This window comes from Neoroseomonas terrae, assembly GCF_018129025.1.
Lineage (GTDB): Bacteria > Pseudomonadota > Alphaproteobacteria > Acetobacterales > Acetobacteraceae > Neoroseomonas > Neoroseomonas terrae.
This window is the reverse complement of record NZ_JAAEDI010000002.1, coordinates 1-112,528: the sequence shown is the minus strand read 5'-3', so window position 1 is coordinate 112,528 and position 112,528 is coordinate 1. Positions and strand designations below refer to the sequence as shown.

General features: G+C 68.4%; 107 protein-coding genes (1 of these 107 cut by a window edge). 53 read left to right on the top strand and 54 right to left on the bottom strand.

Annotation, left to right across the window (positions count from 1 at the left end; all coding sequences use genetic code 11):
* Positions 1-151 carry the 5' portion of a sulfurtransferase TusA family protein gene (locus GXW78_RS01910; protein ID WP_211865574.1) on the bottom strand. The gene continues 98 nt to the left of window position 1, outside the view, so 151 of the gene's 249 nt are visible here — the first part of the coding sequence; its start codon is at positions 149-151; its stop codon lies beyond the left edge, outside the window.
* Positions 152-253: 102 nt separating this feature from the next.
* Between GXW78_RS01910 and GXW78_RS01905 the strand changes: the two genes are divergently transcribed.
* From GXW78_RS01905 to GXW78_RS01895, 3 genes are all read left to right on the top strand, one after another.
* Positions 254-679: a MucR family transcriptional regulator gene (locus tag GXW78_RS01905; RefSeq protein ID WP_211865572.1), complete on the top strand. Its 426-nt coding sequence runs from the start codon at positions 254-256 to the stop codon at positions 677-679.
* A 188-nt stretch (positions 680-867) separates the two neighbouring features.
* Positions 868-1,368 carry a Fur family transcriptional regulator gene (locus GXW78_RS01900; protein WP_211865570.1) on the top strand — a complete coding sequence of 167 codons (501 nt, stop codon included), beginning with the start codon at positions 868-870 and terminating at the stop codon, positions 1,366-1,368.
* Positions 1,365-2,171, top strand: coding sequence for a GNAT family N-acetyltransferase (locus GXW78_RS01895; protein ID WP_211865568.1), 807 nt, complete (start codon positions 1,365-1,367; stop codon positions 2,169-2,171). Before GXW78_RS01900 ends, GXW78_RS01895 begins: the two co-directional genes overlap by 4 nt.
* Positions 2,172-2,178: 7 nt before the next feature.
* Here the strand turns inward: GXW78_RS01895 and GXW78_RS01890 are convergent, their stop codons facing one another.
* From GXW78_RS01890 to GXW78_RS01880, 3 genes are all read right to left on the bottom strand, one after another.
* Complete coding sequence (locus tag GXW78_RS01890; protein WP_211865566.1) at positions 2,179-2,481, bottom strand: AzlD family protein; 303 nt, start codon at positions 2,479-2,481, stop codon at positions 2,179-2,181.
* Positions 2,482-2,650: 169 nt separating this feature from the next.
* Positions 2,651-3,358 (bottom strand): AzlC family ABC transporter permease, encoded by a 708-nt coding sequence (locus GXW78_RS01885; protein WP_211865564.1) that lies wholly within the window; start codon positions 3,356-3,358, stop codon positions 2,651-2,653.
* Entirely contained in the window at positions 3,355-3,993 is a 639-nt protein-coding gene (locus tag GXW78_RS01880; protein ID WP_246521770.1) for a RecX family transcriptional regulator, read from the bottom strand. Before GXW78_RS01880 ends, GXW78_RS01885 begins: the two co-directional genes overlap by 4 nt.
* 99 nt (positions 3,994-4,092) lie before the next feature.
* Here GXW78_RS01880 and GXW78_RS01875 point away from each other — a divergent pair, with 99 nt between their 5' ends.
* The 10 genes from GXW78_RS01875 to GXW78_RS01830 all read left to right on the top strand — a co-directional run bounded on the left by GXW78_RS01875 (position 4,093) and on the right by GXW78_RS01830 (position 13,033).
* Positions 4,093-4,560: a GlcG/HbpS family heme-binding protein gene (locus GXW78_RS01875; RefSeq protein WP_211865563.1), complete on the top strand. Its 468-nt coding sequence runs from the start codon at positions 4,093-4,095 to the stop codon at positions 4,558-4,560.
* Between the two features lie 62 nt (positions 4,561-4,622).
* On the top strand, positions 4,623-4,970 hold the full coding sequence (locus GXW78_RS01870) for a hypothetical protein (RefSeq protein WP_211865560.1): 348 nt from the start codon (positions 4,623-4,625) through the stop codon (positions 4,968-4,970).
* Between the two features lie 238 nt (positions 4,971-5,208).
* Complete coding sequence (locus tag GXW78_RS01865; protein WP_211865558.1) at positions 5,209-6,411, top strand: aspartate aminotransferase family protein; 1,203 nt, start codon at positions 5,209-5,211, stop codon at positions 6,409-6,411.
* 5 nt (positions 6,412-6,416) lie between these two features.
* Complete coding sequence (gene argF / locus GXW78_RS01860; protein ID WP_211865834.1) at positions 6,417-7,361, top strand: ornithine carbamoyltransferase; 945 nt, start codon at positions 6,417-6,419, stop codon at positions 7,359-7,361.
* A 293-nt stretch (positions 7,362-7,654) separates the two neighbouring features.
* Positions 7,655-8,770, top strand: coding sequence for a THUMP domain-containing class I SAM-dependent RNA methyltransferase (locus tag GXW78_RS01855; RefSeq protein ID WP_211865556.1), 1,116 nt, complete (start codon positions 7,655-7,657; stop codon positions 8,768-8,770).
* A 65-nt stretch (positions 8,771-8,835) separates the two neighbouring features.
* On the top strand, positions 8,836-9,810 hold the full coding sequence (gene hslO, locus GXW78_RS01850; protein WP_211865554.1) for an Hsp33 family molecular chaperone HslO: 975 nt from the start codon (positions 8,836-8,838) through the stop codon (positions 9,808-9,810).
* Positions 9,810-10,469, top strand: coding sequence for a hypothetical protein (locus tag GXW78_RS01845; protein WP_211865552.1), 660 nt, complete (start codon positions 9,810-9,812; stop codon positions 10,467-10,469). The genes hslO and GXW78_RS01845 overlap by 1 nt, the downstream gene beginning before the upstream one ends.
* A 14-nt stretch (positions 10,470-10,483) precedes the next feature.
* Positions 10,484-10,873 (top strand): RidA family protein, encoded by a 390-nt coding sequence (locus GXW78_RS01840; RefSeq protein ID WP_211865550.1) that lies wholly within the window; start codon positions 10,484-10,486, stop codon positions 10,871-10,873.
* Positions 10,874-10,937: 64 nt separating this feature from the next.
* Positions 10,938-11,903, top strand: a complete 966-nt coding sequence (locus tag GXW78_RS01835; RefSeq protein WP_211865548.1) for a tripartite tricarboxylate transporter substrate binding protein — start codon at positions 10,938-10,940, stop codon at positions 11,901-11,903.
* Positions 11,900-13,033, top strand: coding sequence for a hypothetical protein (locus tag GXW78_RS01830; RefSeq protein WP_211865545.1), 1,134 nt, complete (start codon positions 11,900-11,902; stop codon positions 13,031-13,033). Before GXW78_RS01835 ends, GXW78_RS01830 begins: the two co-directional genes overlap by 4 nt.
* Positions 13,034-13,036: 3 nt before the next feature.
* Here GXW78_RS01830 and folE read toward each other — a convergent pair whose 3' ends face one another.
* The 10 genes from folE to cyoA form a co-directional block, all read right to left on the bottom strand.
* On the bottom strand, positions 13,037-13,678 hold the full coding sequence (gene folE / locus GXW78_RS01825; protein ID WP_338147661.1) for a GTP cyclohydrolase I FolE: 642 nt from the start codon (positions 13,676-13,678) through the stop codon (positions 13,037-13,039).
* A gap of 100 nt (positions 13,679-13,778) precedes the next feature.
* Positions 13,779-14,192, bottom strand: coding sequence for a Co2+/Mg2+ efflux protein ApaG (gene apaG / locus GXW78_RS01820; RefSeq protein ID WP_211865541.1), 414 nt, complete (start codon positions 14,190-14,192; stop codon positions 13,779-13,781).
* Positions 14,193-14,260: 68 nt separating this feature from the next.
* Entirely contained in the window at positions 14,261-14,869 is a 609-nt protein-coding gene (locus GXW78_RS01815) for a LysE family translocator (RefSeq protein ID WP_211865539.1), read from the bottom strand.
* 5 nt (positions 14,870-14,874) lie between these two features.
* Entirely contained in the window at positions 14,875-16,095 is a 1,221-nt protein-coding gene (gene metZ / locus GXW78_RS01810) for an O-succinylhomoserine sulfhydrylase (protein ID WP_211865537.1), read from the bottom strand.
* Between the two features lie 253 nt (positions 16,096-16,348).
* A complete protein-coding gene (locus GXW78_RS01805) occupies positions 16,349-17,779 on the bottom strand; it encodes an aldehyde dehydrogenase family protein (RefSeq protein ID WP_211865535.1) in 1,431 nt (476 codons plus the stop codon).
* A gap of 228 nt (positions 17,780-18,007) precedes the next feature.
* Positions 18,008-18,712, bottom strand: coding sequence for an SURF1 family protein (locus tag GXW78_RS01800; RefSeq protein ID WP_211865533.1), 705 nt, complete (start codon positions 18,710-18,712; stop codon positions 18,008-18,010).
* A complete protein-coding gene (cyoD, locus tag GXW78_RS01795) occupies positions 18,709-19,065 on the bottom strand; it encodes a cytochrome o ubiquinol oxidase subunit IV (protein WP_211865531.1) in 357 nt (118 codons plus the stop codon). The genes GXW78_RS01800 and cyoD overlap by 4 nt, the downstream gene beginning before the upstream one ends.
* Positions 19,062-19,691, bottom strand: coding sequence for a cytochrome o ubiquinol oxidase subunit III (gene cyoC / locus GXW78_RS01790; protein WP_211865529.1), 630 nt, complete (start codon positions 19,689-19,691; stop codon positions 19,062-19,064). The genes cyoD and cyoC overlap by 4 nt, the downstream gene beginning before the upstream one ends.
* Positions 19,688-21,661, bottom strand: a complete 1,974-nt coding sequence (gene cyoB, locus GXW78_RS01785; RefSeq protein ID WP_456307069.1) for a cytochrome o ubiquinol oxidase subunit I — start codon at positions 21,659-21,661, stop codon at positions 19,688-19,690. Before cyoB ends, cyoC begins: the two co-directional genes overlap by 4 nt.
* A gap of 32 nt (positions 21,662-21,693) precedes the next feature.
* The gene (gene cyoA / locus GXW78_RS01780) at positions 21,694-22,824 is read right to left on the bottom strand and encodes a ubiquinol oxidase subunit II (RefSeq protein WP_211865525.1); all 1,131 of its coding nucleotides are present in this window, start codon (positions 22,822-22,824) and stop codon (positions 21,694-21,696) included.
* 190 nt (positions 22,825-23,014) lie between these two features.
* Here cyoA and GXW78_RS01775 point away from each other — a divergent pair, with 190 nt between their 5' ends.
* Complete coding sequence (locus tag GXW78_RS01775) at positions 23,015-24,340, top strand: MFS transporter (RefSeq protein ID WP_211865524.1); 1,326 nt, start codon at positions 23,015-23,017, stop codon at positions 24,338-24,340.
* A 148-nt stretch (positions 24,341-24,488) separates the two neighbouring features.
* Positions 24,489-25,085: an HD domain-containing protein gene (locus tag GXW78_RS01770; RefSeq protein ID WP_211865523.1), complete on the top strand. Its 597-nt coding sequence runs from the start codon at positions 24,489-24,491 to the stop codon at positions 25,083-25,085.
* A gap of 304 nt (positions 25,086-25,389) precedes the next feature.
* Here the strand turns inward: GXW78_RS01770 and GXW78_RS01765 are convergent, their stop codons facing one another.
* Positions 25,390-26,172, bottom strand: coding sequence for a GntR family transcriptional regulator (locus GXW78_RS01765; RefSeq protein ID WP_211865522.1), 783 nt, complete (start codon positions 26,170-26,172; stop codon positions 25,390-25,392).
* Between the two features lie 259 nt (positions 26,173-26,431).
* Here GXW78_RS01765 and GXW78_RS01760 point away from each other — a divergent pair, with 259 nt between their 5' ends.
* The 4 genes from GXW78_RS01760 (at position 26,432) to GXW78_RS01745 (ending at position 31,549) form a co-directional block, all read left to right on the top strand.
* Positions 26,432-28,021, top strand: coding sequence for an ABC transporter substrate-binding protein (locus GXW78_RS01760; RefSeq protein ID WP_211865521.1), 1,590 nt, complete (start codon positions 26,432-26,434; stop codon positions 28,019-28,021).
* 25 nt (positions 28,022-28,046) lie between these two features.
* Positions 28,047-29,084, top strand: a complete 1,038-nt coding sequence (locus GXW78_RS01755; RefSeq protein WP_211865520.1) for a phosphotriesterase family protein — start codon at positions 28,047-28,049, stop codon at positions 29,082-29,084.
* A gap of 117 nt (positions 29,085-29,201) precedes the next feature.
* Positions 29,202-30,533 carry an aspartate aminotransferase family protein gene (locus GXW78_RS01750; RefSeq protein ID WP_211865518.1) on the top strand — a complete coding sequence of 444 codons (1,332 nt, stop codon included), beginning with the start codon at positions 29,202-29,204 and terminating at the stop codon, positions 30,531-30,533.
* Entirely contained in the window at positions 30,533-31,549 is a 1,017-nt protein-coding gene (locus tag GXW78_RS01745) for an amino acid ABC transporter substrate-binding protein (protein WP_211865516.1), read from the top strand. Before GXW78_RS01750 ends, GXW78_RS01745 begins: the two co-directional genes overlap by 1 nt.
* Positions 31,550-31,725: 176 nt before the next feature.
* Here GXW78_RS01745 and GXW78_RS01740 read toward each other — a convergent pair whose 3' ends face one another.
* Positions 31,726-33,141, bottom strand: a complete 1,416-nt coding sequence (locus tag GXW78_RS01740) for a DUF5935 domain-containing protein (protein WP_211865514.1) — start codon at positions 33,139-33,141, stop codon at positions 31,726-31,728.
* Between the two features lie 317 nt (positions 33,142-33,458).
* The gene (locus tag GXW78_RS01735) at positions 33,459-34,478 is read right to left on the bottom strand and encodes a class I SAM-dependent methyltransferase (protein WP_211865512.1); all 1,020 of its coding nucleotides are present in this window, start codon (positions 34,476-34,478) and stop codon (positions 33,459-33,461) included.
* A 480-nt stretch (positions 34,479-34,958) separates the two neighbouring features.
* On the opposite strand from GXW78_RS01735, the gene mntR reads away from it, so the two are divergent.
* From mntR to GXW78_RS01710, 5 genes are all read left to right on the top strand, one after another.
* Positions 34,959-35,438, top strand: coding sequence for a manganese-binding transcriptional regulator MntR (gene mntR / locus GXW78_RS01730; RefSeq protein ID WP_211865833.1), 480 nt, complete (start codon positions 34,959-34,961; stop codon positions 35,436-35,438).
* Positions 35,439-35,722: 284 nt separating this feature from the next.
* Positions 35,723-36,655, top strand: coding sequence for a metal ABC transporter substrate-binding protein (locus GXW78_RS01725; RefSeq protein WP_211865510.1), 933 nt, complete (start codon positions 35,723-35,725; stop codon positions 36,653-36,655).
* A gap of 3 nt (positions 36,656-36,658) precedes the next feature.
* The gene (locus GXW78_RS01720; RefSeq protein ID WP_246521769.1) at positions 36,659-37,636 is read left to right on the top strand and encodes a metal ABC transporter ATP-binding protein; all 978 of its coding nucleotides are present in this window, start codon (positions 36,659-36,661) and stop codon (positions 37,634-37,636) included.
* On the top strand, positions 37,633-38,502 hold the full coding sequence (locus GXW78_RS01715; protein WP_211865508.1) for a metal ABC transporter permease: 870 nt from the start codon (positions 37,633-37,635) through the stop codon (positions 38,500-38,502). The genes GXW78_RS01720 and GXW78_RS01715 overlap by 4 nt, the downstream gene beginning before the upstream one ends.
* On the top strand, positions 38,499-39,368 hold the full coding sequence (locus tag GXW78_RS01710; RefSeq protein ID WP_211865506.1) for a metal ABC transporter permease: 870 nt from the start codon (positions 38,499-38,501) through the stop codon (positions 39,366-39,368). The genes GXW78_RS01715 and GXW78_RS01710 overlap by 4 nt, the downstream gene beginning before the upstream one ends.
* Positions 39,369-39,538: 170 nt before the next feature.
* Here the strand turns inward: GXW78_RS01710 and GXW78_RS01705 are convergent, their stop codons facing one another.
* The 5 genes from GXW78_RS01705 to GXW78_RS01685 all read right to left on the bottom strand — a co-directional run bounded on the left by GXW78_RS01705 (position 39,539) and on the right by GXW78_RS01685 (position 44,002).
* A complete protein-coding gene (locus GXW78_RS01705) occupies positions 39,539-40,819 on the bottom strand; it encodes a TRAP transporter large permease (protein WP_211865504.1) in 1,281 nt (426 codons plus the stop codon).
* Positions 40,816-41,313 carry a TRAP transporter small permease gene (locus GXW78_RS01700; RefSeq protein WP_211865502.1) on the bottom strand — a complete coding sequence of 166 codons (498 nt, stop codon included), beginning with the start codon at positions 41,311-41,313 and terminating at the stop codon, positions 40,816-40,818. Before GXW78_RS01700 ends, GXW78_RS01705 begins: the two co-directional genes overlap by 4 nt.
* Positions 41,310-42,305 carry a TRAP transporter substrate-binding protein gene (locus GXW78_RS01695; RefSeq protein WP_211865500.1) on the bottom strand — a complete coding sequence of 332 codons (996 nt, stop codon included), beginning with the start codon at positions 42,303-42,305 and terminating at the stop codon, positions 41,310-41,312. Before GXW78_RS01695 ends, GXW78_RS01700 begins: the two co-directional genes overlap by 4 nt.
* A 78-nt stretch (positions 42,306-42,383) precedes the next feature.
* Positions 42,384-43,112, bottom strand: coding sequence for a maleate cis-trans isomerase family protein (locus GXW78_RS01690; RefSeq protein WP_211865498.1), 729 nt, complete (start codon positions 43,110-43,112; stop codon positions 42,384-42,386).
* Positions 43,109-44,002 carry an ABC transporter substrate-binding protein gene (locus GXW78_RS01685; RefSeq protein ID WP_211865496.1) on the bottom strand — a complete coding sequence of 298 codons (894 nt, stop codon included), beginning with the start codon at positions 44,000-44,002 and terminating at the stop codon, positions 43,109-43,111. The genes GXW78_RS01690 and GXW78_RS01685 overlap by 4 nt, the downstream gene beginning before the upstream one ends.
* 194 nt (positions 44,003-44,196) lie before the next feature.
* On the opposite strand from GXW78_RS01685, the gene GXW78_RS01680 reads away from it, so the two are divergent.
* From GXW78_RS01680 to GXW78_RS01655, 6 genes are all read left to right on the top strand, one after another.
* The gene (locus GXW78_RS01680) at positions 44,197-45,558 is read left to right on the top strand and encodes an MFS transporter (RefSeq protein ID WP_211865494.1); all 1,362 of its coding nucleotides are present in this window, start codon (positions 44,197-44,199) and stop codon (positions 45,556-45,558) included.
* A gap of 174 nt (positions 45,559-45,732) precedes the next feature.
* Positions 45,733-46,071: a Lin0512 family protein gene (locus tag GXW78_RS01675; RefSeq protein ID WP_211865492.1), complete on the top strand. Its 339-nt coding sequence runs from the start codon at positions 45,733-45,735 to the stop codon at positions 46,069-46,071.
* Between the two features lie 12 nt (positions 46,072-46,083).
* Positions 46,084-46,425: a Lin0512 family protein gene (locus GXW78_RS01670; protein ID WP_211865490.1), complete on the top strand. Its 342-nt coding sequence runs from the start codon at positions 46,084-46,086 to the stop codon at positions 46,423-46,425.
* A 300-nt stretch (positions 46,426-46,725) separates the two neighbouring features.
* Complete coding sequence (locus GXW78_RS01665) at positions 46,726-48,201, top strand: aldehyde dehydrogenase (protein ID WP_211865488.1); 1,476 nt, start codon at positions 46,726-46,728, stop codon at positions 48,199-48,201.
* 16 nt (positions 48,202-48,217) lie between these two features.
* Positions 48,218-49,270: an SDR family oxidoreductase gene (locus GXW78_RS01660; RefSeq protein ID WP_211865487.1), complete on the top strand. Its 1,053-nt coding sequence runs from the start codon at positions 48,218-48,220 to the stop codon at positions 49,268-49,270.
* Between the two features lie 93 nt (positions 49,271-49,363).
* On the top strand, positions 49,364-50,983 hold the full coding sequence (locus tag GXW78_RS01655) for a thiamine pyrophosphate-dependent enzyme (protein WP_211865486.1): 1,620 nt from the start codon (positions 49,364-49,366) through the stop codon (positions 50,981-50,983).
* Positions 50,984-51,026: 43 nt separating this feature from the next.
* Here the strand turns inward: GXW78_RS01655 and GXW78_RS01650 are convergent, their stop codons facing one another.
* The 5 genes from GXW78_RS01650 to GXW78_RS01630 all read right to left on the bottom strand — a co-directional run bounded on the left by GXW78_RS01650 (position 51,027) and on the right by GXW78_RS01630 (position 56,355).
* On the bottom strand, positions 51,027-52,691 hold the full coding sequence (locus GXW78_RS01650) for a thiamine pyrophosphate-binding protein (RefSeq protein WP_211865485.1): 1,665 nt from the start codon (positions 52,689-52,691) through the stop codon (positions 51,027-51,029).
* Between the two features lies 1 nt (position 52,692).
* Positions 52,693-53,313 (bottom strand): SRPBCC family protein, encoded by a 621-nt coding sequence (locus GXW78_RS01645; RefSeq protein ID WP_211865484.1) that lies wholly within the window; start codon positions 53,311-53,313, stop codon positions 52,693-52,695.
* A 10-nt stretch (positions 53,314-53,323) separates the two neighbouring features.
* The gene (locus GXW78_RS01640; protein WP_211865483.1) at positions 53,324-54,280 is read right to left on the bottom strand and encodes a Bug family tripartite tricarboxylate transporter substrate binding protein; all 957 of its coding nucleotides are present in this window, start codon (positions 54,278-54,280) and stop codon (positions 53,324-53,326) included.
* A gap of 65 nt (positions 54,281-54,345) precedes the next feature.
* Entirely contained in the window at positions 54,346-55,338 is a 993-nt protein-coding gene (locus GXW78_RS01635; RefSeq protein WP_211865482.1) for a Bug family tripartite tricarboxylate transporter substrate binding protein, read from the bottom strand.
* 24 nt (positions 55,339-55,362) lie between these two features.
* On the bottom strand, positions 55,363-56,355 hold the full coding sequence (locus GXW78_RS01630; protein WP_211865480.1) for a LysR family transcriptional regulator: 993 nt from the start codon (positions 56,353-56,355) through the stop codon (positions 55,363-55,365).
* Positions 56,356-56,497: 142 nt separating this feature from the next.
* Between GXW78_RS01630 and GXW78_RS01625 the strand changes: the two genes are divergently transcribed.
* Positions 56,498-57,412, top strand: coding sequence for a LysR family transcriptional regulator (locus GXW78_RS01625; protein WP_211865478.1), 915 nt, complete (start codon positions 56,498-56,500; stop codon positions 57,410-57,412).
* Here GXW78_RS01625 and GXW78_RS01620 read toward each other — a convergent pair.
* From GXW78_RS01620 to GXW78_RS01595, 6 genes are all read right to left on the bottom strand, one after another.
* A complete protein-coding gene (locus tag GXW78_RS01620) occupies positions 57,404-58,180 on the bottom strand; it encodes an SDR family NAD(P)-dependent oxidoreductase (protein WP_211865477.1) in 777 nt (258 codons plus the stop codon). The two genes, GXW78_RS01625 and GXW78_RS01620, sit on opposite strands and share 9 nt — an antisense overlap.
* A gap of 3 nt (positions 58,181-58,183) precedes the next feature.
* A complete protein-coding gene (locus GXW78_RS01615) occupies positions 58,184-58,783 on the bottom strand; it encodes a thiamine pyrophosphate-dependent enzyme (protein WP_211865475.1) in 600 nt (199 codons plus the stop codon).
* 11 nt (positions 58,784-58,794) lie between these two features.
* Positions 58,795-59,334, bottom strand: a complete 540-nt coding sequence (locus GXW78_RS01610) for a thiamine pyrophosphate-binding protein (protein WP_211865472.1) — start codon at positions 59,332-59,334, stop codon at positions 58,795-58,797.
* 16 nt (positions 59,335-59,350) lie between these two features.
* Positions 59,351-60,499, bottom strand: coding sequence for an iron-containing alcohol dehydrogenase (locus tag GXW78_RS01605; RefSeq protein WP_211865470.1), 1,149 nt, complete (start codon positions 60,497-60,499; stop codon positions 59,351-59,353).
* Positions 60,500-60,618: 119 nt separating this feature from the next.
* A complete protein-coding gene (locus GXW78_RS01600) occupies positions 60,619-61,818 on the bottom strand; it encodes an MFS transporter (RefSeq protein ID WP_211865468.1) in 1,200 nt (399 codons plus the stop codon).
* 221 nt (positions 61,819-62,039) lie between these two features.
* Positions 62,040-63,089, bottom strand: coding sequence for a YeiH family protein (locus GXW78_RS01595; RefSeq protein WP_211865466.1), 1,050 nt, complete (start codon positions 63,087-63,089; stop codon positions 62,040-62,042).
* A gap of 181 nt (positions 63,090-63,270) precedes the next feature.
* Here GXW78_RS01595 and GXW78_RS01590 point away from each other — a divergent pair, with 181 nt between their 5' ends.
* Positions 63,271-64,119, top strand: a complete 849-nt coding sequence (locus GXW78_RS01590; RefSeq protein WP_211865464.1) for a LysR substrate-binding domain-containing protein — start codon at positions 63,271-63,273, stop codon at positions 64,117-64,119.
* Between the two features lie 65 nt (positions 64,120-64,184).
* On the opposite strand, the gene GXW78_RS01585 is transcribed toward GXW78_RS01590, so the two are convergent.
* On the bottom strand, positions 64,185-65,759 hold the full coding sequence (locus GXW78_RS01585) for a rhodanese-like domain-containing protein (RefSeq protein ID WP_211865462.1): 1,575 nt from the start codon (positions 65,757-65,759) through the stop codon (positions 64,185-64,187).
* Positions 65,760-66,160: 401 nt separating this feature from the next.
* Here GXW78_RS01585 and GXW78_RS01580 point away from each other — a divergent pair, with 401 nt between their 5' ends.
* The 4 genes from GXW78_RS01580 to GXW78_RS01565 are packed head-to-tail and all read left to right on the top strand — an operon-like array spanning position 66,161 to position 71,711.
* Complete coding sequence (locus tag GXW78_RS01580; protein WP_211865461.1) at positions 66,161-67,147, top strand: Bug family tripartite tricarboxylate transporter substrate binding protein; 987 nt, start codon at positions 66,161-66,163, stop codon at positions 67,145-67,147.
* Positions 67,147-67,959 carry a helix-turn-helix domain-containing protein gene (locus GXW78_RS01575; protein ID WP_211865458.1) on the top strand — a complete coding sequence of 271 codons (813 nt, stop codon included), beginning with the start codon at positions 67,147-67,149 and terminating at the stop codon, positions 67,957-67,959. Before GXW78_RS01580 ends, GXW78_RS01575 begins: the two co-directional genes overlap by 1 nt.
* Positions 67,960-67,995: 36 nt before the next feature.
* Positions 67,996-70,065 carry a hydantoinase/oxoprolinase family protein gene (locus GXW78_RS01570; protein WP_211865457.1) on the top strand — a complete coding sequence of 690 codons (2,070 nt, stop codon included), beginning with the start codon at positions 67,996-67,998 and terminating at the stop codon, positions 70,063-70,065.
* Positions 70,062-71,711 (top strand): hydantoinase B/oxoprolinase family protein, encoded by a 1,650-nt coding sequence (locus tag GXW78_RS01565; RefSeq protein WP_246521768.1) that lies wholly within the window; start codon positions 70,062-70,064, stop codon positions 71,709-71,711. Before GXW78_RS01570 ends, GXW78_RS01565 begins: the two co-directional genes overlap by 4 nt.
* Positions 71,712-71,751: 40 nt before the next feature.
* Here the strand turns inward: GXW78_RS01565 and GXW78_RS01560 are convergent, their stop codons facing one another.
* The gene (locus GXW78_RS01560) at positions 71,752-72,954 is read right to left on the bottom strand and encodes a pyridoxal phosphate-dependent aminotransferase (protein ID WP_211865456.1); all 1,203 of its coding nucleotides are present in this window, start codon (positions 72,952-72,954) and stop codon (positions 71,752-71,754) included.
* A 131-nt stretch (positions 72,955-73,085) separates the two neighbouring features.
* On the opposite strand from GXW78_RS01560, the gene GXW78_RS01555 reads away from it, so the two are divergent.
* Positions 73,086-73,877, top strand: coding sequence for an IclR family transcriptional regulator (locus tag GXW78_RS01555; protein ID WP_211865455.1), 792 nt, complete (start codon positions 73,086-73,088; stop codon positions 73,875-73,877).
* Between the two features lie 10 nt (positions 73,878-73,887).
* Here GXW78_RS01555 and GXW78_RS01550 read toward each other — a convergent pair whose 3' ends face one another.
* The 7 genes from GXW78_RS01550 to accB form a co-directional block, all read right to left on the bottom strand.
* A complete protein-coding gene (locus GXW78_RS01550; RefSeq protein WP_211865454.1) occupies positions 73,888-74,871 on the bottom strand; it encodes a tripartite tricarboxylate transporter substrate binding protein in 984 nt (327 codons plus the stop codon).
* 130 nt (positions 74,872-75,001) lie between these two features.
* The gene (locus GXW78_RS01545) at positions 75,002-75,769 is read right to left on the bottom strand and encodes a LamB/YcsF family protein (RefSeq protein ID WP_211865453.1); all 768 of its coding nucleotides are present in this window, start codon (positions 75,767-75,769) and stop codon (positions 75,002-75,004) included.
* A complete protein-coding gene (locus GXW78_RS01540) occupies positions 75,766-76,176 on the bottom strand; it encodes an acetyl-CoA carboxylase biotin carboxyl carrier protein (protein ID WP_211865452.1) in 411 nt (136 codons plus the stop codon). The genes GXW78_RS01545 and GXW78_RS01540 overlap by 4 nt, the downstream gene beginning before the upstream one ends.
* A complete protein-coding gene (locus GXW78_RS01535; protein WP_211865451.1) occupies positions 76,173-77,177 on the bottom strand; it encodes a 5-oxoprolinase subunit C family protein in 1,005 nt (334 codons plus the stop codon). Before GXW78_RS01535 ends, GXW78_RS01540 begins: the two co-directional genes overlap by 4 nt.
* Positions 77,174-77,845 carry a 5-oxoprolinase subunit PxpB gene (gene pxpB / locus GXW78_RS01530; RefSeq protein ID WP_211865449.1) on the bottom strand — a complete coding sequence of 224 codons (672 nt, stop codon included), beginning with the start codon at positions 77,843-77,845 and terminating at the stop codon, positions 77,174-77,176. Before pxpB ends, GXW78_RS01535 begins: the two co-directional genes overlap by 4 nt.
* Entirely contained in the window at positions 77,832-79,208 is a 1,377-nt protein-coding gene (accC, locus tag GXW78_RS01525) for an acetyl-CoA carboxylase biotin carboxylase subunit (protein ID WP_211865447.1), read from the bottom strand. The genes pxpB and accC overlap by 14 nt, the downstream gene beginning before the upstream one ends.
* Positions 79,205-79,801, bottom strand: coding sequence for an acetyl-CoA carboxylase biotin carboxyl carrier protein (accB, locus tag GXW78_RS01520; protein ID WP_246521767.1), 597 nt, complete (start codon positions 79,799-79,801; stop codon positions 79,205-79,207). The genes accC and accB overlap by 4 nt, the downstream gene beginning before the upstream one ends.
* Positions 79,802-79,882: 81 nt before the next feature.
* Here accB and GXW78_RS01515 point away from each other — a divergent pair, with 81 nt between their 5' ends.
* Together GXW78_RS01515 and GXW78_RS01510 are read left to right on the top strand one after the other, a co-directional pair.
* Entirely contained in the window at positions 79,883-80,911 is a 1,029-nt protein-coding gene (locus GXW78_RS01515) for a ketopantoate reductase family protein (RefSeq protein WP_338147660.1), read from the top strand.
* Between the two features lie 67 nt (positions 80,912-80,978).
* Positions 80,979-81,977 carry a Bug family tripartite tricarboxylate transporter substrate binding protein gene (locus GXW78_RS01510; RefSeq protein WP_211865445.1) on the top strand — a complete coding sequence of 333 codons (999 nt, stop codon included), beginning with the start codon at positions 80,979-80,981 and terminating at the stop codon, positions 81,975-81,977.
* A 43-nt stretch (positions 81,978-82,020) separates the two neighbouring features.
* Here the strand turns inward: GXW78_RS01510 and GXW78_RS01505 are convergent, their stop codons facing one another.
* Positions 82,021-82,974 carry a tripartite tricarboxylate transporter substrate binding protein gene (locus GXW78_RS01505; RefSeq protein ID WP_211865443.1) on the bottom strand — a complete coding sequence of 318 codons (954 nt, stop codon included), beginning with the start codon at positions 82,972-82,974 and terminating at the stop codon, positions 82,021-82,023.
* A gap of 305 nt (positions 82,975-83,279) precedes the next feature.
* On the opposite strand from GXW78_RS01505, the gene GXW78_RS01500 reads away from it, so the two are divergent.
* Positions 83,280-84,143 (top strand): isocitrate lyase/PEP mutase family protein, encoded by an 864-nt coding sequence (locus GXW78_RS01500; protein WP_211865441.1) that lies wholly within the window; start codon positions 83,280-83,282, stop codon positions 84,141-84,143.
* Positions 84,144-84,205: 62 nt separating this feature from the next.
* The gene (locus GXW78_RS01495; protein WP_211865439.1) at positions 84,206-84,898 is read left to right on the top strand and encodes a 2-phosphosulfolactate phosphatase; all 693 of its coding nucleotides are present in this window, start codon (positions 84,206-84,208) and stop codon (positions 84,896-84,898) included.
* On the opposite strand, the gene GXW78_RS01490 is transcribed toward GXW78_RS01495, so the two are convergent.
* From GXW78_RS01490 to GXW78_RS01475, 4 genes are read right to left on the bottom strand one after another with little or no spacing between them, the layout of a single operon-like run.
* Positions 84,899-85,681 (bottom strand): 2-keto-4-pentenoate hydratase, encoded by a 783-nt coding sequence (locus GXW78_RS01490; protein ID WP_211865437.1) that lies wholly within the window; start codon positions 85,679-85,681, stop codon positions 84,899-84,901.
* Between the two features lie 9 nt (positions 85,682-85,690).
* Complete coding sequence (ald, locus tag GXW78_RS01485; RefSeq protein ID WP_211865435.1) at positions 85,691-86,797, bottom strand: alanine dehydrogenase; 1,107 nt, start codon at positions 86,795-86,797, stop codon at positions 85,691-85,693.
* An 18-nt stretch (positions 86,798-86,815) separates the two neighbouring features.
* Positions 86,816-87,160, bottom strand: coding sequence for a DMT family protein (locus GXW78_RS01480; protein WP_338147659.1), 345 nt, complete (start codon positions 87,158-87,160; stop codon positions 86,816-86,818).
* Positions 87,157-88,572 (bottom strand): AmpG family muropeptide MFS transporter, encoded by a 1,416-nt coding sequence (locus GXW78_RS01475; protein ID WP_211865433.1) that lies wholly within the window; start codon positions 88,570-88,572, stop codon positions 87,157-87,159. Before GXW78_RS01475 ends, GXW78_RS01480 begins: the two co-directional genes overlap by 4 nt.
* A 108-nt stretch (positions 88,573-88,680) precedes the next feature.
* On the opposite strand from GXW78_RS01475, the gene GXW78_RS01470 reads away from it, so the two are divergent.
* Positions 88,681-89,220: a Yip1 family protein gene (locus GXW78_RS01470; protein WP_211865431.1), complete on the top strand. Its 540-nt coding sequence runs from the start codon at positions 88,681-88,683 to the stop codon at positions 89,218-89,220.
* A 363-nt stretch (positions 89,221-89,583) separates the two neighbouring features.
* On the opposite strand, the gene GXW78_RS01465 is transcribed toward GXW78_RS01470, so the two are convergent.
* Together GXW78_RS01465 and GXW78_RS01460 are read right to left on the bottom strand one after the other, a co-directional pair.
* Positions 89,584-90,540: a lysophospholipid acyltransferase family protein gene (locus GXW78_RS01465; RefSeq protein ID WP_246521766.1), complete on the bottom strand. Its 957-nt coding sequence runs from the start codon at positions 90,538-90,540 to the stop codon at positions 89,584-89,586.
* Between the two features lie 52 nt (positions 90,541-90,592).
* Positions 90,593-91,378 carry a helix-turn-helix domain-containing protein gene (locus GXW78_RS01460; protein ID WP_211865430.1) on the bottom strand — a complete coding sequence of 262 codons (786 nt, stop codon included), beginning with the start codon at positions 91,376-91,378 and terminating at the stop codon, positions 90,593-90,595.
* Between the two features lie 108 nt (positions 91,379-91,486).
* Here GXW78_RS01460 and GXW78_RS01455 point away from each other — a divergent pair, with 108 nt between their 5' ends.
* Positions 91,487-91,885, top strand: coding sequence for a hypothetical protein (locus tag GXW78_RS01455; RefSeq protein WP_211865429.1), 399 nt, complete (start codon positions 91,487-91,489; stop codon positions 91,883-91,885).
* Between the two features lie 111 nt (positions 91,886-91,996).
* Here the strand turns inward: GXW78_RS01455 and GXW78_RS01450 are convergent, their stop codons facing one another.
* The 3 genes from GXW78_RS01450 to GXW78_RS01440 all read right to left on the bottom strand — a co-directional run bounded on the left by GXW78_RS01450 (position 91,997) and on the right by GXW78_RS01440 (position 96,615).
* Positions 91,997-92,761, bottom strand: a complete 765-nt coding sequence (locus GXW78_RS01450) for a 3-ketoacyl-ACP reductase (RefSeq protein ID WP_211865428.1) — start codon at positions 92,759-92,761, stop codon at positions 91,997-91,999.
* A 351-nt stretch (positions 92,762-93,112) separates the two neighbouring features.
* On the bottom strand, positions 93,113-93,835 hold the full coding sequence (locus tag GXW78_RS01445; RefSeq protein WP_211865427.1) for a response regulator transcription factor: 723 nt from the start codon (positions 93,833-93,835) through the stop codon (positions 93,113-93,115).
* On the bottom strand, positions 93,832-96,615 hold the full coding sequence (locus GXW78_RS01440; RefSeq protein WP_211865426.1) for a PAS domain S-box protein: 2,784 nt from the start codon (positions 96,613-96,615) through the stop codon (positions 93,832-93,834). The genes GXW78_RS01445 and GXW78_RS01440 overlap by 4 nt, the downstream gene beginning before the upstream one ends.
* Positions 96,616-97,267: 652 nt before the next feature.
* Between GXW78_RS01440 and GXW78_RS01435 the strand changes: the two genes are divergently transcribed.
* From GXW78_RS01435 to ku (GXW78_RS01390), 10 genes are all read left to right on the top strand, one after another.
* Positions 97,268-97,615: a hypothetical protein gene (locus GXW78_RS01435; protein ID WP_211865423.1), complete on the top strand. Its 348-nt coding sequence runs from the start codon at positions 97,268-97,270 to the stop codon at positions 97,613-97,615.
* Positions 97,616-97,765: 150 nt separating this feature from the next.
* Complete coding sequence (locus GXW78_RS01430) at positions 97,766-98,365, top strand: CBS domain-containing protein (RefSeq protein ID WP_246521765.1); 600 nt, start codon at positions 97,766-97,768, stop codon at positions 98,363-98,365.
* A gap of 777 nt (positions 98,366-99,142) precedes the next feature.
* Positions 99,143-99,346, top strand: coding sequence for a YtcA family lipoprotein (locus GXW78_RS28405; RefSeq protein WP_211865421.1), 204 nt, complete (start codon positions 99,143-99,145; stop codon positions 99,344-99,346).
* Positions 99,347-99,349: 3 nt separating this feature from the next.
* The gene (gene mdtN / locus GXW78_RS01420) at positions 99,350-100,399 is read left to right on the top strand and encodes a multidrug transporter subunit MdtN (RefSeq protein WP_211865419.1); all 1,050 of its coding nucleotides are present in this window, start codon (positions 99,350-99,352) and stop codon (positions 100,397-100,399) included.
* Between the two features lie 2 nt (positions 100,400-100,401).
* Positions 100,402-102,279, top strand: coding sequence for an FUSC family protein (locus tag GXW78_RS01415; protein ID WP_211865417.1), 1,878 nt, complete (start codon positions 100,402-100,404; stop codon positions 102,277-102,279).
* A gap of 5 nt (positions 102,280-102,284) precedes the next feature.
* Positions 102,285-103,793: a TolC family protein gene (locus tag GXW78_RS01410; RefSeq protein ID WP_211865415.1), complete on the top strand. Its 1,509-nt coding sequence runs from the start codon at positions 102,285-102,287 to the stop codon at positions 103,791-103,793.
* 94 nt (positions 103,794-103,887) lie between these two features.
* Positions 103,888-105,294, top strand: coding sequence for a glutamate decarboxylase (locus tag GXW78_RS01405; RefSeq protein ID WP_338147658.1), 1,407 nt, complete (start codon positions 103,888-103,890; stop codon positions 105,292-105,294).
* A gap of 24 nt (positions 105,295-105,318) precedes the next feature.
* Positions 105,319-106,434, top strand: coding sequence for a linear amide C-N hydrolase (locus tag GXW78_RS01400; protein WP_211865413.1), 1,116 nt, complete (start codon positions 105,319-105,321; stop codon positions 106,432-106,434).
* A 42-nt stretch (positions 106,435-106,476) separates the two neighbouring features.
* Positions 106,477-107,349, top strand: coding sequence for a hypothetical protein (locus GXW78_RS01395; RefSeq protein ID WP_211865411.1), 873 nt, complete (start codon positions 106,477-106,479; stop codon positions 107,347-107,349).
* Between the two features lie 455 nt (positions 107,350-107,804).
* On the top strand, positions 107,805-108,590 hold the full coding sequence (gene ku / locus GXW78_RS01390) for a non-homologous end joining protein Ku (RefSeq protein ID WP_211865408.1): 786 nt from the start codon (positions 107,805-107,807) through the stop codon (positions 108,588-108,590).
* Here the strand turns inward: ku (GXW78_RS01390) and ligD are convergent.
* Both ligD and ku (GXW78_RS01380) read right to left on the bottom strand, forming a co-directional pair.
* Positions 108,587-111,151, bottom strand: coding sequence for a DNA ligase D (gene ligD / locus GXW78_RS01385; RefSeq protein ID WP_211865406.1), 2,565 nt, complete (start codon positions 111,149-111,151; stop codon positions 108,587-108,589). The two genes, ku (GXW78_RS01390) and ligD, sit on opposite strands and share 4 nt — an antisense overlap.
* A gap of 2 nt (positions 111,152-111,153) precedes the next feature.
* Positions 111,154-112,047, bottom strand: coding sequence for a non-homologous end joining protein Ku (ku, locus tag GXW78_RS01380; RefSeq protein WP_211865404.1), 894 nt, complete (start codon positions 112,045-112,047; stop codon positions 111,154-111,156).
* Positions 112,048-112,528: the final 481 nt, after the last annotated feature.

The following is a 112,528-nucleotide window of genomic DNA, read 5'->3' as shown; positions in this document are numbered from 1 at the left end:
TGCGGCGCGGCTCGTCGCCTGCGAGGTGTACTTCCAGGACCTCGCCCGGAGCCAGCCGATCCAGCGCGAGCCGCACGCGAACGAATGTCATGGGGCAAATCTCCCGCGTGATGTCCAGCACGGAACTGATCGCGATTTCTTTCCCTGTCATCACTGGATTTCCTGGTGCATTGAAATTCACTCTAGTGGGAATTGCGAAGCGCAAGAACAACCGGTAAAACGGCCTCCGCAAAGTATACAGGGGGCGTGATCAATGGCCGATTCCAATCCGCATGGAGAACTCTTGGGCCTGACAGCCCAAATTGTATCTGCCCACGTCTCTCACAATCCGGTTCCCGCGGCCGAACTTCCCGGGCTGATCCAGGAGGTGTTCCGTACGCTGTCCGGCGTCGGCAGCCACCCGGCCCCGGAACCGGAACGCCCGCAGCCGGCCGTGCCGATCAAGAAGTCGATCACTCCCGGCTATCTGATCTGCCTGGAAGACGGCAAGAAGCTCAAGATGCTGAAGCGGCATCTGAAGACCTCCTACAACCTCACGCCGGAACAGTACCGCGAACGGTGGGGCCTGCCGGCCGACTATCCGATGGTGGCGCCGGACTACGCCAAGCACCGGTCCTCGCTCGCCAAGAAGATCGGCCTCGGGACCACCCCTCGGGCGCGCGGCAAGGCCCGCGGCTAAGGCCAGTCCCTGAGGCCCGTCCCGGGCTACGGGCACGATGGGCACCGGACGATGCGATCCGGAACCGTCGTCCCATATGGCGATGGCGGTCGATGACGCCTTGGCAGTGGCCTGACGGGACGGGCGGGACTATCGTCCGCGACCGCGTCGACTTTGGCGCATGACAGATCGGGGTACGAACCAGCGCTATGGAGAGCCGGATCCAGGCCCGTCCACCGATCCAGGACCATTCGCCGTCCCGGATCGAACAGCTTTGCATCGAACGCGGCCTCAAGATGACAGGGCAGCGGCGGTTGATCGCGCGCGTGCTCAGCGAAGCCGAAGACCACCCGGATGTGGAGGACGTCTATCGGCGGGCACTCGCGCTCGACAACAAGGTCTCCATCGCCACCGTCTATCGCACCGTCCGGCTGCTCGAGGAGAAGGGCATCCTGGAGCGGCGGGACTTCGGCGGCGGTCGCGCGCGCTATGATCCGGCCGATCGCGGGCACCACCACCATTTGATCGACGTCGATACCGGCAAAGTGATCGAGTTCGCCGACGAGGAGTTCGAGGCTCTGGCCCGCGTTCTGGCCCGCCGCCTCGGCTTCTCCCTGGTGGGCCAGCGGCTCGAGTTGTTCGGCCGACGCCTGGAAACCACGGAGGCCGAACCTTCGGCCAAGCGCCGCAAGCCCGGGCGCGACTCGTGACGGCAGACGAGGGGCCGGGCTTCGGCGAGCTTCGCTCGGGCAATCTCGGCGTGCGGCTGGCCCGCGACGATGCCGAGGTCGATGCCGTGCAGGCGCTGCGCTACCGCGTCTTCTATGAGGAGATGGGCGCGCATGCGGATGATGCGACCGCTGCGAGTCACCGCGACCGTGACGAGTTCGATGCGGTAGCCGACCATCTGCTCGTGCTCGACCACGACAAGGGCGAAGGTGCCGAAGCAGTCGTCGGCACCTATCGGCTGATCCGGCGTCCGGCCGCCGCCAGGCTCGGGCGCTGGTATTCCGCCGCCGAGTACGACATTTCCCGCATCCTCGCCGTCGAGGGCGAGTTGGTTGAATGCGGACGGTCCTGTGTCGATAGCCAGTACCGCACCCGGGGCACGTTGCAGCTGCTCTGGAGCGGTATCGCCGCTTACGTGGCGCGGCACAGGATCGCGATCCTGTTCGGTTGCGCCTCCCTTCCCGGGACCGATCTCGATGCGATCGCCGATGAACTGACCTATCTGGCGTCCCACCACATGGCGCCCGAGGCGATCCGCCCCCGCGCCCTGCCCGATCGCTACATCGACATGATGCGCAAGGATCCGGCGGCGATCGACGTGAACCGCACGCTCGTGGGACTACCGCCGCTGATCAAGGGCTACCTGCGGCTTGGGGGCTTCGTGGGCGACGGCGCCGTGCTCGACCCGCAATTCAACACCACGGACGTGGCCGTGATGGTGAAGACCGACCTGATAACCGAGAAGTATTCGAAGCACTATCAGCGCAAGCTCCGCGAGGCGTAGCCCGCCTTCACATGACCAGGCCAAACAGCCAGATCGCCGCGACGCCCACGGCGATGGCGGCGGCCAGGTTGCGCGTGATCGCCTGGGTCGCCACCACCAGCGCCGCCGCCAGGAAGCCCTTAGGCCCCGCCGCGGCGAGCGCGGGCGCGACATAGGCGACGAAGATCGGTCCCGGCAGGTGCTGCAGCGTCACCTCGACAAAGCGGGGCGGGCGCAGCGCACGGAACAGCGCGTAGCCGCCGGCGCGGCACAGATAGGTCGCCAGCGCCATGCCCAGGATCGCCAGCAGCACATCGAGCCGGAGCGTCATGCCGGTGACCGTTTTGCCTGAGCCCACGCCCGGACGTGCCCGCGCGCAAGGCGGCAGCCGCCGCCGGCGCATCGCTGCGCGGCTCGCAGGCCGGGCACGCGGATGCACTGGCCGACGTTCGGAGGCGGATAAGCGCGATACCGGCGGTCGAAGGAATCGGTCCGCGGCATCATGCCCGCCGCAGCTCCATCCAGGCCCCGAGCGCGGCGCCGGCCAGCGCGCCGGCCAGCAGCGGCCAGGGCGCGCCCAGACCCGACCACCACGCACCGAGCGCCACGGCCGCCGCGAGCATCCAGGGCAGCAGGTCGCGCCGGCCCCCCTGCCATACCGGTACGAGGATGGCGCAGAAGGTTGCCGTTGCGGCGAAGTACAGCGGATGCCCCGGCGGCAACCGCACCACCGCCCCCGCCAGATGCCCGATCCCGACCGCGATCATCCAGAACAGCCACAGCGCCAACGCGACACCGAGCAGATAACCCGCATCCCGGCCGCCGCGGCGCATCTCTGCCGCAGACAGCGCATAGGAATGGTCGACCAGCGTCGCCAGCGTGCCCCAGAGCCGGATGCCCCGGAGCCGGTCGAGCCAGGGTGCGAGCGCCGCGCCCATCGGTGCCAAGCGCATGTTCACCACCAGCGCCGCCAGGGTCGCGGCGAAGATCGGGGCCGGATCCGTCCACAACTCCAGTGCCAGCAGCTGGGAAGACCCCGCGAAGACCACCCCGGACATCAGGAGCGTCTCGAGCAGCGACAGACCCTTGGCGGCCGAGATCACGCCGACCACCAGCCCGAACGGAAAGGTGCCGATCACGAGCGGGATGGCCTGGCGCGCACCGCGAAGCACGCCATGGCGCGTGAAGATCACGCCGGTGGCGCTCATGCCCGGCGCGCCGCCAGCAGCCGGTCCTCGGCTTCGGTCGGTTCCATTGCCAGCGCGCGGCGCGCCACGGACTGCGAGAAGCCACCACGCGCGAGGGAGCCGAGCGCCTTGCGCCGTGCGTCGGCATCCTCTGCGGCCCGGGCAAAGGGGCCCATGCGGCGGCGGCGGCAATGGGCGAGGGCCGCCGCCAGCTCAGCGTCCTCGCCCTCCGGAATCGCCGCGGCGGCGGTTTCCGCTGCCACGCCCTTCATCGAGAGATGGGCGGCGATGGCGCGACGCGAGCGGCCGGCGCGGGCCAGGCGCCTGGCCCGGCTCTCGGCAAAGGCCGCATCGTCGACGGCACCGGCCGCGACCATGGCCCTGGCGACCTCGGCCGCCGCGGCGCGCGCGGCAGCGGCGGCGGCGGCAGTCGTCTCGTGTGGCTGGCCCTCAGCCTCGGCAGCGCGCGCCCAGCGATCGACGCGACGTTCCAGCACGCGACGCAGTGCGGCCTCGGTAGCGGCGAAACGCGCGAGATGGGCAAGCGCCGCCTCACGCAGCCGGGCGGCCGTCGGCGCGTTGCCAGCGGGCCGCGGCTGCCGCCGCTCGCGCCTGCCCGGTTGAATCTCCTCGGCACCCATGCCGCCTTGTCGCATGCGCCGGCACCCCGCCCAAGCGGCAGCAGCGGCGGTGCTGGACGGGCGGCCGCCCGCCGCCTATCGGGGGGAAACTGCAAGCATCAGGGAAACGTCACCATGCCTCAGCCAGCCCATCCCGCCGCGATCAACGGCCTCACCCTCGCTCAGGCGGAAACGATCGCCGCGGCCGCGCTGGCCAAAGGCCGCGCGCTCGGCCTGCTGCCGCTCTGCGTGGTCGTGCTCGACGCCGGCGGGCAGCTCAAATCCGCCAAGCGCGAGGACGGCGCCTCGATCCTCCGGCCCGAGATCGCCACCGGCAAGGCGTATGGGGCCTTGGCAATGGGCTTCGGCACACGGGAACTCGCCCGCCGGGCGCAGGCCGTCCCGGGCTTCACCAATGCGCTGTCGGACCTGACGGGCGGCCGCGCCGTGCCGGTACAGGGCGGCGTGCTGGTGCGCGACGCGAACAACGTCCTGCTGGGCGCCGTCGGCATCAGCGGCGACGCCTCGCCCAAGGATGAGGAATGCTGCATCGCCGGCATCGAGTCAGCGGGGCTTGTTGCCGATCACGGCGATCCGGCCTGAGGCGTGCAACCCGCTTCGTAACGGAGCGTTGCAGGGGAGGACGCTTCAAGGAGTTCTACCCGATGTCCTTCCTGACCCGCACCGCCATGGCGGTTCTCCTGGTCGGCGGCGTGGCTGCCTGTGAACAGCGCGGTAGCGATCCGGCGAATGTCGAGCCGGTTCGCGCCGTTGACCGCGCGGCTGGCACCAACATGTCCGGCGCCTACCCCACGCAGAGCGACGGCACGCGCGCCAATCCGCCGGGGACCGCGACAGGCCGCGCCGTCGACCGTGCCGCCGGCACGAACATGTCCGGCGCCTACCCTGCGCAGAGCGACGGCACGCGGAACAACCCGACGGGAACGGCCACCGAACGCGCACTGGGCACGAACCCGCCCACGCGCCGCAACCCGAGCAATCCGGGCTTGTAAGTACCGTTGCGGAGCGCTCCCTCCGCTGCGCCTCGCGGCAGCAATGGCTGCCGCGAGGTTCCGGTTAGGGTTTGGGCGCCGCACCTCCACGGCATCGCAATTTTCTTGCATCGCATGGCTCCAACCCGACGCGCAGCCTTTCGCGCAGGACGGTCTTGCGGTTAGTCTCCCGCCCTTCCTCGCCCGCGCCGCGGTAGTCGCGTCGTCCGCGGGGAAAACAAGCGGAGAGTGGATTTCAGTGATCCCCGCCCTGATGCCGACCTACAACCGTGCCGACCTTGCTTTCGAGCGGGGCGAGGGCGCGCGCCTGTGGACGGTCGACGGGCGACGATTCCTGGATTTCGGCGCCGGCATCGCCACCACCTCGCTCGGCCACGGCCACCCGCACCTGGTGAAGACCATCGCGGAGCAGGCGGCGAAGGTGATGCACGTCTCGAACCTGTACCGGGTTCCGCAGGCGGAACAGCTTGCCGCGCGCCATGTCGCCGCCTCCTTCGCGGACAGTGTCTTCTTCTGCAATTCGGGCGCCGAGGCGAACGAAGGCATGGTGAAGGCCGTCCGCAAGTATCATGCGGAGAACGGCAACCCCGAGCGGTTCCACATGATCTGCTTCGAGGGCGCCTTCCACGGCCGCACCCTCGCCATGCTGTCCGCGACCGGCAACGAGAAGTACCTCGCCGGCTTCGGCCCGCCGGTTCAGGGCTTCGAGCATGTGCCGTTCGACAACATGAATGCCGTCCGCTCGGCCATCACGCCGCAGACGGCCGGCATCATGATCGAGCCGATCCAGGGCGAGGGCGGCGTGCGACCCGCGCCGATCCGCTTCCTCAAGGAACTGCGCCAGGTCTGCGATGAATTCGGCCTGCTGCTGGCCCTGGACGAAGTGCAGACCGGCATGGGCCGCTCCGGCAAGCTCTGGGCCCATGAATGGGCCGGGATCGAGCCGGACGTCATGTCCTCGGCCAAGGGGATCGGCGGCGGCTTCCCGCTCGGCGCCATCCTGGCCAAGGAGAAGGTGGCGAAGCACCTGAAGCCCGGCACCCATGGCACGACCTATGGCGGCGGCCCGCTTGCCTGTTCGGCGGGCAATGCGGTGCTCGACGTGATCCTCGCCGAGGGCTTCCTCGCGAATGTCGACAGGGTGGCGCGCCACCTATGGACCTCGCTGGAGGCACTCGCGGCGAAGCACCCGTCGGTGGTCGAGTGCGCCCAGGGAGCCGGCCTGCTGGTCGGCCTCAAGCTGACGCCCGACGTGTCCAACGGCGAGATGCAGTCGGCCGCGGTTGCGGAAGGCCTGCTGACCGTCGCCGCCGGCATGAACGTCCTGCGTCTCGCCCCGCCGCTGGTCATCACGGAGGCGGATGTCGACGAGGCCATCGAACTCCTCGACCGCGCCTGCCGCCGCATGACGCCGTCCAAGGCCAAGGCGGCGGCAAAGTGAGCGCAATGCTCAAGCCGATCGACGGGGGGCCGACGGCCCCCCGCCACTTCCTCGAGATCATGGATTTCGACACTGCCTCGCTCCGGCGGATGCTGGATCTCGGGACGCGGACGAAGCGCGGGGACCTGCCCGGCAAGCCGCTCGCCGGCAAGACCGTTGCGCTGCTGTTCGAGAAGCCATCCACCCGTACCCGCGTCTCCTTCGAGGTGGGCGTACGGCAGCTTGGCGGCGACGTCGTCGTGCTGACCTCACGCGACATGCAGATGGGCCGCGGAGAGACGCCGAAGGACACGGCGCGCGTCCTGTCGCGCTATGTCGACGCGATCATGCTCCGCACCGACGACGTGCGTAAGATCCGCGAACTGGCGGAACATGCGACGGTGCCGGTGATCAACGGCCTGACCGACATCTCGCATCCCTGCCAGATCATGGCCGACGTGATGACCTTCGAGGAGCATCGCGGGCCGATCGCCGGCCAGGTCGTCGCCTGGACAGGGGACGGCAACAACGTCGCGCAATCCTTCATCCAGGCCGCGGCGCGCTTCGGCTTCACGCTGCGCATCGCGACGCCGCCGGAACTCGCCCCGCCCGCCGCGCTGGTGGAATGGGCGCGCGCTCAGGGGGCGACGATCGAACTGACCAATGACCCCGTGGCGGCGGTGACAGGCGCGCGCTGCGTCGTCACCGATGCCTGGGTGTCGATGTCGGACGAGCGCGACGGCAAGGCGCCGGCACGCCACAACCTGCTGGCGCCGTACCAGCTGAACGGCGCACTGCTGAAGCACGCCGCGCCGGATGCGATCGCCATGCATTGCCTCCCGGCGCATCGCGGCGAGGAAATCACCGACGAGGTGATGGACGGGCCGCAGAGTGTTGTCTTCGACGAGGCGGAGAACCGGCTGCACGCGCAAAAGGGCGTGCTGCTTTGGGCGATGGGGCTGGCGGGGTGAGGCCATTGGAGGGGCTTTGCCCCTCCAAACCACCCCAGCAAAGGCCGAAAGGCCTTTGCAAACCTCCACTTGGCACCGTGCGCCGAGGGGCGAAGCGGTGTCGACGGTCGCGCCTGCGCGCGAAGCGGGCTTGGCGAGGATAGTGAACCCGCGGTGCCCGGTACCAACGAATTGCGGTCCAGGTGGTCTAACCACTTGGCGGGGTGGCTCGGAGGGGCAGAGCCCCTCCGATCGTCGGCGTTGAGAGACAGCGTCGCCGCCCACCCACGCTGCCATGCCTGCCGACCCATCCAATGACGAACGACACCCCTTTCGAGATCTTCCTCGCGACTGCTCCAGGTCTCGAACCTGTCCTGTGCGACGAGGTGCGGCACAAGGGCTTCAACAGCCCGAAGCCCGTGCCGGGAGGAGTCGTGGTCAAGGGCCGCTGGCCGGATGTCTGGCGCGCCAATCTCTGGGTCCGTGGCGCGGGGCGCGTCCTCGCCCGCATCGCCTCCTTCCGCGTCGTGCATCTCGCGCAGCTCGACACCCTCGCGCATCGGGTTGCCTGGGGCAGCGTACTGCGACGGGACGTGCCGTTCCGCGTGGAGGCCTCCTGCGCGGCCTCCCGCATCTGGCACAGCGGCGCCGCGGCGCAACGCATCGCGACGGCCATCCGCGACACGCTGGGCGCGCCGGAAACGCCGGATGCCGCCGTCACGGTCATGGCGCGGATCGATCATGACGTCTGCACCATCAGCGTCGATACATCGGGCGAGGCGCTGCATCGCCGTGGCTACAAGGAAGCGGTGAACGCCGCGCCGCTGCGCGAGACCATGGCCTCGCTGTTCCTGCGCCAATGCGGGTTCGACGGCAGCGAGCCGGTGGTCGATCCGATGTGCGGATCGGGCACCTTCGTTATCGAGGCAGCGGAGATCGCGGCGCGCCTCAACCCCGGCCGCGCACGTCATTTCGCCTTCGAGCAGCTCGCCACCTTCGATGAGGTGGCCTGGCAGCAGATGCGCGCCGTCAAGAACCGGCGCACGCCCGAGTTCCGCTTCCATGGCAGCGACCGTGACGCCGGCGCCGTCGCCATGAGCATAGCCAACGCCGAACGCGCCGGGGTCACGGATCTCACGTCATTCCGGCAGGCCACGATCAGCGAGCTGACGCCGCCGGATGGCCCACCGGGCCTTGTCATCCTCAATCCGCCGTATGGTAGCCGGCTGGGGGAAAGCCAGGCCCTGACCCCGCTGTACCGCGCACTCGGCCAGACCCTGAAGGCCCGCTTCGCCGGCTGGCGCGTGGGCCTGCTCGCCACCGAGAACCGGCTTGCCCATGCCACCGCCCTGCCCTTCCTGCCAGCCGGCCCGCCCGTGCCGCATGGTGGGCTGCGCGTGGTGCTGTACCGGACCGGCATCCTGCCCTGATCCGGCGCCCAGCGGCGGCCAAGGCCACCCTGGCCGCGCCCGGCCTGCCGCCCTATCTAGGCCCGGTGTCCACACCTACCGAACCCTCCCGCACCCCCGATTTCCTCAACCACGACCGCCCGCCGGTACCTGACATCGTGGTGCCGCGCGGCGTGCAGCCCTTTCACCTGCGCGACAAGCCGGTGCGCGGGCGCCTGGTGCGCCTCGGCGCGCTCGCGGATGCGCTGCTGACGCGGCACGACAACCCTCCGGCGGTCACGGCGCTGACCGGCCAGGCGCTCGCGCTGACGGCAGGCTTGGCGGCCGCGCTGAAGTTCCGCGGTTCCTTCAGCCTGCAGGCGAAGGGCGACGGGCCGGTGCCGATGCTGCTGGCCGACTGCACCGATGCCGGCGCGCTGCGCGGCTATGCGCGGGCCGATGCGGAACGGCTCGGGCCGCTTCTGGCGGAAAGCGGCGCACCGGATGCGGCGGCGATGCTCGGCCAGGGCTACCTTGCCTTCACCTGCGACCAGGGGCCGGAAATGGATCGCTACCAGGGCCTCGTCGCCATCGAGGGGGACAGCCTGACGGCGATGACGGACACCTATTTCCGCACCTCCGAGCAGTTGGCGACGCATGTCCATCTGGCTTGCGCGCAGACCGATGCCGGCTGGCGCGCGGCGGCGCTGATCATCGAGCGCGTCGCCGGCGCCGGCGGGGTGGGCGAGGAATTGGACGCGGAGGCGCAGGAGGATGCGTGGCGCACCGCCGTTGCCCTGGCCGCCACGCTGACCGACGCCGAATTGCTGGACGATGCCCTGCCGGGCGACCGGCTGCTGCACCGGCTGTTTCATCTGGAGGGGCTTGCCCTCGATCGCGCCCGCGCCCTTTCCTATGGCTGCCGTTGTTCGCGCGCACGCCTGTCCGGGGTGCTGGCGGGCTTCGGGGCGGAGGATCTGGACCATATGGCCGACGACGGGGTGATCACTATGACCTGCGAGTTCTGCAACGTGGCCTTCCGCTTCGACCGGGCCGAGATCCGCGGTGCAGGGCAGGATTGATGGCTGCTGGGATCGATCGCCGCACCGCGCTCGGCGGCCTGCTTGTCCTCTCGGCCTGCGGCGGACGCAGCGAGGAGCCGCCACCGGCGCCGGTCGGGCCGCCCTCCTATTCATATCTGACGCCGCTGCGCCTCGCGGTCGGGCGAATCGAGGTGGTGCCCGCCGCGGACCCGGCCGCGACGCGCGTGATGCCCCCTGCCCCGCTGATCCCGGCGCAGGTCGTGACCATCATGGCGCAAGACCGGCTTTCCGCCGCCGGCGGACCCGGTTCCGCGCGCTTCCGCACACAGGTCGCGACGCTGACGCGCGAGAATGCCGGCTCGGGCGGTGTGTTCTCCGGCGCCTCCGAACGGCTGACCTGCGTCATGCGCTGCCGGCTCGAGGTCGTGACCGATGAGGGTTCCCCCGCCGGCTTCGCCGAGGCCGAGGTCCGCCGTACTGCCGTCCGCCCCGCCGGCAGCCAGGCGGAACGCGCCCGGGCGGCGGAGGAAATCGTGCGCCTGAGCGGCAACGACCTGAATGTGGAGTTCGAGTACCAGGTGCGGCGCAACCTGCGGTCCCTGCTGCGCGGACCCGCGCCCGAGCCGGACGCGCCGGCCGCCGTCTCGACCGACCCAGCGGCGCCGCCGACACCGGTGCTCGAGCCAGCACCGATCTGACCGGAGGAACTGCCATGGCGCGCATCACCTTCTCCAACCCGCCCGGCGCACCGCAGCCCACCTCGCGTTATTCGCAGGCGGCGCTGATCGAGGGCGAGGGGCGGCGCCTCGTCATCTCCGGTCAGGTCGGGGTGCGGCCCGACGGGACGACGCTGGCGGAGCCCGAGGACCAGATGGCACAGGCCCTGGCCAATCTCGGCGCTGTGCTGTCAGCGCATGGCATGGGCCCTGGCAACCTTGTGAAGATGACGGTCTTCCTGACCGATCCCGCGCAGCTTCCCGCTTGGCGCCGGCAGCGGGCGGCCTTCCTCGGCGACCATGCGCCGACCAGCACGCTGCTGATCGTCGCGGGCCTCGCGAATCCTGCGCTGCTGATCGAGGTCGAGGGCGAAGCGGTCGGCTGAACCGGCGTTCCCCCGGTGCCGTTTCCGGCCTAGCCTTCCCCTTGAGGAAACGGAGGATGGCAGAATGCGGCGACGCGAGGCCCTGATCGGCATCGCCACCCTGGCAGCAGCGCCAGCCGGCGCCCAGGAAGCCTGGCCGGGCCGGCCGGTGCGCATGATCGTACCCTTCGCGGCCGGAGCTTCCTCCGACACGCTGGCGCGGCTGATCACGGCCAAAGCCGCCGGCCCGCTCGGCGGCACCTTCGTGATCGAGAACCGCGCCGGTGCCGGTGGGCTGATCGCAGCCCAGGCCGTCGCCCGTGCCACGCCGGACGGCTACACCCTGCTGTGGGGCGGCGGGACGGCCGTCACCCACGCCGTGATGCAGGCCAACCCCGGCTACGACATCTTCCGCGACTTCACCCCGGTCACCGAGATCGCCGAGAATCCCGCCGTGCTTGCCGTGCGCACCGCGTCGCCGCTGCGCGACATGCCGGGATTGCTGGCGGCCGCGCGGCGCAGCCCGGGGCTGCGCTACGGATCGGGCGGGGTCGGCACGCCCGCCCATATGGCGGCGGCGGCGCTGCTGAAGACGATCGGCGCGGAGGGCACGCATGTCCCCTATCGCGGCGCCAACCAGGCGACGCTCGCCGTTGAGCAGGGTGAGGTCGACTTCGCATTTGCCATCAGCAACATCGCCCTGCCGCGGCAGCAGCAGGGCGCGGTGCGCATCCTCTGCACGGCAGGGTCGCGGCGGATGACGGCGCTGCCGGCCGTGCCGACGCTCGCCGAGGTGGCGCCGGGGGTGCCCCCGGTGACGAGCACCTCCTCGGTGGTCGGCCCGGCAGGACTCCCGGAAGCCGTCACCGCCCGCCTTCACGCAGCCTTCAGGGACGCCGTGCGGGGCGACGCGGCACTGCGCGCAGCGCTTGAGGCTGAGGGCGGCGAGGTGATCCTGTCGGAAAGCCCGGCGGCCTACGCGGCGGCTTGGCCGGCCGAGGTGCAGCGACTGCGCGACCTGGTCCGCATCTCGGGAGCGACAGTCGAATGAATCCGGCCTCGTTCTTCGCGGATTACGACGCTTTCGGGGAGCGCCGCACCGGCGGCGAGGGCGATCAGGCGGCCGCTGCCTGGCTGCGCGCGAAGGCCGAAGCGGCCGGCGCCGAGGCGCGGTTGTTGCCCGCGCCCTTCACCCGCCTGACACCCGGCCGCGCCGTTCTCGAGGGCGCGAATTTCGGCTTCGAGGGGCTGCCCCTGTTCGATGGCGGCCTGACGACAGCTGAGGGCATCGTCGGCCGGCTGGGACCGCTCGGCTCGAACGCGCCGATCGGCGTTGCGGAGATGGACCCGGCGGCAGCCAGCCTGCCGGGCAACGCCTTTGCCCAGGCACGCGCGGACAGCGGCCATGCCGGCATCGTCATCGCCCTGCGGACCAAGCCGGATGGCCTGGCGCCGCTGAATGCACATGACTGGGCACGGCCCTTCGGCCCGCCGGTGCTGCAACTGGCCGGCCGCGACGCGCCGCGGCTGCTGGCCCTGGCCGATACGGGCGCCGAGGCGCGGCTGATCGTGGCCGGGAACCGCGCGCCGTCGGTGTCCCACTCGATCCGCGCCGCCCTGCCCGGCGCGCTGCCACCCCTGGTGCTGCTGACGCCGCGCACCTCCTGGTGGACCAGCACGGCGGAGCGCGGCGGCGGGATCTTCGCCTGGCTGGCCACGTTGCAGGCACTGGCCGCGACGCCGCGCGCGCGGGGCGTGGTGGGGCTCGCCACCTGCGGGCATGAGCTCGGCCATATCGGCGCGCATCAGGTCTTCGCCGCGGAACCGGGCCTGGCGACCGAGGCGCCGCTGGTGATCCATCTCGGCGCCAATCTGGGCGCGGCGGAGGATGAGCGGCTGACGGTGCGGTCCAACGTGCCGGGCATGGCCGAGCGCATGGCGGCGCTGCTGGATGCCTCCGGCCATCCGCGCGCGCCGCTCGAGGTCGTGACAGGCGGCAAGGCGAATGGCGAGGCGCATGAGATCGAGCAGCGTGGCGGCCGCTATCTCTCGCTGATCGGCAAGAACCCCTGGTTCCATGCGCCGGAGGATCGCTGGCCGATCAGCGTCGACTGCGGCCGTGCGGGGGCGATCGCGCGCGCCGTGGCCGCGATGGCCGTCGAAACCGCAGGCCGGGCTTAGGACCTACCCTTCGCCTGATCCGCGCGGTCCCTGGATGATCGACATGAACTCCCGCCGGGTGGAGGGATCGTCGCGGAACGCGCCAAGCATCCGGGACGTGACCATCGACACCCCGCTCTTGTGGACGCCGCGCGTGGTCATGCACTGGTGCACGGCCTCGATCACCACCGCGACGCCCTTCGGCTGCAGCACGTCGAGCAGCGTGTTCGCGATCTGCGCGGTCATCTTCTCCTGGATCTGCAGCCGCTTGCCGTAGGCCTCGACGACGCGGGCGAGCTTGCTGATGCCGACCACGCGCCCGTTCGGCAGGTAGGCGACATGCGCCTTGCCGATGATCGGGCACATGTGGTGCTCGCACATGGATTCGAGGCGGATGTCGCGCAGCACGACCATCTCGTCATAGCCCTCCACCTCCTCGAAGGAGCGGGCGAGCAGTTCGACCGGATCGTCCTCATAGCCGCAAAACCATTCGCGATAGGCGCTGGCGACGCGCTTCGGCGTGTCCAGCAGGCCCTCGCGCCGGGGGTCGTCGCCGGCCCAGCGCAACAGGGTGCGGACGGCCTCCTCCGCCTCCGCCTGGGTCGGACGTGCCAGCGTCGCGGTCTCGTCCGCCGCCGGATCGGAAGCGGGCGTATGAATGTTCACAGTAGGCGTCCTTCCAGGGTCTGCCCGCACCGGTGCAGCGGCCATTCTGTCCGGGCAGATGGGCCCTTGTAACAGGTTCGCAACCCGGCCCGCGGCGCGGCTAATGCACCCGGCCAGAGGGCTGGTGCGGGCTGTCGAGACTGAAGGCCGGGATGGTCACATCGAAGGGCTCCCCGCTGTCGGTCACGATCATGTGGTAGGCGCCTTCCATGAAGCCGGAAGCGGTCGCGAGCGGCGTGCCCGAGGTGTATTCGAAGCGCCCACCGGGCTCCAGCACCGGCTGCTCCCCGATCACGCCCGCTCCATGGACGGTCTGGGTCCGGCCGAGCGCGTCGGTGATGTGCCAGGTGCGGCGCAGCAGCTTCACCGTTTCCCGGCCGGTATTGATGATCTCCACGCGATAGGCCCAGACGTATTGCCCCCGCTCGGGTTCCGACTGGTCAGCGAGATAGAAGGCCCGTACGGAAACGCGGATGCCGCGTGTCGTCGCGCAGAACTCGTCCTTCCTGGCCATGGCGACCCTGCTTCCCGTTCAGCCCTGAAACGTCGGCGCTCGGCACTTGTCCATCGCCGCCGCCGTCACTACTGGCGCATGGCTGCGGTGGCGAGGCCGGCGCCGACCAGCATGGTTCCGCCGCCGCGATTGAAGGCACGACGGACACCGGGGCGGCGCACCGCGCCGGACAGCCGCGCCGCCAGCAACGCATAGATCGCCGCATTCGCCGCCGCCAGAGTGACGAAGGTCGCAACCAGCATCGTCGCCTGCGGCACGAAGGGGCTGCCGGCATCGATGAACAGCGGCACGAAGGCCACGAAGAAGGCGATGCCCTTGGGGTTCAGCGCGGTGACGACATAGGCGTCGCGCATGGCCTTCCGGGCCGTGACCGGAGCGGTTGCGCCCGCCTCCACCGGAGCGCGCCACAGCTTCACGCCCAGCCACACCAGATACGCCGCGCCGGCAAACTTCAGCACCGTGAACAGCGTCGCCGACGTCGCCAGCAAGGCACCGAGCCCCGCCAGCGACAGCGTCATCGCCGTGAAGTCGCCCAGCGCCACGCCGGCGACCAGCGGCAGCGCCGCGCGACGGCCCGCACCAAGCGACTGGCCGATCACCAGCAGGATGGTCGGCCCCGGAATTGCCAGCATGACCACTGTCGCGGCGACGAAGGCGAGCCAGGTCTCAAGGATCATCGTCGCTACTCCGCCGCGCGCGCCGCCACGGCGGCTGCGGCATCGAGAGCCTCGGAAAGGTCGTCGATGATGTCGGCAACATCCTCGAGCCCGACGGACAGGCGCACCGTGCCGTCGGTGATGCCGAGGCGGGCGCGTTCCTCCGCACCGACGCGCATATGCGTCGTCGTCGCCGGGTGCGTGGCGAGCGACTTCGAATCGCCGAGATTGTTCGAGATGTCGATCAGCTGCAGCGCGTCCATGAAGCGGAAGCAGGCATCCTTGCCGCCCTTCAGATCGAAGGTGACGAGCGTGCCGCCAGAGCTCATCTGCGCCATGGCGAGCTTCTGCTGCGGGTGGTCGGCGCGGAACGGATACAGCACGCGCGAAACCTCCACGCGCTCCGCCAGCATGTCGGCGACGGCGGCGGCCGAACGGCACATGGCGGGCACGCGCAGATGCAGCGTCTCGAGGCCCTTCAGGATCGTCCAGGCATTGAACGGGCTGAGCGACGGGCCGGTGTTGCGGATGAAGGGCTGCAGCGTCTCCTCCACCCATTTCTTCGAGCCGAGCACGGCCCCGCCCAGCACGCGGCCCTGGCCGTCGAAATGCTTGGTCGCCGAATAGACGACGACGTCGGCGCCGAACTGCATCGGCTTCTGCAGCAGCGGGGTCGCGAAAACGTTGTCGACCACCACGATCGCGCCGGCCTTGTGGGCCAAGTCGCACACCGCCCGCATGTCCACGATCTCGAGCATCGGGTTGGACGGCGTTTCCAGGAGCACGAGCGCTGCGGGCTTGGACAACGCCGTTTCCCATTGGTCGAGGTCCGCGCCGTCGACGAACTCGGTCGCGATGCCGTAGCGCGGCAGCAGGGTGGAAACGATCCAGTGGCAGGAACCGAACAGCGCGCGGGATGCCACGACGCGGTCGCCGGTCTTGAGGTGCGACAGCATGGCGGCATGCACCGCGGCCATGCCGGTGGCGGTGACACGACAGGCCTCGGCCCCCTCGAGCGCGGCGATGCGGCCTTCGAGCATGGCGACCGTGGGGTTGCCGAAGCGGGAATACTGGTAGTGCTGGACGGTGCCGGCGAAGGTCGCCTCGGCCTGGGCAGCGCTGTCGTAGACGAAGCCGGATGTCAGGTAGAGCGCCTCGCCCGTCTCATCGAAATCCGAGCGCATCTGCCCACCGCGCACGAGCAGCGTGGCGGGGCGGAGCGGGCGGTCGGAACGGGACTTGGCCATGGGACGATACCTCTGCGGCTAAGGCTGCGTCCGGCCCTTCACGGGCGGCGGACGCACGGCGCCCGCACGGCCGTTTAGCGCGCTTGTTTTCAGCACCCCGATGGGTGCGCCCTGGAAGGGACCTCGCCGCAAGCTGGCCGGACAAATCGCGAGGGGCGTTGCCGCCAACATCGTCGTTACGCCCGGGCGGGGGCACCGGTCAAGCGGCAGAGGTGCGGGCGCCGCGCCGGAGGGGCGCGGCGCCCGCCCCTGGTCAGGCGGCCTCGTAGCCGATCACCGCCTTGATCTCGGTGAAGTCATCGAGGGCCCATTTGCCGTATTCGCGGCCATTGCCGGATTGCTTGTAGCCGCCGAACGGCGCGGCGGTATCGCCGACCGGATAGTTCATGAACACATTGCCCGCACGCATCTGTGCGGAAACCCGCCGCGCGCTCGCCACATCAGCCGACTGCACATAGGCGGCGAGGCCGTAGACCGTGTCGTTCGCCATCTCGATTGCGTGCGCCTCGTCGCGATAGGGAAGAATGGCCAGCACCGGGCCAAAGATCTCCTCGCGAGCGATGGTCATGTCGTTGCGGACGTTCGCGAAGACGGTCGGGCGCACGAAGTAGCCGCGGTTGAGGTTCTCCGGCCGGCCCGGGCCGCCGGTGACCAGTTCCGCGCCTTCCTTGATCCCGGCCTCGATGAGGCGCTGAATCTTGTTGAACTGTACCTCGCTGACGACGGGGCCCATCGTCGTCCCGGCATCGCCGACCGGGCCGACGACGACGCGCTCGGCGGCGGCCTTGGCGATCGCCTTCACCTCCTCATGCCGGTCGGCGGGCACGAACATGCGGGTCGGCGCGTTGCAGGACTGGCCGCTGTTGCCCATCATGCCCAGCACGCCCTTGGTGACGGCCGTCTTGAAGTCCACGTCGGGCAGCAGGATGTTCGCCGACTTGCCGCCGAGTTCCTGCGCCACGCGCTTGACCGTGACGGCAGCGGCCTGCGCAACCAGGATGCCTGCACGGGTCGATCCGGTGAAGGACATCATGTCGATGTCGGGATGCGAGGACATCGCGTTGCCGACCACGCCGCCCTCGCCCTGCACCATGTTGTAGACGCCGGCGGGCACGCCGGCCGCATGCATCACCTCGGTCCAGATGATGGCGTTGAGCGGCGCCACCTCGGACGGCTTGAGCACCATGGTGCAGCCGGCGGCGATCCCGGGCGCGACCTTGCAGACGATCTGGTTGATCGGCCAGTTCCAGGGCGTGATGAGGCCGACGACGCCGATCGGTTCGCGGGCGATCAGGGTGGTGCCCTGCACTTCCTCGAACGGATAGGTCTCGAGCACCTGGATCATGCGGGTCAGATGCGCGGTACCGGTCGCGGCCTGGCGTTCCAGCGCGAACTTCAGCGGCGCACCCATCTCCTGCGACAGGGCGGCGGCGATGTCGTCGCGGCGCTTCGTGTATTCGGCGAGGATTGCGCGCAGCAGGTCGAGCCGGTCCTTGCGCGAGGTCTGCGAGAAGGAGGGAAACGCCGCACGGGCGGCGGCGACGGCGCGATCGACATCCTTCGGGCCGCCGACGGCGATCTGCGCGAAGGCTTCCTCGGTCGACGGGTCCACCACATCGAGCAGCTTCGGCTCGAGCGGCGCGACCCAGGCGCCGTTCACATAGTGCTCGCGTTCGTGATTCATGTCGCTTTCCTCCATCCGTTCGGCCGGCCATCGCGGAAGGATGATCGGCGGCTGCTGTCGATGCTGCGGCTGGGCGATGCGGCGCGCTGAAACGCGCTATATCCCACAAACCATAACGCGTCAGGCGCGGGGCTGGCAATCGAGGCCGCGCACCTTATCCCGCTGGTCGTGGCAGGGCGGCACGACGATTAGGGGGGAGTTCGACGGCCGAGGCAAGACGGCGCGATCCTATCGCTGTCGAAGCGCCAGGACCCCGCCCCAGGCCGACAGCAGCGCCAGGCCGAACCAGGTAAGCGCATAGACAAGATGATGGTCGGAAAAGCGGATGACCGTCAGGCCGGCGACCGGATAGGCCGTCGCGCCCGGCAATGCCTCGGCATCGATGAAGAAGGGCGCCACGTCGCGAAGGCCATGCCGCGCCGCGATGGCCGCGATGTCGCGCGAGTACCACCGGTCAGCCGCCGGGTCGTTCGCCCGGAGGAAGCCGCCGACCGGTTCGCTCACGCGCAACAGGCCGGTCACCCGGACCGATGCGCCTTGCTCCGGGCCGCTGCGCGCGGCGGGGTCGCGCCGGTCGGGGGGGATGAATCCGCGATTGACCATCACCACGCCGTCCGCAGTCTGCAACGGCACCATGACCCAGTATCCTCTGCCAAGCACGGTGGTCGCGCGCACTAGCGTCTCGCGGTCGGGCAGAAACTGCCCGTCGGCCATGATACGGCGATAAGCATCGCGTGCCGAGATCAGATGCCATTCGCCCCGTCCCGGAACCGGCACTGGCGCGATGCGGAACCGGGCCTCGACCTGCGCGATGAGATCGTGCTTCCAGGCCCGTCGCTGGAGCTGCCACGCCCCCAGCGCCCCGAACAACAACGCCAGCAGCAGGAAGCCCCCGCCGAACAGGGCGAGGCCAACCCGCGAGCGCCCCGTCACGGCTGGCGACTGACCTCGTGCGGCATCGGCATCATGTTGGTGTCCAGGTGATGCATCACCCACATCGAACCCGCGAGGGCAATGGCAACGACGATCAGGGTGAAGATCAGTGCGATCATGGTCCACCCGCCTTCGGATCGGGCGTTCATGTGGAGGAAATAGACCATGTGCACGATGATCTGCACCACCGCGAACGCCACGATCAGCACCGCAGTAGGGCCGGGCGCCAGCGGACGCGCCATCACGAGCCAGAAGGGAATGGCGGTCAGCACGACCGACAGGAAGAAGCCGATCAGGTATTCCCGCAGGGAACCATGCGGAGCATCCGGTGCGTGGTGCGCGCCCTCGTTCATCGCAGCATCCCCATCAGATAGACGAAGGTGAAGACACCGATCCAGATGATATCGAGGAAGTGCCAGAACAGGCTGAGGCACATCAGCCGGCGCTGGTTCGCCGCGATCAGCCCATGCCGGCCGACCTGCACGATCATCGTGACGATCCAGATCACCCCGAAGGTGACGTGCAGCCCATGCGTGCCCACCAGCGTGAAGAAGGCCGAGAGAAAGGCGCTGCGCTGCGGCGTCGCGCCGATGCTGATCATGTGCGTGAATTCGTGAAGCTCGATGGTCAGGAAGGCCAGGCCGAAGGCTGCCGTCACGGCCAGCCAAACGCGCGTCAGCCCCGGCCGCCCCGCGCGCATCGCGAGCATCGAGAAGCCGTAGGTGATGGAGGAGAACAGCAGCATCGCCGTATTGAGCGCGACCAGCGGCAGCTCGAACACGTCGCGCGGCGAGGGTCCGGCCGCGTAGTTGCCGCCCAGCACGGCGAAGCAGGCAAACAGGATCGCGAAGATGAGGCAGTCGCTCATCAGGTAGATCCAGAAGCCCAGCATTGTGCTGCTGCCTTCCGGGTGGTCATGCTCCTCGAGGTCGTAGAAACGAGGCGGGAGCCCCGCCGTGGTTGCCGTGTCCGTCGTCATTCGGCGGCTGCCAGGGCTCGGGCGCGCTGCGCCTCGGTGTCGGCGATCGTCTCCGCCGGAATGCGGAAGGTACGGTCGTAGTCGAATGTGTGAGCGATGGCGGTGACCAGTACGGCCAGGAAGCTCCCCGCCGCCAGCCACCAGATATGCCAGATCAGGGCGAAGCCGCAGATCGTGCTAAACGCCGCCAGCACGATGCCCGCCCCCGTGTTCCTGGGCATCTGGATTGTCCGGAAGCCCGCGGCGGGGCGCTCGTGCCCACGCTGCTTCATGTCGTACCAGGCATCCAGGTCATGGGCGACGGGGGTGAAGGCGAAGTTGTATTCGGGTGGCGGCGAGGAGGTCGACCATTCCAGTGTCCGGCCAGCCCATGGGTCGCCGGTCGTGTCCCGCAGGCGATCCCGGCGCAGGATGCTGACCCCGAACTGGATCAGCATCGCGGCGATGCCGCAGGCGATGACGGCGACGCCGAAGCCCGCGATGACGAAGAATATCTGCAGGGAGGGATCGTCGAAGACGCGCATGCGGCGCGTTATGCCCATCAGCCCCAGGATGTAGAGCGGCATGAAGGCGAGCCAGAAGCCGGGCACCCAGCACCAGAAGGACACCTTCCCCCAGAAGGGGTCGAGCCTGAAGCCGAAGGCTTTGGGGAACCAGAAGTTGATCGCCGCGAAGCTGCCGAACAGCACGCCGCCGATGATGACATTGTGGAAATGCGCAACCAGGAACAGCGAGTTGTGCAGCACGAAGTCGGCCGGCGGCACTGCCAGCAGCACGCCTGTCATGCCGCCGACCACGAAGGTCAGCATGAAGGCGATGGTCCACATCATCGGCAGTTCGAAGCGGATGCGGCCGCGATACATGGTGAACAGCCAGTTGAACAGCTTCGCGCCGGTCGGGATGGAAATCACCATGGTGGTGATGCCGAAGAAGCTGTTGACGCTCGCCCCAGACCCCATGGTGAAGAAATGGTGCAGCCACACGAGGTAGGACAGGATGGTGATCACCACCGTGGCGTAGACCATGGAGGTGTAGCCGAAGAGGCGCTTGCCCGAGAAGGTCGAGGTCACCTCCGAGAAGACGCCGAACAGCGGAAGGATCAGGATGTAAACCTCGGGGTGGCCCCAGATCCAGATCAGATTCACGTACATCATGGCGTTGCCGCCGAGATCGCTCGTGAAGAAGTTCATGCCGAGGTAGCGGTCAAGCCCCTGCAGCGCGAGTACGGCGGTCAGCACCGGAAAGGTGGCGACGATCAGCACGTTGGTGCACAGGGCGGTCCAGGTGAAGATCGGCATCTTCATCAGGCTCATGCCCGGTGCGCGCATCTTGATGATGGTCACGAGCAGATTGATGCCGGACAACGTCGTGCCCACGCCGGCTATCTGCAACGCCCATATCCAGTAGTCGACGCCGACATCCGGACTATAGGTAAGGCCGGACAACGGCGGATAGGCGAGCCAGCCCGTCTTGGCGAACTCCCCGACGAACAACGACATCATCACCAGGATGACGCCGCCGACGGTCATCCAGAAGCTGAAGTTGTTCAGGAAGGGGAAGGCCACGTCGCGCGCCCCGATCTGCAGCGGCACGACGTAGTTCATGAAGCCGGTGACGAAGGGCATGCCCACGAAGAAGATCATGATCACGCCGTGGGCGGTGAAGATCTGATCATAGTGGTGCGGCGGCAGGTAGCCCTCGGAACCGTTGAAGGCCATCGCCTGTTGCAGGCGCATCATGATTGCGTCGGCGAAGCCGCGCAGCAGCATGATGGTCCCCAGGATGAGGTACATGATGCCGATCTTCTTATGATCGACACTCGTGAGCCATTCCCGCCAGAGATAGCCCCACTGGCGGAACCACGTGATCGCGCCGAGCAGCATGGCGCCGAGGATCGCGACCACGATGAAGGTCACGACCAGGATGGGCTGATCGAGCGGCAGCGCGGCGAGGGTCAGCTTGCCGAGGATTGGGCTTACATCCGAAGGCGTGGTCATGGCGGTCAGGATTCCGGGCCGGGCGGCAATTGGGTCACCGCCAGGGGCTGCGAGCCGTCCAGTCCGGGCGGCCGCAGCCCGGCGCCGGTGAGGCGCGCCTGGGCAACGGGCGGCGGCATGGGGCGCGCCTCAGGGAAGCTCGGAATGGTACAGATCGAGGAAACCATCGCGGTTGTGCGTCCCGTCGCAGCGCCGTCACTGCCGATGCGCCGGACACTGTCGATGCCGGCGACACCCAGGCCGCCACGCGCGTCGATGCTCATCATATCGTGCCGGCACATCCGGCCCGGTTCGACACATGCGTTGACGATGGCGGAGAAGAGGTCGGGATCGACGGCGGAGAAGTGCCGGATCGGTTCATTCTGGCTCGGCCGCTGCAATGCCAGGAAGCGCTGCCGATCGAGCCCCTCCCCGGCCTGCCGAAGCTGCGCGACCCAGCCCTCGAAGCCGTTCCCGTCCAGGCCGTGGAAGCGGAAGCGCATGCCGGAGAAACCCGCGCCGCTGTAGTTCGCGGAGAAGCCCTCATACTCCCCCGCCCGGTTGATCACGCCGTGCAGGGTCGTCTCCATGCCCGGCATAGCGTAGATCTGCCCGGCCAGGGCTGGGATGAAGAAGGAGTTCATCACCGCCGTGGAGGTGATCCGAAAGCGGATCGGCCGATCGACCGGAGCGGCAAGCTCGTTCACGCTGGCGACGCCCTGTTCCGGCAGGATGAACAGCCATTTCCAGTCGAGTGCTACGACCTGCACCTCGAGCGGGCGGGTGGACGCGGCGACCGGCCGGTCGGGAGCGATTCGAGACAGGGCCCGATAGGGATCCAGCAGATGGGTGCCCGCCCAGGTCAGCGCGCCGAGGCAGATGATGATGATAAGCGGCGCCGCCCAGATCACGAGTTCGAGGCCGGTCGAATGGCTCCATTCCGGCTCGTAGCGCGCTTCGCGGTTCGCGGCGCGATATCGCCAGGCGAACAGGACGGTCAGCGCCATCACGGGAAGGATGATCAGCAGCATCAGGCCCGTGGCCATCAACACCAGGTCACCCTGACGCTGCGCGACGTCGCCGGCCGGGTTGAGCACCACGAGATTGCAGCCGCCAAGCAGCAGCGGTACGGCGAACAGGGCGAGGCGGCGCATCATCCGGCCGGATCCTGTGTGAGACTCACTTCCGGAAGTTAGCCACGACTGGGCGGCCGAGGATACAGGCCATCCCGTTATTGCCGACAAACGACTTATTTTTCGTCGAACCCGCGGCATGGACCCGCTCCAGGCTTGCGGTCCCCGCACCGGCCGCGCTTTAACGATGCTTCGGACGAGGCCCGACCCGATGATGACGACGCAGCCCCTCTCCGCCACCGAAGCCGAGCGCGATGCCCTCGCGCTCCATACCCGCGAGCACCGCATCGCGCCGGGCGAGATCGCGATCGGGGTGGTGATCGGCCGGACATCGGAGTTCTTCGACTTCTTCGTCTATGCGATCGCCTCGGTACTGGTCTTCCCGAAGCTGATCTTTCCCTATGTCGATCCGCTGACCGGCACGATCTACTCCTTCGCCATCTTCGCGCTGGCCTTCATCGTCCGGCCGGTCGGCACGATGATCTTCATGGAAGTGGACCGCCGCTACGGCCGCGGCACGAAGCTGACCATCGCGCTGTTCCTGCTCGGTGGTTCCACGGCGGCGATCGCGTTCCTGCCGGGCTATGAGACGATCGGTCACGCCGCGGTGATGCTGCTTGCGCTGTTCCGCATGGGCCAGGGCGTGGCGCTCGGCGGGTCCTGGGACGGGCTGGCCTCCCTGCTCGCCCTGAACGCGCCGGAACGGCACCGCGGCTGGTACGCGATGGTGCCACAGCTCGGCGCGCCGCTGGGGCTGATCGTCGCGAGCCTGCTTTTCGCCTTTTTCGTCAGCATCCTGCCGGCCGAGGACTTTCTGGACTGGGGATGGCGCTACCCGTTCTTCGTCTCCTTCGCGATCAACGTCGTGGCGCTTTTTGCCCGGCTGCGCATCGTCGTCACGCCGGAGTATGCGCGGCGCTACGAAAGCCTCTCGCTGGCGCCCGCGCCGGTCATGGAAACCGTTCGGGCCGAATGGCGGACGATTGCCCTCGGTGCCTTCGCGCCGCTGGCGACCTTCGCGATGTTTCACATGGTCACCGTCTTCCCGCTGTCCTGGGTGTTCCTGTTCACGCCCGACTCACCCTCACGGTTCCTGGTGCTCGAGGCCATCGCCGCGGCGCTGGGCACCGCCGCCATCGTCGCCTCGGGCCATATCGCGGACCGGGTGGGCCGGCGTCGGCTGCTCGGGGCCTGTGCTGCTGCCATCGCGGCGTTCAGCGGCTTTGCACCACAGCTCCTCGATGGTGGTCCGGTCGGCGAGGCCGTGTTCATGCTCGTGGGGTTCGTGCTGCTCGGCCTGTCCTTCGGCCAGTCGTCAGGTGCCCTGTCCTCGCGGCTGTCGCCTCGGCATCGCTATACGGGTTCGGCCCTGACCTCGGACCTGGCCTGGCTGTTCGGCGCCGGTTTCGCGCCCATCGCCGCCTTGCTGCTGTCCACGAGTTTCGGGCTGCCCTCCTCAGGCCTCTACCTGCTGTCCGGCGCTGCCTGCACCCTGGCAGTGCTTTGGCTGAACCGGGAAGTGGTGGGCGCGATCGAGTAACGGGATCGTCCGGCGGTGCCCAGGCGGTTCGGGTTTCGATCGCCTGACCTACCGAAGGCCCGGTCCTCCCGTCGTCACGTTCCGCCCGACCCAGCACCTCGGCTCTCGGTCGCTGACACGGCCACGGGGCATGAGCTACATCCCCATCATGATGGCGTTCCTGACAAGCGAGACCCTTGCGGATCTGCGGCACCGCCACGCGGAGCCTCACCGGAAGCTCCACACGTGGGATCGGGTCGGGGAGCTGCTGCAGTTCGCCGAGGACGTCGTGAACGGTATCGCAGAGCGGCCCGCCTTCATTCTCGCCATCCTTTTTCACAAGTCTGTGTTCACGCCGCGCGCGACTGATTCGGCCACCCGCAGCGTGGAACTGATGCGCGCGTCGATCGGCGCGAGCGCTCCACCCGGGACGCTGGACCGCGCGGAGGCGCTGATCAGGGCGATCGACGAGCGCGAGGTCCCGGAAACGGACGATCCGTCGCTCCGCGGGGACGCCGCGCTGCTCCTGGATTTCGACAACGCGGTGCTCGGCGACGATGCGCGGCGCTTTTCTGAATACGAGGAGGCGTTGCGTCAGGAGGCCGCCCACCTGCCGGCGGAAAGGTATCGCATGGCGCGCTCCGCCGCCCTGCAGATGCTGCTGTGGAAGAATCGCATCTTCCACACGGATCGATTCTATCTGGAGCGGGAGAAGCGGGCGCGCCGCAACATCGAAGGGGCGATCGCGCATCTCGAGGCGGCGTGACGAGCGCGGTCGAGCGAAAGCCGCGGCGCGAGCCACCCGCTCCGCCGGCGCTCCGGTGCTCCACTCGTGCACGGGCGCCAATAGTCGCGGTCATGGTGCCGCCGCTCATAGTTCCCGGAGCGGCGGTCGCTTCGAGATGGCCACGGGTGGGGTCGGCTTCCTCGCGGGATTCATGAGCTTCATGGCGGTGCTTCCAGTGAGCAGCTATGCAATCCGGCGGCCCGCTGATCGAGAACGTCGTTCGCCGCGTCGCGGATCCGGCACTGCTGAGACGTTGAGCTTCCCCGCCTCTTCAGGCGTGGCGTCATGTGCCCCGGCTTCGCCGGCGCCGATGGTGCGACAGCGATGTCGGTTCCCTGTCCAGGGGATGCGCGTTCAACTGGCCGATGGCAGCCAGTCGCTCCGCGGCCGTGTCGTCATCCTCGAAGCGCAGCGTCGATTGAATGAAACGTGTCGCCTCCTCGATCTCGCTACGGAGCAGGGCGGCGGCAGGCTCCCCTGCGCGCTCGCGCAACGAAGCGAGAATCTCGCCATGGCGATGCCGCATGCCGCCCAGCGCGCCTGACAAGCCGCGAATGGCGCCGAAGAGCGGCCCTCGCCGCAGCCAAAGCGTCTCGATCAATCCAAGCAGCAGCGGCGCCTGCGCGGCGCGGTAGATTAGAAACAGAAAGTCCCGGTCCGCGGCCTGGATTGCCTCCGCCTCGCCGGCCCCCCGAGCCGTGTCATGCGCGGAGATCAGCGCCGCAAGTCTGGTCCAATCGGCCTCTGTCAGATGCGGCGCGGCAAGCCGGACCGCGAGCGGCTCCAGCTCCGCACGGATGGCACTCAACTCAGCGAAGCCCGCGCGGGTCAGGCGCGGCACGACCGCGGTGCCCGAGGGCAGGAGATCCACCGCCTGTTCCGCCGCCAGGCGCTGCAACGCCGTACGGGCCGGCATGGAACTGACCCCGAGCGCCGCCGCAACGCCACGGATGGACAGGCGATCGCCCGGCAGCATGGCGCCCGTCACCAGCGCCCGGCTCAGGCGCCGATAGGCCAATTCATCAAGGGTGAGCCCTTCTTCCTCCGAGACCGGGAGAAAGGCCATGGCGCTTCGGTTCATAGTGTGATCACATTTCTCTTGTCGTTGGAATCGCGATTAGCCGTGGTCGTCATCGTAGTGGCCGCAGGCTGGGCGAGTCCAAGTGATGTAGATCCTCGGACCGGAGCTCGCCATGTCCCTCCACCGCCTGGCCCTACCGTTGGATCACCGGCCCATGAGCGCCGCCGCCGTGGACGTCACCGCGCCTTGCCGCGGCCCGACGTCACGCGCCTGACACCCGCCGACAGAGCAAGGAGACCACCGCATGGAACGGCGCCATTTCATTGCCACCACCGCTGGCCTTGTCGCAGCAGGCAGTGCGCCTGCACGAGCGCAACGCAGGGACCCGCGCGTGCTGCGCTTCATTCCGCAGGCCAATCTCACCGCACTCGATCCCATCTGGACGACCGCGGCGGTGACCTCGCTGCACGGGTACACCGTGTTCGACACGCTCTACGGCACCGATGATGCCGGGCACATCCGGCCCCAGATGGCCGAGGGACACACGGTATCCGACGACAAGCTGACCTGGACCATCCGGCTGCGCGACGGGCTGCTGTGGCACGATGGCGAGAAGGTCCTGGCGCGGGATTGCGTTGCCAGCCTCGAGCGCTGGAGCAAGCGCGACGTCTTCGGCCAGTCGCTCGCCGCCGTCGTCGCGGAATGGGGCACGGCCGATGACCGCACCTTGCGCATCCGGCTGCGCAGCCCCTTCCCGCTGCTGCTCTCGGCCATCGGCAAGACGGCGTCGAACATGCCGCTGATGATGCCTGAGCGTCTGGCGCGCACCGACCCCTTCCGGCAGGTCACCGAGATGGTCGGGTCCGGCCCGTACCGCTTCCTGGCGGATGAGTTCGTCTCGGGCAGCCGCGTCGGCTATGCGAAGTTCGACGGCTACGTGCCGCGGCAGGAGCCGGCGGAGAACACCACCGGTGGCAAGGTCGCGCATTTCGAGCGCATCGAATGGCATGTCATGCCTGACAGCGCGACGGCGGCGGCCGCCATGCAGGCCGGCGAAATGGATTGGTGGGATCAGGTGAACCCCGATCTCACGCCGCTGCTGCGCCGCAACCGCAATCTGCGCGTGGCCGTCAACGATCCGGCCGGCTACATCGGCACATTGCGCTTCAACCACCTGCATGCGCCCTTCGACAAGGCGGCCGTGCGCCGCGCCATCCTGTACGCGGCGAACCAAGATGATTACCTGCGCGCCATCACAGGCAACGATCCGGAGATCTTCTCCGAATGCCATTCCATGTGGCCTTGTGGCACGCCGTATGGCCGGGAGACGCAGCCGGCCGAACTGCGCGGCAACCCGCCCGATTTGTCCCGCGCGAAGCAGATGCTGCGCGACGGGGGGTATCGCGGCGAAAAGGTCGTCGTCATCAATCCGAGCGACCTGCCAAGCATTGCGCCCTTCGGCCTCGTCACCGCGGACCTCCTGAAGCGCCTCGACATGAATGTGGAGTTGGTCGAGACCGATTGGGGGTCCGTCGTGCAGCGGCGCGCCAGCCGGGAACCGGTGGACCGCGGCGGCTGGAGCATCTTCCACACCTGGTGGCCAGGCCCTTCCATCCTGAACCCGGCCACCAGCCCGATCCTGCGTGGCCAGGGCGAGCGCGGCTGGTTCGGCTGGTACACCAATCCGCGCGTGGAGGAACTCGCCGCGCAATGGCTGCTCGCGCCAGACGAAGCGACGCAGGCGCAGTTGGCCGAGGATATCCAGCAGGAATCCTTTCGCGAAGTTCCGGTGGTTCCGCTCGGCCGATACTTCATCCGCACCGCCTATAGATCCGGGCTGACCGGCTTCCTGAAGAGTGCATCGAGCTACCCCTGGAATGTCCGCTGGGGCTGATCGCCCACGAAGGAGACAGACAAGAATGCGACTCACGCGAGACGACATGCGGGGCAAGGCCCAGACAGTCCTTGGCCTGGTGGACCCGGCTACGCTCGGCCCCACCCTGATGCACGAGCATCTGATCTGGAACATCACCCACCCCGCCAAGCGCGAGCAGGTCAGCGGCGGGCCGGACCACGGGCAGTACTGGGACCTGCTGAACAGCCACGTCGCCGACCTTCGCAACACGACGCAGAAGGACCGGGCCGTCGCCGCGCGCGCCACCAAGGAGATGGTGGATGCCGGCGGCAAGACGGTCGTGGAACTGACCATCGGTGGGCTGGAACCCGATCCGGAAGGCCTCGCCCAGGTCGCGCGGGAAACCGGCGCCCACATCGTCATGGGCTGCGGGCATTACGTCCATAGCTACCAGGACCCCGCGAACCACGACCGCAGCATCGACAGCTTCGCGAAGGAGATGATCGATCAGGTCCAGTTGGGTGCGTGGGGCACGGATGTGCGCGCCGGAATTGTCGGTGAGATCGGGTGCGAATGGCCGTGGACGGACCTCGAGAAGCGCGTCCTCGCCGGTGCCGTCATCGCGCAGCAGGAAACGGGTGCATCGCTGACGATCCATCCCGCCCGGCACGAGGATCATCCCTGGATGCTGGTGGAGTTCCTGCGCGAACACGGCGCGGACCTTTCGCGCACCATCATCGACCACATCGACCGCACCATCTTCGATGACGACCGGCTGTTCCGCCTGGCCGATGCGGGCGTGATCCTCGAATGGGACCTGTTCGGGCAGGAGAACACCTACTACGCGCATTCCGATATCGACATGCCGAATGACGGCATGCGGCTGCGCACCATCCGCCGTGCCATCGACCGCGGACATCTCGACCAGATCGTGATCAGCCACGACATCTGCCATACCATTCAGTTCAGCGAATGGGGCGGCCATGGCTATGCCCATATCCAGAAGAAGGTGCTTCCGCACATGCGCAAGCGCGGCTGGGATGAGGCGGAGATCGAAGCGATCATGGTCGGCAATCCGCGGCGGTTGCTGACCTTCATCTGACCATCCATTCGCCCCGTCGCCCGGCGCGCATCGGCGCGCCGTCGGCGGGGCGGCCTTGAACCGGAAGGATCCGGCCATGACTCATCTTCCCCCAAGACCACTCACGGAGGACCGCGCATGAGCGCCGCCCGCGACCTGAAGCGCAACAGCCTCGACCTGCCCGGCGCGGTCGAGGCGGCGCGCACGGCTTACGCCGCGAAGCGGCCCCGCAGCGCCGCCTTGCACGAACAGGCGCTTGAGGTGCTGGCCGGCGGCAATACCCGCACCGTCATCGCCTATGGCCCCTTTCCGACCGCGATGACGCGCGGCGAGGATTGCCGGCTGTGGGACCTCGACGACCACGCCTATCTCGACCTCTGCGGCGAATACACCGCGGGGCTGTTCGGTCATTCCGAGCCGCGCATCCATGCCGTGCTCCATGACGTGCTGCGCCGCGGCATCAACTTCGCCTCGGTCGGGCCGGGTGAGGAGAAGCTCGCGCGCATCGTCTGCGCGCGCTTTCCTTCGATCGACCGCGTCCGCTTCACCAACAGCGGCACCGAGGGCAACCTGATGGCCCTGACGGCGGCGCGCGCCTTCACCGGCCGCGACAAGATCATGGCGTTCCGCGGCGGCTACCACGGTGGCGTGCTGACCTTCCCCGCCGCCGGCTCAAGCCCCTCGACGCTCCCGTTGCCCTTCGTCCTGGCCGACTACAACGACAATGACAGCGCCATCGCGGTGGCGCGGGCCCATGCGAAGGACCTCGCCGCGATCATCGTCGAGCCGATGCAGGGTTCCGGCGGCTGCCTGCCAGCGCGACCGGATTTCCTCGCCACGCTGCGTGATCTCGCGAACGAAACCGGCGCCGTGCTCATCTTCGACGAGGTCATGACCAGCCGCCATTCAGGCGGCGGGATGCAGGCCCGGCTCGGCATCACGCCGGACATGACGACGCTCGGGAAGTACATTGCCGGCGGCATGTCCTTCGGTGCCTTCGGCGGCCGCGCCGACATCATGGCGCAGTTCGGCGGCAAGCTCAGCCATGCCGGCACGTTCAACAACAACGTACTGTCCATGTCAGCCGGCGGCGTCGCGATGGGCGAGATCTTCACGGCCGAGGTCGCCGAGGCGCATTTCCAGCGCGGTGAGGCGCTGCGCGCGCGGCTCGATGACATCGGCGCGGCGAAGGGGCTTCCGCTCTGCTTCACCGGCCTCGGTTCCATGATGACGGTGCAGTTCCGCACGCCGGCGCCCGACCGCCCCTTCGTACCGACAGCGCGCGAGGAGCAGCTTCGCGAGTTGTTCTTCTTCGACATGCTGGAGGCGGGCATCTATCTCGCTCGCCGCGGCATGGTTGCGCTCAGCCTTCCTGTTGGCGACGCCGACCTCGATCGCTTCGTCGCCGCGGTCGCGGCATTCGCTGACAATCGGGCGGAGCTTCTGCGCGTGGATGGGGATGCCGCGTGATGCGCACGGGTCTTTTCGTCGGCCTCCTCGCCGCTCTGCTGTCACTCAGCGCGCCCGCCTTTGCGGGCGCGACGTTCGAGGCCGTGCGCCAGAACGGCTATGTCCGCTGCGGCGTGACGAGCGGCGTTGCCGGCATGGCGCGGCCCGATTCACGCGGGCGGTGGATCGGTCTGCATGCCGATATCTGCCGTGCCATCGCGGCCGCTTCGCTCGGTGATGCGGAAAAGGTGCGCTTCGTGCCGCTGACCGCACAGAGCCGATTCACCGCGCTGCAGAGCGGCGAGGTGGATGTGCTGGTTTACATTACGGCCCTCACGCTCTCGCGTGACGCGACGCTCGGTCTCAGCCAGGTCGTGCCGTACTTCTACACCGGGCAGGGCTTCCTCGTGCGACGGAGCCTGAACGTCTCTCGTGCGACGGAACTTGACGGCGCGACCGTCTGCGCCACCCAGGGCAGCGTCATCGAGCGAAACCTCGCTGATTTCGCGCAGCGGTCCCGCATCCGGCTGACCACCATCGCCTATGATACCCAGCCCAATGTGATTGCGGCCTTTCTCTCTGGCCGTTGCGACGCGATCAGCAACGACATGATCAGCTTGAGCGCGAACCGCCTGTCTGCTTCCGATCCGGATGCATTCGTGCTGCTGCCCGACCTGATCGCAAAGGAGCCGCAAGGAGCACTGGTGCGCAACGGCGATGCGGAATGGGCGGTACTCGTCCGCTGGAGCGTCTTCGCCCTGATCCAGGCTGAGGAATTCGGCCTGACGCAGGAGACTGTCGAAGCAACGCGCGCGAGCACGACGGATCCGGAGATCCGCCGCTTCCTCGGGCTCAGCGAGAATGTCGGCGCCGGGTTCGGTATCCGGGACGATTGGGCCTTCCAGATCGTGCGCCAGGTCGGTGACTACGGCACGCTGTATGACCGTCATGTTGGCATCCACGGTCTTGGCCTGGATCGCGGCCTGAACCGCCTTTGGAACAAGGGCGGGCTTTTGATGAGCTGGCTCTGGCAGTGATTGAGGCGGGATGACCGGGTTTTCCCGGACTGAGGACCTGCCAATCGATCGATACTATCCCGACGCGGACCACGCTGGCCGCGCCGGGGTCGCCCCCGGCGTCGATCCACTTGCGCGTTCACCTGCGCTGTTCCGGTTCGGCGATCTCGCGGATGGCGCCGGGCGGTGCCGTGCGGTCAGGGCGCAGGAAGACTGTCTCTTCCTCTGACGAGGGCTGAAGCCGGTGTCCTCAGCGGCACACGACGCTGAACAGCAGCGCCCTCCTGCTGAGCGCTGGCCTGCACGCGCAAGAAATAGTGACTCGCAGATACGGAAAAAGCGAAAAGAAAATAATGAAAGGACTGGAAGGCAACGCCAACAAAAGCACTTCCAGCAAAATAGGTCGTTGCACACACCATTAGCGCCCGCGCGAGATCATGCAGCCAAAGGAGATCCTTATTTTTCTTAGTTTTCCATGCCAATCGAAATAAGCTCACATAGAATGCCATCATCAGAGCGCCAAAAATTATGGCCCCAACGACGCCATGCTCTCCCAGAACTTCCATATAGATACTATGAAAGGCTCGAGCCTCTATGGTGAACTCTGACCCGTCCTCCTGAAGAACCGTACGCCGATTGATACGATAAACATCGAAGCCGCCCCCCAAGGGATGCTGAGCGGCGTACTCGATGGTCCATTGCCAAACCACGATCCGGGTGAACGCCGAGCCATCCGTCTCGGCCTCCGTAATCGTTGACATTCGGTCCGCCCATTGTTCGCCCATGAGCGGGACAAAAATCAGCGCCGCCATGCAGAATACGGCAGCCAGCATGACCTTGCGCTTTACATGCCACCAAGTATATGCGGCCCAAACAAAGCAGGATACCAGACCAGCGCGGGCGAATGTGGCAAAGGCACCAACAATGGCAATGGTCGGCGCGGCCCAATAGGCGAATTTCAGCGCTCCCTTGTAAGGCGCTATTTTGGAATGCCGCATGAGGAAGATGATCAGCGGTATGCAGGCAATCGAGTCAATCGCCAGCGTGCTGCTCTCACCCAGGCCTACGTTGACCGGCAAAAGGCCGAGTTGCCTGTGGTAGCCACTCCCAGAGACCAGCGCCTTGATGCAGAACGGAATAGTATTGGAGAATATAGCCAGGATAATGGTCAGTATGGCTGCTTCTATCTGAATCCTGGATCGAAACAGAAAGGGCATGAAGGCGGAGAACATAACGGTCTTGAATGCCCAGTCCCACTTCGTCCAGGCGTGCTCCGGGAGCACGGCCCAGGTGGTCGTGGCAGTGATCCAGACTGCCCAGATCACAGTCAGAACTGTCACGAGGTGCAGCGGTGGAGGATCCCGGCGGTCTCCGAACGCGTAAGCCAGTCCACACAGACAGGCTGTGATCATGGAGACAGGGAGCAAACCCATGACGGAAGGAACGACATCCTGCGGCCGAAACAGATCTATCCAGATATAGGCCAAGCCAAGCACGAACGGCGCGTACAGGCCGAGAGCAAGAAGGCCGGTCCAAACGAGCAAGATGAATAATCCTTGCACGCTACTCGAGCCTCGCTCGCCACCCGGAGGATCGTCGGTGTCGAGCTTCACCCCGTGAAGCGGCCGCGCCTGCTTCAGCGTCGACGCCGGATTCTTCCGGCAGGGCGGGCTCCTGGACAGACCGGAACCATGGAGTTCTTGAATCGAGGATGACGGCCCGCAGCGCCACGAGCAGCAGGCCCCCACATGTCAGCAGTACAGCAAGGTTGTTGATCATGATCCTGCCGTGATGCCGTGTGACGGCCCTTCCAGGACCGCCGGCAGGCCCCGTGCAAGCCGGTCGGAGAGCGGGCGCGATGCTTTCGAAGGCTTGCCCGGCGCCACCCATGAACGCCACAACGCCAAGCGACCAAGAAGATGGCAGGACATTATGTCGGGGGCGTCCTGCGATCGGAGGAAGCCGCAAGGCGCCTCTTGATGGATTGCCTCCATGCGAGTGGCACCAGATTGGTCAGACGCTCCTGCGTCACCGGCCAGAACTGCTGCTTCCGTGAGTAGGATCGGCGTTCCTCCCTGGGCAACCTCCCCATCGGACTGCCGTTCGCGCGGGGCATGGCCAAGATCGGCTGAGCCTTCCCCTTCATGGCAACGACAGTGAGCCGATCACCGGGCTTTTCCAGCTCGACAGGCACGTTGCATTCGTAGGCGGTTGTGAAACCGGCATCGCCAAGAAGATTGTATAGCGAGTTATGCGCGATCCACACGCTGTTCGGGTTGTCGAGTGAAGCCCACTTGCTCTCAAGCCGTTCCTCTTTGCTCGATTGAGGCAGGTGCTCGCGAATAACGCGCCCCCAATACTCGTGGCCGCGATACTCAAAGCGCTGCAGGCTTCCGACGCCAACATAGGTATCGAAGATCGCGAAGCCGTCACACCCCTCGGCAATCTGATGAACGAAGGAAAAAACCTCGGGCACATCCAGGTGGTACAAAAGGCCGAGACACAGGACTACGTCGAAGCGGCCATGGATCGCCGGATCCAGGTTGCGCACATCGTCCTGCACGAGTTCCAGATTCGACAGGCCCAGCACATCCTTTGCAAAACGCACCTTTTCCAGATTGGCCTGCCGGCCCTCTATTGCCATCACCGCAGCGCCGCGCCGGGCCAGCTCGATGGCATAGCCGCCTTCGAGGCATCCAAGGTCGAGTATGCGGAGCTGCTCAAAGGGCTTCTGAGCGAGATCAGAAACGATCTGCACAATGCGCCGGAGCTTGTCGGCCTCCCGATCCGGGCCGATCGTGTAAATGTCCCCTCCCAAATGGATGTTGTGGGCCGTCCAATCCCCCCATAGACGGGCCACCTCAGTTTTCCGCCGTGCAATCTCAGCCGCATCCATGGTGGCCACTCCAACGTCCATCAGAAATTCCCTCCCGGCGGGCTGGTGGATCACCAATCACTTCACTTTGGCAGATGCACCCGCATAGCCTCCGCGCAGCCCGCGTTGCTCCGCGGCTGTGGCGCTCCGGACCTCGACTGACGTTTGATCCCGCTGGCGCTTACGCTAAACCCAAAAACATCGAAATCGCAACGAATTTGATGCGGAGCCACACGACGACCTAGGCCGCCTTCCTGTTCACCACCGCCGGTTCTCGGTTCACGGGTTGAACCGAACCTCCGCAAGCGGCGGTATCCGCGAATGGGGGACGCATCACGACACGATGGAGGCAGGCTTCCGCGGCGAGTTGGCAGCCTCGAGCAACAGGGTCGGCGACGAGGTCGCCAAGCGGCCACGGATCGCACTCGTGGCGAGAGCCCCTCGGGACCGCTATATGGCGTGAGCGGAGCACTTCAGCCGCCAAGCCTATGCGCTCATGTCCGGGCACGAGGAATCCCCGCAGTTATGGCCCCTGTGTAAGGAGACGTGGAACGCGTGACCCAAGGACATAAATCACGGGCGCGTTCCCGCAGGCCGGCGCATGGCGATCCGTCGCTGCCGGAGATCGAGGCACATGCCGAGAGCTTCCGCCATGCGCGGAAGGCTCGCAGCAACATCCTGATTGAGGACTACATCGAACTCATCGCGGACCTCATCGAGGACGGGAACGAGGCCCGCCAGATCGATATCGCCGCTCGCCTTGGCGTGGCTCAGCCGACTGTCGCCAGGATGCTGGGGCGTCTGGCGGATGAAGGCCTGATCGTACGGCGACCCTATCGGGGTGTTTTCCTGACGGATGAAGGCAAGCGTGTTGCGCGGGCAAGCCGCGAACGACACCGGATCGTCGAGGCGTTTCTGCTGTCGATCGGTGTCAGCGCTGAAACCGCCCGCATCGACGCCGAGGGCATCGAGCATCATGTGAGCGCGGAAACGCTCGACATCTTCCGCAGGCTTGCGGAGCGGGCGAGCGCCTGAGGGCGCGTCAGGCGCCCAGCGATGTCCCCGCGTGGAGGATCCTCCGCGTGCTGGCGCCTAGCGCGCCGCGAGAAGGCGAAATCGCTGATTAGCCTAGCTTTGCAGCCATGCCGCCCGCGCGAGCAGATACGACCTGATGCGTCCGCGAAGCGCGTTGCGTAGAGGTCGGCCAATTCGTTCTGAAATCGGCTCGACTTAGGCGCCCTAGCGCCTGCTTGAATTAGCTTGTGCTAAGATTTTAAATGCATACTCTAGAGATTAGAGCCTGACATTGGAGCAGCCTGATGCAGCTGTGTTTGACCAAGGGCTGGGCGGCCGCCGTCCTTGTCGCGACCGCCCTGCTGCTCAGCGGGGGACATCCCTTGATGGCGCAGGAAGCCGGCGCGCGGCCCATCCGGGTGGTGACGACGTTCACCATCCTGCAGGACATGGCGCAGAACGTCGCCGGCGACGCCGCCCTGGTGGAATCCATCACGCGACCCGGTGCCGAGATCCACGACTACGAGCCGACACCCCTCGACGTGGTGAAGGCCCAGGCCGCCGACCTCGTCCTGTGGAATGGAATGGGCCTGGAGCGCTGGTTCGAGCGCTTCTTCCAGCGTGTGCGCGACGTGCCCTCCGCGGTGCTGACGGACAACATCACCCCGCTTCCCATCAGCGACGGCCCCTATGCCGGACGGCCCAACCCGCATGCCTGGATGTCGCCGGCCAACGCGGTGATCTATGTGGAGAACATCCGCAAGGCGCTGGTCGCACGGGATCCGCGCAACGCGGCGACGTACAACGCCAATGCCGCGCGGTACACGGCGCAGATCCAGGCCCTGGACGCGCCGATCCGGGACATGCTGGACCGGATTCCCGCTGCGCAGCGGTGGCTGGTCACCTGTGAAGGCGCCTTCTCCTACCTGACCAGCAACTACGGCATGCGCGAACTCTACCTCTGGCCGATCAATGCCGAGGAGGAAGGCACCCCGCAGCAGATCCGCCGCGTCGTGGACACTGTCCGCCGCAACCGGATCCCGGCGCTGTTCTGCGAGAGCACGGTGAGCGACCGCGCCATGCGCCAGGTCGCGCGCGAAGGGCGGTCGCGCTTCGCTGGCGTGCTGTTCGTGGACAGCCTGACCGACGACGGCGGCGATGCCCCGACCTACCTCAAGCTCCTCGAATACAACGCGAACGCCATCGTCCGCGGCTTCCAGCTGCAGGCTTCACGGTAGGCCATGACGGAACGCCCGACCATCTCCGCAGCCGCCGCGGCGGCGCCTTTCCGGTTCCAGCGCTCGACCATCCGGGAAATGGGCGAGAAGCTTCTGGGTCAATCGGCCCGGCGGCGGAGCGCGACCATTCCAACCCGGCTCGACCTCCGGGCCAGCAACGTCACCGTCGCCTATCCGAACGGCCATGTCGCGCTGCGCGATGCCTCGCTGACGCTGGACGGCCCGACGATCTGCGGGCTGCTCGGCGTGAACGGCGCCGGCAAGTCCACCCTGTTCAAGGCCATCATGGGCATGGTCAGGCCCGCCGCCGGCGAGGTGCGCCTGGGGGGCCATACCGTCGCCGAGGCCCAGCGGCTCAATTGGGTCGCCTATGTGCCGCAAAACGAGGAGGTCGACTGGTCCTTCCCCGTCAGCGTGCGCGACGTCGTGATGATGGGCCGCTACGGCTACATGAACGGTTTGCGCATCCCCTCGGCCGCTGATCGGGCGGCGGTGGAGCAGGGCCTGCGGCGCGTCGGGATGCAGGGCTTCGTGGACCGGCAGATCGGCCAGCTCTCGGGTGGACAGAAGAAGCGCGTCTTCCTGGCCCGGGCGCTGGCGCAGGACGGGCGGGTCATCCTTCTCGACGAACCCTTCGGCGGCGTGGACGTCACGACGCAGGAGCAGATCATGGCGCTGCTGCGGGAACTTCGTGCCGAGGGACGGATCATCCTCGTCTCCACCCACGATCTCGCCTCGGTGCCGGAGTTCTGCGACCAGGTGGCGCTCGTCAAGGGCACGGTGATCGCCGCCGGCCCGACCGAGACGGTCTTCACGCCCACCCAGATCGCGCGCGCCTTCGGCGCTTCCGCGGCGCAGCAGGCGGCCGGGCAGGCCAGCGTGAGCCTGCGCCCGGATGGCGACGGCACCACCCTGGTCGTCGCCGCCGACGGCCGCGTGCTTGGCCGGCTCGAACCGCAGGGCATGCCCCGACAACCATGATCGAGGAACTGCTGCTGCCCTTCGATTACGAGTACATGCGCAATGCCATGCTGATCAGCGGCGTGATCGGCGCGGTGTGTGGCCTGCTGTCCTGCTTCGTGGCGCTCAAGGGGTGGTCGCTGCTGGGCGATGCGCTGTCGCATGCGGTCGTTCCGGGTGTGGCGCTCGCCTGGATCCTCGGTCTGCCTTTCGCGCTCGGCGCCTTCGCCTCGGGCATGCTGGCCGCGTGGTTCATGGGCTTCATCCGGCGCAATTCCCGCATCCGCGAGGATGCCGCGATCGGCATCGTCTTCACGGCCTTCTTCGGCGCGGGCCTCGTCCTGCTCACCCTGTTCCCGAGCAACATCCGCCTGCGTACCATCGTCTTCGGCAATGTGCTCGGCATTGCGCCAGGAGATGCGGTGCAGATGCTCATCGTCGCCGCTGGCGTGCTGCTGGTCATGGCGCTGCGTGGCCGGGACCTCGTGCTATGGGCCTTCGATCCGACTCATGCGCGGGCCATCGGTCTCGACACGCGGTTGCTGCAGACGCTGCTACTGGGCTGTGTGGCCGCCGTTGCCGTCGCCGCCATGGTGGCGGTGGGCGCTGTGCTGGTGATCGCCATGCTCGTGGCTCCAGGGGCCACCGCCTATCTGCTGACCGACCGCTTCGGCCGGATGATGGCCGGCGCGACGGCGCTGGGCGGGGGCAGCGCCTTCATCGGCGCGTATCTCAGCTACTTCCTCGATGGTTCAACCGGTGGCGTCATCGTCTGCCTGCAGGCGCTCATCTTCGTCATCGTCCTGGTATTCGCGCCCCAGCACGGCCTGCTGGCCGCGCGGCGCGCCCGGCAGCGCGCCAGCCATCCGGCGGGGTCCATCGCATGATCGAGGCCTTTCTCGCGCCGTTCCGCTACCCCTTCATGCTCGAAGCGATCGGCGTTGGCACGTTGGTGGCCACTGCCTGCTCCCTGCTGTCCTGCTACATCGTGCTCAAGGGCTGGTCGCTCCTGGGTGATGCCATTGCCCATGCCGTGCTGCCCGGCGTGGTGATCGCCTCCGCACTCGGCTTTCCGATTGCGATCGGCGCGTTCGTCGCCGGCATCGGCTGCGCGCTGGGGGCCGGCTTCATCCAGAGCCACAGCCGCGTGAAGGAGGATGCTGCCCTCGGCGTCGTCTTCACTGGCATGTTCGCGGCAGGGATCGTCCTTCTCGCCTTCCTCACGACGGAGGCGCACATCACCCATATCCTCTTCGGCAACATCCTCGGTATCGAGCCGGAGGATTTCTGGCAGACGCTAATCGGCGGCGGCGTCACATTGCTGGTGCTGCTGTTGAAGGGGCGCGACCTGAAGCTGTTCTGCTTCGATCCCACCCATGCGCGCAGCATCGGGCTGAACATCGCATTCCTGCGCTACCTCTTCCTCGCGCTGCTCTCGGCCGCCGTGGTTGCCGGCGTACAGGCAGTGGGCGTGATCATGGTCGTGGCATTGCTGATCACGCCTGGCTGCATCGGCTACCTGCTGTCGAACCGCTTCGGGACGATGTCGGCCATCGCGGTGGTGTCGGCGGTCTCCGCCAACCTGGTCGGCATCCTGGCCAGCTACCATCTCAACGTGTCGCCGGCCGGCGCCATCGTCGTGGCACTATCCCTTATATTCGCGGTGGTGCTGGTGGCCGCCCCGGAACACGGCCTGCTCGCCAGCCGGCGCGCACGGCGCGCGGCGGCGACGGAGCGGCTCCGTTCCGCGTAGCGCAATTCTGCCGACGTCGCTGGTGCGGCGCTTCGCTGGCGGATGGCCCACTTCAGGAAAGTCGGCTGCGAAGGCGCCATGGCTGGGACCGGGCTTCGAAACCGACAGCCCCTTCCTGCAGGGTAAGATGGCCTATTGCGCGGAGCCGCAGCCGCGCGGCGCCGGCGGCGTCACCGAGCCGCCGGCTGGAACATCAGGGCGAAGCCCGGGATGTAGGTTGTCAGGAACAGCACCACGAGCATCCAGAGGATCTGCGGCCAGATCGCCCGGCTGATGCGTGTCAACGACAGGCCGCTGATCGCCATGCCGATGAACAGGCAGTAGCCGATCGGCGGCGCCGCCATGCCGATCGCGACGTTGGTGACGATCATTGCCCCGAAATGGATCGGGTCCACGCCGAAGCGGTTGGCAATGGCGATCAGCATCGGACCGAGGATGACCATGATGGCGATCTCGTCCATCACCGCCGCCAGCAAGAAGAAAGCGATGTTGAGCGCAGCGAGCGCCATCCACTTCTCACTGACATTGGCAGCCAGCCAGGAGGCAAAGCGCGTCGCGATCTGTTCCTGCGCCACGAGAATGCCGAAGCCCGCCGATACTGCGATGATCGCGCAGACGATCGCGCTGGTGCGCATGGCGCTGGCGAAGATGCGCGGCAGCTCCGCGACAGCCAGCTGCTTCTCGACGAACAGCCCGACCAGCAGCGCATAGACGCATGAAACGGCCGCCGCCTCGGTCGGGGTGAAGATGCCGCCGTAGATGCCGCCCAGCACCAACAGCGGCGACGCCAGCGCCCAGCGGCCGCGTGCGAAGGCGGTCGCGGCCTCACGCAGGCTGGCGCGCGGCAGGCGCGGCACGTCGTGACGCCAGGCATGCCCCCAGCAGATCACCAGCAGCCCAAACGCCAGCACGAGGCCCGGCACGATGCCCGATAGGAACAGGCGGCCAATCGACTGTTCCGCCACGATGCCCCAGATGACGAAGGCGATGGAGGGTGGGATCAGCGGACCGAGCACGCCGGCGCTGACCGCGATCGAGGCCGCGAAGGCCTTGTCGTAGCCCGCCTTCACCATGGCCGGAATCATGATGGCGCCAATCGCAGCGGTCGTGGCGGGGGCCGAGCCAGAGATGGCGGAAAAGATCAGCGCCGCGAGCACCGTGACCATGGCGAGGCCGCCGCGCAGGTGCCGCACGAGGGTCGAGGCAAAATCGACCAACCGCTGAGACAGGCCGCCCGCGGTCATGATTTCGCCCGCCAGCATGAAGAGCGGGATCGCCAGCAGGCTGAACTGCTGCGAGCCGCTGATGATGGATTGCGCAAGGAAGGCGGGTTCGATATCCGCCGCGATCAACGCGCCGGCGATGACCAGCGGGATGGCTATGGCAAAGGGCACGCCAAGGAGCACCAGCAGGGCGAAGCCCGCGGTCAGGAACCAGGTGATCTCCGTCACGCGCGCGCGCCCTCGCCTTCCGGTACCGCGCCGCCGGGGCGCAGGGCGCGTTCAAACCCGAACAGCGCCATCAGTACGCCGCAGGCGATGGCGAGCGCGTTGAGAACCTCGGTCGGATAGCCGATCGCCGCCGAGACCGAGCCCGAGGTGATGTCGAGGAACCGCCAGGCGGACCAGGCGAGGAAGACGCCAAGCGCCGTGATGACCGCATCCAGGACGCGTTCCGACGCGATGCGCCCGCTGCTCGGCAGCAGATCGAGCAGGAGCGTGAGGCGAACATGGAATCCGTCATGCACGCCGAGCGCAAGACCGCCCAGCACGCTCCAGGAGAACAGCAGCACCGCCGCCTCCTCGCTCCAGGACGATGCGGCGCCAAGCACGTATCGCGTGACCACCTGATAGACGATGCAGCCGAGCATGCCCGCAGCGGAGAGCGCGATGGAATACCGCGTCGCCGCCGCCACGCCGTCCGCGATCAGGCGGAGCAGCCTCATTGCACCGCGGCCAGCGCATCCCGCACGATGTCCGCGCCGATCTGGCCGCGGAAGCTCTCGTACATCGGCAGCACGCCGCGACGGAACGCTGCCTTGTCCGGCACTTCGTTCACCTGCATGCCGTTGCGGCGGATGCTCTCCAGCAGGCTGACATTGGCCGCGGCATTGGCGGTGCGCTGGGCGCGGGTCGCCTCGGCGGCGGCTTCGGCCACGGGGCCCTTCAGGTCGGCCGGCAGGCGATCGAAGGTGCGTTTCGCCATCAGCAGGCCGATCATCGAATAGATGTGGCCCGTGAGCGACAGGTACTTCGTCACCTCGTAGTACTTGTTTTGGTCGATGACGCCGAGCGGGATCTCCAGGCCGTCGATCGCGCCCTGCTGCACGGCGGTGAAGGTCTCGCCCCAGGCCATCGGCACCGCATTGCCACCCAGCGCGCGGAACATCTCGATGTAGATCGGGCTCTGCAACACGCGGAACTTCACCCCGCGGAGGTCCTCGGGCCGCACGATCGGCCGGACGTTGTTGATCATCTGGCGGAAGCCGCCTTCCATGTAGCCGAGCGGGATCACCCCGCGCGCCTCCAGCCGCGTCTTCAGCGCCTGACCGACCTGGCCGTCGAGTACGCGATGCGCCTGTTCCTCGCTGGCGAAAAGGAACGGCATGTCGTTCACCTGGAAGGCGGGCTCGACCTGCGCAATGACCGCATTGGTGATGACGCCCATGTCCACGGTGCCGAGCCGCATCCCATCGAGCATCGGCCGCTCATCGCCGAGCGCGCGGTTCGGGAAGAACTGCACGTCCACCCGATCGCCGACCCGGCGCCCGAGGGCCTGCGCGAACTGGTGCGCACCCATGGCATAGGGATCCTGCGCGCCGTCGCCGCTGGTCCAGCCGATACGCAGCACCGTCCGCGCCTGGGCGTGGAGAACGGCGGGCGCGGCGACCAGGCCGAAGGCGGTCGCGCCAAGGCCGCGGCGGGTCAGAGCGGTCATGGGATGAATCCTCCATCGTCCGGTTCGTCCGGACCTCACGGCAATGATACGGCGCCGCGACGGCGCCGCAAGCCGCGCTCAATGGCGTGTGAGCAGCCGGCCGAACCCGGGGACGGCGTCGGCGATGCCGCAGCGACGCAGCATGTGCCACGCCATCACCTGGTTGCTGGTGATGACCGGCATGCCGAGTTCAACCTCCAGGGGTGCGATCAGGCCGGCGGAGCGGATGGCCGTGCAGGAGATGAAGCAGGCCTCCGCACCGGGCGAGGCGGCCGCGGCGTCGCGCGTCTGCTGCGCGATGCGGTCCGGGTTCAGCAGTGCCATCTCTGCATTGGTGTTGAGGCCAGCCATCGAGCCACCGGTTACTTCGATGCCATGCCCGGCGAGGAAGGCGACCTCGCGATCATGCACCGGGGCGATGTATGGCGTCACCAGCAGGATGCGCCCGACGCCGAGCGCCCCGAGGGCCGCGACGATCGCATCCGCTGTCGCCATCGCCGGCAGCCCCGCGCGCGCCTCGATGCGCGTCGCGATGCCCTCCGCTATGGCCGGCGCGAAGGTGGAGACGGCGGTGCAGTGGAAGCCGATCAGTTGCGGTTGCGCGTCGGCAAGCAGCCCCGCCGCGACTTCCAGCGCGTCGAGCATCCGCAGCAACTCCGGCTCGGAACTGCCGCGCAGTTCGAGCCGCGTCACCAGTGCCGCGACGCCAGCGGGCAGCATGGCGCGGATCTCCGCCTCGCAGACCTGGTTGCCGGACGGGACCATCAACCCGATGCGGGCGCGGTCGCCATAGTCGATGCCGGTCACAGCGATGCCCGTGCCTCGGCCAGCCAGCGCCGATCGATGTAGTCGGCGGCGCGGGTGCGCGCGCGCCTCGGCAGATCCCTGATCAACGCACTGGTCTCGATCAGCGCCTGGACGCCGGTCTCGCTGGCCTCCGCGTCACGGGGGAAGATCTCATCGCGCGTGTACTCCTCCCAGGCTCGGTCCGCATAGCGCGGTTCGATGCCGCTCTCCTTCACGGCGACGTCGCGCGCGACGTCGCGATCCGTGTAGAAGCGGTCATGCGCGCGCAGGAAGCCGCGAAGGAAGCGCAGCAACACGTCGCGATTGCCTTCGGCCCAGCGCGTATCGACGTCGAGGCTGGTGAACTGGAAGTCCTGCCGCGGCTCGCACAGCGACACGAACCCGTGGTCCAGCGCGATGTGGTTGAGCGGCGCGCCCTGCAGCCCTGCGTCGATGCCGCCGCTGCGCAGCAGGTCCCATCGCGCCAGGATCGGGCCGCAAGGCACCAGCTCATAATCGTCGGGCCAGTTCAGCCCTTGTTCGGCGAGCAGGCGCATGATCAGGGAGGACGACCCGGCGCGCAGCGACGACACGCCGATCCGCTTGCCGCGCAGGCCCTTCAGGTCCTCGATCCCGTGCCGGGCGATCAGGGAGAAGGGAAGCCGGTTCACATTGCCGCCGATGATCGCCAGGTGCCCCCCGGATTCGGCATCGAGAATCACGTGCTCGGTCACCCCATAGGCGAGTTGTGCCCTGCCCGAGCGCAGGCGATCGTTGACCTCCTCGATGCCCTCGATGTGGTCGATGGTCAGATCGATCCCTTCGGCGGCGAACAGGCCCGCATGCAGGCCAAGCCAGGCCGGCATGTTGAAATAGTTGCGCGAGACGACGGCCAGGGTGAGTGGGGTCATGAACGTTCTCCTGGCGGCGATGCCACCCCGCCCGACGCGGCTTGGCAAGATGTCGCGTGCGTCGATTCAACCCCCCGCGGACGCATTGATCGCCCGATGCGGCGCGGCGATACTGCGCCGGTGTCCTCTTCCGTGACGTCGTGCCGGCCCGGAGGCGCCCTCTCCCGTCGAGGCCTTCCGATGAGCCACGCGCCATGAACCTGCCCGAAGCCCTCGAGGGACGCCGCCGGCAATGGGCCTTGGCCACGGTCCTCCTGACCCTCGGCATGGCTGTTCTGGACAGCAGCGCGACGAATGTCGCCTTGCCATCCATCGCGGCAACGCTGCAGGCAAATCCATCCCACGCCATCTGGGTCATCAACGCGTTCCAGCTCGCGCAGCTCGTAGCGCTGCTTCCACTGGCGGCGCTCGGTGAGATTCATGGCTACCGGCGCGTCTATCTCGGCGGGGTCGTCGTCTTCGCGCTCGCATCCCTCGCCTGCAGCTTCGCGGATTCGCTCGCGCAGCTTGCGATCGCCCGCCTGGCGCAGGGGCTTGGCTCGGCCGGCATCCTGGGCGTGAACCTCGCCCTGATCCGCCACATCGTTCCCCGCGACAGGCTGGGCGGCACGATCGGGATGAATGCGATGGTGGTGGCGATCGCCTCCACCGTCGGGCCGAGCTATGCCGGCCTGGTGCTCGGCTTTGCCTCCTGGCCATGGCTGTTCGCGCTCAACGTGCCGCTCTGCGTCCTGTCCTTCGTGGTCGGGCTGCGCAACCTGCCCCAGACCGCCCGGGCGCCGCGGCGATACGATTGGCTGGAGGCGCTGACCACCGCTGCCGGCGTCGGGCTCACGGTGATGACGCTGGTGGCGATCGGCCAGGGCCTGTCCCTGGCAGCGACCGCGGCGCTGGCCATTGCCGCGATCGCGGCGATGCTGCTGCTGCTGCACCGGATGTCGGGCTACGCCGCGCCGATGCTGCCGCTAGACCTGCTTCGCACGAGCGCCTTCGGCCTGACGGTGGCGACCTCGATCGCCTCCTTCGCCGCGCAGATGATGGCGCTGACGGCGCTGCCCTTCCTGTTCCACGACGGTTTCGGCTTCTCGCCGGAGTTGATCGGCCTCGTGATGGTGCCATGGCCCCTCACGCTGGCGATTGCGGCACCCATCGCGGGCCGACTCGCCGACCGCATTCCCGCAAGCTGGCTGTGCGCGAGCGGCCTGGCCACGCTGACGCTGGGCCTGCTGGCGCTCGGACATCTGCCAGCCGACCCGGCCGTCTGGGACATCGGCTGGCGGATGGCCCTGTGCGGCGTAGGGTTCGGCCTGTTCCAGACACCCAACAATCGCGCGCTGGTCCTTTCGGCACCGGCGTCGCGGGCCGGGGCGACGAGCGGCATGATGAGCACGGCCCGGCTGTTCGGGCAGTCCATCGGGGCGGCGCTGGTGGCGCTGCTGCTGAGGCTGCTCCCCGAAACCGGCGCGACGCTGGCGATCGTCGTGGCCGCCGGCTTCGCGGCCTGCGGCGCCATCGTCAGCCTGCTGCGGATGCGGGAGCCCGTCGGACGACCGTAACTCGCCTTCCGGGACCGCCGTGCGGGGGCGCGCATCAGCCAGGTCGCCGATGGACAAGTCCGTCTTCCCCTTCACCCCGAGCGGCTGCGGGCAGGTTGAGCGGCAGTGACGCAACGCGCCGCAATCCGTTAGCCTGCGCGCAACGCTCCGGGTGAGTTTCGGAAGGACAGGATCATGGCGCTCAAACGAATGGTGCTCGAGATCGGGATGGGCACCGACATACGCGGCGCCGACTACACGAAGGCGGCGGTTCGCGCGCTGCGCGACGCGCTGTGGCACAACTCCCTGACGATCGGGGACGTGGTCAACCAGCCGGTCGATGCCATGCAGGTGGAGGTGCTGATCGGCGTCCCGAAGCCGGACCAGGTCGACCGGGAACAGGTGCTGGCCATCCTGCCCCACGGCACCGGCACCGTGACGGTCGTTGAGGGTGGCCTTGAGATCCCTAACGACCAGGGCACCAGCACGACCGTGATCGCGAATTGCTGCGCCATCGTGCGGCTCGACATCTAGGAGACCGGGACAATGGCCTTGAAGCGCATCATCCTGGAAATGGGCACCGGCAACGACCTGCATGGCGGGGACTACACCAAGGCGGCGCTGCGCGCGGTGCAGGACGCGCTGCATCATTCTTCGCTGGCGTTCATCCGCACGCTGGGCCTGGATATCAAGACGATGCAGGTGGAGGTCACGATCGGCGTCCAGCAGCCTGACAAGGTGGACGTCGAGGCAGTCCGCAGATCCCTGCCCTATGGCGTGGTTACGGCGAAGGCGGTGAAGGGCGGCCTCGACGTGCCGGAAGAAGGCGCGCATGATCGGGCCGTGATCGCATCTGCCGCCATCGCGGTTCGCTTCGATCTGCCTTGATAAGCCGGGCCTGCGCGGCCCCAGTCGCGTAGGCCGCTGGATCCATCCGACAGCGCCTTCACCCGCGCCGGCATCGGCGGCGCCGGGCGCCGCGCCACCAAGGTGCGCGACCTGACCGAGCCGAACGTCCCACCCTTGTTCACGCTCAAGGTCGCGTCCATGCTGCCGCGCCGAGGACATGGCGTTCTCTCCGCCGACGCGAGCGGGGCCCCGCCCCCGCGCGGCCGGCCCTTCGACCCTTGCGACCCCGCGGGCGCCAATGCGTTGGCCCTGGGCCCGGCGCAGCACCAGGAGGCAACGATGAAGACCTACGGCCACTACATCGACGGCAGCTATGTGGACCCCGCCTCGGGCGAATGGATCGACAGCCACAATCCCTATTCGGGCGAGGTCTGGGCCCGCATCCCGCGCGGCAGCGCAGCGGATGTGGATCGCGCGGTCGGCGCCGCCGGCCGCGCGATGCGCGAGGGCCCCTGGGCGACCATGACCGCCTCCGCGCGCGGCAGGCTGATGCACAAGCTGGCGGACCTGATCACGGCGAATGCGGAGCGCCTTGCGGAGGTCGAGGTGCGCGACAACGGCAAGCTCCTCGCCGAGATGCTGGGACAGACACGCTATAACCCGGAATGGTGGCGCTACTTCGGCGGCCTGGCCGACAAGCTGGAAGGCGCTGTCGTGCCGATCGACAAGCCGGAGATGTTCGCCTTCACGAAGCACGAGCCTGTTGGTGTCGTCGGCGCGCTGACCGCCTGGAACTCCCCATTGCTCTTCGTGGCCTGGAAATGCGCGCCGGCCCTGGCGGCGGGCTGCACGGTGGTGGTCAAGCCCTCCGAGTTCGCCTCCTGCTCCACGCTGGAGTTCGCCGCGCTTACGAAGGAAGCCGGCTTCCCTGACGGCGTGTTCAACGTCATCACCGGCCTCGGCCCCGAGGTCGGCTCAGCCCTCGTTGACCACCCGGACGTCGCGAAGATCACCTTCACCGGGTCGGACGCCACGGGCGCGCGGATCTACGCGCAGGCGGCCAAGACGATGAAGCGCGTCTCGCTCGAGCTCGGCGGCAAGTCACCCAACATCGTCTTCGATGATGCCGACCTGGACATGGCGGTGGCCGGCGTCATCTCCGGCATCTTCGCCGCCACCGGGCAAACCTGCATCGCGGGCTCCCGCGTGCTGGTGCAGAACTCGATCCGCGAACGCTTCACGGAGCGCCTGGTGGAACTGGGCAAGACGGCGCGCAAGGGTGACCCGATGCTGCCCGATACGAATATCGGGCCGGTCACGACGGCGCCGCAGTACCGCAAGATCCTCGACTACATCGACATCGCGAAGAATGAGGGCGCGCGCTGCATCCTGGGCGGTGGCCCTGCCTCTGGCTATCCGGGCGGGCAGTTCGTGGAACCGACGATCTTCACCGACGTGAAGCCCTCCATGCGCATCGCGAGGGAGGAGGTGTTCGGGCCGGTGCTATCGATCCTCGGCTTCGATGACGAAGCGGAGGCGGTGCGCGTCGCGAACGACACGATCTACGGCCTCGCCGCCGGCGTCTGGACACAGGACATCGGGCGGGCGGTGCGCATGTCCTCGGCGCTCAAGGCCGGCACGGTCTGGGTGAACACCTATCGCGCCGTCAGCTACATGATGCCGTTCGGCGGCATGAAGCATTCGGGCATCGGCCGCGAGAGCGGCATCGAGGCGGTGCGCGAGTATCTGGAAACCAAGAGCGTGTGGATCTCGACGGCGAAGGGTGCACCCGCGAATCCATTCATCATGCGATAGAGGGGTCGTTGGCGCCATGAACCGGCCAACGCTCCTCATCGCGGGCGCGAGCGGCGCCGCCGCCGCACGGCTCATGGACCAGGCGCAGGCCGGTGACGCCTTCCGCGTCATTGGCCTGTCCCGTCGGCGGCCGGAAAAGGCCGGCGATTGGGTGGAGGCGGACCTGACCGATGCCAGCGGCCTCGCCCGCGCCTTGTCATCGCAACCGGACATCACGCACATCGTCTATGCCTCCCGCGCGCCGCATGGCGAGACGGGGTTGGAAGATGTCGCGGCCAATGTCGCGATGCTGCGCAACCTGCTCGACGCCGCGGAGGCGTCGTTGCCGCACTTCGCCCATCTTCATGTGATCCACGGCGCGAAATGGTACGGGGTGCATCTCGGCCCCTGCCGCACTCCGGCGCGGGAGGACGACCCGCGCCACATGCCGCCGAACTTCTATTACGACCAGCAGGACCTCCTTGCCGCGCGCCAGGCCGGAAAGGCCTGGAGCTGGTCCGCCAGCCGGCCGAACTTCGTACTGGACGTCGCGCCGGGGCGCGCGCGCAACATCATCTCAACCCTCGGCGCCTATGCGGCAATTTGCCGGGAGCTGGGCGTGCCTTTCGACTTTCCGGGCAAACCGGGCGCATGGAATGCCTTGCACGAGGTGACCGACGCCGCGCTGCTCGCCCAGGGCGTGCTCTGGATGATCCGGGAACCGCGCTGCGCGAATCGCGCCTTCAACATGACCAATGGCGATGCCTTCCGATGGTGCGACCTCTGGGCCTTCCTGGCCGATCGCTTCAATGTGCCGCTCGGCCGTCCGCGGCCCATGGCGATGCGCAGGCTGATGGCGGACAAGGAACCGGTGTGGGAACGCGTCCGGGCGCGACACGGGCTCGCCTTGCCGCTGGCGCAGGTTGCGTCCTGGGACTTCGCCGATTTCTTCCTCAACATGGACTACGACGTCCTCATCTCGATGACGGCAGCGCGGAACGCCGGCTTTCCGGGCTTCGTCGACAGCTGGGCGATGTTCGACCGGCAGATCGACGGCTATCGGGCGGCGCGCGTGCTGCCGCCTGGCTGACGGGCACCCCCTCTTGGCCGATGCGCCATTCGATGGTCCGATTGCCGCCGATGCGCGTCACGGGCGCGCCGCTGATCGAGGGACACCAGCACCATGCCGCGAATGACCGGTGGCGACGCGATCGTCGACAGCCTGATCCGCCACGGGATCGATACCGTATTCGGACTGCCCGGCGTCCAGATGTACGGGCTGTTCGACGCCTTCGCCCGCAACGCTAACCGGATCCGCGTCATCAATGCGCGGCATGAACAGACGACGGCTTACATGGCGCTCGGCTATGCCTGCGCGACGGGCAAGCCGGCGGTCTACTCCGTCGTGCCGGGGCCCGGCGTGCTCAACACGACCGCTGCCCTATCCACCGCCTGGAGCGTCAACGCGCCGGTGCTGTGCCTGACCGGGCAGGTGCCGTCCGCGCAGATCGGCCGCTTGCGAGGGCAATTGCACGAGCTGCCGGACCAGCTCGCCACGCTGCGCACCCTGGTACGCTACGCCGACCGGATCGAAGACCCGACCGAGGCGCCGCGCAAGGTCGCCCGCGCCTTCCAGGAAATGATGTCCGGGCGCCCCGGCCCGGTTGCGCTGGAAGTGCCGCTCGACCAGCTGCCGGCGGTCGCCGAGGTCACACCCTGCGATGCCCTGCCGCCGCATCCCGCGCCGGTGCCCGACCCGACGAAGATCGCGCGCCTTGCCGAGATGATCGACGCCGCGCGCAATCCGATGATCTGGGCCGGCGCCGGCGCCATGGACGCCGGCCCGGCGATCCAGGCACTGGCCGAGAAGATCGGCGCGCCGGTCGTCCGCTATCGCGGCGGCCGCGGCATCCTGGACGACCGGCATCCGCTGAGCCTCACCGTGCCGGCGGGCTACAAGCTCTGGCCGGAGACGGACCTGCTGATCGGCTTCGGCACGCGACTGGATGTACCCGTCGCGCGCTGGGGCGACATGCCAAAGGGCGTACGCATCGCGCGCATCGACATCGATCCGGCCGAGATGCGGCGGCTCGCGGTCGATCTCGGCATCGTGGCGGATGCCGGCGATGCGGCCCGCGCCGTCACGGCGGCCGTCGCCGGCCGCAAGGACGCCGACCGCGCAGCGGCGATCGCCCGCGCGAAGGAGCAAGTGGCCGCCGATATCCAGTCGGTCCAGCCGCAGATGTCGTATCTGGAAGCGATCCGCGAGGCGCTGCCGGAAGACGGCATCTTCTGCGACGAGATGACGCAGGTCGGCTATGTCTCGGCCTTCGGCATGCCGTTCCACGCGCCGCGCACCGCGATCGGATCGGGCTTCTCCGGCAATCTCGGTGCTGGCTTTCCGACAGCACTGGGCGTCAAGGTCGCGCACCCCGACCGCGCCGTGGTGGCCGTCACCGGCGATGGCGGGTTCCTGTTCGGCGGGTCGGACCTGGCGACTGCGGTGCGCTTCGGCATCAACCTGGTGACCGTGCTGTTCAACAATCAGTCCTACGGCAATGTGCTGCGCGACCAGCGCCGGCTGTTCGATGGCCGGCATTCCGGCGCGGAGCTGACCAACCCGGACTTCCAGGCCTATGCCAAGGCGTTCGGGGTGCGGTCGTGGCGGGTCACCGACGCCATCGGCCTGCGCAATGCCGTGCGGGAGGCACTGGCTGCCAACGCACCCTGCCTGATCGAAGTGATGACCGACATCACGAAGGAGCCATCGCCCTTCAAGTTCATCTCGCCGCATCGCGGCTGACGCCGGCGAGCGGCGGCAGGCCGGAAAGCCTGCCGCCCCTTCGTCACGCCTCGCCGTAATGGATGCGGCGATAGGGACGCGACACCACCGTGTCGTCGGTATGCACGTCCCACAGCGACGCGCTGTTGCCCTGCTGGTGCTCCCGGAACATCGCGCCCATCTGCCCCTGGCGCGTCACGGTCGACCCGCGCACGCCGAAGCCGTTGGCCACCGCCGCAAGGTCGCCGCGGCCGTGGATGACCGTTTCCGGGCTCAGGCCATTGGCGCGGAACTTGTGGATCTCGGCGCCATAGCCGCCATCGTTGATGATCGAGATCAGCATGTTGATGCCCTGGCGCCGGATTGTCTCCAGTTCCTGGATGTGCATCAGCACGCTGCCATCGCCTTCGATCAACCAGACCTTGCCGTCGCGGCGCGATGCCGCCACGCCGATTGCCGCAGGCAGGCCGGAACCGATCGCGCCGAAATCGGCGACGACGTGATACCGCTCGGCCGCGCGCCCCTTCAGGTGGGTCAGCGCGATGCCGAAATAGTGCCCGGCACCGATCACCACGTCCCAATCCTTCGGAACGATCTCGTCCAGTTCCATGATCGCCTTGCGCGGGTCGACCGTGCCCGGCGCTATGGCGAACTCCTTGCGGTCCGGCACATCGGCGGCGATCGCCTGTGCGGTCTCCTGGCTGCGGAAGCCGGTGCGCTTGACGCCACGCTGGCGCAGCGCTGCGGTGATCGCCTCGGCGCCCGCCCGCGCATCGGCCCGAATGTGCAGGTCGGCGGTGCGCAGGCCCTGCCAGAGGCCGCGCGGATTGAGATCGATCTGCACGGTCTGCGCGCCGGGATAGAGGTAGCCGCTCTCCGTCGTATAGGCACCCAGCCCCACGCCGGCACCGATCACCAGGTCGGATTCCGCGAAACGCTCGCGCGAGAAATCGGAGGCATAGGCACCCGCGATGTCGAGGGCGTAGGGATTGCCGGTGAACATGCCCTTGCCGAGCAGCGACGTGGCAAGCAGCGCACCCGACTGTTCGGCCAGGGCCTCCAGCGCGTCCTTCGCCTGGGAGAATTTGGCGCCGCGCCCACCGATGATGATCGGCCGTTCGGCCGCCGCGATCATGTCTGCCACGCGCTCGACCAGCACGGGGTCCGGTGCCGGTCGCTGCCGCGTCGGCAGCGTGTCGGCGGACGGCGAATAGTCCGCCATGAAGGGAAAGGGCTGCTTCTGCAGATCCATCGGCACGCTGAGCACCACCGGACGCATCTCTAGCGCCGCGATGTGGAAGGCCTCGCGAATACCGTCGAGCACGCGGTCAATGGACCGCACCGGGATGTAGTGCGCGCCGGTGCCAAGCGTCAGCGGCGCCATGTCGATCTGCTGGATGTACCAGGGCGAGGCGATCGGCGCGTCACCCGCGAAGACGACGATGGGCACCTGCGCCCGCGCGGCGATGGTCAGCCCCGTCATGATCTGCGTGAAGCCCGGCCCGCAGGTGGTGGAAGCAACGCCCACCTTGCCGGTCGCGCGCGCATAGCCATCGGCCATGGCGACAGCGCAGTGCTCGTGCCTCGCATGGACAACCTGCATGCCCGGCAGGCGCGACATCGCCTCCGACCAATACATGTTGGCATCGCCCATCAGCGTGAATAGCACCTCGCAGCCTTCCGCCTGGAAGGCCTGGGCCATCATGTCGCTGACCTTCAACTTGGACATTCTATCGTTTCCCCTGGAACAAGCTGCGAACCCAACTCTTGACGATGCGCCAGAACAGGCTGAGCGCGCTCAGTTCGGATGCCGCGGCAGGCGGCGGCTGCGTCGCGACGGCCGGAGGCGCGTCAACGGTTGCCGTCACGCCCACCTCCGGCTGCGCTGCCGGGGCAGCCGCCGTGCCGCGCTCGCGGATAAGGCGCGCGATGTTCTCCGAGAACTCCGCGAGCAGCGCGCGGGCGACATGCACGCCACCGGCATTGGCGAAGGTCTCCAGCGGCCCGGTGACCTTGAAGCTGCCATCCACCGTCAGCAGCGTCGCATCCCCCTCCGCCGCCGCCTCGATGGTGCCGTTCGACATCGCGCGGGATGCCCCGCGCTGATCGATGCCACGCCCTTCGATCGTGCAGCGATGCGCAGCATGATCGAAGGCCAGGGTCGCCTCGCCCCGGAACACCGCCGCCGTCGGACCGAAGCGCACCCGGATCGAGCCGCGCCAGACGCCGTCCCCTTCATCCGGGGCGAGCTGCGCGCCGGGGATGCAGGACGCCACCAGGGCCGGATCGCTGAGCAATGGCCACACCTCGGCCAGGGGTGCGTCGATCCGGGTCTTCTCGCTGATATCCATCGATGCCTGACTACTCGATCGTGATGTTGGCGGCCGCGACAAGCGCCCGCCACCGGGCCAGTTCCTGCGCGGCATGGGTGGCGAGGGTCGCCGCGTCACCGGGCATCACATCGAACCCCAATTCGGCCAGCCTGCCAACGACCGCCGGCGACGCGAGCGCATCGAGCGTCGCCGCACCCATCCGGTCCACCACTTCCTGCGGGATGCCGGTTGGTCCGTACAGCGCCATCCAGGCACTGATGTCGTAATCGGCGATGCCGCTCTCCTGCATCGTCGGCAGGTCCGGCACCATCGGCGAGCGCCGCGCCGTGGTGACGGCGAGCGGGCGAAGCGACCCGGCGCGCACCAACGGCAGCCCCACCGTCATGTCCACGAAGACCATGGAGAGCCGGCCGGCGATCACGTCGCTCATGGTCGGCGGCGAGCCGCGATACGGCACTTCGAGGATGTCCACGCCGGTCTGCATCGCGAAGGTGCGGCCCGCGGCGATGTACAGCGGCGACCACTGGCCATAGGTCAGCCCACCCGGCCGCGTACGCGCCAGCGCCACCAGTTCCTGTACCGAACGGGCCGGCAGTTCCGGGTTCGTCGCCAGAATCAGCGGAAAGACGCCGATGCGCGCGATGGGCGTGAAGTCCCGTACCGGATCGTAGGGCAGGTTCCGCATCAGCACGGGCGTGATCGTCTGCGTGCTGCCTGTGGTCATGAACAGCGTGTAGCCATCGGGCCGCGCCCGCGCCGCTGCCTGCGCACCGATGACGCCGTTGGCGCCGCCGCGATTGTCGATCACCACGGCCTGGCCGACGCGCTGGCCGATCTGCTCGGCCAGGATGCGCGCGACCCCATCGGTGCCGCCGCCAGCCGCAAGCGGCACGATCATGGTGATCGGCCGGTCCGGATACTGCGCGCTCGCCTGACCCCAGGGCCAGGCGAGCGCCAATGCGAGAATGAGCAATGCGCGTGTCATGACGTCTCCTCCTTTGGTATTGGCGGCCTTGTGGCCACTCTTCCTCGTCGTGCCGGTAGAGATGGTTACTCGAGACGGATGCCGTTCTCCCGGATGATCCGTCCGTACTCCTCGGTCTGCGCCTTCAGCGTCTCACGCAGATGCGCACTTCCCTGCGCGCGAACCACGGCGCCGAGGCTGGTGACGCGCTCGACCACGGTAGGGTCCCGCATCGCGGTCAGGAACTCCGCCTCCAGCCGGTCACGCGTCGCGACCGGCGTGCGCCCCTGGGTCAGCACGCCCTGCCAGCTACCGACCTCCGGCATCGGCCAGCCGAGCTCGGCGAAGGTCGGCGCATCGGGCAGCAGCGCGAGGCGATTCGGCCCGGACACCGCGAGGCCGCGCACCGCACCGGATTCGATGAAGGGCTTCATCACGTCGATCGTGCTCGCCGTCATGACGACTTCCCCCGACACCACGGCCGCAATGGAAGGTCCGCTGCCGCGATAGGGCACTTGCGTTGCGTTCGGCGCACCCCACGCCTTGGTCAGCACCAGGCTGGTGAGATGCGTCAGCGCACCGGCGCCGGAATTCGAGGCTGTCAGCCGGTCCGGCGAGCGTCGCGCGAAGGCCATCAGCTCCTGCGCCGTTCGCACCGGCACGTCCTTGTGCACCGCCACGACGTAGGGCGTGAAGCTCAGCATTGTGACCGGCAGCAGATCGGTCTCGGGGTTGAAGGACAGGTTCGGGAACAGGTTGGGCGCCACCGCCAGCCCGCCGATGTCCATCAGCAGCATGGTCCGGCCATCCGGCGCGCTGCGCGCCACCGCGTCGGCGCCGATGGTGCCGCCGCCACCCGCGCGATTCTCCACGATCAGCGTGCGGCCGGGGGTCTTGTTGATACTCGCGACGACGAGGCGCGCCAGGATGTCGCTGGTGCCGCCCGGGCCGAAGGGAACGATGACGCGCTCATGCTGGCTCGACTGCGCCTGCGCCTGTCCCGCCGCGACCATCGCCGCGCCGAGCGTGGCAATGGACCGCCGCGTGTATTCCTGTCCCATCTGTTTTGTCTCTTCCATGCTTCTCAAGCTCGTCCTGGCGGTTCAGGTCGCCGGCTGCGCCGCCGCGCCTCTGCGCGTCGCAGCGCCCCCCAACACCGGGAAGGGTGTGACGACGCCACCACCCGCGACCATGCGCGGCGGCGGCGCACGGGTTCCGAGCAGTTGCGCCTCCGCCAGCAGCGCCGCCTTCACGGCCTGGCCGCCGGGACTTAGGGGGCGTTCCTTCGCGGCGGCGACGATCCATTCGCGCTCAATCCGCGGCGCGGTCAGTTCCTGCGCCCAAAGCAGCCCGGCAGCGACCTCGGCGGCGACGGCGTCCCGCGGGAGGAACGCGACGCCGGCATCGCGCAGCAGCATCTGCTTCGCCATCAGGTCGGAATCGATTTCCCAGGCGATGTTCAGCGTCAGCGCGGCAGCACGCGCGACAGCCTCGACCGCCTGCCGTACCGGGCTCGTCGCCGGCGGCAGGATCAGCGGCATGGTGGCAAGGGCGCGCAGCAGGCCCGTCTCATGGCCGGTGCGCCCCACCAGGCAGAGCCCCTGCCGCAGCAGGGGGCCGCTCTGGATGCGCCGGCTCGCCGGCTTCGGCGCGTCCAGCAGCGCCATGTCGATGCGGCCGGCGAGCAGCCACTCTTCAAGGATCGCGCCTTCAGTTGCCTCGACGGTCACGATGGCGAGCCGCGGGTGGTCCCGGCGGCTTCGCAACAGGGTTTGCGGCAGCAGGGTCGGGGCGAGCCCGGGCGGCAAGCCAATGCGCACCGATCCTTCGATCACCGCATCGGATGCGGCCACGGCCTGCCGCGCGTCGCGGATACGGTCCAGCAGGTCGGTGGCATGTTCGAGCAGCGTCGCGCCGCTGCCGGTGAGACTCACGCCGCGGCCATCGCGGTGGAGCAGGCGGACGCCGAGTTCCTGTTCCAGCAGGCTGACCTGCCGGCTGAGCGCGGGCTGCGTGACGTTCAGGCGGCTCGCCGCACGGCTGAAGCTGCCGAGTTCTGCGACATGCACGAAGTAGCGGAGCTGGTGCAGCTGCATCGTTCCCTCGCCGAGCCCAAGCCTGCGCTTGCCGCGTCCTCACGGCCCGGTCATCCCGCCGGCATCTGATATCGGCTTCATCCATTCGCCAAATCGGAAGTATGAAAGCTGCCATCCAAATTTCTTATGATCCGAGGGTAGGATGAGACCGACGCTTCGACAGCTCGATGCCTTCGTCGGCGTGGCCCGTCGAGGCAGCTTCACCGCCGCGGCGGCCGAAATCGGCCTTTCCCAGCCGGCGCTCAGCCAGGCGATCTCGCAGCTTGAGGCCGGACTCGGCGTGCTGCTCATCCAGCGCACCGCGCGTTCCGCCTATCTGACCGCCGAGGGCGAATTCCTGCTGCCCGCCGCCGAGCGTATCCTCACCGAGCTCGACAGCGTCGTGCGAGACCTGCGCGAGAGCGGCCGGACGCGCCGCAGCCGACTGATGGTGGGGGCTATGCCGTCGCTCGCGGTCGGCCTGATGCCGCACGTCATGCGGCGCTTCGCCGCCGATCACGACCGGATCAGCGTCGTGCTGGAGGACGCGCAATCGGAGGTGCTCTACCGGCGCGTGGAGGAAGGCCAGCTCGACCTCGCCTTCAGCAGCCGCCTCGCCGAACGCCCGGGCGTCGATTTCGCGAGCCTGCTGCACGACCGCTTCAACCTGGTCGTGCCGCAGGCGCATCCCCTCGCAGGACGCAGGTTCGTGCGCTGGCGCGACCTGGAAGAGGAGCCGTTGATTGGCTTCGCGGGCGGCACGGGCACGCGCTCGGACCTCATCCGTGCCCTGTCGCGCGCGGGAATCGGGCTGCGGCCCGTGATGGAGCTGGCTTTCTCCTCGACCATCCTCGGCATGGTCGAAGCCGGGCTCGGCGTGGCGGCGCTGACCTCTCTGTCGCTCCCGCCGATCGCGCATCCTGGCTTCGCCGTGGTCCGCCTGACCGAGCCGGTCATCAGCCGGGAGATCGGTATCGTCACCGCCTCACAGCGGCCGCGCACACCGGCCGCCGAAGCCTTCATCAAGGTTGCCGTCGACTATGCGGCGACCTTTTCGGCGGAGGCGGCGCTAGGCTGAGTCCTCGCCCACCGGCACGGTGTAGTTCAGCGCCAGCCGCCCGCCATCCGCGAACACCGTCTCGCCGGTGATGTAGCTTGCCTCGTCACTCGCGAGGAACAGCACGGCGTTGGCGATTTCGCGCGGATCGGCCATGCGGCCGAGCGGCGTGCGCGCGAGCAGCCGGTGTCGCGCCTCCCGGTCCCCCGCCAGCCCGGCGACGAAATCCGTCGCGACAGTGCCCGGTCCAACCGCATTCACCCGTATGCCATGCGGCGCGAGAGCGAGCGCCATGGCGCGGGTCAACTGACCCACGCCGCCCTTGCTCGCGACATATGGCACCGAATTGGCGATCGCGAGAACGGCGGTCACCGAGGACATGTTGACGATCGCGCCGCCATCGCCCTGCTGCACCATCCGTCGCGCAGCCGCCTGCCCAACCAGGAAGCTGCCCTTCAGGTTGACGCGGATGACGCGGTCGAAATCCGCCTCCTCGAGGTCGAGGAACTCGCCGATATGGAAGATGCCGGCATTGGAAACGAGGATGTCCAGCCGCCCGCCATGCTCGCACGCCGCGTCGACGATGCTGGTGGCATCAGCTTTGTCACTGACATCGGCGGCGACGAAACGGCACGCAGGGCCAAGGTCGCGCGCCGCCCGCTCCCCCCGCTCCGTATCAATGTCGGAGATGGTGACGCGCGCGCCCTCCTCGACGAAGCGCCGCGCGCTGGCAAAGCCGATGCCGCCGGCGGCGCCGGTGATCAGCGCCGACCGCCCCGCAAGCCGCATGGATCAGGGATGCCCCAGCAGGGCAGTGCGGAAGCGCTGTCGACAGAAGGAAGCATCGAGCGCGCCCTGCACATCCGGCGCATCCTCCGGCCCGACCTTCAGCAACACGAAGTTCAACCCCGGACGGCGCAGCATGGCCGCACCTTCCTCCATCTCCGCTTCCTCCCGCACCGTGCAGGTCGAGCGGAAGCCGGCGCCGCGGGCAATCGCCTCGAGATCGGCGCCAAGGCCGGTATGGCTCACCTGGTTGCCGGTCTCGGCGAACATGCCGTTGTCGACGCAAAGGATCGACAGGTTGTCCGCCGGTGTCGCGGCGATGGTGGCGAGCGAGCCGAGATTCATCAGCAGGTCCGCGTCGCCCACCAGACCGAGCACGCGCCGCTTCGGCTGCTGCATCGCGAGGCCGTAGGCGACCATCGCGCCGGCGCCCATCGCCCCGGACATGGCATAGGCGTGGCTGCCATCCGTCGTCATGCTCCAGCAGTCGCGCACCGTACCGGCGAGCGCCGCGACGATCAGGAAATCCTCATGCCGTCCCACGAGCCGCGGCACCGCATCACGGCGACGCAGGGGCCATTCGCTATTCAGATTCGTCCGTGCCATGACGTCCTCGCCTACCAGAACCGCTTCGCGCCGATCAGGCGCTGGCCCATCAGCACCGCGACGGCGCCGCCAGCGAAATAGGCCTGGTTGGCCGCGGCGCGCGCGGCCGGGATGATATCCGCGGCGGTATCGGCGCGGATGCAGTGAAGGCCCATCGCCTCCAGCACCGCCTGCGTCGCCTGGCCCATCGGGAACTGCCAGGGATTCCCCTCCCCGAACTCACCGCGCATCGTCACCAGCGTCAGGAAGGGAAAGCGCCCGCCCGAGATCAGCGACAGCATGTTGATGCAGTTGCCCGATCCGCTGCTCTGCATCAACAGCACCCCGCGGCCGCCGCCGAGATGGACGCCGGCCATCATGGCGACACCCTCCTCCTCGGTGGTCAGAGGAATGGCGTTCACCTCGGGATCGGCCAGCGCCCGATCGATCAGGACCCGGTGCCCGCCATCAGGGACATAGGCGACGTGGCTAACGTCGAACTCCTTCAGGACGTCGTAGAGCTCCTCCTGCCAGGGGCGACTGGCGGCGCTCGTCGTGGTCTGTGTGTTCATCCCGTCCCTCGCGGTATCAATGGGCCTGGCGGAGCAGCGCCAGGAAATCCTCCCGCGTCGTCGGGCGGGGGTTCCAACGATCGTAGCCGGCGGCAACGCAGAGATCGGCCATCTCCTCGTACACCTCCTCGCGCGCGCCGGCGTCGCGCAGCCGCGGCGGCACACCGAGGTCGCGGCAGAGCTGCGCGATGGCCGCCACCGTGGCGCGCGACGCCTCCTCCTCCGGCAGGTCATCGGTCACGCCGAGCAGCGGCGCGACACGCGCGTATCGCGCGATGGCGGCCGGCCGATTGAACTCCGCCACGGCCGGCAGGCAAAGCGCGTTCGACAGCCCGTGGGAGAGATGGAAGTAAGCCCCGAGAAAGCGGGCGATGCAGTGGACGTTGCCGAGCCCTGTCTGGCCGAAGCACATGCCCGCCATCGCCGAGCCCATCAGCATGTCGAGCCCCGCCTGCTCATTCGTGCGGTCGGCGGCGAAAGCGCGGATGCTGCCGGCGAGCAGTGTCATGGCGCGCAGGTTCAGCGCGTCGGTGAACGGGTTGGCGCCCTTCGAGACGTATGATTCGAAGGCGTGCACGAAGGCATCGATGCCGGAATGCACGGCGACGTGTTCCGGGAGGGTGCGCAGCGCGACCGGATCGAGGATGGCGATGCGCGCCGGGTTCAGCGACGCATGCCGGATCGACATCTTCAGGTTGCGCGTCGTGTCTGTAATGGTGCAGGAGCCGGATACTTCCGACCCGGTCCCCGCCGTCGTCGGGATGGCGATCAGCGGCAAAGGCGGGGTGCGGAACACCTCGATGCCCTCGTAGTCGTTGATGCGACCGCCATTCGTCATCAGGATGCCGGCGCCCTTGCCGACATCGATAGTGCTGCCGCCGCCGAGTGCGAGGATCGCGGTGGCGCCATGCGCCCGGCACTGCTCGAAGGCCTTGGCGACCGTGGTGTCGCTGGGATCGGGCTCGATGTCGGAGAACACCGAATGCGCGATGCCGGCCTGGTCGAGGATGGCGAGGATGCGGGCGAGGATCGCGCTGCTGCGCATCGCCGGATCGGCGGTCACGAAGATGCGCGTGCAGTTCAGCGTGCCGACGAGTTCGGCCAGCTTCTCATGCGCGCCGGCGCCGAAATGGATGCGGGTGGGGCAGAAGAAGCTCTGGAGCATGCGGTTCACCGGTTCCGGCAAGGCGACGAGGGCGGTTCGCCGGCAGTCTAAGGGCCCAGGCGGCGCCGCGCGGAGACGCCGATTCGCTATATCCGATATTCGCCTTCGCTCTCGGCGCGCTATGCGGGGCGGCGCAGCAAAGTGATCGCGCCGAGGAAGGCAAGTTGCGCCGCCATCACATGGAACGCGGCTTCGAACCCGCCGCCCCATGCCACCACCGCCATGAAGACCAGAGGTCCGCACACGGAGCCGACAAAGCCAAACAGGCTCGCTGCGGAGGTCACGCTGCTGACGAGATGAAGCGGCGCGAGCCGCGCCAGTTCGGCGATGTGCACGCCGTTCCACCCAATGGCCGTGAACCCGACCAGCGCGGCGCAGACATACAAGGTCCAGGCCGCGTGCCCGCCGGCGATCACCAGCAGGACCACCGACATCGCCGAAGCGATCGCCTGCAGCCCCAAATGCCGCAGTGCATGGCCCATGCGGTCCGCCAGCCAGCCGAGCGCGATGCGGCCGACCATGCTCGCGCACAGCATCACCGCGACGACCTGGCCCGCTTCGGTGAGCGAGAGGCCATACCGCGCATAGACGAAGGTCGCCGTGAAGGACGTCAGGCAGGCCTGCATCACCGAGTAGGAGGCGCCGAGCGCCGTCAGCATGGGCAGGGTGGGGTGTGCCCGCAGGGCGCCGACGCAGCGGACCATCTCGGCCGGCTGAACGAGGGCGCGCGCCCATCCGTGCGCGGCCGGTCCACGCTCCTCCTCCAGCGTTGCACGAAGCGGCTGCACGATCAGGCAGCAGGCGAGCAGCACCAGGACCAGCATGACGAGCGCGGCCAGCACGCCATGCGCCACGACGAAGGGTGCCGAGAGCAGCCCGGCCAGCGCGCCCCCCAGCGGCACGCCGGCCTGCTTGATGGAGAAGATCAGCGTCCGATGCGCCGGCGGCGCCGACCGTATCAGGATCTGGCTGCCGGCGGGTGTGTTCGGTCCGTTACCGAAGCCGATCGCCACGGCACCCAACAATCCCACCGCACCGAAGGGGGAGGCCAGCGCCAGCATCCCCAGCGCCATGCTGGCCATGCCGATCTGCAGCGTGCGGATCGGCCCGAAATGGCTGAGCATCGGGCCGCCGCTCGCGAGGAACCAGCAGATCCCCGCGGAAGACAGGGCCGACACTAGGCCGATGCTCTCCGGTAGCAGGCCGGCCCGTTCCATCAGGAGCGGCCCCAGGATGGGAACCGAGATGCTGGCGAACGCGCAGACGGTCTGAACGAGTAGGGTTCCAGCGAGCGCGCTGACCCACAAAGGCACCTTCACCGTCGTTTCCATCCCGCGCGTCACCTGCCAGCGTCGGATCGCTGGCGGCCGCAACCCTCGCATCGGCGTGGAGGCGGGCACAAGCGACCGCCGCGAGGAACCCGCCATGCGCCATGGCAAACAAGGTCGCCCATGCGGGCCAGCGCCGAGAGGCCGCAGGCGCCTTCGACGGTCAGGCCGGCGATGGCGCTGCCGGGGCGCCTCCGCAGCCCGGGGCGCCGTCACCCGATCAGGAGAACGCCGCCCAGCGCAAGCAGCGCGATGAATCCGCTGCTCGCCACGCCGAGCAGCAACGGCCTGCCGCCTCGCGCGCGCATTGCGCCGAGATGCGTGCCGAGCCCGAGCGCCGCGACGCTCGCCGCAAGCATCACCGGCACGACTTCGCGGCTCGCCGTGACGGCCGCCGCCGGCACCAGGCCCAGCGAACCCGCGACGACGAGCGCGAGGAAGCCGAAGGCGAACCACGGCACCGGTACCGTCACCGCATTGTCCTTCCCGCCCGTCCGGCTGATCCATAGGCCGAGCACCATGACGGCGGGTGCGAGCAGGAACACGCGCGCAAGCTTCGTTACAGTACCGGAGGCCGCCGCCTCCTCCCCGCCCGCGGCCGCGGCGCCCACCGCCTGGACAACTTCATGCACGCTGGCGCCGGCCCAGATGCCATACTGCCGGGCATCGAGCCCGATCAGCGGCATCAGCATCGGATACAGGATCATCGCCGCCGTGCCGCAGAGCGTGATCACCGCAAGCGCGTAGGTCACGTCCTCGTCCCGCCCGCGCGCGACTTGGTTCGCCGCGACGATGGCGGAGGCGCCGCAGATCGCGGTGCCGGTCCCGATCAACTGCGCCAGCGCCGGTTCGACGCCCAGCACGCGGCCGAGCCAGATCGTGAAGGGCAGCGTCAGCGCCACCACGGCAATGGCAAGCGCCATGACCCCGGCGCCCTCCGACACCAGCCCCGCCAGCGTCACCTGAAGCCCCAGGAGAACGATGGCGAAGCGCAACAGCGGCCGCACCGCGAAGGCGATGCCCGCCTTCAGTGCCGCCGGCCGCTTCGTGACCGCCCCCACCGCCATACCGATCAGCAGAGCAACCACTACGGGGTTCAGCGCCGCGATACCCGTCGCGCTGCGCACCAGCATGGCGAGGACGGCAATCGCGACACAGGCCAGCAGGCCAGGAATGATCGCCCTGTACCGGGCGAGGGTCGCCGCGAAGGCCGGTTGTCGCTTCGCGACGCCGCCGCGTTCTGCCCTGAGTTCCTGAGACATCCAAACCCCTTCCGGGGCCGTCCGGCGGGCAGCGCCCGACCCGGCCGGCTGTCGGATCAGGAGCAAGACATCCTCCGACAGCCCACTCTCAGCGCGGCCATTGGCCGCAGCTGCCCGATTTTGACAAACGCATTTCCGAGGCGGACAACATTAGCGATCGTGAAGTGTGAAGCCCGGCTCCATGGCCCAGAACTTCGACCTTGATCTGTTGCGCAGCTTCGTCGCCGTGGCCGACGGCGGTTCCTTCGCCACCGCCGCCGAGCGGGTGCACCGTACCCAGTCGGCCGTGAGCCAGCAGATGCAGCGGCTGGAGGAGCACGCCGGCCGCGTGCTGTTCGTGCGCGACGGCCGGCGCAAGCGGCTGAGCGAGGATGGCCGGCGTCTGCTCGTCTATGCGCGCCGTATCGTCGCGCTGAACGACGAGGCCGCCGCGGCGCTTGACCCGGCCGGGCAGACCCAGCTGGTGCGCCTGGGCGCGAACAATGACGTCGTCGATACGATGCTGCCCGAGATCCTCGGCCGCATCGCCCAGCGCCATCGCGACATCCTGCTCGAGATCCGCACCGGTCGCAGCCCGTTCCTCATGGAGGCGCTGGAACGCGGCGAACTCGACCTCGCCATCTCCACGCGCGACCACAGTACGTTTCCGCGACTCGTGCTGCGCCGCTCGCCGACCGCCTGGTTCTCCAGCGCGGGCTATGTGCCGCAACCGGCGCTGCCGGTGCCCCTGGTGCTGTCCAACGAACCCAGCCTGTTCCGCAGCCTGGCGATCCAGGCGCTGGACCAAGCCGGCTGCCCGTGGCGGCTCGCCTATCTCAGCCTCAATCTCGGGGCGATCCGCGCGGCGGTCCGCGCGGGCCTCGGCATCACTGCCCGCAACATTGAGATGCTGACGCCCGACCTGCGCGTGCTCGGTGATGCAGAAGGGCTGCCGCCGCTACCTGCCGTGACCTTCTCGCTGTTCCTGCGCACCGGCAGCGGCACGGCCGCGAAGCGGGTATTCGATACGCTGGCAGCGGCAGGCCCGTAGTTGGTGGGCGATCGCCGGCCGAGCCCGCCGCTCCGTCAGCGAGGCCGACCGGACAGCGCAGGTCATCATCCGCCCGGCGGCAGGAAACGCCAGGCGGCACGTTCCTGCGCATCGAGCTGGGCGACAAGGCCCAGTTCCCAGGCGAGGTACTGTTTCGCCGCCTCGCGGTTCCCGCTGTGCCGGTCATGCACGAAGAAAAGGAAGTCGATGCAGTCGGCATCGGCCGGCAGGTCGGGCGTCGCCTCCACCGTCAGGCCAGCCGCCTTCCAGGCAGCGGGCGTCCCGGCATGCCAATGCGTCGCCCGGATGCCGCGATCGGCGAGGTCGCGCGCCGCGAGCGCGGCGATGCCCGGTTCCGCCGCGATCAGCACGACCGGGCCTGCCGGCGGCGTGGCGATGCCATCCAGCCGCGGACGAACCGTCCAGGTCGCGCCGCGCAGATGACCGGCGCGATAGGTCATGCTCGGGCGCAAATCGATCAGCGTCACCGGCCCTGCGGCGATCAACACCGCGAGACCCGGGACGTCGAGCGCGGCCGGTGCAGCCGGCTGCGCCCCCTGCGGCGCAGCGCAAGGCAATGTGGCCTGAAGCCCCTCGGCCAGCACGAAGGCGTTCCACCCCATCTGCCGCAGCCAGGCAGCGACCATCGGCGCCCGGATGCCCTCGCCGTCGAAGACGACGATGCGCGCACCATGTACGCCCACATACTGGTCCGTCGCCTGCAGCAACTGCCCGCCGGGCGCATTCTGCGCCCCCGGCAGCGACCCAGCGGCGAACTCCTCCGGCGTGCGGATGTCACACAGAAAGGTATTGCGCGCGGGATCGGCGAGCCAGCCGCGCAGTGTCGCCGCATCGACGCGCTCGACACCGCAGCGTTCCGCATGGCGTGCTGCGCGGGCCTTCGCCTCCGCCAAGTCATGCGGCGCCGCCGGGTAGAGACGATCGGCACCATTGTCGAGCGTGAAATCGGCCAGGAACCAACCCTGCGTCCCGTTCTCCAGCGCCAGCACCGGGTTGGGCACGCCGAAATGGCGCAGCGTCTGCGCACCGATGATGCTTCGCGTCCGCCCCGCGCAGTTCACTACGATCGTGGTGGCAGGGTCCGGCGCCAGAGCGCCGATGCGCAGCGGCAACTCGCCGTTCGGACAGCAGATGCTGCCCGGGATGGTCATCTTGCGATACTCATCCACCGGGCGGCCGTCGAGAACGATCAAGTTGTCGCCCCGCGCCTGCCGCGCCGCCAGCTCCGTCGCGGAGATGTGCGGCGTGTGGTAGGTTTCCTCGACCATCTCGCCGAAGGTCTTGCTCGGCACGTTCACGCCGGCGAACAGGACGTGTCCAGCCGCCTGCCAGGCCGCGGTGCCGCCTTCCAGTACACCGACATTCGTGTAGCCGAGCGCTTCCAGCCGCGCCGCTGCGCGTTCGGCGATACCCTCCGTCCCGCTGTCGTGCAGAACGATGCGCGTGCCCTGCCGCGGCACCAATCGACCGATGTCGAGCTCCAGCCGCGAATAGGGCACGGGAACGGCGTAGAACGGATGCGCCTCGCCGTACTGGCCGTGCTCACGCACGTCCAAAAGGGCGATCTCGGCACCGTCATGCAGCCACGTCTTCAGCGTAGCGGGGCTGACCCTGTTCATCAGCGGCCGGCCCGCGTGCCGGTCGGCCTTATCGTTCCGGCCTCGGCGACGGCGGAGACGATGGCCCCTGGGCGATCCTGGGCGAGTGGCATGGCTTCTCCGCTCCGTGAACGATGCAAGGATCTAGAAGTGAGGGCAGCCGCCTGCCGCTGACAAACGCAATCCTCAGCGGCAATACATTAGCCAAGGTGAAGATTGGCATTAGGCTGGAGATGCGGCTTCAGTACGGCGCAAGGCTGATCCTGTTCAGGCCTCATGACAATCGCAGGCAGCGGCATCAAGCACGCGGGAACGTTCGCCAGGCGAACACCCTGGAACCCTGGCCCTGGTGACCCGGTTCCGGGCCGTCCTAGCGTTTCGCCTTCGGCGCCTGTCCCGCCACCGCAAGAGGGATCGATCGCATGGTCCAAGTTTCCCGCCGCATCGCTGCCGCGCTGGCAGTTCTTGGCGGTTTCCTCGCCCTCAGCAGCCCGGTGCGCGCGCAGGACGCCTATCCTTCCCGCCCCGTCCGCATCATCGTTTCCTTCGCCGCGGGCGGGGGCGCCGACATCATGGCGCGCCTGCTCGCGGTGCCGCTGGCACGCGAATTGGGCCAGCCGGTGGTGGTGGAGAACCGCGGCGGCGGCGGCGGCGTGATCGGCACCGAGGCCTGCGCGCGCTCACCGGCCGATGGCTATACGCTGTGCTTCGGTTCCACCACGACGCATTCCATCATCCCCCACCTTCAACAGGGGCTGACCTGGGACGCGCTGCGCGACTTCACGGCGATCACCAATCTCGGCTTCCAACCGAACGTCCTGGCGGTGACGCCCGCCTTGCCGATCCGCAACATGGCGGAGCTGATTGAGTGGGCGAAGCGCAACCGCGGCGCGGCCTACGGCACCAGCGGCGTCGGCACCTCGAACCATCTGGCGGGCGAGTATCTCAGCCGCCAGTTCGATCTCGCGCTGAATCACGTCGCCTATCGCGGCGGCAACCTTGCGCAGCAGGATGCGGCAGGAGGGCAGATTCCGATCGTCATTGACCAGATCACCGCCATGCTGCCGCTGATCCAGGCCGGCCGGCTACGGCCGATCGTCGTCGCCGGTAGCCGTGGCCGCTCGGCGCTGCTGCCAGACGTCCCGAACATCACTGAAGCGACGCTGCCGGATTTCCGCGTCGAATCCTATCAGGCGCTGTTCGGCCCCGCAGGGCTGCCGCCGGCAGTGCTGGCGCGGATTCATGATGCGGTGGTGAAGGCGGTGAACAACTCCGACGTGCGGCAGCGCTTCATCGAGATGGGCACCGAACCCGTGCTGAACACGCCGACCGAGTTCGCTGCCTACCTGCGCGACACCTCGCCCATGTACCAGCGCCTGGTCGAGATCTCCGGCGCGCGCGTGAACTGATGGCAGTGCGGCGGGAGGACAGCGTCCGTGCCGTCCGCCGCGCGCTCGACCTGCTCGCGGCGATCAACGGGTCACGCGGCGCGACGGTCCCGGAGCTGGTGCGCGATAGCGGCATCCCACGCCCTACCGTGCTGCGGCTGCTCGCGACGCTCGCCGAGGCGGGCTACGTGCTGCGGACCGGACGGCGGTGGGAGGTGACGCCGGGGGTCGCTCGCCTCGCCTCGGGCTTCAATTTCGACACCTGGCTCGCCGCCACCTCGGCGCCGATCCTGCTCGAACTGCTCGGCAAGGTCGGCTGGCCGAGCGACGTGATGATGCTGGGTGGTGCGGAGATTCATGTCCGTGCCTCCAACCGCCCGCAATGCGGCGTGGCGATCGAGGCGAATTTCCAGGGCATGCGCTCGCCGCTCGCCGATTCCGCCTCGGGCCGCGCCTATCTCGCCTGGTGCCCGGAAGCCGAGCGCCGCCGCCTCATCGCGCTCTGCGTGCCGCGCGCGCAGGAACGCGCGGTGCTGCGCGAACTCGACGCGACGCGCGTGCGCGGCTACGGCCTGCGCGACGCGGCGCTCAAGCCGCCGGTCGGCGCCATCGCGGTACCTGTCATGCTCGGTGCATCCGTCGCCTGCGTGCTCGATCTGGTGTTCCTGCCACGCGTGGAACCGGTGGAGCGCATTGCAGCGCGCTGCCTCGGCCCCCTGCGGGAAGCCGCAGCCGGCCTGTCGGCTGCTTTCGCGACCCTCCATCAGGCGGCCCCTGTTCGCCCTGCGGACGCTCCATCCGGCACCCCTGGCCAGGACGGCACCGCCTGCTGACCATGGCCCTGCGCAGCCAGGAGGCGCAGACATCGCATGATCCGCATCGCCACCGACATCGGCGGAACCTTCACCGACCTTGCGCTCGATGCCGGCGGCACGCTGGTGACCGGCAAGGTGCTCACCACGCCCGCCGCACCGGAACAGGGCGTGCTGAGCGGGCTGCGCGACCTGCTCGCCGGGACCGGGGTGAAGCCCGCCGAGATCGGACTGTTCCTGCACGGCACGACCCTCGCCACCAACGCCGTCATCGAACGCAAGGGTGCACGCACCGCGCTGGTCATGACTGAAGGCTTCACCGATACGCCCGAGATCGGTCGCGAGCATCGCTTCGACCAGTACAACGTCTATCTTGAGAAGCCGTCGCCGCTGGTGCCGCGCGAACGCCGCTTCGGGCTGCGCGAGCGCATCGACGCCGATGGCGGCGTGATTGAGCCGCTGACGGACGCCGAGATAGCGCGCGTCGCCGCGCTGCTGCGCGACAGCGGGGCAGCCTCCGTCGCCGTCTGCCTCCTGCACAGCTATGCCAACCCAGCGCATGAGGAGGCATTCGCCGCGGCGCTGGCGCGGCTCCTGCCCGGCGTGCCGGTTTCGCTGTCCTGCCGGGTCTCGCCGCTGATCGGCGAGTATGAACGCTGTTCGACCACCTGCGCGAACGCCTATGTCCAGCCTCTGGTCGCGACCTATCTCGCGCGGATGCAGGATGGGCTGCGCGGCCTCGGCATCACTGCGCCGGTGCTGGTGATGATGTCGGAGGGTGCGCTCGCCTCGGTGGACACCGCATCGCATCTGCCGGTGCGCCTAATCGAGAGCGGCCCGGCCGGCGGCGCGATGCTCGCCGCCGCCGTTGCGCGGCGGCTGAAGCGCGATCGTCTGGTCGCCTTCGACATGGGGGGCACGACGGCGAAGATCTGCCTGATCGAGAACGGCCGCCCCACCCAGGAAAGTAGCTTCGAGGCCGACCGCATCTACCGCTTCAAGAAGGGCAGCGGCCTGCCGCTGCGCATCCCGGTCGTGGAACTGGTCGAGATCGGTGCCGGTGGCGGTTCCATCGCGCGCGTCGATGGCGCGGGCCGGCTGCTGGTCGGCCCCGACAGCGCCGGCGCCGATCCCGGCCCAGCCTGCTATGGGCGGGGCGGCGACCGGCCCACAGTCACCGATGCGAACCTGCTGCTGGGCCGGATAACGCCGGCACGCTTCGCCGGCGGCCGCATGGCGCTGGACCGCACGACCGCGGCGCAGGCGATGCGCAGCACGCTGGATGGACTCGGTCTCGGGGTCGAGGCCTCCGCCGCTGCTGTCGCGGAGATCGTCGAGGAAGCCATGGCGGCCGCCGCCCGCACCTATGCGGCCGAGAAGGGCTGCGACCTGGCAGGCTGGACGCTGCTCGCCTTCGGCGGCGCGGCCGGATTGCATGCCGCGAGCGTGGCGAAACGCCTCGGCATCGCGGAGATCGTGTTGCCGCCCAACGCAGGCGTCGGCTCCGCGATCGGCTTCCTCGTCGCGCCTGCCGCCTTCACCGTGAAGCGCAGCGCCTTCGCGCCGTTGGCGAGCCTTCCGCCGGCCGAGGTCGCCACGATCCGCGATGCGATGCGTCGCGAGGCTCAGGCGATGCTCGCCGGCCTCGGCGATGTCGGCGCGGCGGAAGAAACCTGGACGCTCGACCTGCGCTACACCGGCCAGGGCACCGAGGTCACCCTGCCACTCGAGCCCGATCCCGCCGAGACGCTGCCGGCCCGGCTGACCGCGGCCTTCGAGAGCGAGTATGAGCGCCGCCTTGGCCTCCTCCCGAAGGGCGTGCCGATCGAGATCGCCGCCTGGAGCCTGACGGTCACGCTGCGCGCCGAGCCGACGGACGTGCTTGCAGCGCCGTCGCAGGCAGCGACGCCGGCGCCGATCGAGGAGGTGCGGCTCTACGACCTCGATGCCGAGGCCGCCCGCCCAGCGCGCCTCGCCGAGCGCAGCGCCATGCCCGCGGACGGCGAACTGCGCGGTCCGGCCCTGCTGGTCGAGGACCACACGACCCTTGTCATCCCTGCCGGCATGGCGGCGCGCTGCGATGCCGAAGGCTTCATCATCCTCCGCAGTGAAGGAGACGCGGCATGACCGGCATGACGCTGAATGCGCGCCAGGCCATCGCCATGCAGGTGATGTGGAACCGCCTGCTCAGCGTGGTTGAGGAGCAGGCGCAGACGCTGATCCGGACCTCCTTCAGCCCGGTCACCCGCGACGCCGGGGATCTCTCGGCCGGTATCTTCACGCCGGATGGGCTGATGATCGCGCAGGCGGTCACCGGCACGCCAGGGCATGTGAATGCGATGGCGCGCTCGGTCGGGCATTTCCTCGCTGTGATCCCGGCCGCGGATTGGGCGGAAGGCGATGTTGTCATCTCCAACGATCCCTGGATCGGGACCGGGCATCTCAACGATTTCTGCGTCGTCACGCCGGTCTTCCGGAATGGGCGGCTGATCGCCTTCTTCGCCAGCACCACGCATATCGTCGATGTCGGCGGCCAGGGCATCGGTTTCGACGGGCGCGACGTGTTCCATGAGGGCATCCGCATCCCCGTGCTGCGCTTCCGGCGGCAGGGACGGACGGATGCGCATGTCGAACAGATCCTGCGCGCCAATGTCCGCTTCCCCGACCAGTTGATGGGCGAGCTGTTTGCCCTGGTCGCTGGCAACGAGGGCGGCTGCCGCGCCCTGCTGCGCATGTGCGACGAGTTCGGCCTTCACGACATCGACACGTTGTCGGCCTTCATCTTCGAACGCTCCGCCGCCGGCATGCGCGCCGCCATCGCGGGCCTGCCCGAGGGTCGCTTTGAGACGGCGATGCGCGTGGATCTCATCGGAGAGCCCATTGAGGTCACTGCGACCATGACGGTGAAGGACGGTGCCATCTCGCTCGACCTCGGGGGCGAGCTGACCCCGCACCTGCGCGGCGTGAACGTGCCCTTCTGCTACACTGAGGCCTACGCTGCCTTCGGCGTGCGCTGCATCGTCGGGCCGGACATCCCGAACAACGCGGCGTCCCTGGATGCGGTGCGAATCTCAGCGCCGGAAGGCTCGATCCTCAACGCCACCTTCCCCGCACCGGTCGCGTCGCGTCACATCCTCGGGCACATGATGGCCGATCTCGCCCTGGGATGTCTGGCCGCAGCCGCACCTGACCGTGTGCCAGCCGAACACAGCGGCACGCTGTGGAACCTGCGCCTGGCGCGCAGCGACGGTCCGCGGCCCTTCAACATCCTATGCTTCCACAGTGGCGGCGGCGGCGCGCGGCCGGCACAGGATGGCCTCGCCGCCACCGCCTATCCCAGCGGCGTGCAGGCCATCCCGGTCGAGGTCAGCGAGCGCGCGGCGCCGGTGCTCTATCGCCAGCGGGCGCTGCGGCCGGATTCCGGTGGTCCAGGCACCTGGCGCGGCGGCCTCGGCCAGATCATCGAGGTTGCCCCCCGCGATGGCGCCGCGATCGAGGTCGGCGCCTCATTCCAGCGCGTCTCGACGCCCGCGCGCGGGCGGCAGGGCGGGAAAGATGGTGCGCCGGGCGTGGTGCGGCTCGCTTCCGGCAAGCCATTCCGCGCCGCCGGGCGCCAACCGATCCCGGCCGGCGACAGCCTGGTGGTCGAGACGCCTGGGGGGGGCGGATATGGCGATCCCCGCGGCCGCGATGCCGGTCACGTGCGGGATGACGTTCGTCGCGGCCTCGTCACCGCGGGCGCAGCACGACGGGACTACGGCGTCGAAGCCTGATGGATGCCGCCACGGCGCAATACCATGGCGGCTGCCCCGGTCAGGCGAGCTCGCGGCAGAATTCTTGGATGCGGCCGCAGGCTTCGCGCAGGCTCGCCGTGTCGGTCGCGTAGGACACACGGAAATACGGGCTCATGCCATAGGCCGAACCCTGCACCGCCGCGACCTGCTTCTCCGCCAGCAGAGCGGTGACGAAGTCGACGTCGGTCTCGATCTTCCGCCCGCCCTTGCTGGTCTTGCCGAGGCAGCCCGCGACATTCGGGAACACGTAGAAGGCGCCTTCCGGCTTGTGGCACGAAATGCCCGGCGCCTCGTTCAGCATGTCCACCACCAGGTCGCGGCGCTCGCGATACACGGCGGCACGCTCGGCCAACAGCTCCTGCGGGCCGTCCAGCGCCGCGATCGTTGCCGCCTGACCAACGGTGGACACGCCGCTGGTGGACTGGCCCTGCACATTCGCCATGGCCTTGATCAGCCGCGCGGGGCCTCCGCAATAGCCGATGCGCCAGCCGGTCATGGCATAGGCCTTGGACGCACCGTTCATCGTCAGCACGCGGTCGCGCAGGCGCGGCTCGACCTCGGCGATGGTGGCGAATTCGAAGCCGTCGTAAATCAGGTGCTCATACATGTCGTCCGTCAGGATCCAGACATGCGGGTGCTTCAGCATGACGTCCGCGATCTCCCGCATCTCAGCGCGCGAACAGGCCGCGCCGGTCGGGTTGCTCGGGAAGTTCAGGATCAGCCACTTGGTGCGCGGCGTGATGGCGGCGTCGAGATCGGCCGCGCGCATCTTGAAGCCGTTGTTCTGCGGGCAGGCCACGCCGACCGGCACGCCGCCGGCGAACTTCGCCATGTCGGCGTAGCTGATCCAGGACGGACGCGGGATCACCACCTCGTCGCCGGGATTCACCGTCGCCATCAGCGCGTCGAAGATGATTTGCTTGCCGCCATTGGCGACGAGGATCTCCTCGGCCGCGTAGTCGAGCCCGTTGTCGCGCTTGAACTTGCGCGCGATGGCGGCCTTGAGCGCCTTGGTGCCCTCGGTCGGCGGGTACTTCGTGTCGCCCGCCTTCGCCGCGGCGTGCGCGGCCTCGACGACATGGTCCGGCGTCTGGAAGTCGGGCTCGCCCTGGGACAGGCTGATCACCGGCACACCGCGCGCACGCAGGTCGCGCGCCATGGCGGTCATCGCCGCACTGGCCGAGACTTCGACGTTGTCGAGACGATCGGCGAGATCAGGCATCGGCGGCACTTCCGGATATAGGGAGGCGCCACGGATCGTGCCGCCAGACGGCACTAGATTTCGAACAATGAAATTACGACGTCAAGCCCCCCTTTTCCCGCCGTGGTGCGCATGTTACCGGCACTGCTACAATGACAGACGCCCGCGACACCCCAGGAGTCCGCGCCGAGACGGCCGGCGGCGTCATTGCCGTGGACCGTGCCATCGATCTCCTCGATGCCTTCCGATGGGGCGATGACGGGCTGTCGCTCGCCGAGCTCGCCAACCGAACGGGCCTGCACAAGACCACCATCCTGCGCCTCGCCGTCTCGCTCCAGGCGGCCGGCATGCTGGCGCGGTCGATCGGCGGCGAGTTCCGCCTCGGCGCCAACATCCTGAAGCTGTCGGCGATCCTGCGCGCGTCACAGCGCCTGGATCGCGAAGCACAGCCCTTCCTCGAGAAACTCGCCGCGGAATGCCGCGAGAGCGCGTCACTCTTCATCCGCGACGGCGAGGCGCGCATCTGCCTCGCCCGCGCAGAGGCCGAGCAGAGCGTCCGCGACGCCCCTCGTCGCCTGCTGCCGCTGGCGCTCGACGACACCTCGGCGGGGTTGGTGCTACGCGGCCTCGAAGGAAACTGGGTCGGCGAGGCCGGCACCCCGTTCCGGCCGATCTTCACCTCGGGCGTGACCGATCCGCAAACCGCGTCGCTGAGCGCGCCCGTCTTCGATGCGGAGGGCGACATCGTCGGCTCGATGACCGTCTCGGGCCCGGCCTTCCGACTGACCGCGGAGATCGCGCGCCAACACGCACCGAAGCTCGCGGTCCAGGCGGAAGCCTTCTCCGCGAGCCTCGGCTACCGCGCCGAGATGCCACCCACGCGCAGCACGGCGCCCCGCAAGGAGCGGCGCGCGTCCCAGACCGCGAAGAACGGGACGCGCTGAGCCTTTCGCCTCAGTTGTTGTTGCCCTGGCGGACGATCTCCTCGACCACCGGGCGCATCGCATTCTCCTCGCGCGTCCAGTAGGCCGCGAACTCCGCCGGCCCCATGAAGGTGATATCGAGGCCAAGGCGGCGGAGTTGCTCGCGATGCGCCGGGCTCGTGATCGCAGTCTCCAACGCCTGCGCCAGGCGCCGGACGACCGGCTCCGGCGTGCCCGCCGGCGCGACGAAGCCGCGCGCCGAGCCCGCCGAGAGCGGCGTACCGAGCGAGGCCAGCGTCGGGACATCCGGCAGGAACTCGTTCGGCTGCGGCGACAGCACCGCCAGCACCCGCACCAGCCCGGCGCGGCTCTGCGTCACCGCCGTGCTGTTGGAGGTCATCGTCACGTCGACCTGGCCGCCGATCAGGTTCGTCAGCGCCGGCGCGGTGCCGGGGAAATGCACTTGGTTGAACTCGATGCCCAGCGCCTTCTGCAGCTGGATGGTGGAGATATGCTCCCAGCCGAGGATTCCCGGGTCGGCCATCGACACCACCCCCGGCCGCGCGCGGGCCGCGGCGACGAGGTCGGCGAAGGTGCGGATCGGGCTGTTGGCCGCGACCATGATCGTGCCCGGGTCGATCACGTGGAGCGCCAGCGGCACGAAGCTGTCGCGGTTGAACGGCGCCCGCCGCGACGGGTCCAGATACAGCGTGAAGGTCGACGGCCACAGGCCGTAGGCGACGGTGTAGCCATCCGGCCGCGCGCGGGCGAGTTCCGCCATGCCGATCTGCGAGCTCGCACCCGGCCGGTTCACGACCACGATGGGCACGCCGAGGGCGCGCTCGAGCTCCGGCGCCAGCGCGCGGGCGGTCACGTCGCTGCCGCCGCCAGGCGGGTAGGGAACGATGACGGTCACGGGGCGACCGGGCTCGGGGAAAGGCGCCTGGGCCGCTGCGGGAAGCGCGGCGGACAGGCCCAGCAGCGCCGCAGCGGCGCAGAACATACGTCTCATCATAGCCATCTCCTGAAGATTGCCGGGCGCCGCTGCGGGTCGCCTCGACCACTACCTGCGCGGGACGGCTTTCTGTCGTGCCGCCTTCGCGTGCCGTGCGGCGACGGGGCGATGCGCCCCGCCTCCCCAAGTCTCAGCCCAGCGTCTGCGGGAAGGGCGCGATGGTGCCGCCCGCCGCTTCGATCGCAGCGCGGATGGTGCGGGCCAGTTCCACGGCGCCCGCGGTGTCGCTGTGGATCAGGATGGAATCGACCTTCATCCGCAGCACCTCGCCGGTGATGGCGACGACGGTGCCATCGGTCAGCAGCCGCGCCACGCGTTCGCGCACCGCATCCGCATCCTTCACCATCGACCCCGGCAGCTTGCGCGACACCAGCAGCCCCTTCGCGTCATAGGCGCGGTCGGCGAGGAACTTGGTGAAGACGCGCAGCCCTTCCGCCTCCGCCGCCCGCGCGATCGCGGTGCCGGGGGCGGAGGAGACGAACAGCGTCTTGTCGAAGGCCCGCACCGCGCGCGCCATGGCATCCGCCATCGGCTGATCGACGGCGATCAGGTTGCCGAGCGCGCCGTGGAAGCTTGCATGCGCCATCTTCGCGCCGGCGGCGCGGCAGATGCCGTCCAGCGCGCCGAGCTGGTAGATCGCGTACTTCTCCATCTCCTTCGGATCGACCTGCATCAGCCGCCGCCCGAAACCCATGATGTCGGGGAAGCCGATATGCGCGCCGACCGCGACGCCGCGCTCCTTCGCCATGCGAACCGTGCGGTCCATGATGACCGCATCGCCGGCATGGAAGCCGCACGCAAGGTTTGCGGAGGAGACGATGTCGAGCAGCGTCTCATCCTCGGCCATGCGATAGGCGCCGAAGCCCTCGGCCATGTCGGAATTCAGGTCGATCTTCATGGCGTGCTCCTCGTCTCGGGGGTGAATTCCATCAGCGGCGTGCCGAAGCCGACCATCGTGCCCGGCGCGACCAGTTGTGCGCCGACGATGCCGTCCTCGGCCGCGGTCACGGGCTGGATCAGCGCGCGGGTGCGCAGCAGCGCGACGATGTCGCCCGCCCGCACGCGCTGCCCCGGCCGCACCAACGGCGCGTCGCTCCAGGGATGGGCGTCCAGGAAGATGCCCGTGCCGCGCGCGGCAAGGCTCGGCACGGCCGGCAGCGCTTCCGGCCGCGATGCTTCCGCTACTGGCGCGACCACGCCGCCCAGCACCAGGCGCAACCGAGCCGTCGGCGTCGTCAGTTCGAAGCTGTCGAGGCCCGCGGCTTCGAGCCAGGCGGCGATCTGCCGCACCTCATCCGCCTTCATGGCCGTCGTCCCGTAGCGCAGAGCGATCGGTACTGTCCCGACAGGCGGCGCAGGGAGGCGACCCACGCCTCCGCCTGCCGCACCGCCACGAGCGCATCCTTATAGGCCACCGGCACGAAGCGCAGGCGGCTGCCGAGCGGCGCCTGGGCCAGCCGCCAGAGATCCGGCTCGATCACCGTCGCGATCTTGGGATAGCCGCCCGCGGTGTGGGCATCGCTCATCTGGATGATCGGCTCGCCGGAGGGCGGCACCTGCACGATGCCGGGCACGATGCCGTGGGACCGCATCTCGAGCCGCTTCGCGAAGTCGAGCGGCTGGCCGAGCAGACGGAAGCCGGCGCGGTTGCTCTGGCCGGAGATCTTCCAGCCGGTTGCCCAGAAGCGCTGTTGTGATTCCTCGGTGAACAGCTCGTACTCGCCCGCAGTCAGCACGCGGACGGCGGTGGTGTTCGGCTGCAGATCGTCCGGCGCGAAGTCGGCCGGCAACGCGGCATCCGGCGGCTGGGCGCCGAAGCCAGGGGCGGCGAGCGTCCCCTCCGTCGTGCCGACCGGCAGCACGTCGCCTGCCTGCAACCAGCGTCCCTCATGCCCGCCGAAGGCGCCACGGAACTGCGTGCTGCGGGAATTGAGGATCACCGGCACGTCGATGCCGCCCGCGACGGCCAGGTAGGCGCGCGCGCCGCGGCGTGGGGCGGCGATGGTCAGCACCTGCCCGGCCTCCGCACGGCCCGCCCACCAGGGCAGCACCGGCGCGTCGTCGAGGGTGACGGTGCAGCCGGCGCCGGTCACGGCGAAATCGGTCGCCTCGCGAAACCGGAACCGGCAGGGGAAGGCCTGCATCTCGACGCCGGCGAGATCATCCGCATTGCCCAGCATCACGTTGCCGGCCAGCAGCGCGAGCCGATCCATCACGCCGGAATAGCTCACGCCATACCGCAGATACGGCGCGCGCCCGAGATCCTGCACCGACGCAAGCGGCGCGATGTCGACAACCTCGATCACAGGATCACCCGTTCGGCACGGAAGCGCACGATGTCGCCGGGCGCGAGCAGCGCCGGCGGGTCCTGGTGCGGATCGAATACGGGAAGCGTCGTGCGGCCGAGCCAGTTCCACCCGCTCGGCCCCACCGTACCGCCCATGCCGCCCTGGAACCCGCCGATGGACACGGTGCCGGCCTCGGCGCGAATGCGCGGCACCTTGCGCCGCGGCATGGCGATGCGCGGGTCCAGCCCACCGAGATAGACGTTGCCGGGATGGCTGCCGACGGCGAAGACGATCATCCGGCTTTCGGTGTGCAGCCGCACCACCTCTTCCGGCGGCAGCTTCGCATGCGCCGCGATCTCATGCAGGTCAGGGCCGTATTCGCCGCCATAGATCACCGGCACATCGACCACGCGGCCTTCGGTCTGGTCGGGCTCCGCGACATTCCAGGCGGCGACGAGCTGTTCCTCGATCCGGTCCGGGTCTTCCGGGGGCGTGTCGAAGGTCAGCATGACGTTGGTCATGCAGGGCGCGGCTTCCCGCACACCCGGCCAGGCGGAGACGACGCGCGTCAGCGTCCAGATGCGGCGCTGGTTCGTCAGGTCGAAATCGCCTGGCGCTTCGAACAGCAGGTGGGTGGTGCCCAGCATGCTGACGCGAGGCTGCGTCAGTTGGTTATCGACCAGCATCGCTGCCCTCCGCCGCACGCGCAGCGAGCCAGTGTTCCAGGTGATGAATATCGGCCCCGCCCGCGCGGAAGCCCTCTTCCTGCATGATGGCGGTGCAGAGCGGTGCGTTGGTGGCGATGCCCTCGATCCGCAACTCGGCGAGCGCGGACGTCATGCGCGCAATCGCCTGCTCCCGCGTCGCGCCATGGGCGATGACCTTCGCGATCAGCGAATCATAATGCGACGGCACGGTGTATCCGGCGCGGATATGCGTATCGACCCGCAGCCCCGGCCCGCCGGGAAGTGACAGCGCGGTGATGCGGCCGGGCGACGGCACGAAGGTGAAGGGGTCCTCCGCATTGATGCGGCATTCGATGGCGTACCCGCGCGACGCGACATCGGCCTGCGCTACGGTCAGCACCTCGCCCTGCGCAATGCGGATCTGCTCGCGCACGATGTCGATGCCGGTGACCATCTCCGTGACCGGATGCTCGACCTGCACGCGGGTGTTCATCTCGATGAAGTAGAAGGCGCCGTCCTCGTAGAGGAACTCGAAGGTGCCAGCGCCGCGATATCCGATGCGGCGGCAGGCCTCGACGCAACGCTCGCCGACGTCGCGCAGCACATCCGGCGCGATGCCCGGCGCCGGGGCTTCCTCGACCACCTTCTGGTGGCGACGCTGCATGGAGCAGTCGCGCTCGCCAAGCCAGATTGCGTTGCCATGCGTGTCGCACAGCACCTGGATCTCGACATGGCGTGGCGTCTGGAGAAATTTCTCCATGTAGAGGTCGCTGCGGCCGAAGGCGCGGCCGGCCTCGCTGCGCGTGATGGCGACCGCCTCCGCCAGCGCCTCGGCCGAGGCAACGACGCGCATGCCGCGTCCGCCGCCGCCGCCGACCGCCTTGACGATGACCGGATAGCCGATCTCCGCGGCGATGCGCGCGATGGTTTCCGCATCGTCGGGCAGCGGTTCGTCGGGGCCGGGCACGCAGGGCACGCCGGCCTCGATCATCGCGCGCTTGGCGGCGATCTTGTCGCCCATGGTCCGGATGGAGGCCGGCGTCGGGCCGATGAAGACGAGGCCCGCCTGCTCAACGGCTTCCGCGAAGGCCGCATTCTCGCTGAGGAAGCCGTAGCCCGGGTGCACCGCACCAGCACCGACGGTCTCGGCCGCCAGCAGCAGCGCGGGAATGTTGAGATAGCTGTCGCGCGACGGCGCGCCGCCGATGCAGATCGCGTCATCCGCTGCGTCGAGCCAGGGCGCGCCGCGATCACCCGCCGAATACGCCGCGGCGCTGCGCAGCCCGGCCCCACGGCAGGCGCGGATGATGCGCAGGGCGATCTCGCCGCGATTGGCGACGAGGACCGTGTCGAACCGCGTCATGCTCGCAGCCGGAACAGCGGCTGGCCCGCCTCCACCTCCTCGCCGGATTCGGCAAGGATCGCCTCGACCGTGCCGCCGTGCGGGGCGGCAATGGCGGTGAACACCTTCATCGCCTCGATCAGGCAGAGCGTCTGGCCGGCCTCCACCGTGGCACCCACCGTCACGAAGGGCGGGGCGTCCGGCGCCGGGGTGCGGTGAAAGACGCCGAAGGACGGCGAGCGGACCGCCGCCTCCTCCGGCGACGCGGGCTGCGGCGCGACCTCAGCGGCGGGGGCGACAGGCGCGGCCGGTGCAGGCGCCGTCGCCGCGCTGGCCGCGATCGGCCGCGCTGGCCCGGCGGCCGACGAGCGGCCCAGCCTGAGCGTGGAGTCGCCCTCCGTCAGTTCGAGTTCGGTGACCTGGGATCGCGAAACCAGGTCGATGAGGGCTTTGATCTTCGCCAGATCCATCAGGTGTCCTCGGGAAGCGCGGGCGCGCGGCCGGTCGCGGTGCGGGCGGGCCGCAACGCGTGTCGGCCATACCGTTACTCGAAACGCCATCCCGTTCAACGAAATTTTCACGGGCGCGCGGTGGTAGTGGAAAGGCTGCTCCATTCACTCGCTGCATACGCCGAGCCGCGGCTTGACGGAATTCCGTCAGTCGGAATGTAATTCCATCATTCGAAACACTCCGCCGTGCCCGGGCTCCGCGGCGCCGGCGCCCGCTACTGGGGGATTTGCTCGGTGAAGGTCTGCATCTACGGCGCCGGTGCCATCGGCGGGCATCTGGCAGCTCGCCTGGCGGCGGGCGGCAGCGACGTCTCGCTGGTGGCCCGCGGCCCGCAACTCGCCGCCCTGCAATCGCGTGGCCTGACCGTCGAGACGCCGGAGGGCGTCCTCCGGTCGCAGCCCGTCGCCAGCGCCGATCCGGCAGAGCTCGGCCCGCAGGATGCGGTGATCATCACGGTCAAGGCGCCCGCCCTGCCGGCCGTCGCCGCCGGCATCGCGCCGCTGCTCCGCCCGGACACGGCCGTCATCTTCGCGATGAACGGCGTGCCCTGGTGGTATTTCGACCATCACGGCGGGAAGCTCGAAGGCCATCCGCTGCCGACGCTCGATCCCGGCGGTGCGGTGCGCGCGACGGTCGGCGTCGATCGCGCTTCGGCCGGCGTCGTCTATTCCTCCTGCACCGTCACCGAGCCCGGAATTGTCCATGTCGCGGACAGCCGCCATCGCATCGTGCTCGGCCGGCCGGATGGCGGGACGCCGGAGAGCCTCGCGCGCGTCAGCGCCGCGCTCCAGGCGGGCGGCATGCATGCGCCGATTAGCGCCGAGATCCGCCGCGAGATCTGGATGAAGCTCGCGATCAACCTGTCGAGCGGTCCGCTCTGCATGCTCTCCGGCCTCGGCTGCGCCGACACCTTCCGCAGCGAGGCCGTGGTGCTCGCAGGCACCCGCATGACCGAGGAAGCGATGGCGATCGCCGAGGCGACGCTCGGCCGCCCGCTCGACATCGACATGGATGCGCGCATCGCCTCGGCGAAGGGCATGCAGCACAAGCCTTCGATCCTGCAGGACATGGAACTCGGCCGGCCGGTCGAGGTGGACGCGCTGTTCCGCGTCCCGCTCGAACTCGCGCGCCTGTTCAACGTGCCGACCCCGACGCTCGACCTGGTGGTGGACCTGGCCAGCCAGGCCGCCCGGGCGCGTGGCCTGCTCGACTGACCACCAAGACCAAGAAGAACGGCGGAATCCGCACACGGCACCAGCCGCACCAACCCGGAGGACAGATATGACCCATCAACTGCGCAACGCCGACCGTCGGCGGCTGCTTCAGGCCGCGATCGGCCTGCCCGCGCTGGCCCTCGCCCGGCCAGCCATGGCGCAAGCCTGGCCGAACCGGCCGATCCGCATCATCGTGCCGCTGGCGCCCGGCGGATCGACCGATGTCATGGCGCGCATTCTGGCCGAGCGCCTCGGCGCCGCCCTCGGCCAGCCGACCGTCGTCGAGAACCGCCCCGGCGCCAGCGGCAATATCGGCATGGAGCAGGTCGCCCGCAGCGCGCCGGACGGCTACACGCTCGGCGTCGCCAACGTCACGCAATGGGCGGTCAACGAGTACCTTTATGAGCGCATGCCCTACGACACGCAGCGCGACCTCGCCTATGTGTCGATGAACTGGGAACTGCCCAACGCCCTGACGGTGCCCACCGCGCATGTGCCGGCGACCACCGCGCGCGCGTTCATCGACTGGGCGAAGGCGCAGCCGAATGGCGTCGCCTACGGCACGGGCGGCGTCGGCTCGACCTCGCACCTGCTGTCGGAATTCCTCGGCCGGCAATACGGGCTCACGCTCACGCATGTGCCCTATCGCGGCGGATCGGAATCGCTCACCGCCCTGCTGCGCGGCGACGTGCAGTTCACGCTCGATGTGTTGACCAACACCCTGCCGTCGATCCAGCAGGGGGCGCTGCGTGCCCTCGCCGTGACGGGATCGGAGCGCTCGCCGCTGCTGCCCGAGGTGCCCACCTTCGCGGAGGCGGGGCTCACGGGGCTGTCGCTGACCTCCTGGGGCGGCTTCGTCGCGCCGGCCGGCACGCCGACGGCGATCCAGGACCGCATCGCCGCCGCCCTCGCGACCATCGTGGCCATGCCGGAGGTGCAGTCGCGCTTCGTCGCGCTGGCTGCGCGCCCGATCTCCAGCACACCGGCCCAGATGCGCGAGCGCCTGGACCGTGAGCGCCCGACCTGGGCCGAGCTGGTCCGCGCCTCCGGCGCCCGCGCCGGCTGAACGGGCAGCGCGGCGGCGCCTCAGCGCCGCCGCGCGCCACGCATCACCGCTCGATGCGAAGGCTCGGCACGATGCGGCCGAGGCGCTGATAGGTGGTGATGACGTCCGTGCGGAACTCGTCACCAAGCTTCAGCGACGGCAGCGCCATGTAGCGCTGGAGCAGCGCCTTCCACTCCGGCGAGGCATCGATCTTGCGCAGCACCCGGCTCCAGGCCTCGACCACGGCGGGGGGCAGGTTCGCCGGTCCGGCGAGACCGAACGCGCTGCGTAGCGGCAGCGGGTAGCCGAGTTCCCCGTAGCAGGGGATGGCTTCCATGCCCGGCGCCCGATCCGCGCCGATCTCGGACAGCAGCCGCACCTGCCCCGCGGCCAGCAGCGGCGCGTAGTCGGACGACACGACGAGGTCGATATGCCCGCCGAGCAGCGCGGTCACCGCCTCCGACCCGCCGTTGAAGGGCACGAAGATCGTCTCGAGCCCCAGATGCTGGAAGGCGGCGGCGTTGGCGATGTGCGGGCCGGACAGCGGCGTCGCCGCGGCCCAGCGCAGCTTGCCGGGATTCGCCTTGGCGTAGTCGATCACCTGCTGCCAGTTCTGGAACGGGCTGCCGGTCAGCACGTAGTTCGGGTGCAGGATGGTCGTGTACTGGCCGAGGTAGGTGAAGTCGGTCTCGATATTGTACTGCACGGGCTGCGACGCCGGCACGGTCCCGAACGGCGCGATGGTCGTCTGCAGCAGCGTGTAGCCATCGGGCCGGCTCCGTGCCGCGCGCGTCGTCGCGATGGTCTGCGCGCCGCCCGGCCGGTTCTCGACCACCACCGGCACGCCAAGTTCCTCCGACGCGGCGCGCGCGATGTGGCGCATGGTCGCGTCGCCCGACCCACCCGGCGCGAGCCCGAGCAGGATGGTGATCGGCCGATCGGGATAAGCGCCCTGCGCGGTCGCGAGGCGCGGTGCCGCGAGGGCGGCGGGCAGGCTGAGAAGCAGGCGTCGGAACATGGGGTCTCCTTGATGCACGGCTGGCCGCCGCAGCGGTCGGACTGGTGGGGCCGTGGGGCGCTCCCGCGCCCATGTCTTGACGTTTCGTTCAATGAAATTCTATTCTGTATGATGAAACTTCCGAGTCCTGTCGCGTCGTGTCAAGCCGTAACCTTCCGCTCCGTCGCACGCCCCGGCCGTGGTCGGCCAAGCATCGCGAGCAGGGGGAGTTGACGCGCGCGCCCGGCCGGATGAGCAGTTCTCCGCCGCGGCATCGCCGTGACGGCTGACAATCCTTGCGACCACTCCTTGGGAAGGAACTCCGCATGACCCCGCCCGACAGAATGCGTGCCCTGCTGGCCAAGCCGGATTTCGTCACGATGCCGGCCATCTGGGACGGCCTGACCGCGAAGCTGACGCATGACGCCGGCTTCCAGACGGCCTTCCTCTCCGGTTCCTGCGTCGCGGCCAGCCGCCTCGGCGGCCCGGACCTCGACCTCATCTCCTTCGCCGAGATGCTGAACAGCCTGGAGATGGCCCGTGGCGCCGCGCCGGACCTGCTGATCCTGGCCGATGGCGACCACGGCTACGGCAATGCGATGAACGTGCAGCGCACCGTGCGCGCCTATGGCCGCGCCGGCGCCGCCGCCGTGCTGATCGAGGACAAGATCACGCCGCGCGCGCTGACCTCCTCCGGCAAGCCCGGCCTGCCGCGCGAGGAGATGCGGATGAAGATCCGCGCCGCCGTGGAAGCGGCGAAGGACAGCGGCATTCTGGTGATGGCCCGCACCGATTGCCGCCCGTCCGCCGGCATCGAGGAAGCCCTGGCGCGCATCGAGATGTATGTCGAGGAAGGCGCCGACATCCTGTTCCTCGACAGCCCGAAGGATGAGGACGAGGTGAAGCGCGCCGTCGCCGCCTCCAAGGGCAAGCCGCATTTCGCCGTGCTCTCCCCGGGTGCGGACCGCGAGACGCCGACCCAGGCGCGCGCCGCCGAGCTCGGCCTGAAGATCGGCACCTTCCCGACCGGCACGCTGTCGCCGGCCATGGCGGGGATGAAGGCCGGGCTCGCCGCGCTGAAGGCCGGGAAGTCGCTGGCCGAGGGCGCGCTGCCGCCGGCGGAGTTCCGCAAGACCCTCGGCTATGCCGAGTACGAAGCGGCGGCGAAGCCCTTCGTCCTGCCGGCCTGACCGGCCATAGTGGGCGGCGGGCCTCCAGGCCGGCCGCCCGCGCACCCCGCGGAGAGCCACCGATGAAGATCGTTGTCGAGAGCCTACTCGGCGGGGCAGGCCGGGCGTCGGGTGGCGTTGCCGTCATTGACGTGTTCCGCGCCTTCACCATGGCAGCCGTGGTGCTGGCGAAGGGCGCGACGCGCATCATCATGGTCGGCAGTGTCCACGAAGCCCTGTCGTTGCGCGACCGCGGCATCGTCCAGGCCTGCATGGGCGAGGTCGGGGGCGTCGCCCCACCCGGCTTCGATTTCGGCAACTCGCCTTTCGAGGTGGCCACCCGCGACTTCAGCGGCATGGCTGTCGCGCAGCGGACGAGCGCCGGTACGCAAGGGATCGTCACGGCGCGCGGGGCGGAGGCGCTCTACGCTGCGTCGCTGGTCACCGCGACCGCCACGGCACGTGCGCTGCGCGGCTGCGGCGCCGCGCAGATCACGCTGGTCGCCATGGGCCACGAGGGCGTCGAGCGTACGGACGAGGACGAACTCTGCGCCCTCCATCTGCGCAACCTGCTCGAAGGCCGCAACGGCGATCCGGACGCCGTGCGCCGCGCTATCCTGGCGGGCGGGGAAGCGGCGCGTTTCCTTGATCCCACGAGCGGGCACGGGCATCCGCGCGACCTCGACATCGCGCTCGACGTCGACCGCTACGACTTCGCGGTGCGCGTCAGCCTCGAGGACGGCCGGCCCGTCGCCCGGATGGAACGGCCTGCCTGATCAAGGTTCGAAGTCGATGCGCACCTCAGCGACATCACCGAACAGCGCGCGCACGACCTGGCCCAGCCTGACCGGAAACATGCCGGTGGTCGATCCGGTGCTGATCATCTCCCCTGCGCGCAGCCCGTCGCCCCAGCGACGGCGTTCATTCGCAAGCCACAGTAGCGGCGCGAGCGGATCGCCCATCACATCCGCGCCGCTGCCATGGCGCCGCGGCGCGCCATCCACCTCCAGCACCACCGGCATGGCGGCGATGCGGCCGCGCCAATCGCTGATCTCGCCGCCAAATACGTAGCGGCCGGAGGCACTGCCATCGGCGAGGACCGCCGGCAGCGGCGGCAACTGGCCCATTGGGAAGCGACATTCCGCAATCTCGATCCCTGCATGGACGCTGGCCACGGCATTGACGATCTCCGTCATCGTCCACGCGGTGTCGCGGGGCGGCAAATCGCGCGCGAGGGTGACGAAGAACTCGCATTCCACCAGCGGGTCCAGCAGCGCGGCATGCGCGAAACGCGCCGGTGACCGTGTGCCGAAACGACGATAGGTGCGCCCATAGATCGGCTCGGTCACGCGCAGCTTTTCACGCATCGCGGGCGTGGTGCCGGCGATCTTCCAGCCGAGCGTCTCCCAGCCGAGGCGCTGTGCCACGAGGCCATTGATCGTGTAGCCCTCCTCGACGGTTGCCGGCACGAGGTCCGGCGCGAGCCGGCCGAGCTGTCGGGCATCCCGCCGCCCTGCGGCCAACATGTCGGCGAGGGCCTCGCCCCTGTTGTCGCTCATGCCGAACCCCTACGCCGGCAGGCCCAGCAGTGGCAGGCCCAATGCCTGCGCCACCGCCGGATGCGTGACCCCGCCGCCCTGGACATTCACACCGGCGGCGAGATGCGGGTTCTCCGCCGCCGCACGCTGCCAGCCCTTCTCGGCGATCTGCAGCGCGAAGGGCAGCGTCGCGTTGTTCAGCGCGACCGCGCTGGTGCGCGCGACCGCGCCCGGCATGTTCGTCACGCAGTAATGCACGACGCCGTCCACGACATAGGTCGGGTCGGCATGGGTTGTGGGGCGGGACGTCTCGAAGCAGCCGCCCTGGTCGATGGCGACATCGACCATCACACTGCCGGGCCGCATCCGCGCCACCGTGTCCCGGCTGACGAGCCTTGGCGCCGCCGCGCCGGGCACCAGCACCGCACCGATGACGAGATCCGCATCCAGGACGGCGCGCTCCACCGCATCCCGCGTCGCGAAGACCGTATCGACCAGCCCGTTGAACTCGACGTCCAGCGCCTGCAGCACGCGCGGATTGCGGTCGAGCACGGTGACGTTGGCACGCATGCCATTTGCGATCCGCGCGGCGTTCGACCCGACCACGCCGCCGCCGATCACCACCACGCGCCCCGGCGGTACACCCGGCACGCCGGACAGCAGGATGCCGGCTCCGCCTGCCTCCTTCTCAAGGCAACGCGCCCCGACCTGAACGGCCATGCGGCCGGCCACCTCGCTCATCGGCGCGAGCAGCGGCAGGCCGCCCTGCGCATCCGTCACCGTCTCATAGGCAATGGCGGTCGCGCCGGATTCCATCAGCCCCTTGGTCTGCGCCGGGTCGGGGGCGAGGTGCAGATAGGTGAACAGGACCTGGTCCGGCCGTAGCCGCGCCCATTCGGCGGGCTGCGGCTCCTTCACCTTCACGATAAGTTCGGCCTCGGCGAAGACGGCCGCGGCGTCCGGCGCGATGCGGGCGCCGGCGGCGCGGTAGGCATCGTCGGGGAAGCCGATCGCCGCGCCGGCCTGGGTCTCGACCAGAACCTCATGGCCATGCAACGCCAGTTCGCGCACCGATCCAGGCACCAGGCCCACGCGGTACTCGTGGATCTTCACTTCCTTCGGAACACCGACGCGCATGGTTATCCTCCCGGCGGATCAGTCCACCGGCAGGAAGATGAACACGACCGCGGCCACAAGGCACGCCCCGGCTGCGAGGAAGTTCCAGCGCAGCGTCTCCCCCAGGAACGCGACGCTGAACACCGCGAAGACCGCGAGCGTGATCACCTCCTGCATCACCTTGAGCTGCTGGCCGGTGAAGGTGCCGTAGCCGATGCGGTTGGCCGGCACGGCCAGGCAGTATTCGAAGAAGGCGATGCCCCAGGACACCACCACGGCCAGCCACAGCGGCCAGGATGGCGCCTTCAGGTGCCCGTACCAGGCGAAGGTCATCAGGATGTTGGAGAACAGCAGCAGGACGGGCGTCGCAATCCAGGCGGTCACGCGGAAGGTCCTTCCTCGGGCGGCGGCAGGCGCGTCAGCAGGAACAGCATGATGCCGAGCGCCGGCAGCGCGGCCGCCGTCGTCAGCAGGAAAAAGGGCGTCCAGCCCAGAGCCTCGGCCAGGAAGCCGGCACCGGCGCCGAGCGTCCGCAGCGGCACCGCCGCCAGGGAGGACAGCAGCGCGTATTGCGTCGCGGTGAAGGACCGCGAGGTCAGCGCCGACAGCCAGGTCAGGAACGCAGCATCGGCGAGCCCGTCGGTGAAGCTCTCGACGCCGACCTGCGCCCACAGCATCGGCATCGAATGGCCGGTCTGGTCCAGGGCGACATACATCAGGTTCGACAGCATCTGCCACAACCCGGTCCAGATCAGCGCCTTGCGCACGCCGATCCGCCCGACCAGCCAGCTCCCTGCCAGCGCGCCGGCCAATGTCGCGATCATGCCGAAGACCGTCGCGACCGTCGCCACATCCTCCCGCGTGAAGCCGAGCGAACGGTAGAACGGCGTGACCATCACGCCGGCCAGCGCCTCGCCGAGCTTGAACAGGGCGATGAACAGCAGGATCCACAGCCAGTAGGGCCGGCGCGTGATGTCGGCGAAGGGCTGCACGACCGAACGGTCCAGGTGCCAGCCGGGCTGCGCCACCAGCGGCCGCCGCACATGGGGCGGCAACATCGCCACGGCGACCGGTGCCATCCACGGCATGATGGCAAGGATCTGCACCATCCACGGCCGGTCGCGGAGATAGGTCCGCGCGGGGCGGGAATCGAAGGCCGGCCCGTCATAGGCCTCGCCGGCCGGGCGTGGCGCGTCTGGTGCCAGCGCGGTGGCGACGAGGCCGACCCCCAGCAGCGCCGCGCCATACAGGAACGCACCGCTCCAGCCGATGTGCTGCACCAGCAGCAGGGTTCCCGCGCCGCTCGCCAGCAGCGCCAACCGGTATCCCCAGACATAGGCGGCGAGGCCCCAGGCCTGGCGTTCGTCATCCTCGCCGAGAACCTCGATGCGATAGGCGTCGATGACGATGTCCTGGCTCGCCGAGAGGAAGGCGACGATGACGGCGAGGATGACCGTCCCCGTCGCCCCCGCCGCCGGGTCCGTCATGGCGATGCCGGCGATGGCCGCGATCAGCGCGCATTGCAGGCAGAGGAGCCAGCCGCGACGGCGCCCCAGCGCCCCGAAGGCCGGCGGGCGCAGCGCGTCGAGCGCGGGGGACCAGAGGAACTTGTTGGCATAGGCAAGGCCGATCAGCGCCGTCATACCGATTGCGCCGAGGCTGAGCCCGCTTTCGGTGAACCATTGCCGCAGCACTTGGCCTGCCACCAGCGGCAGGGGCACGCCAGCCGCGAAACCGAGAGCCAGCATCACCGGCAGGCGCCGGTCCCGCCAGCGCGAGAAGACCGAATCGGGCATGGCGGCAGGCTGGCAGAACCCACATCACAGGACCAGCGCGTCAGGCTTGCCCCGGCGCGGCGGCCCTGCGCAGTATCCCGCGGACAATGATCCGCAGCAGGGGGCGGCATGAACGAACTGATCGCGCGCGTGAGGGGAATGATCCTGGCGCCGGCGCAGGAATGGCGCACCATCCAGCGGGAACCGGTCGAGTTCGTGCCGCTGTTCACCCGCTACGTGATGATTCTGGCCGCGCTCCCCGCCATTGCCGGCATGCTGCTGCTGATGTTCTTCGGGCTGTTCTTCACGGCCATTGCCTCAGCCATCGTCGGCTACATCCTGTCGCTGGTGGGCGTGATCGTGACGGCGAAGATCGTCGAGATCCTTGCACCGAAATTCGGTGGCCCGGCGGATGCTGACGCGGCCCTGAAACTCGCGGCCTTCGCCCCCACCGCGGCATGGGTCGCCGGAGCGGCGATCATCATCCCGATCCTCGGTGGCCTCGTGGCGTTGGTCGGCGCGATCTACGCGCTCTACACCCTGTATCTTGGCGTGCCGATCGTGATGCGCGTGCCGCAGGAAAAGGCACTGACCTTCACCCTGGCGGTTATTGCGGTGGCAATCGTGGTGAACCTCGCGGTGCGACTGCTGACGGGGATCTTCATCTAGCAGCTGCGGAGGCGGCGGTTCTCGGCGCCGAGGCCGCCCGCCCTTCAGTCTCTCTCCAACTATGCGATGGACCTAGAGGGGCGCCGCCCCTCTCGGACTCTCCCCACCGAAGGCCGAAGGGCCATTGGAAACCTCGATCTCGCGCCGGGCGGACAGGTGGGCGCGGGGTGCTCAGGGGCGCATCACCAGAAGCCATCGTCGGCGCAGCGCACGCCGTTAACGCCGCATTCAGGCAGACCGGCTTACCCGTCACCGGGCGAGGGTCTGCACAGGCCTTTGCGGGGATCAGGCTGGGAGAGCGGCGAGGCCTCTTTCCGGTCACGGCCGCGGACGAAGTCTCGCTGCCCCGGAAAAGACCCGCGCTTAGCCGCGCTCCTGCGGTGCCCGGAGTGGCAGCGGCGCAACCGGCCGGTTCTGCCGCAGCAGGGATGCGCCTTCGGCCACCACCTCGCTGGCCGCCGCCGTCAGCGCCTTGCGGTCCGGGAAGTCGGCCGGGTCGGCGGGGTCGTGCAACAGCACGGTCGCCCGCGCACCCGACCGCCGGGCGATGCGCCAGAAATGCGTCGCCAGATCCATGTCTCCATACCAGGCGAAGAACGGCCGGTCGCGCCGGCAGGCCGGCAGCCCGCCCAGCCGGTCGTACACCAGCGAGACCGGCTGCACCTGCTTCGCGCCCTGCGCCACCGTCAGGAAGGAGGACCGGAACGGCAGCACCCGCGTCCCGTCGTTGGACGTCCCTTCCGGGAACAGGATGACGCTGTCCCCGGCGGCGAGGCGCTGCTGTATTTCCTCAGCTTCCTTGCCGGTGCCGCTGCGCTTGCGGCTGACGAAGATGGTTCGGCCCAGCCGCGCGACAGTGCCGGCGACCGGCCATTGCCCGACCTCGGCCTTCGAAACGAAGGCCGCGCGCAGCACGGCGCCCAGCACCAGGATGTCGAGCCAGGAGGAATGGTTCGACACGTACAGGACGGAGGGCGACGCAGAAGGCCGCCCGATCACCTGCACCTTCAGCCCGATCAGCCAGCAGAGCACCCGGTGGTAGGTGCACGCGAAGGACATGGCGCCACGCGAGGAAAGGCGGATAAGCACCACCTGGATCGGCACGGCGATCAGTGTCCACAGGAAGGCAGTCACGATCCGCCGCACCGCGCGGAAGCGGCCGCCCAATGGTCGCGGCTCCATCACGTCGGCCCAGGCGGCACCCGGGATCCACGGCTGGAAGTTCAATGGCGACCGCCGCAGCAGCCGGCGGGGCTTGAGGGCGTCCTGGGGTGCGCGGGCGACAGCGTCCATAAGCGCCCCAGGTAGCGTGCCCATCATGGCGGGGCAATGAAGCCTTCGCGGCAACCGGATGAATCCGTCACGGGATCGATCAGGCCGCGGCCATGGCCCTCAGCGCCGCCGCCGTCTCGCCGTCAGCGGGAAAGAAGGTTTCCAGCGTGATCTCGGCAAGCGTCACATCCGTCGCCGTGCCGAACACCGTCGTGGTGCTGATGAAGGCGAGTTCCCCGCCCGGTACGCGCAGCCGCAACGGCGTGGCGATCATCGCGCGTTCCCGGTCAGCGGCATCCGGCGCGGCGCCGGCGCCGGCGGGATAGCGCGCGATCTCGGCCAGCAGCGCCTCGAGCCCCGCATCGGCCGAGGCGTCGGCATCCCGCTTCAGCCGGTCCATCACATGCGTCTTCCAAGCGCGCAGATTGGCGATGCGCGGCGCCAGCCCCCCGGGATGCAGGCTCGCCCGAAGCACGTTCACCGGCGGTCCGAGCAGCGACGCATCGACGCCTTCCATCAGCCGCATCGCCATCCGGTTCGCCGCCAGCAGGTTCCAGTGCCGGTCCACCGCGAGAGCCGGCCAGGGCCCATGCCCGTCCAGGATCATGCGCACCGCCTCCATCGCCGGGGCGAGGGACGGGTCCGCGATGCCGCGCTCGGCATACTCAGGTGCATGCCCCGCCGCGACCAGCAGCGCGTTGCGTGCCCGCAGCGGCACGGCGAGCCGCTCGGCCAGTCGCAGCACCATCTCCCGGCTAGGCCGCGAACGGCCTGATTCCACGAAGGAGAGATGCCGCTGGGAGATCTCCGCCTCCAGCGCCAGGTCGAGCTGGCTGATCCGCCGGCGCTGGCGCCAGTCCTTCAGCAGGGGTCCGATCGTCGTCATGCCCGCAGCCTACCAGTGCAAGGGGCCATTCCGATGACCTCCCAGGTAATCGCATCACCGCGCCCGATCGGCGATCAGCACGGCATCGGACATGAAGGAGACGGACCGATGCCGATGCTTCCCCAGACCCCCTTCCTAAGACTGGCCTTGGCCGCCGATGCGGTGGCGAGCGGCGCCATGGGCCTCGCCTTCGCCGCGGCGCCGGCAGCGATCAGTGCGCTCACCGCCCTGCCGCATGGGCTGCTACGCGGCGCGGGGGCATTCCTGATCGCCTATGCGGCGCTGCTCGGCTGGCTCGCCGTTCGCGACGCCGTGCCGCGAGCGATGCTGTGGCTGCTGGTGGCCGGCAACCTGATGTGGGCGGTGGAATGCGCCGCGCTTCCACTGCTGGGCTTGGTGGTGCCGAACGGGTGGGGAATCGCCTTGTTGGCGGTGCAGGCCGTGGTCGTCGCCGTGTTCGCGGAGCTCTACATCATCGCCTTGCGGCGAATGCCGCGGGCGGCTTGAACGGCCACTGTCGGGAACGGGGGGCTTTGCTCCCCGGACCCCGCACCACCAAAGGTCGAAGGGTCTTTGGTGCCTGGCCCGAGCTGCCAGCTGCGCTGTGTAGCCCGGATCTCAGAACCGAGGCATCAGCATCCCACCGTCGATCGGGAACGAATGGCCTGTCGAGTACGGCATTGACCCCGCCGCCAACGTCGCGACTGCGCCGCCGATATCCTCGGCCTCCCCCCAGCGACGGATCGGGGCCAGACCAGCTTCGATCTGTTCGTCATACTTGTCCCACACGCCGCGGGTCATCTCGGTTCGGATCACGCCGGGCTGGATGTCGTATGTGTTGATTCCATGAGACGCGAGGCGCATCGCGAACAGCTTGGCGATCATCGTCACGCCCGCCTTGGAGACGCAGTATTCGGCGCGGTTCAGCGACGCCATCACGGCATTCACGGAGGAGATGAACACCAGCGAGCGGTGCCCGCGCATCGGTGCGCCGGCCGCAAGCATCCGCTTCGCCACCGTCTGGCTGAGGAAAAAGACGCCACGCGCATTGACGCCGAGCAGCCGGTCCCACGAGTCCGGCGTCGTCTCCAGCATGTCCTGTCGGGTTTGCACCTGCACTCCCGCGACGTTCGCGAGGCATTCGAGTCCCCCGTGAGCCTCCCAGGCCGCACCGACCAGCGCCGCATGGGCAGCAACGTCGCCGACATCGGAGAGGTGGAAGGTGAAGCGGCCGCCGGCGGCCTCGACCGCAGTCCGGGTCTCCTCGGCGCCCTCGGGAGAAATGTCGGCACCCGCGATGTCGAAGCCCTTGCGCGCGAGGGCCACGCAACTGGCCCGCCCGATCCCGCGCCGCGCGCCGGTGACGAGTGCGGCTGGCTTCATACCTTCCCCCTTCTACACGAAGGCCCGCCCCGCCTTGCGGCGGAGCGGGCCTGTCACCGTTGACCGGCGTCGTTTCCTGGACGTTGCCCCGAACTGAGCGAAGACATGACACTCTGCTCAACCATCTCAGGTCAACGGGGTAGGTGTGCGGTGCAGCATGGCGGGCATTGCAGCGTTGTCGCCGCCGGCTCGCCGGGCGGCAGCCCCGTGGGCGATCGGCGCGACGGCGTTGCCGGCAGTCAGCAGGATCGCGTCCAGACAACTCTGATCGTCGCGCCAGCTGCGAATCGCGGGTTGTGCGCTTGTCGCGCGAGAAGCCGATCGAAGTGAGCGAATGGAGCCGTCGTGTGGTCAAGGTGCCTGACCCTCGTCGCTATCTGGCCGTGACGCGAACTCGGCCCTCACCGCAAGCCGCACGGCCTCGGCCAGGCTCTCCGTCCCCAGCCGCGCCATCAGCCGCGCCCGATGCACTTCGACGGTGCGCGGACTGAGGCTGAGTTCCCGGGCAATCGTCTTGTTCGCCTTCCCTGCCATCAGCAGGTTCAGCACCTCCCGCTCGCGTGGTGAGAGCGCAGCAATCCGCGCGGCAGCCTCTGCGGCGTCAGGATGTGAATCGGCATGGCGGCCTGGCGTCCGTACGCCGTCTGCGAGCTCGGGCGGCCCGGACGGTGTCGGGCCGGCGAGCGCCGCACCAATGGTCGCCAGCAGCGCGGCGTCATTGAACGGCTTCTCGACGAAATCGGCCGCGCCCGCCTTCATGGCCCGCACCGCCGTCGGGATGTCGCCATGGGCAGTCATCACGACCACGGGCCGGCGGAAGCTTCGTTCCTGCAGGCGGCGCAGCAGTTCCATCCCATCCAGACCTGGCATGCGCATGTCCGTCAGGACGCATGCGGCACCATCCGCGCCGAGGGCGGGGAGCACCTCCAGGAAGGCTTGGCCCGAAGCGTGAGTCTCGGCCGAGATGCCGGCCGACCTAAGGAGCATGGCAATGGCCCTGCGTACGGCGTCGTCGTCGTCAATCACATGCACCGTGCGCACAACATCGCTGTCTGGATCGCGAGACTTGGTCATGTCTCCATCGGACTCTCCCACAAGGCTGCCTCCTCCGGCGGTGCCGCAGGCAGGGTAAAGCGGAAGGTCACGCCGCCGGAAGGATTGCCCTCGACCCACAGCCGGCCGCCATGCGCCCCGATGATCGAGCGGCAGATGGACAGGCCCATACCCATGCCTCCCGGCTTCGTGGACACGAAGGAACTGAAGAGACGGTCCGCCACTTCGGGCGCGAGGCCGGGACCCGTGTCAGACACGGCTACCTCGACCATGTCGCGGCCGGCGGAGCAGGCCGTAACGGCGAGCTCGCGCCGGCGACCCGGCGTTTCGCGATCACCGTCCCACGTCATCGCCTCGAGCGCGTTGCGGATCAGGTTGAGCAACACCTGCTGGATCTGGATTCTGTCGACCAGTACCGGCCGCAGCCCTGGTTCGAAGCGGACCGAAACGTGCACGCCGCGCTCCCGCGCGCCCACGAGGCCTAAGGACCCGGCCTCCTCGATCAGCCCACACAAATCCTCGACCCGCTTGTCACTGTCGCCATCCGCCGCGACGAAGTTGCGGATGCGCCGGACGATCTGCCCTGCCCGCAGCGCCTGCTCGGCGGCGAGGTCCATCGCATCCCGGACCTCGCCGACCGGGGCCCGCGGATCGACGGGCGGAGCGGCGGCCAGCATGCGCTGGGCCGCCTGAATGGCGCTCGTGATCGCAGTCAGCGGCTGGTTCAGTTCGTGGGCAAAGGCCGTGGCCATTTCCCCGGCCGCGCTGAGGCGCGAGACGTGCAACAGCTGAGCCTGCAGCTCCTGCAGCCGCACCTCCGCCGCCTGCCGCTCCGTGAGGTCGCGTAGGAAGCCCGTGAACAGCCGGCGCCCATCGGCGCGCGCCTCGCCGACGGCGATCTCGATGTCGAAGGTGGAGCCATCCTTTCGCCGGCCGACAGCCACACGGCCGGTTCCGATCGCCCTCCGCTCACCCCGAGAGTCGTAGCCGGCGAGGACGATGTCGTTCCGATCACCATCCTGGCCAGGCAACAGCATGGCGAGGTCCTTGCCGATCGCCTCCTTCGCCGAATGACCGAACAAAGATTCGGCGGCGGCGCTGAAGGATTCGATGATGCCATTCTCGTCGAAGACGATCATCGCGTCCGGGACGGTTTCGAGGATTGAGCGCAGTCGCGCCTCACTTTCGCGAAGTGCCGCCTCTGTGCGCTTGCGGTCGGTGATATCGTGCAGCACGCCGAACAGACGCGTCACCAGCCCGTCCGGGCCGTAAACGGCTTGGCCGTACACCTCGATCCAACGCACCTCGCCGTCGCCCGCGCGCCGGATGCGGCATTCCGTCGGCCAGTTGAGGCGGCCTGAGGCCATTTCCCGATAGCGGCGCTCGACCGTTTCGCGGTCCTCCGGCACCACGTGAGCTATGAATTTCTCAAAAGACCAGTCGGGCGGAGGGGCCTCGTAGCCGAAAATCCGATCCTGGAGTTCTCCGTGTATCGTGCGGCGCGTAGCGAGGTCGAACTCCCAGAAGGCGAGTTGGCCCGCCTCCAGCGCGAGGCGCAGCCGCTTTTCGCTCTGGACCAGCGCCGCCTCGGCGTCCTTGCGCCTGGTGGTGTCCACCAGCGCGTTCACGGCACCGATGGGCACGCCGCTCTTGTCGCGCAGCGGCGTGGGATAAGCGTTGAACGGGACGCGGCTGCCGTCCGGCCGCACGGCCACGACCTCCTGCCCGTGGATTGGCCGATTCTCCCGCAACGCCACCGCCATCGGGGATTCCTCGTGCGGCATCGGCGTGCCGTCCGGCCAGAAAATTCGCCAGGATTCAACCCAGCGGGCGTCCGCCAGAGGCGGACGCCAGCCCCAAATCGCGACCGCAGCCTCGTTGTAGTAGGTGATCCGCCCTGCGGCGTCGGTGGTGTAAACTGCAACACCCAGCGCCGCGATCAGCCTTTGCAGCGTCTCCGTCGCGCGCTTGTTGTCGTCGATATCGATGCCGACCCCGATCCAGTGTTCACCGTCTCCACTGGCGGCGCACAGCGGGGCGGCCCTGAAAAGGATCCAGCGATAGGCGCCATCGGAAGCCCGGCGCATGCGAACCTCGGCCTGGTACGCCTTCCCGCCCGACGCCGCGGCATGCCACGACTTGACCACGGCGTCGCGGTCCGCCGGGTGCACAGCCGAGCTCCAGCCTCCGCCGGTCATCTGCTCCGCCGGTATGCCGACGAATTCGGCGTAGTGCCGGTTGACGTAGGTGCAGTGTCCCTCGGCATCGCTGAACCATACGATTTGCGGCGAGACATCGAGCAGCGCGTTGTAACGCGCCTCGCTGTCCCGCAGCGTAGCGCTCGCAGCCTCCAGTTCCCGGAGCCGTAGCTCAGCCATGATCTCGGCCATGACGGCGCCCGCCAGGTCGGCCAGCGCCCGCCGCTCCTCGACAGTCCAGGCACGTGCCTCGCGGTCTATCGCGCAGAGCGCGCCGATCACGCAGCCGTCCGGTAGCGCAAGAGGTTCGGCGAGGTAGGCGACGACGCCGAGATCCTCGATGGCGGGGTTGTCGCGCAGGCGAGGATCCTTGCGTACATCGGCCACGGAGAGCGGCAGTCCCGTTGCCACCACCGAGCGGCAGAAGGAGTGCGTCAGTGGCGTTTCGCGTAGGCTGGCCCAGGGTTCCGGCAGCCCCAGTGCGCTGAGAAAGAACTGCCTATCGACATCGAGAAGCGTCAGCAGCGCCACCGGCACGCGAAGCAGCCCCTGCACGAGCCGGGTCAGGCGGTCGAACCGCTCCTCAGGCGGAGCATCGAGCAAACCCGCTGTCCGTAGCGCCGCGACGCGCCGGCCAGTGTCTGCGTCCCGAAGGTCTTCCGCAGCCCCACGCACGATGTTTGCTCCCCGAGCTCACATCCACGCCCGCAAACCGGAAGCCGTTGCGTATGGCCCATCTGGGAACATGCAACCCAGCAGAACCGCGGAGCCACTGTACACCGCGGCGAAGCATGACGACATCAAAACCAACCGGGTCATGCGCCCACACCTGCGCGCGTCAGCGCGGCCCATGACTTTTGCAAGGTTGCTCGGTCGGCGGGCTCACGTCGTCGTTTGTAAGTATTTTTCCGGAATGCCCAGAAACGTTCGTCCGAGGCAGTGTGCTGCTCGCTTTGGTTGTGACGAGGGCACAGATCTCACGGGAGAACGGGTGCGCGCCCATCGGCCGGAGTGATGACGACTGCAAGCATTCTTTCGCAGATCGCGGACATGGGAGGGCATCCCGTTGAGAATTAGCACTGGGCACCTGGCCAGGGCGGCGAGCGCGGTCGCGCCGAAGGTATCGGGGAATGTCTCCCCGGCCCCGCACCCCGGCCGCGGCATTGAAGACCAGCCCTGGAACGACATGCGGCAGCGCTGGACGGCGGGTGGTCAGCCCGCCCCCGGCGCCGCCGGGTGTGGCGAGGAGACCAGCATGAGTATTGCTGAAACAAGCTATCTTCTCGGCCTCGGCGAATTGGCCAGGGATCCGGCGGCGCTGATTTCGCTGCAGGTCGGCGCCCGCCTCCGCCTGGGTCTCGGCATGCCTTCGGCGCGCGGTGCCGCTGCCGCAGGGTGGCGCCGCTTGGTCGAGGTCCGCGGACCGAACGGCCGTGCGGTCGGCTACCTGCCGCCGGACGACGCCTGGGCGGTCGCCGGCCTGCTGGAGAAGGGCGCCTGCGTGACAGCGCGGGTGACCGCCCTGGTACCGGCCTTCCGCCGCGGGCGTGTGCAACTCGCGATCGAGGTTGAGCGCGGACCGGTCAGCGGCCAGGGCGGATGACCTCGCCACCGGCAACCTGCCAAATCCACAGAAGAAGTGGCGTGGCGGCGACATGCCGTCTCGTCCCCAGTTCCCAGCCAAGCAGAGGTGTGATCCACATGGCAGAGCAAACCCAGCCACAACCGGCGCGTTACGCAGGACCTGCTTCGCATGGCCCAGCCCATCGCCATGGTATCGGAGCAGCACCGCTACCTGCGCGAGTACCTCGATGCGCTGATGGAGAGCGGCGCCAACGTCCTGGAGGCGGCGAGGCGGAACGCGGAGGAAGCGCTGAAGGCATTTGAGGCGCAGTTCGCGATGAGGCGCAGTAGCGGCCCGAGGGTGGTGGCCGACGTCATGAGCAGGAATGTGCGGCTCGCCAGTCCGGAGGACACGGTGCAGCAGGTCGCACGCCTCATGGACGAGGAGGACAGTGGCGTCGTGCCCGTCGGCGAGGGCGACCGGCTGGTCGGCACTGTGACCGAGCGCGTCCTGGCCGTGCGCGGCGTCGCGCAGGGCAAGGATCTGGCGTGCACCAAGGTGCGTGAGCTCATGACGCCGGAGCAGCTCTACGTCTTCGAGGACGAGGATCTCGAGCACGTTGCGGCGAACATGGCCGAGCGGCAGGTCCGCCGCCTGCCGGTGGTGAATCGCGAGAAGCGACTGGTCGGCACCGTGTCGCTCCGTGACATCGGGGCGCGAGGCCGCGGCAGGCGGGCGGCCAACGCCCCCCGCGACAGCATGCAGACCGGCCCCGCGGCCGCTGAGTAGCAGGCAGCCCGCGGGTATGATTGCGCAGCGGCGCGAATAATCGCCGCTGCGCGACTGGCAGGGCGCGGTCGGAGAGCCCCCATCGCGACCGCACCCTGCCCTTTTTCCGGGTTCAGGCCAGAGTTTGGCGTCGCTCGGTGCGCTGCGGCACGCGTGGTCGCAGCCACGCGGCGAGAAGATGCACCTCCCGGATGTGCCCGGCCTCCGGTTCCGGGACATGGGCGCCAAGAAGCAGCCTGTCGGCTGCGGCGAAGGCTCCCAGGCGCCACGCGCGATCTCATTTCAAGAATAGCGACCGAGCCAGCACCTGATGCGGCGACATCGAGCGGCGGCCCATCCAAGGTCGCTCGCCGGAAGCCGGGCTGCCCACGTCGTGTCGGCGATCATACCCCGCGGGGGCGCCCGATTGGGGCGATCAGGTCGACCGCGGCACAGACGCCAATCATGAGTCGCAGGTGGCCCGAGAGTATCGACCAGGCACTTGGAGGCGGTGGAGGCGGGCTGCCAAAAGGCGCGACGCATCGCCCAGCGCCGGATAGCCGCGAAAGCCTATGGTCGGTCTCGGTGGAGCAGATTATTCTGGCGATGCGTTGCTTGCACGACCACCCGGCGTCGAGATGCTCCGGACCGGCGGGTCGGGTCGTCGGGGGTAAAAGAGCACATGCGAAAGGCGGGTCGAGACAGGTGGCGGCGAGCGCAGCGCCGGCCTCGTATGAGACCCTCATCCACAGCATCGATCCCGCGCCTCGTGATGGATCTTGTCGCCAAGTGCGATCCGTGAGTCCCTCGATACCGCTGTTCGGCGCCTACTTCCCCGCTTGGCTGATCTGCACCGGGGCCGGCGTGCTGGGCGCCGCTGTCGTTCGGGTAGCGTTTGTTCGGCTCGGCGTGGACGAGCTGCTTCCATGGCGCCTGCTGACCTACATCTGCGTCGCCGCCATCGTCGGGTTTGCACTCGCTCTTACCGTCTTCGGACGCTGAGGCGTGGCGCCTTCCGCCTATGTTCGCCGCCGAAGCCTTCGTGGCGCCCTCATCGCGGCGGCGATCGTCGCAGGCGCGATCCTGTTGGGCTGGCTCTATCTTCAACAGGCGGCCGAGCATCCGCTGTCCGAGGACGCGGTGCTTACCGCCAGCGTCGTTCATATCGCGTCGAGCGTTCCGGGGCGGATCGTCACACTTGCTGTGACAGAGAACCAGAAGGTCGGCCGCGGCGAACTGCTGTTCTCGATCGATCCGGAACCATTTAGGCTCGTTGTGCAACAGGCGCGCGCCGACCTCGCGATCGCCGAGGCCGCGCGCGATGGACAGCGACGAACCATCAGCGCCGAGCAGTCGAATGCCGCCATCGCAACGGAGCAGGTCGTCCGCGCGCGCACCAACCTCGCCCTGGCGGAGCAGACGCTCGCCCGCCTCTCCCCCCTGCTGCGACCCGGGTATGTGACGGCACAGCAGGTCGATGACGCGCGCACCGCCCGGGACGACGCGCGTACCACCCTCAACCAGGCGCTGCGTCAATCCGAGGCGGCGTCGATCCTCGTCAGCACGCTCGATGCCTCCGAGGCACTTGTCGCTGCACGACGCGCGGCACTCGCGATCGCCGAGCGCAGCCTCGCGAATACCGAGATCCGCGCGCCGCATGACGGCCGCGTCGTCGGCCTTACGGTCGCAACGGGGGAGATGGTGGCGCCGGGCCAGTCCGTGTTCACACTGATCGACACGGGAGTCTGGTACGCCAGCGCGTCCTTCCGCGAGACCGAACTGCACTCGATCGCGGTTGGCGATTGCGCCCGGGTGTATGCGTTGGCCAATCGGAACGTGATCATCGGTGGGACCGTCACGGGCATCGGCTGGGGCATCATGTCGGAGGACGTCGTGAACCTGCCACGAAGCCTCCCCTATGTACCGAAGTCGCTGAACTGGGTGCGGATCGTGCAGCGCTTCCCGGTTCGGATCCGCCTGATCGACCCGCCGGAGGAGCTGATGCGCGTCGGCGCCTCGGCCGTGGCGATCGTAGACCGCGGTGAGCGCTGCTGACGATGCGCGCGGTCGATGGCCGACCCCGGTCGATCCTGGCGCAGGCACGGGCGGACCTCCTGCCCTTCCCCGGCCGCGCCGCGCTCACCTGGCGTATTGCGCTACTGTGCGCGCTCGTCGCGGCCGCTTCGATGCTCTACGAGATCCCTGAGGCTGCCATCAGCTGCTACCTGATCATCTTCCTGATGAAGCCTGATTCGGTGCAGAACATCGGCACTGCACTCGGGCTCATCGTGCTCGTGACCATCGTCGTGATCTGCGTCGTGCCGCTGATCGGCGCGACGATCGAATCCCCTGGGTTGCGGATGCTGGCGATCGCTGCGGTGTCCTTCGCCTTCCTGTTCATCGGTGCGGCGAGCCAGCTCGGCGAGATCGGCGGGGTCATCGCGCTGGTCATCGCCTTCGTCCTCACTCTCGTCAGCATGGCGCCGGCCGGCGATGCGGTCAGCTACGCGCTTCGCTACGCGTGGTACCTCGCGGCCATGCCGATGGCGCTGATGGCGGTGTTCAACCTGCTCCTCGGCCTCTCACCGGTGCGGCTGCTCCGCGAGACGTTGCGTCAGCGGCTCGCCACCGCTGCCAAGGCCATCGCCAGCGGTGCGCCAGGCCGGGACGAGCCGCTCGGCATCATGCTGCGCGCCGACCAGGCAGCGCTGGCGCAGCAGGCGAGCTTCGTGTCGATGCTCGCCCTGGTCGGCAAGCCTGCGGCCGCGCAGATCACCCGCGATGTCCGCGCCGGGTACCGCCTGATGCTGGCGGCTGCCGCGCTGCCGGACGATCTTGCCGCACCGTGCCGCGACAGGCTCGTGGCAGCAATCCACGCGGCCATCGGCGCAATCGATATGGGGCAGACGCCGCCATTGCCCGCATCGGCACCGGACGAGGCCGGCACGGCCGAGCGCGAGATCCTGGCCGCGCTCGGCATCCTTGCCGGCGCGGCGGAGGGCGAGACGGTGCCCGCGCCGAAACCACCATTCTTCGCGTCCGACGCCTTGTCGAACTCCGACTATCAGCGGTTCGCGCTGAAGACGACCGCGGCCGCGGTCATCTGCTACGTGATCTATGCCGGGCTCGACTGGCAGGGCATCCATACGGCGATGATCACCTGCTACGTCGCCGCGCTCGGCACGACGGGGGAGACGGTCCACAAGCTCGGCCTCCGCATCCTCGGTTGCCTGATCGGCGCGGCGATGGGCATGGCCGCCGTGCTGTTCGTGGTGCCGCAGCTCGAGACCATCGGTGGGCTCATGGCCCTGGTCTTCGCCGGCGTGCTGGTCGGCGCCTGGGTTTCGACCGGCAATGAGCGCATCGCCTATGGCGGCGTGCAGATTGCGCTCGCCTTCCTGCTGACCCTGCTGCAGGGCTTCGGCCCCGGCACCAGCCTGGATTCCGGATGGGACCGCATCGTCGGCATCCTGCTCGGCAACCTCGTCGTCTATCTCATCTTCACGCGCATCTGGCCGGTATCCGTCGAGGGCGCGGCGCGCGCGCATCTCCAGGTGGCGCTCGCCGCCCTGGCGCGGCTTGCCGCACTGGCGCCGGAACGCCGCGCCGGCGGCGTGCCCGATGCCGCGCTGGCGTGCCTCGAGGCCGGCAAGGCGGAGGACCTGCTCGACCTCATGCCCTATGAGCCCACCGCAATCCGCACGCCGGCCGCGACGCAGGCGGCGTTGCGCGCCGTGTCCGCGGAGATCGCCGTTCTCGCGCGGGAGATCTATGTCAGCCGCGCCCCGCTGCGGGACGCCGCGACGCGCATCGACGGCCTGGCCGCGCGCATCGGCGGCCGGCACGCGGGCGAAGCGCGGCAGCAGCAGCGGGACATCGCGGCGGAAGCGCTGCATCGCCGGCTCGACCGGCTGCGACGCCTGCTTCCGGGCTGATGGGCATGCGGTCCGTCCTTCGCGTGCTGGTCGCCTGCCTGGCCGCCGCCTGCGCCCCCAACGCCGCCAACATGACCTCGCCCGGCGCCGACGCTCCCTGGCGCCCGACCGGGAACGAGGATCGGGTCTGGAGCATCCAGAGTGAAGCGGCACCACCGCCGGCGGATGCCCCGCGCGATTTCCGCGTGCCACCCAACCCGGCCCTCGCGGTGCTGCCGCAGACGCCGGATGTCGATACCGACCGCGTCTACCGGCTGCCGGAACTGATCGACCTCGCGCAGCGCAACAACCCCGCGACGCGTGTCGCGTGGCTGCGCGCGCGTGAGGCCGCCCTCGCCGTCGGCATGGTCGAGGCGACCTTCCTGCCCGTGATCACCGCCAACGTCATCGGCGGGCGGCAAACCATCTCGACGCCCTTGCCCGTGCCGATCGGCACCCAGCGCTATTTCGACACGACGGTGGACGGCGTTTCGCCCTCCATCGCCCTGCAATGGCTGCTCTTCGACTTCGGCCGGCGCGCGGCGGTGGCCGAAGCGGCCCGGCACGGCGCCGTCGCCGCGAACATCCTGTTCAACGGCGAGCATCAGAAGCTGATCTTCGACGTAACGCGGGCCTACTACGCCTATGGCGCATCCGTCGCGCGGGCCCGCATCGCGCGGGACACGCTGCGCAACAGCACGGCCATCCGTGCCGCCACCGAGGCGAGACTGTCCCGGGGCCTCGCAACATCCGTGGAGGTGGCGCAGGCGCGCCAGCAGGTGGCGCAATCGGAATTGCGGCGCGTGCAGGCCGATGGCCAGGAACGCGATGCCTATCAGGCGCTGATCGTCGCGCTCGGGGTCAACCCGCTGCTGCGGCTGCGGATCGACGAAGGCGGCCATCGCCGCCTGCCGGACGCGCCGGACACGCCGCTCGATCCCATGGTCAGGCTGGCGCTGGCGCGCCGACCGGACGTGCTGGTGAGCTACCAGGCCGTGCAGGCCGGCCAGGCGGGCGTGACCGCCGCGCGTGCCGAGTTCCTGCCCCAGGTCTTCGTCGCCGGCGCGCTGGCGTCGGGCCAGAGCAACTTCAGTGTCGGCGGCCTGCCGACCATTGGGCAGCAGGCAACCGGGTCCGGCGTGCTGTTCGGCGCGACCGTGCCGCTCTACGATTCCGGGCTGCGCGCGGCACGGCTGCGACAGGCCGAGGCACAGGCAGCCGCCGCCCGGAACAACCTGGAGCGCACGCAGAACGCCGCCGTCGGCGAGATCGTGGCGGCAAGCAACGCCCTGCGCACGGCGCTCGAATCCCACAGGGCGGCCAGTGCACTCGCCGCGGCGGCCTCGACGACCTACGCCGCGGCGCTCGCGGCCTACAACAATGGGGTCGGCACCGTGACCGCGGCGACCGCCGCCGACAGCGGCCTGCTGGATGCCCGGCAGGCCGAGGCCGAGGCCCATGCCGCCTCGCTGATCGGCGCGGCAAACCTCGCCTTCGTGGTCGGCGCCTTGACCTCGCGCGAGGTGGCGCCGTGAAAGGCTTGCGCTATGTCATTGGCGCCGATCGCGACATCGCGCAGGAAGCAGCCATGCGGCGCGGCGCGTCGCGGCATCATCGGGAGAACTGGGTGTGACATCGGATTCCTCCACCGCGCAGCCGCGCGACGGCGCGTTGGACGACGTCTATGCGGCGGTCGACCTCGCCGCCGCGCTGCCGAAGTCGGCGTTTCCCGCGCAGGCGCGCAATCCCCGCCATGTTTTCGCGGCCGTTCGCGATGAGCTGATGCTCGACGGCAATTCGCGCCAGAACCTCGCGACCTTCTGCCAGACCTGGGTGGATGACGAGGTCCACGACCTGATGAACCTGTCGATCGACAAGAACATGATCGACAAGGACGAGTACCCGCAGACCGCGGAGATCGAGGCGCGCTGCGTCGCGATGCTCGCCGATCTGTGGCGCTCGCCGGACCCGGCGGGCACGCTCGGCTGCTCGACGGTCGGGTCGTCGGAAGCGGCGATGCTCGGCGGTCTGGCGCTGAAGTGGCGCTGGCGCAAGGCACGCGCCGCCGCCGGCAAGCCGACGGACAGGCCCAACCTGATCTGCGGCCCCGTGCAGATCTGCTGGCACAAATTCGCCCGCTACTTCGATGTCGAACTGCGCGAGATCCCGCTCGAAGGCGATCGCCTGATCATGAATGTCGAGGAGGTGCTGAAGCGCGTCGACGAGAACACGATCGGCGTCGTGCCCACCCTCGGCGTGACCTTCACCTGCCAGTATGAGCCGGTGCAGGCCGTCAGCGACGCCCTCGACGCGCTGCAGGCCGAGACCGGCCTCGACATCCCCATCCATGTGGACGGCGCGAGCGGCGGCTTCCTTGCCCCGTTCTGCGCGCCCGATCTGCCCTGGGATTTCCGCCTACCGCGGGTGAAGTCGATCAACACCTCGGGCCACAAATTCGGCCTCGCGCCGCTCGGCGTGGGCTGGGTGATCTGGCGGGAGGCAGCGGACCTGCCGCAGGAGCTGGTGTTCAACGTGAACTACCTGGGCGGCGACATGCCGACCTTCGCGCTGAACTTCTCCCGCCCCGGCGGGCAGGTGATCGCGCAGTACTACAATTTCCTGCGCCTCGGCCGTGAAGGCTACGCGAAGGTCCACGACGCCTGCTACACGACGGCGCAGTACCTGGCGCGGGAGATCGCGGCGCTCGGGCCCTTCGAGATCCTGTTCGACGGCGACAGCCAGGCCGGCATCCCGGCGCTGTGCTGGAAGGTCAAGGACGGCTTCGATACGCGCGGCTACACGCTCTACGACCTTGCCGACCGGCTGCGCAGCCGCGGCTGGCAGGTGCCGGCCTACTCCATGCCCGCCAACCGGACGGATCTGGTGATCCAGCGCATCCTGGTCCGGCATGGCGTGACCCGCGACCTGGCAGGCCTGCTGCTGGAGGACATGAAGCGGGCGCTTGCCTTCTTCGAAGCGCATCCCGTGGCCCGCCCCCTGGCCCCGGACGAGGCCAGCGGCTTCGCCCACACCTGATCCGGCACAGAGGAACAAACGACGATGTGCACATCACTCGGGTACAAGGACGCGGCCGGCAAGGCGTATTTCGGCCGGACGCTCGAACTGACCGTCGACCTTCCGTATGAGTTGCTGCACCTGCCGGCCGGCTTCGAGACGGTGTCCGCCATGCCGGGCCATCCGGCGACCACCTTCACCGCCCGGTACGGCATGGTCGCTATCGCGATGCCGGCCCGGGTGCCGACGGCCGAGGCGCCGTTGGCCCTCGCTGATCTGAAGGTCCTGGAAGGGCTGAACGATCGAGGGATGACCTTCAGCCTGTTGTCCTATCCGGCGGCGGCGGGAAAGCAGGCGTCCGTCGCAGCGACCCAGGCCGTCCTCGCAGCCTCCGACCTCGGCGCTTGGGCTCTTGGGCAGTTCTCAACGGCCGCAGAGGTGAAGGCGGCGCTCGCCGAGCAGCCGGTGATGCTGCAGCCGTTGCAGTTACTGGGCGGCGTCGAATCGCCCTTCCACTACGTCGTGCACGACGCGACCGGTGCGTCGCTTGTGATCGAGTTCGACCACGGCGCGATGACGGTCTACGACAATCCGGTCGGCGTCATGACCAACGGCCCGCGCTTCGATTGGCATCTCACCAACCTCGACAACTACACGTTCCTGACGAACGTCGATAAGCCAAGCGCAACCTTCGGCAGCTACAAGGCTGCTCAGCCCGATTCCGGCATCGCCACGGCGGGGCTTCCCGCGTCGAACACCTCCGTCGGGCGCTTTGTCCGCGCGGCGTTTTACGCGCAATTCACCGAGAAGGCGGCGACGCCGGACCTGGCCGTGCAGACGCTCGCGCATGTCATGAATAATTTCGACCGGCCGCGCGGCGTGACCATCGACTATCCGGACGGGGAAGGCAGCCACCTGGAAGTCAAAGGTCTCTCGGACGGCGGCACCACGCCGTATGCGACCGAGTTCACCTGCTGGACCAGCCTGTCGGATCTCGATCGTAAGCTGTTCTTCGTGCGCGACTATCGTAGCCTGAACTATACATGCTTCGACCTTGGCGCGCTGGCAGGCAGCAAGGTGCCGGCCGTCATCCCGATGCGGAAGTTCGCCGGTGCTGCGACGGACGCCACCGCAGCACTGAAGGGCGGGGCCGGGGGCTGAGGCGCGCGCCATGCCACCGGCTAGCTTGATCGCATCCGGCGCATGATGACCGACCTTCTCCATCCGAGTGGCATCCACATCCAGGCCGAGGGGCCGTGGCCCTTCGTCACGCACCGCAGTTACACTCTGGCTGGGCGGCGCATCGTCTGGCTGGCGAGGCAGCACCGCAAGGGGCTCGACCTCGCCACGCGCGCAGTGGACGCGGCGGTACCGCCCTTCTGGCAGGGGCGGCGCTACAACTGGAGCATCGGGGCGATCTTCGCCCTCGGTTCCTTCCTGTTCATGCTTGGAAGCATGATGAGCCTGATCTCGGCGGGGCCATGGCAGCCATCGGTTGCATGCACCAACCTCGTCTTTTTCCTGGGCTCGATCCCCTTCACCACGGCCGCGTACCTGCAGCATTTCCAGGCCGCGAATGAGCGGGACTTCACACTCGATCCCGATCGGCCGGGCCGCCGGCGCCTGTCCTGGATCGGCTGGCATCCGCGGAGTGCAGGCTGGTTCAGCACCTTCGCGCAGCTCATCGGCACGATTGCGTTCAACATGAACACCTTCAACGCCATGGTCGCGCCAAGCGCATGGCTGATCCAGGACGTGGCGGTCTGGATGCCCGACCTAGTTGGCTCGGTGCTGTTCCTCCTGTCCGGCTATCTCGCTTTCATCGAGGCAGGCCACCGCTACTGGAGCTGGCGGCCGCAGCCCTTGTCCTGGCAGATCGCCTTCGTGAACTTGATTGGCTGCGTCGCATTCATGGTCGCCGCGATCACTGCCTTCGTGCCGGGCAGTCCCGAAGCGCCGTGGATTGTGCCAACGTCGATGGTTCAGTTGCTGGTCGGCGCGAGCTGCTTCTTCGTCGGCGCAGTTCTCACCATGAGAGAGAGTAGCGCGGGGTCAGCTCGTCCTTCCGGTGTTTGAACTACCTGGTGACCATCCGCCCTGGCGCGCCGAGTGACGCCGTCGCGCGCCCGGGCTGCGCGGGGGTCAGAGTGGAGCCCCGCGACCCGCGCAGCCTGTCCCGCCATCATGGTATGGAGGCGAAGGATGGGTAGCGGCACCGCGACGCGACGGGACCCGTAGGTCAGTCGCTCGTCCATGAACGCCCGGATTTCAGCGCGTCTGTTTGGCCGCGGCGGCGCTGCGCAGCGACGCATCCCTGATCATAGATCGCAAGCAGCCGAGGTATCCTGCCGGTGCCGCTCGGCGATCCGTGTCTTGTCGCCGCGGGATCAAGCGGCGGCCGTCGGTCCGCGGCCCCGCCAGTGCGCATGCCCGACGGAAAAAAGCGCCAAGCCTTGCGGCGGAGCGAAACAATGCTCTGGCTGCGCCGTTGAAAGGCAGCGCGTATTTTCGCCTTCCTCGAGGACCGCTCCATGGCGCCACGCCCATTCTGGAAGGGCTACCTGAAGCTATCGCTGGTATCCTGCCCGGTAGCGATGATTCCGGCCACCAGCGAGACCGAGCGTGTTCGCTTCCACACGCTGAACCGAAAGACGGGCAACCGCATCCGTTCCCAGTACATCGACGCCGTTACGTCGGCCCCGCTCGAGGACGACGATGGAGCGAAGGGCTTCGCCCGAGGCGAAAACGACTACCTTGTGCTGGAGGACGAGGAACTCGACGCGGTTCAATTGGAGACCACGCGCACCATCGACATCGACGTCTTCGTCCCCTCGGACGAAGTGGGATGGATCTGGTACGACAAGCCGCATTACCTGATGCCGGATGGCGCGGTCGGCGAGGAGGCCTTCGGCGTGATCCGCGACGCCATGTCGGCCACGGGCACGGTGGGGATCGCGAAGCTCGTCCTTTATCAGCGCGAGCGGGCTGTGCTGGTCAAGCCGCGCGATGCCGGCATGGTCGTCTGGACCCTTCGCTTCGGCGATGAGGTCCGCGACCCCAGTATGTACTTTCCCGACAGCAACACCGATGCGACGCCGGACCTGCGGAAGCTCATCGGCCAGCTTATTCAGAAGCGAACCGGGAACTGGGATCCGGACATGGTCCGCGATCCGGTGCAGGAGCGCCTCTTGGACATCATTGCCTCGAAGCGGAAGGGTCGCCCCAGGCGCGCCGCGCCGAAGGCACCCGAACCTGCAAGCAACGTCGTAAACATCATGGACGCGCTGCGTCGCAGCCTCGCGGGTTCGCGCTCCTAGCGCTTCCTGCGGCGCGCCCCGGCCGGCGGTTCCAAGGGAGCGGCGGCCTTTCGAAAATCACCCCAGGGATCTGCCGTTAGTGCTGCCAACCGCTTCGGTATGTTTTCCACGGTGAAGTGCGCCGGGCCGATCTCCGGAGACAACTCGGCCCAGTCAATCGGTGTCGACACACCGGCCCCGGGCCTCGCCCTCGGCGAGTACGGTGCAACGGCTGTCGCGCCGCGCTGATTGCGGAGGTAGTCGATGAGAATCTTCCCCCGGCGCTTGGATTTCGTGATCGTCGAGACGTAACGCTCCGGTTTGTCGGTCGCCATCACGTCTGCCAAACCCTTGGTAAAAGCCTTCACTGCCGCCCAGTCGGCGTCGGGGGTGAGCGGTGATACGACGTGAAGGCCCTTCCCGCCCGATGTCTTCAGGAAAGCCGACAAGCCGCTCTGCTCAAGTCGCTGGCGAACCTCTAACGCCGCATCGATGACCTCCGGCCACTCGATCCCGTCACCCGGATCAAGGTCCATGATGATTCGGTCGGGCCGCTCCCAATCCGCAGTAGTCGATCCCCAGGGGTGGATTTCCAACGTCGCGCTCTGCACCAGGCCAATAAGCCCATCGATGTCGTCAACGCCGAGGAACGGCTCCTCGTCAGGCGCCGTCGGGTCGGAAAATTGGCGGATGCTGCTGTTGATCCCTTTCCAGGCATGCTTCTGGAAGAAGGTCTCGCCGGTGATTCCTGTCGGACATCGCACCAGGGCGAGCGGACGTCCGACGATGTGAGGCGCGATAAACCGCCAAACCTCGGAATAGTAGTTGGCCAGCCCTTCTTTCGTCACGCCTTCCTGCGGCCAGTAGATCCGATCCGGGTGAGTGAGCTTGACCTTCGTCATCGTCGAAGGCCTCGTCGGGGAATCTTCGGCACCCTCGCGAACGATCTCTGCTGCCGGCTTGTCATCGCGAATGCCGCGGAACGATGCATGTCGCAGATGGCGGTCGCCGGTCCAGGCGCGGAATTCAACCTCGGCCACAACGCTCGGCTCAACGAACCGCACTTGACGCAATTCATCGGTGGTGAGGCGATCAGCGAAAGGGTTCTCCGACGAACGGATCTTGTCGAGACGGCGATACAGGTCCTCGGCAACGCGGGCCGTGAAACCGGTGCCGACTCGGCCGACATGGCGAAGCCCCCCCTTCTCGTGAACGCCGAGGACCAGGGAACCGATGGCGCGGCGGGAGATGGTGGATGGGACGTAGCCGGCAATGACGAACTCCTGCCGGGCCGAGCATTTGGACTTGGTCCACGTTTTCCCTCGGCCTGACCGATACGGGGCCTTCCGCTCCTTCGAGACGATGCCCTCGAGGCTCAGGCGGCAGGCATGTCGCATCACCAGATCGCCGGGTTCATCGAAATGCTCGCTGAAGCGAAGGCTGTCGCCGCCACTCCCCGCAATGATGTCCCTCAGCCGCGCTTTTCGATCGATCAGCGGGACGTCGCGAAGATCCATTCCATCGAGATAGAGCAGGTCGAAGAGGTACAGCGCAAACCGGTCGCTGCGTCGTTCGGCAAGGTCCGCCTGCAACAAGGAAAAGTCGGAGCTGCCCGAGCCGTTCTCGACCACCAGTTCGCCATCGAAGATCGCGGTTGAGACCGGAAGCGCTGCCAGCTTAGCCGCGAGGGCCTTACCGAACCTCCCGGTCCAATCGAGGCCGCTCCTCGTCAGGAGCTTGGCGCGTCCGCCCGAGATCCTGACCTGAAGGCGGTAGCCATCGAACTTGATCTCATGAAGCCAGCGCTCGCCGGACGGCGGCGCCATCACGAGCGTCGCCAGCGCGGGCTCGACGAAGGCAGGCAAGGAAGCCTTGGTCCCTCCTTTCACGGGGCCTGCCGTGGTGAGTACAGACTTCGGGGAAGCAGCAATCGTATGCGCGGCGGCGCCATTTCCTTCGGCGGTCGCCTTGCGCCGGGACTTGGATATCTTGCCGGTCTTGGACGACCAACCCGGGCGCTCGTGCTCCACCTCGGTGATGCCGCGACCGGTCTTCACTGAAACCGGAGCCTCCTCGAGGATGTCGGGCGCATCCGGCGGACGGGCAGACTCGTCTTCGCCTTTGATCAGGAGCCAATTCTCGCGCTTCTCTCCGGGCTTGCCCCGCATCTTCACGAGGTGCCAGCGGCCGGAAAGCTTGGCGCCCTCAAGCTCGAACTCGAGATGTCCCTTGGCATAGGCCCGCTTGGCATCGCCGATCGGCGTCCATTGTCCGCGGTCCCAGACGATCACGGTCCCGCCGCCGTACTCACCTTTCGGGATGGTGCCCTCGAATTCGCCGTATTCCAGCGGGTGGTCCTCGACATGTACCGCCAGACGCTTCTCGCCGGCGACCAAGCTCGGTCCCTTCGTAACGGCCCAGCTCTTCAGCACGCCATCCATTTCGAGCCGGAAGTCGTAGTGCAGCCGCGTCGCATCGTGCTTCTGGATGACGAAGCTGCTTCCCTTGCGGGTGGCTGCCTTGCCGCGAGGCTCCTTCGTCTTGGCGAAGTCGCGCTTCTGGCGGTAGGCCTCTAGCGCCATGACTAGCTGGCCTTGCGTCGCCGAGTTAGCTGGGCGGCCGCACGGGATGCCTTGGCCGGAGTCGTCTTCTTGGCCTTACCTCCCTTCGACGTCGTCCGTGTCGGCGGGCGTTCTGTAGGTTCTGCGAGTTTCGCGCTTTGCCGTAACGCGGTCATCAGGTCGATCACCTCGGCGCCCCTAGCGGGACGCGCCTTGGGAAGTTCCCTCCCCTCCAACTTGGCTTTGACAACTTCGCCAAGCGCCGCTTCGTAGCGGTCCTCGAACTCCTTCGGTTCAAAGGCGCCTGCCTTCGTCGCCAGGATATGCTTCGCAAGGTCCAGCATCTCCGGCTTGGCCTTCGCTGAACTGATCTCAGAGAAGGCGTCCCGCGCCGAGCGGACCTCGTAATCGTAGCTCAATGTCGTCGCGATGAGCCCCTCGTCATAGGCGCGGATGAGGACGGATCGCGCCCGGCGGAAGAGAACCGCGTGGGCGAGTGCCGCGACGCCGGCAGCCTTCATGCCGTCCCGCAGTAGTGCGAAGGCATCAAGCGCATAGCGATCGGCCGGCGCGAGATAGTACGGTCGGTCGAAATAGACGTCGTCGATCTGCTGGCAAGGAATGAACCCCTCGACGGACAGCGTCTTATCGTTGTGCGGAACGGCGGCGATGATTTCCTCGGGTTCGACGACGACATACTCGTCAGGCCCGACTTCGTACCCTTTAGTCTGGTCGTCCTTGCCGACCGGATCGCCCGTTTCCTGATCAACATAAATGCGTCGGACGGGGTGACCGGTTTCGCGGTTCACTGTGTTGAAGACGATACGTTCGGACGTCGATACTGCGGTGTAGAGGGCGACGGGGCAGGCAACCTCGCTGACCTTGAGGAAGCCCTTCCATATGGCGCGCATCGCCATGTCATTCTCCGCACGGTCTGCTGAAAGACGACAACGCCGCCCCCAGCCCGTGGGTTGCGCTGCTTCATTGGCTTCACGAGCATCGGTTGGAGCAACGCCCGCCGAGGCAGAGATCAAATGGTTTGGCCGGGAAGTGCTGCGCGATGGCGGCCACGGGGCGGAGCACCGAAAGATTGCGGGGACAGGGCTTTGCGAGGAGGGTTCTCGATGCCTCCGCTTCCTGCAGGGGGTGAAAAACTGGCGCGGAACGAATCCCGTCCGCGGTGAGGATCTGCCGAAAGCGCTTAGCAGGGTGCGCCGGGGTTTGAGGCGCAGCGGCTGCCGGAGTGCACCCTCGCATGAAGGAAATATCCCGACAGTGACGATGGTGGTTTGGCAGGCGATTGGCGGTCCATCTTGCCCGCATTCTGCGAGTTGTGTTGGCCGTTGCTGCTTTGGTTGGAGGTGCGCGCAAAGTGCAAAACCCCCGGGCCGTGGGCCG

Coding starts and splice junctions, on each gene's coding strand:
- GXW78_RS01815 (WP_211865539.1), bottom strand. CDS start 14,869: ATGATCCTTGAGACCTGGCTCGCCTTCGTCGCCGCGACAGTGGTCATG.
- GXW78_RS01745 (WP_211865516.1), top strand. CDS start 30,533: ATGCGCACGGGTCTTTTCGTCGGCCTCCTCGCCGCTCTGCTGTCACTC.
- GXW78_RS01650 (WP_211865485.1), bottom strand. CDS start 52,691: ATGTCCAAGTTGAAGGTCAGCGACATGATGGCCCAGGCCTTCCAGGCG.
- ku (WP_211865404.1), bottom strand. CDS start 112,047: ATGGCGATGCGCGCCATATGGAAGGGCTTCCTCAAGGTCAGCGAGGTT.
- GXW78_RS01900 (WP_211865570.1), top strand. CDS start 868: ATGGAGAGCCGGATCCAGGCCCGTCCACCGATCCAGGACCATTCGCCG.
- ku (WP_211865408.1), top strand. CDS start 107,805: ATGGCGCCACGCCCATTCTGGAAGGGCTACCTGAAGCTATCGCTGGTA.
- GXW78_RS01660 (WP_211865487.1), top strand. CDS start 48,218: ATGAACCGGCCAACGCTCCTCATCGCGGGCGCGAGCGGCGCCGCCGCC.
- ald (WP_211865435.1), bottom strand. CDS start 86,797: ATGCGCGTCGGTGTTCCGAAGGAAGTGAAGATCCACGAGTACCGCGTG.
- GXW78_RS01555 (WP_211865455.1), top strand. CDS start 73,086: ATGACAGACGCCCGCGACACCCCAGGAGTCCGCGCCGAGACGGCCGGC.
- GXW78_RS01465 (WP_246521766.1), bottom strand. CDS start 90,540: ATGATGGGCACGCTACCTGGGGCGCTTATGGACGCTGTCGCCCGCGCA.
- GXW78_RS01725 (WP_211865510.1), top strand. CDS start 35,723: ATGCAGCTGTGTTTGACCAAGGGCTGGGCGGCCGCCGTCCTTGTCGCG.
- GXW78_RS01550 (WP_211865454.1), bottom strand. CDS start 74,871: ATGATGAGACGTATGTTCTGCGCCGCTGCGGCGCTGCTGGGCCTGTCC.
- GXW78_RS01765 (WP_211865522.1), bottom strand. CDS start 26,172: ATGGCCTTTCTCCCGGTCTCGGAGGAAGAAGGGCTCACCCTTGATGAA.
- GXW78_RS01575 (WP_211865458.1), top strand. CDS start 67,147: ATGGCAGTGCGGCGGGAGGACAGCGTCCGTGCCGTCCGCCGCGCGCTC.
- accB (WP_246521767.1), bottom strand. CDS start 79,801: ATGGAGCAGCCTTTCCACTACCACCGCGCGCCCGTGAAAATTTCGTTG.
- GXW78_RS01400 (WP_211865413.1), top strand. CDS start 105,319: ATGTGCACATCACTCGGGTACAAGGACGCGGCCGGCAAGGCGTATTTC.
- GXW78_RS01620 (WP_211865477.1), bottom strand. CDS start 58,180: ATGCGGCTTGCGGGGCGGTCGGCGCTGATCACCGGCGCCGCCGGCGGC.
- GXW78_RS01545 (WP_211865453.1), bottom strand. CDS start 75,769: ATGAAGATCGACCTGAATTCCGACATGGCCGAGGGCTTCGGCGCCTAT.
- GXW78_RS01700 (WP_211865502.1), bottom strand. CDS start 41,313: ATGAGGCTGCTCCGCCTGATCGCGGACGGCGTGGCGGCGGCGACGCGG.
- GXW78_RS01640 (WP_211865483.1), bottom strand. CDS start 54,280: ATGACACGCGCATTGCTCATTCTCGCATTGGCGCTCGCCTGGCCCTGG.
- GXW78_RS01560 (WP_211865456.1), bottom strand. CDS start 72,954: ATGCCTGATCTCGCCGATCGTCTCGACAACGTCGAAGTCTCGGCCAGT.
- GXW78_RS01510 (WP_211865445.1), top strand. CDS start 80,979: ATGACCCATCAACTGCGCAACGCCGACCGTCGGCGGCTGCTTCAGGCC.
- GXW78_RS01805 (WP_211865535.1), bottom strand. CDS start 17,779: ATGAATCACGAACGCGAGCACTATGTGAACGGCGCCTGGGTCGCGCCG.
- GXW78_RS01845 (WP_211865552.1), top strand. CDS start 9,810: ATGGCTGCTGGGATCGATCGCCGCACCGCGCTCGGCGGCCTGCTTGTC.
- GXW78_RS01855 (WP_211865556.1), top strand. CDS start 7,655: ATGACGAACGACACCCCTTTCGAGATCTTCCTCGCGACTGCTCCAGGT.
- argF (WP_211865834.1), top strand. CDS start 6,417: ATGCTCAAGCCGATCGACGGGGGGCCGACGGCCCCCCGCCACTTCCTC.
- GXW78_RS01680 (WP_211865494.1), top strand. CDS start 44,197: ATGAACCTGCCCGAAGCCCTCGAGGGACGCCGCCGGCAATGGGCCTTG.
- GXW78_RS01490 (WP_211865437.1), bottom strand. CDS start 85,681: ATGAGCGACAACAGGGGCGAGGCCCTCGCCGACATGTTGGCCGCAGGG.
- GXW78_RS01835 (WP_211865548.1), top strand. CDS start 10,938: ATGCGGCGACGCGAGGCCCTGATCGGCATCGCCACCCTGGCAGCAGCG.
- pxpB (WP_211865449.1), bottom strand. CDS start 77,845: ATGCTGGTCGATAACCAACTGACGCAGCCTCGCGTCAGCATGCTGGGC.
- GXW78_RS01890 (WP_211865566.1), bottom strand. CDS start 2,481: ATGACGCTCCGGCTCGATGTGCTGCTGGCGATCCTGGGCATGGCGCTG.
- GXW78_RS01430 (WP_246521765.1), top strand. CDS start 97,766: ATGGCCCAGCCCATCGCCATGGTATCGGAGCAGCACCGCTACCTGCGC.
- GXW78_RS01775 (WP_211865524.1), top strand. CDS start 23,015: ATGACGACGCAGCCCCTCTCCGCCACCGAAGCCGAGCGCGATGCCCTC.
- GXW78_RS01645 (WP_211865484.1), bottom strand. CDS start 53,313: ATGGATATCAGCGAGAAGACCCGGATCGACGCACCCCTGGCCGAGGTG.
- GXW78_RS01630 (WP_211865480.1), bottom strand. CDS start 56,355: ATGCAGCTGCACCAGCTCCGCTACTTCGTGCATGTCGCAGAACTCGGC.
- GXW78_RS01585 (WP_211865462.1), bottom strand. CDS start 65,759: ATGAACAGGGTCAGCCCCGCTACGCTGAAGACGTGGCTGCATGACGGT.
- GXW78_RS01540 (WP_211865452.1), bottom strand. CDS start 76,176: ATGAAGGCGGATGAGGTGCGGCAGATCGCCGCCTGGCTCGAAGCCGCG.
- GXW78_RS01445 (WP_211865427.1), bottom strand. CDS start 93,835: ATGACCAAGTCTCGCGATCCAGACAGCGATGTTGTGCGCACGGTGCAT.
- GXW78_RS01450 (WP_211865428.1), bottom strand. CDS start 92,761: ATGAAGCCAGCCGCACTCGTCACCGGCGCGCGGCGCGGGATCGGGCGG.
- GXW78_RS01470 (WP_211865431.1), top strand. CDS start 88,681: ATGAACGAACTGATCGCGCGCGTGAGGGGAATGATCCTGGCGCCGGCG.
- GXW78_RS01710 (WP_211865506.1), top strand. CDS start 38,499: ATGATCGAGGCCTTTCTCGCGCCGTTCCGCTACCCCTTCATGCTCGAA.
- GXW78_RS01770 (WP_211865523.1), top strand. CDS start 24,489: ATGATGGCGTTCCTGACAAGCGAGACCCTTGCGGATCTGCGGCACCGC.
- cyoA (WP_211865525.1), bottom strand. CDS start 22,824: ATGATGCGCCGCCTCGCCCTGTTCGCCGTACCGCTGCTGCTTGGCGGC.
- GXW78_RS01905 (WP_211865572.1), top strand. CDS start 254: ATGGCCGATTCCAATCCGCATGGAGAACTCTTGGGCCTGACAGCCCAA.
- cyoC (WP_211865529.1), bottom strand. CDS start 19,691: ATGACGACGGACACGGCAACCACGGCGGGGCTCCCGCCTCGTTTCTAC.
- GXW78_RS01695 (WP_211865500.1), bottom strand. CDS start 42,305: ATGACCGCTCTGACCCGCCGCGGCCTTGGCGCGACCGCCTTCGGCCTG.
- GXW78_RS01715 (WP_211865508.1), top strand. CDS start 37,633: ATGATCGAGGAACTGCTGCTGCCCTTCGATTACGAGTACATGCGCAAT.
- GXW78_RS01410 (WP_211865415.1), top strand. CDS start 102,285: ATGCGGTCCGTCCTTCGCGTGCTGGTCGCCTGCCTGGCCGCCGCCTGC.
- GXW78_RS01720 (WP_246521769.1), top strand. CDS start 36,659: ATGACGGAACGCCCGACCATCTCCGCAGCCGCCGCGGCGGCGCCTTTC.
- GXW78_RS01625 (WP_211865478.1), top strand. CDS start 56,498: ATGAGACCGACGCTTCGACAGCTCGATGCCTTCGTCGGCGTGGCCCGT.
- accC (WP_211865447.1), bottom strand. CDS start 79,208: ATGACGCGGTTCGACACGGTCCTCGTCGCCAATCGCGGCGAGATCGCC.
- GXW78_RS01675 (WP_211865492.1), top strand. CDS start 45,733: ATGGCGCTCAAACGAATGGTGCTCGAGATCGGGATGGGCACCGACATA.
- GXW78_RS01595 (WP_211865466.1), bottom strand. CDS start 63,089: ATGTCTCAGGAACTCAGGGCAGAACGCGGCGGCGTCGCGAAGCGACAA.
- GXW78_RS01760 (WP_211865521.1), top strand. CDS start 26,432: ATGGAACGGCGCCATTTCATTGCCACCACCGCTGGCCTTGTCGCAGCA.
- GXW78_RS01685 (WP_211865496.1), bottom strand. CDS start 44,002: ATGACCCCACTCACCCTGGCCGTCGTCTCGCGCAACTATTTCAACATG.
- cyoD (WP_211865531.1), bottom strand. CDS start 19,065: ATGAACGAGGGCGCGCACCACGCACCGGATGCTCCGCATGGTTCCCTG.
- ligD (WP_211865406.1), bottom strand. CDS start 111,151: ATGGCGCTAGAGGCCTACCGCCAGAAGCGCGACTTCGCCAAGACGAAG.
- GXW78_RS01455 (WP_211865429.1), top strand. CDS start 91,487: ATGCCGATGCTTCCCCAGACCCCCTTCCTAAGACTGGCCTTGGCCGCC.
- GXW78_RS01570 (WP_211865457.1), top strand. CDS start 67,996: ATGATCCGCATCGCCACCGACATCGGCGGAACCTTCACCGACCTTGCG.
- GXW78_RS01415 (WP_211865417.1), top strand. CDS start 100,402: ATGCGCGCGGTCGATGGCCGACCCCGGTCGATCCTGGCGCAGGCACGG.
- GXW78_RS01590 (WP_211865464.1), top strand. CDS start 63,271: ATGGCCCAGAACTTCGACCTTGATCTGTTGCGCAGCTTCGTCGCCGTG.
- GXW78_RS01670 (WP_211865490.1), top strand. CDS start 46,084: ATGGCCTTGAAGCGCATCATCCTGGAAATGGGCACCGGCAACGACCTG.
- GXW78_RS01475 (WP_211865433.1), bottom strand. CDS start 88,572: ATGCCCGATTCGGTCTTCTCGCGCTGGCGGGACCGGCGCCTGCCGGTG.
- GXW78_RS01840 (WP_211865550.1), top strand. CDS start 10,484: ATGGCGCGCATCACCTTCTCCAACCCGCCCGGCGCACCGCAGCCCACC.
- GXW78_RS01615 (WP_211865475.1), bottom strand. CDS start 58,783: ATGGCACGGACGAATCTGAATAGCGAATGGCCCCTGCGTCGCCGTGAT.
- GXW78_RS01870 (WP_211865560.1), top strand. CDS start 4,623: ATGTCCTTCCTGACCCGCACCGCCATGGCGGTTCTCCTGGTCGGCGGC.
- GXW78_RS01605 (WP_211865470.1), bottom strand. CDS start 60,499: ATGCTCCAGAGCTTCTTCTGCCCCACCCGCATCCATTTCGGCGCCGGC.
- GXW78_RS01830 (WP_211865545.1), top strand. CDS start 11,900: ATGAATCCGGCCTCGTTCTTCGCGGATTACGACGCTTTCGGGGAGCGC.
- GXW78_RS01495 (WP_211865439.1), top strand. CDS start 84,206: ATGAAGATCGTTGTCGAGAGCCTACTCGGCGGGGCAGGCCGGGCGTCG.
- GXW78_RS01460 (WP_211865430.1), bottom strand. CDS start 91,378: ATGACGACGATCGGACCCCTGCTGAAGGACTGGCGCCAGCGCCGGCGG.
- GXW78_RS01610 (WP_211865472.1), bottom strand. CDS start 59,334: ATGAACACACAGACCACGACGAGCGCCGCCAGTCGCCCCTGGCAGGAG.
- GXW78_RS01635 (WP_211865482.1), bottom strand. CDS start 55,338: ATGGAAGAGACAAAACAGATGGGACAGGAATACACGCGGCGGTCCATT.
- metZ (WP_211865537.1), bottom strand. CDS start 16,095: ATGGCCAAGTCCCGTTCCGACCGCCCGCTCCGCCCCGCCACGCTGCTC.
- GXW78_RS01655 (WP_211865486.1), top strand. CDS start 49,364: ATGCCGCGAATGACCGGTGGCGACGCGATCGTCGACAGCCTGATCCGC.
- GXW78_RS01880 (WP_246521770.1), bottom strand. CDS start 3,993: ATGCGACAAGGCGGCATGGGTGCCGAGGAGATTCAACCGGGCAGGCGC.
- GXW78_RS01395 (WP_211865411.1), top strand. CDS start 106,477: ATGATGACCGACCTTCTCCATCCGAGTGGCATCCACATCCAGGCCGAG.
- GXW78_RS01565 (WP_246521768.1), top strand. CDS start 70,062: ATGACCGGCATGACGCTGAATGCGCGCCAGGCCATCGCCATGCAGGTG.
- apaG (WP_211865541.1), bottom strand. CDS start 14,192: ATGGCCAGGAAGGACGAGTTCTGCGCGACGACACGCGGCATCCGCGTT.
- GXW78_RS01875 (WP_211865563.1), top strand. CDS start 4,093: ATGCCTCAGCCAGCCCATCCCGCCGCGATCAACGGCCTCACCCTCGCT.
- GXW78_RS01500 (WP_211865441.1), top strand. CDS start 83,280: ATGACCCCGCCCGACAGAATGCGTGCCCTGCTGGCCAAGCCGGATTTC.
- GXW78_RS01755 (WP_211865520.1), top strand. CDS start 28,047: ATGCGACTCACGCGAGACGACATGCGGGGCAAGGCCCAGACAGTCCTT.
- GXW78_RS01435 (WP_211865423.1), top strand. CDS start 97,268: ATGAGTATTGCTGAAACAAGCTATCTTCTCGGCCTCGGCGAATTGGCC.
- GXW78_RS01665 (WP_211865488.1), top strand. CDS start 46,726: ATGAAGACCTACGGCCACTACATCGACGGCAGCTATGTGGACCCCGCC.
- GXW78_RS01580 (WP_211865461.1), top strand. CDS start 66,161: ATGGTCCAAGTTTCCCGCCGCATCGCTGCCGCGCTGGCAGTTCTTGGC.
- GXW78_RS01750 (WP_211865518.1), top strand. CDS start 29,202: ATGAGCGCCGCCCGCGACCTGAAGCGCAACAGCCTCGACCTGCCCGGC.
- GXW78_RS01885 (WP_211865564.1), bottom strand. CDS start 3,358: ATGAGCGCCACCGGCGTGATCTTCACGCGCCATGGCGTGCTTCGCGGT.
- GXW78_RS01505 (WP_211865443.1), bottom strand. CDS start 82,974: ATGTTCCGACGCCTGCTTCTCAGCCTGCCCGCCGCCCTCGCGGCACCG.